Origin of the sequence: Rathayibacter caricis DSM 15933 (assembly GCF_003044275.1) — a bacterium.
In the GTDB taxonomy this organism is placed as follows: domain Bacteria; phylum Actinomycetota; class Actinomycetes; order Actinomycetales; family Microbacteriaceae; genus Rathayibacter; species Rathayibacter caricis.
This window is the reverse complement of sequence record NZ_PZPL01000001.1, coordinates 2,147,091-2,257,956: the sequence shown is the minus strand read 5'-3', so window position 1 is coordinate 2,257,956 and position 110,866 is coordinate 2,147,091. Positions and strand designations below refer to the sequence as shown.

The window sequence follows — 110,866 nt, the reverse complement described above, 5'->3', positions numbered from 1 at the left end:
GCCCGGGGGTGCGGCAGGGCTTCGCGGGCCACGTCCTCGTCGTCCTCGGCCACTTCCTCGCGTACACCTACATCCGCCTCGCTCTCGAGCGCACCGATGCCGACGCGGCGACCGTCGTCGGCCTGCTGGCGCTCTTCGGGGTCGGGGGGCTGCTCGGCAACATCGTCATCGGCTCCGTCATCGACCGCACCTTCGCGGTCTTCGGGATCGTGGCGCCCGTGGCCATCGCGGTCGCGGTCGGAGGGGTGCTGCTGCTCCCCGGATCCGTCGTCGCGATCGCGGTGGCGGTGGGCGTCTGGGGCTTCTTCTTCGCCTCGTGGCTGATCATCGTCAACGCGTGGGTCGGCCACCGGATGACCGACCGGCTCGAGGCCGGCGGGAGCCTGGTGGTCGTCGGGTTCCAGGCCGCGATCGTCGTCGCGGCGGGACTCGGCGGGGTCCTCGTCGACTCGGTCGGCATCGAGGCCGACTACGCGATCGGCGCGGTGCTGCTCCTCGTGGGAGCCGCCCTCTTCGGCTCGGCGGCCCGGCGCGAGGCCTGAGCGCGTCAGACCTCCTGACGGGTCGCCCGCCACAGCGACGGCACGACGCCGGCGTGACGGCGGAAGGCCCGGCTGAACCCGTCGTCCGAGGAGTAGCCCAGCGCGCGGGCGGCCTCGGACACGCTCCGTCCCTGCTCCAGCAGCTCCTTCGCGCGCCGCATGCGCACGTCGGCGACGTAATCGGCCGGAGTCCGCCCGAACGCGGCTCGGAACCGCTCGGTCAGAACGGTGCGCGACATCGCTCCGGCGCTCGCCAGCCGATCGACGGTCCACTCCCGCCCGGGGTCGTCGGCGACCGCCGCCGCGACCCGGTCCAGGTGGACGTCGCCGGTGAGCGGACGCGGTCCGCCGTCCTCGCCGGACGCCCAGGCCCGCACCACCGAGAGCAGCACCGTCCGCACCATCAGCCGGCAGATCACCGGATCACCCGAGCGCGCCGATCCACCCCGCGGCGGGCCGAGCTGCGCCGCCAGGGCGGCCGCAGCGGGCTCGAGCCGGGCGAAACCGGGGGCGAGCACCAGCCCGGGCAGCGGCCGGAGGCACGCCTCGGGCTCGAGGCGCAGCTCGACGACCATCAGTCCGGCGCCCGAGGTCGATGCGAGCGCTGCCGCCCGCCGCCCGAAGCTCAGCAGTGCGTCGCCCGCCAGCAGAGTGCGCGGCAGCGGGGCCGCCACCGCGTCGCCCGCCGCGAGGTCGAGCTCGCAGGCGGCTCCGGCCGGGGCGAGGGCCGTCAGCTCGCCGTCGACGACGTAGACGAGCACGACGACGCCCTCGGCGAGCACGAGCCTCTCCCCTGGCGCGAGCGTCCGCCGCCGGAGCTCGCCGAGCGTCACGTCCAGTGAGGAGAGGACGTCCTCGAGCACTGCGGGTTCGATCGTCATTCCCGGAGCAACGCGCGGCGCTCCGGAGCCATTCCTGTGGCGCCGGACATCGGGTCTCTGACGGGGTCGCAGTCGCGCACCCATCACCTTCTGGCACGAGTAGGTTAGGTAAGGCTAAGCTGTGCGGCGCTCCTGCTCCCCTTCCTCCGGAGGCTCCGTGTCCTGTGACCGCGCTCGGGCGCTCGCGGACGTCCGACCCGCCCTGATCAGCACCCGCGGGCTCGTCGTCACCCACGAGGGTGCCGAACGCCCGTCCCCCTGCGCCGTCGATCTCGACGTCCGCCCCGGCGAGGTGCTGCTCGTCCTCGGCCCGTCCGGTTCGGGCAAGTCGACCCTGACGCTCGCGCTGAACGGGCTCGTGCCGCACTCGGTCCCGGCCGCACTCGACGGCACCGTCTCCATCGGAGGCCGCTCGAGCGTCGATCTCCCGGTCGCCGAGGCCAGCCGCACCGTGGCGATGGTGTTCCAGGATCCGGACGCGCAGATCGTCACCGGCTCCGTCCTCGACGAGGTCGCGTTCGGACCCGAGAACCTGCTCGTGCCCGCCGCCGAGGTCCTCGAGCGGGCCGAGCGGGCGCTGCGACGCGTGGGGCTGTGGGAGCGGCGCGCGGAGGACCCGGACCGCCTCTCCGGCGGCGGACGGCAGCGGCTCGCGATCGCGTGCGCCCTGGCGCTCGGCTCCCCCGTCCTGGTGCTCGACGAGCCGACCGCCAACCTCGATCCGGTCGGCACGGAGGAGGTCTACGCGATCCTCGCGGAGCTGGTGCGGGAGAGGGCGGTCGCGGTCGTCCTGGTGGAGCACGATCTCGATGCGGCGGTGGAACTCGTCGACCGGGTGCTCGTCCTCGACCGCGACGGGCGACCGGCTCTGGAGGGCACGGTCGACGAGGTCCTCCGCGACGGCGCCGACACGCTCGCCGCCCTCGGGGTCTGGCTCCCGACGGCCGCGCTCGCCGCGCTCCGGCTGCAGTCGGCCGGAGTGCGCCTCGCCCCGCTGCCGCTGACCGCTCGCGAGCTCGCCGCGGCGCTCGACGCGGTGGAGTCGCTTCCCGCGCCGGCCCCCGCCGCGCCGCCCCGCGCGGCCGCCGAGCCGCTCCTCCGGGTCCGCGGCCTGTCCGTGGTGAAGAGCGGAGCGACGCTGGTGCGCGAGGTCGACCTCGACGTGGCCGCCGGTGATCTGCTGGCGATCATCGGAACGAACGGCGCCGGCAAGACCACGCTCCTGCAGGCGATCGCGGGCGTCGTCCCGCCGCCCCGGCGGACGGTCGAGATCGCCGGGCTCGACCCGTCCCGCGCCGACCCGCGCACGCTGGCCGCGACCGTCGGCTTCGTCTTCCAGAACCCCGAGCACCAGTTCGTCCAGCCCACCGTCGCCCTGGAGCTCGCGCACGGCCTGCGGATCAGGGGCGTCGACGTCGACGAGACCCGCGAGCGCGTCGACGGGATGCTCCGCCGCTTCGGGCTCCTCGCCCTGCGCGACCAGCACCCCTTCCTGCTGTCGGGCGGCCAGAAGCGCCGGCTCTCGGTCGGCACGGCGCTCATCACCGGAGCCCCCGTCCTCGCGCTCGACGAGCCGACGTTCGGCCAGGACCGGGCGCACGCCGGCGAGCTGCTGGACGTGCTCGAGCAGCTGCGCGACGAGTGCACCACCGTGCTGGTCGTGACCCACGACCTCCAGCTCGTCGCCGACCGCGCGGACCGCCTCGCGGTCATGGGCGGCGGGCGGCTCCTCGGCGAGGGTCCCGCGGCGGACGTCCTCGCGAGCGGCCTGCTCGAGTCGGCCGGGCTCCTCCGCCCGCCGCTCGCCCGCGCGATGCGGAGTCTCGAGCGGCACCCGGCGTGGCGCGGGATCACCCGCTTCCGCGACCTGCCCGGGGTCCCCGGATGAGCGCCGCAGCGCTCGGCCCCTCCCTCACGCTCCCGAGCCGGGCGCGCTTCCTGCACGGGCTGAACCCGCTGAGCAAGGCCGTCGCCCCGATGCCCGCGATGGTGGCGCTCGTCGTCGTGCGCGACGCCGCGACTCCGCTGGCGTTCCTCCTCGTCGCGATGGCGCTCCTGCTGGTCGGCGCCCGGATGAGCCGACGGGCCGTCACCGCCGTGCTCCTCGGCTTCCCGATCGCCGTCGCCGTCCTCACCGTCAGCTTCACCGCCTGGGTCGATCCCGCGCGCGTCGACGATTCCGCCGTGCTGCTCGAGGTGGGTGGACTGCAGGTGCGCGCGGGGGCCCTGCAGATCGGGCTCGCCACGGCGCTGCGCCTCGCCAGCCTGTCCGGCCTCGCGCTCCTCGGCGGGCTGACGACCACCGGTCCGGACCTCGTGCGCGCGCTCGTGCAGCAGCTGCACGTCCCGTACCGGATCGGCTGGACCGCGCTGGCCGCCTACCGCTTCGTGCCGCGCTTCGCCCACGAGCTCGCCGTCATCCGGGCCGCCCACCGCGTGCGCGGGACCGTCGCCGGACGCGGGCCCGTCGCCCTGCTGCGCCGGTGGCTCGGGTACGTCGTCCCCCTGCTCGCGAGTGCGATCCGCCACGCCGAGCGGGTCGCCCTCTCGATGGACTCGCGCGCCTTCGGGGCCCATCCGACCCGGACCCAGCGGTACCCGGTGCCGTTCCGGGCCCGGGACGTCGTCTTCGTCGTCGTCTTCTGGGCCGGCACCGCCGCGCTCCTGCTCACCCTCCCCTCCTCGGGGATCCTCACGATCGGAGTCCCATGACCGTCCGCCGCCGCGCGAGCACGCGCTACCTCCTCACCTGCGCCGTCCTGGGCGTCGCCGGCGGTCTGCTGACCGTCGGGATGAACTACGCGAGCCTGGCGCTGTCCGTCCTCGCCCCCGCGTTCGTCGCCGTCACGATCGGCGCGTGGATCCTGCCGTCGATGACCGGTCTCGCGCTGCTGCAGCGCCCGGGAGCGGGGTTCCTGATCGCGCTGCTGGCGGGCCTCGTGAACGCTCCGCTGACTCCGTTCGGCTTCGCCCAGCTGCCGACGGTGGTCATGGCGGGCGTGCTGTCGGAGCTGCCGTTCCTCATCACCCTCTACCGGAACTGGAGCGCACCGGTGTTCTTCGTCGGCTACGGCGTGCTGATCACCGCGTTCTCGACGCTCTGGTTCGTCTACATCGACGCCGTGATGAGTGTTGCGTGGCTCCTCGTCGTGCTCTACGCGCTCACCGCCGTCGTCTCGCTCGGCTTCGTGCAGCTGGCGCTGATCCTCGCGCGGAGGCTGCGCGCCGCCGGAGTGGGACGCTCGAGCGCCGCCCCGCAGCGCACGGTGGGAACCGCCCGTGGCTAGGGGCACGGCGCGCCGCGTCGAGCCGTCCGAGAAGACGATGCTCCTCGCCTACGTCGCCTCGTCCGAGAAGGTCAGCGCCTCCTTCCAGCGGGTGACGATCACCGGGGAGTCGCTCGAGCACTTCACGGCTCTCGGCTTCGACCAGTGGTTCCGCCTCTTCCTCCCGCAGCCCGGCCACGACGACATGCGCCTGCCGAAGAACATCGGGCTGCTGGGCTACGCGAGATTCCTGACGATCCCCAAGGCCGAGCGCCCGGCGCTGCGCAACTACACCGTCAGCGCGTTCCGGCCCGCGTCCGTCGGGTCCGCGGCCGAGCTCGACATCGACTTCGCGCTCCACGGCGACGACGGATTCGCGTCCCGCTGGGCCGCGCACGCCCGCGTCGGCGACCGGGTCGCGATCCTCGACGAGGGGATCCTCTTCGTGCCGCCCGCCGGCACCCGCCGCCACCTGATCGTCACGGACGAGACGGGCCTCCCCGCGCTCGCGGGCATCGGCCGCTCGCTGCCGCCGGACGCGGTCGGCGACGCGGTGCTCGAGGTGGTCGACGCCTCCGATGCGGCAGCGCTGACCCTGCCTCCCGGTCTCGTGCTGCACCTGCTGATCCGCGCACCCGGAGTCGCGCCGGGAACGCTCGCGCTGGCGCATCTCGAGGCGATGACCCTCGAGACCGACGGCCTCTACGCCTTCGCGATCGGCGAGTCCGCGCTCGCGACGGGCGCGCGGCGTCACCTCGTCGGCGAGCGCCGGGTGCCCAAGGGGCACGTCACGTTCTGCGGGTACTGGAAGGCGGGGCACTGAGGCGGCCGGGACCGCGGATGCAGGACTTCGGCCGAGGAGGGTCTTCAGCCGGGATGGTCGCCGCGGTCGGGATCCGGCCGACGTTGTGCACGATGAAGTGCGACGACCCGACGCCGCCCGACGACCGGCGTCGATCGGCCGCGGCTTCGCCGACCCCCGTGTCGACGGGCCCTTGTCGCCGGAGTCGTGCAGCGGGATGATGACCGCGACGAAGGAGTCGGTCTCATGACGCAGCGGATTCGTGCCCGGGTACTCAGCGCAGCGCTGGTCGGTGTCGTGGCGATGGGAGCGGCCCTCGTGCCGAGCGGCGCGGCGGTCGCGCTGACACCGCCTCCCTCAGCCTCCGGCAGCGGGACGACCGGTTCGGTCCAGCTGACTCCCGTCCTGTCCGCGGGTGAGACCGCCACTCCGATCAGCCTGGGCCTGGGTCGGCCGTCGGTGATCTTCCAGGGCTTCCCGCCCAAGAACGACGGTCACTCGGGCACGACCGGAGGCGGCGAGGGCATCGTCGCCCAGGGCCAGGTCGAGATCAGCGGGGACACGCTCCTCCGCGTGGACGTCGAGGCCGGTAGCGACTCGGTCCAGCTCCGCACCGAGCTGACCTACATCGAACCCCGCGATCTCGATCCCTGGCACTTCGCGACCATCGAGGGTCCCGGCACGAGCGACCGCTACGACCTCGCGCGGCCGTTCGACGGCCTGTGGCTGATCGACGTCTACCAGGTGTCCGGCCCCGCCGGCGTGCCCGTGGACGTCCGGACGACGACCGCGAAGCCCGAGGCGCCGCTCACCCTGTCCCCCGCGACCGTGTCCGCCGCGAACCCGACGGTCACGGCGAGCTGGTCGGGCCTCGCGCCGAACCAGACGTACCTCGCCGGTGTGCTCTGGGCCGGCGCGAGTACCTCGTCGGTGGTCGAGGTGACCACCGGGACCGGCCGGCCGGTCGCGACCACCACCACGGCCCGGCTCTCCACGCCCCTCCAGCTCCCGACGAACTCGACGACGCTCCTCACGTCCGTCCGAGCCGCCGACGGCAGTGCCGGGCCCGGCGTGCTGTCGCTGAAGATCGACGGAGTCGTCCGCTGGAGCGGCACGGTGGTCACGGGCGCCCCCGCCGTCCGGCTCACCGTGCCGAAGCTCCCCCTCGGACTCCACTCGGTCCAGACCGAGTTCCGACCGTCCGCGCCCTCGCTGACGCCGTCGAAGAGCACCGCACTGCGCCTGGTCTCGCTCGCGAAGTAGGGCGGGAACGCCGGATCAGCGCCGGATCGAGACGGCTGCGCTGCGTCCTTCGTCGCCGTCCGCGTCCGAGGCACCTCGGTGACGCTGGAGCCGCCCGTCCGATCTCCGGACGTCGCGACCGCCGACCGCAACGTCCGGTCCACCGCCTTCCCGGCCCGGTGAGCGCCTCCGTCCGCCGCGACGGCCCGACGTCACAGACCCGCGGGCTTCTCCGGAGTGACGAGCCACGCCTCGAAGAAGGCCGACAGATCCTGTCCCGAGACCTCCTCCGCGAGCGCCTGCAGATCGGCGGTGCTGACCGTCGAGTAGCGATTCTCCGTCGCCCAGCGCTCGAGCAGCACGGCGAACGCGTCCGCCCCGATCTCCTCGCGCAGCTCCACGAGCGTCAGCCCTCCGCGGGCGTAGACCGGGCCGTCGAACAGTCCGGTCGCCCCGGGGTCCGCCACCGCGGTGGCCCAGAACGGGTCGTCCGCCGGGATCGCGGCGACCTGCGCCGCGGAGTCCGCGACACTCGTGCCGCCGGAGTGCTCCTCCCAGAGCCACTCCGCGTAGGTCGCGAAGCCCTCGTTCAGCCAGATGTCCGACCAGACGCCCGGAGTGGCGCTGTTCCCGTACCACTGGTGCGCGATCTCGTGCGCCACCGTCGACTCGTCCGCCCCGCCGGAGTAGAACGAGCGCCCCTGGGTCTCGAGCGCGTAGCCGATCTCCTCGTCGTCGACCACCGCGCCGCCCGATCGGAAGGGGTACGGGCCGAACACGGTCGAGAAGTAGTCGATGATGTCGCCCTGCTTCGCCAGCGCGGCCTCGGTCCCCGCCCGGACGTCGCCCGTGATGTCGCGATCGATCGCGTCGACGGTCACGATGCCGCCGCGGGTGGAGCGGACCAGGTCGTAGTCGCCGATGTTCACCATCGCGAGGTAGCTCGCCATGGGGCTCGTCTCGACCCAGCTCGACGTGGTCCAGCCCTTCGAAGTGGTGGGCGACCCCACCGGCACGCCGTTCGCGACCACGGTCCGCCCCTCCGGGACCGTGATGGTGAAGGTGTAGCGGGCCTTGTCGGCCGGGGAGTCGTTGACGGGGTACCAGGTGGACGCGCCGTTCGGCTCGCTCGCGACGAGTGCGCCGTCGCTGGTCGACCACCAGCCGAACGGAGCGCCGGTGTTGTCCACGGGGTTCCCGGTCGTGCCCGCATACTCGATGTTCACCAGGGTCGGCACGCCCTTCCTCAGCGAGCGGGCCGGAGTGACGACCAGCTCCGATCCCTCCTGAACGAAGGCCGCGGAGCGCGTGTTCACCGTGACCTTCGACACCGTCAGCCCTGTCAGATCGAACGACAGCGACCGCAGATCCCGGGTCGGAGCGAGCGTGACGAGCGCGCGCCCGCCGAGCGCGCGGGCGGCCGGGTCGTACTTCAGCACGAGGCTGTAGCTCAGGGCGTCGAACCCCGTGCTGCCGAGGCCGGGAAAGTACGGGTCGCCCGCGCTGGCGCCGCCGTCGACGGCGCGTGCCGTCGATGAGGGCGCCGCAACGGCAGCGGGAGCGAGGAGGAGCGAGGACACGACCAGCGCGCCGAGCGCGTGGGCTGCACGGAGTCTCATGCGCCGACGATACCCGCCGCAGGTTTCCTGCCTGTTTCTCCCCATCTCCGGCTGGAGTCAGCCCGTGATCGAGGCGATCGAGGTCACGACGAAGACGACGCCGATGAACGCCAGCCCGATCCCCGTGACGAGCACCGACCCGGGCGTCTGCGCCGACGCGTAGCGTTTCGAGTCGGCCCCCCACGTCCGGCGGATCATTCGGGCGTTCCACCGCGCGTACGCCTTCCGCTCGATGATCAGGATCACCGCGGCCACCACCGCGACGACGCCGATGGTGAGCTTCACCCGCTGCTCGTCCACTCCCCCGCCGTTCTCCGCCCGGCGACGCTCATGCCGTCGGGCGGACCGTCTGCTCCGCTACACGGGGACATCACGCTGTGGTGCACCTATCTGCAACTAATCAAAAAAGATGGGAGCGTGCGCTGGTGGCCGCCAGGACCGGGATCAACAGGGGTGACGAGCCTGAACAGGCGGATCCCCCGGTTGGCGTGCAGGCCCTTCGTCAGCGCCAGGTGCGGCTGTCAGACGAGCAGAAGGCCAACCTGGCCGCTGAGTACGCCTCGGGCGGGAACATCCGCCAGCTCGCCGCGTCGTGGGGCGTCAGCCGCGAAGCAGTGCGGTCAGCACTCAAGCAGCAGCACGTTCCGGTGCGTCAGGTTGTGCTGACGGAGAAGCAGCTGGAGGATGCGGCGTCGCTGAAGACACGGGGCTGGTCGCTGAACCAGCTTGGTGCGCTCTACGGCGTCGATCCGAAGACGATGAAGGCGAGGCTCCAGGCACGGGCTCAAGAATCGGAGTAGAAACGACAGCTGCCTTGCTGTCGTCCCGCACGTAGTCGGGGTTCTCCATTTGCCAGCGCACGAGGGCGAGGATCGCGCGGACGAGCTTCTTCTTGTCGATGCGCTGCGCGATGGGCACGATTGTCACGTTGCTAGACGCTCCCCCGCCGCGCTTCGAGTCGTGCTGCTTCGCTTCCGAGACGGAGGCGTAGGTCGGCGGTGGGGTGCGGTGCCGGCGAACGATCTCCTCGCGTTGTTCGTCCGTGACGCCGTGGGCACGGGAGGCAGTGATGAAGGCACCCTCGGTCAGCCTGATGCTCTTACCGACTCGTCGCGCCTCGAGGGAAGCTTGCGACAAGCTTCTTGCGGTGCCCGAGGAACTCTTGCTCGCCGTGGTCTCTTTTACGGCGTGCCTCGTCATCCGGACACACAGCGAAGACCTAAGCACTCTTCCTCGCCAGACCAATGGAGAAACCATTGGGCGGAAACCCTCTGTATTTGCCCCTTGTGGCCCTGTAGAAGAGGCTGAGGAGCATCTATAAGGATCTGATGTCTACAAGAGTTCCCAAGTATGCCAAATTATCCGGTCGCAATCTTTTGCTGTAACCCAATGAGTCGCAGACCGACTCGATCTTCTGGCAGAGAATATCAGCGTTTAGCTTGTCCATCCACAGGTCGCCAGTCTTAAGATCTCGACTTGTGCTTTGCCATTGTGCCTCATCGTTGAGCGGATGCTCCGGACGAAAGGGTGAGATGTTGAAGATCTTGTGATCCACTTGAGTTATCCAGGAAGCGCCAACCTCACTGATTGCACCCCACGAACTTTTGGTATTCTCACTAGTGACGAACAACACCATGATCTTTTGGGTCGAATAGCTATCCACAAAGAACTCACGAAGATACTCATACACCTTGCGTCCCTCTGGGATACGACACACTTCATCGTCCCCGTTGGTATATAGAATATCTTCATTCGAGACCCCGTTGTGGGATAGCATTTGCTGTATGACGTCAGCAAACGGTTTGTCCGGGCGAGTCTGACTTATGAGAATCTTTTTCTTCTGAGAGTCGACTAGCGCCTTGATGCCGAGCTCAGGGATATGCCTGTTGAAAGAGCCGGCAACCACCTTCTGCATCTCTTCTTCGGACGCACCCGCTGCAAGCGAGTGCAACGCCTCGGCCGCCGACTCGCTCGCTTTGCGCCTGAACTCGTCGATCGATGCCTTGAATCTTGCCTCGTTGTCGAGTTGCTCCGAACGCTTCCTCTCCTTTTTCATCTTGTTCTCCAAGCTGACAAAAAGATCACGACTGCGGCGAGCATCACCGAGTAACCGATTTCGCACGTAGCCCAAGGTCGCGAGGTATCTCGGATCATCCGACTTATAACCTTGCCGGTTGCTCAGCGCCATATCCGGCAACTCGGTCAGTTCGAACATGTCAACATGGAGCTGACCGACGACATAGACTTCACTTAGCTTGTTTTGGCCCACGGCGGGAAGGATGTTGAACTCTCCTAGTTTACCATTTGCAAATAACGAAATGAAGTTATCCGGGAAGTCGGTCATCTCGACTTTCCGTCCACGAGTACTTTTATAGGTTCCGATCCAGCCCTGAATTTCGAGCGTCAGCTCTCGCTCAGCCCCGGAGGCATCAACCACCTGTATCGGGAGTTGGACGGCCTCGCGAATTGAAATCAGGTCATCACGCCGCGCCGGATACGGGTTCGGGACGAGCTTTGCGAGGCGACCGTAATCCGCCCCAAGCGTGATCAGGGTACTCAACTCGCTCATGACACTCTGGTCGAACGAGTCGATAGCCACAGACTCCTTGCCTCGGATCACATGAATACGAAAGTCCTGACCCACTAGGGGAAACATCTTAAGCAGATTCCGCCGCACCGCGGACATGGTCTTATGAAGCTGGTACTGGGGTTTGTGCATCACAATGGCAGAACCGTGGTCGCCGATCCGGAGGAACCTGACCTCCGCGTCGGGAATTGCCTCGAGTACGTTACCGTTGTCCGGGTGGCGTGTCAGCACAAATCCAGATCTCTCGCCGCCGGCCACCGTAAGAACATCAACATTCTCCGAGACGGAGAGTGCCGCGAGCTTTCCGACGCCCTTTCGCCCCATTTTTCGCCGTCCAGCGGGAGTGTAGGAGTCCTTCTCGGTCGTCCGCGACACGCCAGCGACGTTCAGGTATCGGCGAACATCTCCGGCCTCGTAGGACATCCCGCGACCGTCGTCTTCTACGCGAAGAAATTCATCTTCCGAGAAGATGTATACATTTCGGGCATCAGCGTCATACGCATTTGCGATCAACTCAGCAAGAACGTAGTAGACGTTTGTGTAAAGATTGGGCCCTAGAAGCTCCAAAATTCGCGGATCGACATTGATCTCATACTGTTTTTCCGGAGTCACTTCTCCCTCACCTTCTTACCTAGTTGCGACGCCTCGCGAACTGCCTTCTCCACCGAGTCCGCAGCTCCTTCCATGATCTCGTGCTCCCAGAACCGAATTACAATCCAACCGCGAGTTTCAAGTAGAGCAGACGTGTCTCTGTCGCGGTTGCGATTTCGCTCGATCTTCTTGAGCCAAAAATCTGGATTCGTCTTGGGCTGGGAGAAGTGTTGGGGGCAGCCATGCCAGAAGCAGCCATCAACGAATACGGCCACCCGCGCCCGAGAGAAAAGGAGATCAGCAGTCCGACGCAAATCTCGCTCCGGCCGAAGGTTTACGCGATAGCGCAAGCCGCGGCGGTGAAGCTCGCTTCGAAGCATCAACTCTGGCTTCGTGTCGCGTCCACGATTTGCCTGCATTCTCGCACGGGCGCCGGCGCTTGACGCCCAAGAGTTCGTCATTGCCTTAAGACCTTACGGCCTTGCACCGCCGGCAAGCGCGCGCCCTTGGGAACGCCGTCCCCGTGAAGTCCCAGGCGTTTCATTTTGACAATCCTTCTCCCCCAAGGGCGCTCATCACCTTATCAAGCTCGGTAACGTCGCTTTGGCGATCGCGGTAGTCCTTATACCGCTTTTGGGCCGTCGCAAGAAGAGTATCGTAATAGAGAATCCGGCCGTCAATCTGGTGGAGCTGGCGAGAAACAACCGTGTCCAAGCTTTCATCGCCGGTGTACACGTTCTTAGGCTCTTGCCCAACGACAAATACTACCGAAATATTACGAACCGGCTCTTTGCGCTTACGTAATACCTCGCTCATCGCATCATGATACTTTTCGCCCTGGATACGAAGCTCGTCTAGACTGACTTCCCGCCTGTACTTCTTCAGCTCCACGATCATATGCACACCAGCAGCTGAACGGTATTGAATGTCGATTCGCCCCTGTTTCTGATTGGCGCTTTCAGACTTGTCGAACACAACCTTTGACTTACGTCGTATCGTCGCGAGCGCTACTTCCATGTCCACATCTCCGGTGGCACCCTCCCACGACGGATCGAGAAGCCACATGTTATCAAACAGATGCTTTTGAAGGACTTTCTCAAGCTCGTCCTTATTAATCATGTTCTCCAGCTTTTCAATTGCCTCAAGCCGGGAGCGAAGAATCTGGAGATATAAGGCGTCTTCGTAGGACCTGGCGCCTGCTAAAAGCGGGAGAACATCGACCGCGAACAAACCATTGGCGAACTTTTCCAGATCCTTTGTCGTTGCCTCGAGGGCAAGACGTTCAAAAGCAAGAATACTGGCTCGATAGAGAACAGGCCGCTGAACTTCATCTTCCAATTCAAGCGCTGCTACAGCGCTAATAACTTTTCGAGCCGTATCCTTTTGAATATCCGGCCGATGATCAACCCACTCCCGAACAACTGGGTATCTGTCAGTAAGCTCAATAAACTTCTGCTTCGGTCGTTCCCGTGACCACTGCTCAGCGGCCGAGTTGAAATAGTCTCGCAATTTCTTAAGGAGAAGCTTTACTCGGTCATCGTCTTCGATAAGTCGCTGGCGATCGCTCGTAGCAATATCGTCGGATCCGTCGTCAAGGTCCAAGAACTCCGCACGAATTTGGCCCGTGACATAATTGCCAAAGATCTTGTTGAAATCCAGCTGATCTAAGATGCCCTCTTGGATTGGCCGCTTTCTTGCAAGGATGATAATATTTCTTAAGGACTCTTGAGCGTCATCCGAGTCATTCAGGTCGTCTGGTTTCTTGACCGTACCAAACCAGCCTTCAATCTTCCACCCTTTTTCACTATTGACCACATTGTCCGAAATGAGCCAGCGCCGTTTTACGTTTGGAGTACGAGACTGGGGCACCTCTTCGACTCCAAGTTGCCAGATGTACTCGAGGCGTCGAAGATCCTCACGATCATCGTATGTGACCGGAGTGCCGTCAATTTCAATGACGAAGCGATTCGGATCGGTCGTCGAGTAGGAAAGGACGTCGAATCGCCGCGCAAGCCTCTTCCGCAATGCTGCCACCGACACGCCGGTCCTTTTTCGATTAAGATTTCTCAGCACTATCCGCGTACCGTGCGCAGGCATATCAGCAGGCACGGGTAGTTCCTCCGGCCGATACGGGGTGTTCGTGAGTATGCTCGCCCGAAGACCTGCAACCGTGATGAGGAACCCGTTCGTCTCACCATCTTTGGCCGAATAGACCGTCACATCGCTTGCCAGGGAGAACACGGACAGCTTGCCGATCCCCTTGCGCCCCATGTAAGCGCGAGCCAGCTTGGTGGAACTTTTACCTTCCGTGTCACGTTTCTTATAGGCGACGCGAAGGAAGCGCCCATTGAGCTCTGACTGCGTCATTCCGCTGCCATCATCCTCAATGGTGATAGTCTTTCCGCCATCGGTCCAGTTTATACTGACTCGATTTGCGTCCGCGTCCCAAGCATTCGCCACGAGCTCCGAGAGGACAGCAGCGGCATTACTGTAAAGGTTGATCCCGAGCGACTCAACCACAGCCAGGTCGACGCTAAAGAGGAACGGCGAAGTGGCTGCTGATAATCCCGCGCTCATTTTGCCTTGTCCAATTCGCGAACCTTCTCCATAAACGAGAGACCGACAGCCGCTCCGAACGCAGGGGGCACTGCGTTGCCAATGAGGCGTCCGACGGTGGACATAGCTGGGCGTTCACCATCCGCGACGAACTTGTAGTCTCGTGGGAATCCTTGAAGCATAGCGGCTTCTCTGAGAGTGAGACTGCGGTGCTGGGTCGGATGACCGAAACGCCCCGTTCCGTAGTTAAAGGCCTGCGTTGTGATGGTGGGTGACGGTGCCTCCCACGTCATCCGACCATAGAACGATTGGAAGCTCGCGCCTGTCGCTTTCTTGTGGCATTCGGCGCGCAAGTCCTCGGGCCAATCCCGCCAAGTTCCACCGGGCTTTGAAGCCTTGATTCGCTTGAGGTTCAAGGGAGATAGCTGTCGCGCAGTGTGTAGAGGATCCGCGGGGTCGGACTCACCACTGATGAGATTAGGTAGCTGAGAAATCGTGTCTTCGACTGTTCGATAGTCCTCCTTGACCAGCGTGCCCTTCGGAAGCCGGACGACTCCCACCTTCGAGGCCACAAGTACAAGTCGACGTCGCTCTTGAGGAAGCCCAAACTGAGGACCATAGAGGGTCCCGTAGTCGACCGCGTAATCCAGTCCTCGGAGCATTGCAACAAAGTCGAGAAACACCTGCATCTTCGCAAGTCGCGGAACATTCTCCATCGTCACAAAGTCGGGAGTGCTTTCCCGGACGATGCGGCCGAAGTGACTGAGGAGGTCCCAGTTCTTCTCATCGCTCGTGTCGATGCCTCTTCTATGACTTGAAAACGGCTGACAGGGCGCGCACCCGGCAAGCAAGGTGTATTGAGCGCCTCCCCACAACTTGGAGACCTCGTCGCCGGTCACGTTGGAGATGTCCCGCAGAAGAAAGGAGGCTGCGAGATTCTGCTCGTACGGATACGCACAGGCTGGATCGAGGTCGATTCCCGCTTTGACGGTAACGCCGGCTTGCTCTAATCCGAGAGAGAGCCCACCAGCACCGCAGAAGAGGTCGACCGCGGCAATGATCGGGAGACTCGGGCGCATGACCTTACCGTAGTAGACCGACGGCAGACGAGCACGCCACACGCCGGGCTGAACCGCCGAGCAGCCCAGGAGGTGGAGGTCCAACGGGCCGACCGCCCGCCATGTACCGCGGACGCGGAATGACGTTTCACTTGAAGCGCCAGGCAGTTGACAGCGATGGACCGCCTCTGAGCCCGCAGATGCTGGCGGCAACGGGCTGGAAGCCCGGACTCCTCGTCGCGCGCTCGTGGGAGGACAACAAGATCTAGCGGCCAGCCCCGACCTGGGACGTAGCATCGCTGTTCGGCTTGAAGCGCGTGGGCACTTCGCCGTCAGCGCGACCTCCGCGCCGCTGCTTTGCACTCGCTTCGTACGCAACCATGTCCACCGGCTGCAGGCGCCCCAGACTCCCTCCTAGGCCAGCTGCCTACGCGGGAATGGCCACCCGCGCACAGCGACCCAAGAGCGCATCCTCTGTCGGTTCTGCCTGATACGAGTAACGACGGTTAGCCGCACGTCCGGCCGACTCCGCATTAGATCGGCGGTCCGACGCGGACCTTTACCAATCGGTGCGATTCACCAGCAGGTATGTTGAGCCGTCAACGCGTGCGTGCTCGCCATCAACGTGGATGTCACAGCTGTGACCGTTCGAACCGTAGACGTACCAGTCTTCTTTGGCCGATTCAAAGCCTGGTGCCGGAGCGAGTTCTTGCCGTGCCGACTCCTCGAGCTCGCCGTCGACAGCGATGAAGGTCCTTAACGTCTCCCCGTCGAGGTACATGCTGAAGTCGCCACTTCCATCGGAGTTCGTACCGATCAATTCCACATGTCTCCAATGATCATTCGGATACTCAAGTGCTTCGAGATTACGCGTCTGCACGCTCAGCGCCCAGCTCGTACGTTACTCTACGCTCCCATGCGCCACTGCCGGACGATCGCAAGGTGTGAACGTGGAGGACCTGCTCGGTTCATCGATCGCTCCTGGCCTAAGGGAGCCGAAGATCACAAAAATGAGGTCGGATCGCCCGTTCGGATCAGGCGCCTCACGCGCGGGGTCGCAACGTTCAGGTGCGGTCTACGTAAGTCCAGAGATGGTCGAGCTCGTATTCGTTCGGCAGTGCGTTCAGGAATGCAATTCCCACGGATACCGCCGCAAGGGCGTCGCGGTACCGCGCGAACTCACCTTCATAAGAAGCCGTTCCAATTTTCCGGAAGTGAGCCGCAAGAAGCACCTTGCTCAACTCCGCCTGCTTGTTGTTGGGTGTCGGACCGTTGATCGATGCTCGGAAGATTGCTCGCGCCATGGAGCCATACTGGCACGAGGATCGGCGCATCGCGCTGCCATCTTCGATGCGTGCCCGAGCGCGCCGTGGAGATCAGCGCGTCGATCGCCTCGAGGGTCTCGAGCGCGTGCGACTCACATTCCCTAGCTCGCCGCCGGCTGAGCGCACTCCTCGAGGACGACGGCAACCAGGTCAGGACGGGGTCTGCCGATGCGCGTACAGAGCCGTAGTCTCGTTTCAATGTCTCCCAGCAGCGGTAGTGGTCTCATTTACGTTGTTGAGCTACTTGACGACTTCTTCCTCCGACCTGAGAGCTCCGCTGAGCCTTACGGATCGCTCCGCCGTGGTGTCGACGGCGCGCTCCTGACTCCTGGTTCGCTTACCGAGGAGGAAGCGCGGCTGCTGCAGGAGAACATCGGCGCTGTCCCATCCTTCGTCAAACAGTTCATCGGACGAGACATCCTCGCCGAGCGCGCCGCCGGCAGCGACAGATCTGCGCTCGTGCGCGCAACGCTCAATCTTGTTGTGGATGCGCTCCAAACCACCGCTGTCGAGCCAGACGTGATTGAGGTCTGGTCGCGCGCGCTGAAGCTCGCTCGCATGCACGGCAGAGCAACCCAAGGCCAGCTCGCGTCGCTTGAGGCAGGACTCATCAAGAAGCTGCTCGCTCCGCTGCCTGAGCTGCGGGCGGTCTGGCTTGCCGACCTTTTACGTACGCAGAAGCTCGCGAAGCACTCAGCCGCGGCGATTGCGGTACATCTTCGGAGCCTCGCCGGCAGGACAAACGACGACGCCAGCGCTTCGGTCTTCTTTCAGGCGGCAGCGGAGTGGCACCGCGCGGCAGGCGATGAGGCAGCGTCGTCGGACGACCTGTTGTCAGTGGTACGAGGCCGCCAGAGGCTAGCCTCATTGCTGCTGCAGCAAGGAGGGGCGGACTCGTCGATCAAGGCAGCATCGGAGCTCCAGCTCGCTCACAACATCCTGCGCCAACTCTCACGTGCGTTCCGCGAGTCCCGGGGCGTACAGAATCTCGACGCGGAGCTTGCCGCCAGCATCCGAGTCGCGAATCGGTCCACCGTGTCGTTCATGACGTCCCGGGTCACCGAAGTGGACGTCTCTGAGGCCTACGAGCACACCATGCGGTCGATGACTGGGAGAAGCGAGGCTGAGGCTGCGGAGCGCTTCCTTCGGGTCGCCACGCTGCCTTCCTTCACCGTCACCCGAGATCGTGCCGAGACTGCGGTCGACACGTCCCCATTCGGAAAGGTGACACGAGAGCGTCTGACCAGAGGCGGAAGACAAGTGGCGAATACCCGTGACGACCAGTTCGGGATCCCTGGCCAAGTCTGGCAAAAGATGGTTGATGATCTTACCGGCCAGGTCGTCGACACGGTGCGCAGCTTTTTGATGCCCGCCTGGCAGGCCTTCAGCACGGATCATCGCCTGAGCAGTTCGTACTTCGTTGAGACGGCACGCTCAGCAGGCTTTGTCCCAAGCGAACGCACACAGATGTACGGGCGGGCACTCTTCTACGGCTTCGACGGCGACTTTATGACCGCAGCACAGCTGCTCACTCCGCAGCTTGAACACCTGGTTCGAGTGCACCTAAGAGACGCTGGAGCAGCCACGACGGTGATGAAGGGCGGTATCGAGACTGAAGTTGGACTATCCTCTCTTATGGAGAAGCCCGAGTCGACAGAGATCTTCGGGGAAGACGTCGCCTTCGTCATCCGCGGTCTTTTCTGCTCACCCGCTGGTCTGAACTTGCGAAATGACTTCGCCCACGGCCTCTTCGCAGCGTCTCCCGAGTTCTCGGCAGCGGCAATGTACGCGTGGTGGCTCATGTGGCGATTTGCCTCAGGTCCGTTTTCCAACCCGGCCATCAAGGTAGCATCTGGCATCTAACGCGAGCTATGCAGTTTACGGGAGGCGAGGAAGCAATTTTCCGCAAGGGAGAAACTCCCGTACTGACGGCGGATGGCGAGCTGCGCAAGATTGATTAGCGACGCGAGGTCGGCGCACGCCAGATTGCGCAAGCGTTCGCGTCGAGGTCAACACGTCTAAGTACGCTGAAAGAGCGTGAGAATCTATAGCTGTACTGCCAGTGTGGCCCAGATCAGTCCGGCGGTACAAATTACAAGACCGATCGTCGCGCCGACGAGCGCCCATGACCCAACAGCGAGCCTCGTAGACATCTTCTGATCGAGCCGCGCCCGCTGTTCGATGGCCCATATGTCGAACGTCTTTTGCGCTCCCCAGACCACGTCGGCGCCGCCAATCTTTTTAAGAAAGCAGCGTGATGCGCTCAAGATCCTCCTGTGTCGGTTCGGGAACTTGGTGATGTCAATTTCTAGGCGTCTTAGACAAGAGTGCGGTCCCTGTCAGATGCGGTTGAGTAGCGGTAGGTACGCGTCACGGAGCCGCCTTTCGAGCAGCTTGGCCTGCGCCGCTGTCTCGCAGGCTTGCCACGCCAAGTCACAGCTCAGAAGCCAGGAGTGAATCGCCTCAGCTTGCGGACTGGTCACCTTCACGCGGTTTGGGCTACTGGTCACCGCCGGCGGAACGCCGAGCAGTAGCTCGCCCACGTTCCGGCGAAGTGACGATCCGGCCAGGCTGAGGCCTGCTCCGAGGTGCTTGCCCCATAGCCTCGCGCGGAGGTTGGATGCAGTACCGACATACACTGCGGCGCCGTCGCGGCGGCACAGGTACACACCCGGCTGGTCGGGAATGGATTTCTGATCAAGCGAAGCCACCGGACGTACAGGCTTGCGCAGTAGCACCGCCCACTCTTCTTTTGACGGCGGATCAGGAATTTGGTGCATGTCCACCGTAGACCACGCTCCACCGCCGTAGGTCCCTTCGAAGGAGCGGCAGCTACGTCTACCTCCAGCTTCAATCCGGGAGCCTCATCCAAGGGTTAGACGGAGTAGCCCGCCGAATCCGCGGCCAGGCCGCTAAACCGCGCGCTGACCGCCTCGGTTCCGGCCTGCGCTGGCAGCGCCTTCCTGCGTTCGATCAGCGCCGACTGCGAGTCGGCTGGCTGGCCCCCGCCGCGGCTAGGCTCGCGTTCGTTCCTAGGGGACGCTTGCCCGAGTTGGTTCCGCGCACTCCTCGGCCGCAGCGACGAGGGAAAACAGGGGTCGAAATTTGCGTAGTCGCCCGCCGCTTTTGCGAAGCAATTCACAGAGCACGTCGGCTGGCGAGGCTCCTTTGCTCCGGGGCGACGAGCAGTACAACTAGCCGCTTATCGGAGCCAATGATCGAATTTACGGCCGGCGGACCTCAACATCACAAAGTCCGGATCAATTTGATAGCCGTCGCCTGCAGTTCTCTGGTAGATAACGCATGTGTCGACTATCGCACCGCTCTTGACAAGAAGCTCAACCACCAATTGTAGCGTTCGTCCCGACCGTATCGAGTTGTCAATTACGAGCAGTCGCTTCCCGGAGATGTCATCAAGATCAAAACGCGGGCGAACTGACTCTGCAAAAGGCTCGTTTCCGTTTCCCAGAATAACATCTACCTCAACCAGAAGTACTCGACGGAAAACACCGAATTTTGCGAAATCAGCCGCCGCTGAAAACCCGGACAAATTCACACCAACAAAATAGTCGTAATCAACACGCCGTCCGCGAGTCAAGTCATCGCAAAAGATGTGAACAATTCGGCTGTACTCGTCAAAAGTGATCCGCTTCCGAATTCTGACGGGGAATGGGCGCCTAGCCTTGCCACTTAGCATTTCCATGAGCGAACGACGGGAAAGACCCTTGATATCGCTTAGGCGCCTGCTCCATGAGTATCGCCGCACCCCCGCGACAACTGACAGAAGTACCGTGAGAATAGTCAGTAAGAAACCTAGTACAGTCGCGAGATTTATTAGCCAGACTGGATACTGCTCGAAATCCCACCACTCCATCGCTATCCCGTTTTCACTGAAAGAAGGTGTTTGAATGATGGCTCTTGGGTCAGCTCGCTGATGCGTAGAACGGAAAATACCTGGGCGCCAAAACCTCGCCGAAGCTTTGCTAGCACCTCGCGTTCTAGCGGATCTTGATAATCGATATATTTCACAATTTGAATCGACCCCGATACGCCGTGGTCTCGTCGAAGCGCGTGAAGCGTCGCAATCATCGTACGTCCAGTGTGGATTGAGTTGTCCACAATGATTATGGATTCACCCGCCACGTACTGGAGGTCGGGAGTTCTGAAACGATACCGGCGATCGACGACTGTAAAATCGAAAGAGCAAGACGTGCTTGGTGCGGTCATGGCCACCGCAGCGCCCAACTCAACTCCACTCATTGCAATCGCGATGATGTGGCACGTTCGAGCACCTGACGCTACCGACATTACCGCCCGCCCAGAGCGGCTGCGCCAAAAACGCTTCGCCGCGTACTCCACATTCCTGATTGAGTGAGACTTGTTCATGGTTAAATGCACCGCACGGCCTGCGGTCAGGAGAGATTTGGAAGGCTCGGACGACTGAAAAAGATCACTTTTCCAACTGCCGGTCACTTTTTCCACCTCTTTCATGTATGGTAATTATAGCACCGAAGACTCAGGTTAGCTTTAAGAATATTTCTTTCGTGATCGATTCAGTTGAATCTTCCTCGAAATAAGTCGCATATCCCAGCATTTCGCCCTGAGTAGTGCGCCGCAAGATGGCTGCACCAACTCGATCACGCGCCCCTTTTTGGCGGAAGAATAGAGCCACTTTGCGGCCAGCGATAATACCAAAGTAGACAAAGGTGACTGGGTCCGGATACTCTTTACCTTCTCTATTGACGTTCCTCGTTAACACGATTCTTGCAAAGCCGAGGCCTTCGTTGATCCGAGCTGTACCAAACTTGAGTCCGCCAGGACCATCGTAAGCGGCGTACTCGCCGCGCAGAGAACCCATCTGCCGTCTTTCGCTCCCCCCGGCTCCGTGAGGGAGCTTCTAGAGACTCTAGCCTTGATCGTTGCCGGCAGGACGGATTCGAGGCGCGTCTCTGCATGGGTGCCCTAGAGCCGCTGACGGCACGAGGATCGACGCAGCAACCCCCTGGGCAACGAGAGACAGAATTCCCCGAGACCGCCCTCAGTGCGCCTATCTCGGTGGTTCAGAGTCGCAGAGCACATCACTGGCAGCCCACAACGTTGGCGGCGAGCTCGAGCAGGAGGCGATCGTCGCGATATGGCGAAGGCTCGCGGGGTCGAACACACCGAGCGCCACCTCGACGGCACCATCAAGACTAGGAACTCGTACGGCAAGGATCTGCACCCGCCGAGGGAAAAGGCGGGAACAGGCTGCCAACTCTTCGGCCGGACCACGCGATTGCGCGCTGCCCGCCTCGGCTTCGTCCGCGACGGGCAGCGCCGTTCTGCGCTCGGTTCGCGACGCACGCGCGAGGGCCGGCGGGTACCTTGCCGCGGGTAGGCTCGCCAAGGTTCAGGGGAGACCCGTGCATGGGTTGGTTCCCTACGCTCTTCGACGGCGGGGACAAGCGGGAAAGTACGAGCCCGTCTGCCTCCGAGCCCGACTCCGCGGTGCCGACATTCTCTCCCCCACCCGCAGACCCACCCACGATCCGCGTGACGACGACGTCGACCACAGGGCGGGAGACGACACTCGATGTCGATCTGTCTGGTGGCTCCGAGGAGCCATTGCTCTCGATCGAGGAGATTGATCGGAAGATTGCGGTGGCGGAGCGCCAGCGGCGTAAGGCTGCCCGGTTCTCGAAGGTTCGGGGGAAGCACTTCACCGCGCACGTCGACGAGATCCGGGCGCTCCGACATGCGGAACGGTACGACCATGCGCTCGAGCTGCTCCTCGAGTGCATCGCGGCAACGGAGCGAGCGGACGAGATCGAAGGTAACGGACGGGCGCCGGCCTACACCGGGTGGGCTGCCATGACACTTCGGAAGCAGGAGCGCTACGCCGACGAGGTCGCGGTCATCGAGCGTTTCTTCACTGGGCAGAAGAATCTTGTGAGGGCAAACCATCCAAAGCTTAGGGATCGGCTCGCCAAGGCGCGGGACCTTCGGGATGCGGCCCTGAGCGCGGATACTCCCCAGCCTGCCCGAGCTGTGGCTTCATGCTCGACATCATCCCTAAGGCTCGCGGCAAGTGCGGCTCATGCGGGCAGCAGATCGCGGCACGAAAGATCGTTGGCCAGACTCGCATCGTCACTCCTGAGCAGGCGGACGTGCTGAAGGCGGAGGAAACGGCGCTGCGCGCCCGGCGCAAGTACCTGCACGTTCGAAGTTGGCAGGTGAACGAGCCGGCATGGGACGCAACCGCCGCCTCGCTCGCCGAGCAGTACGGCCGTCCGGCCTCTCTTGGTGATGCGCACTGGCGTCTTATGAACGAGGCGACGCTGAAGTACCAGGCAGCGGAGGACTGGGCACGCACCGGCCAGGTGTACTCCGACATGTCGAAGTTCCTCGTCGAGAACCGACGCGGCTGGGTCCACACCGCTGAACTGCGCGAGACTATGACGCAGCGGTGGCACCTTCAGTACCACGATCCGGCGACCGAGCTCGTCCTGATCGCCCGCAGCTGCGGTACGTGTGCACCAGACCAACTCAGCGTTTCGACGCTCGATCCGGTTGCAACCTCCGTCGAAAACGTCGACTCCTGTACTCGTTACCACCGAGAAGGGCTCCGTAGTGAGGTTAGCGGCGAGGACCGGGGACGTCGCCCAGCTTCCATTCTGGAGGTAACTCTGGCAGAGACCGCCGCTGACGTTTCGGTAGAACACGTTGATCGTCTCCTCGGCCCTCCGGACGGCAGCCGGGCGTCCAGCGACATCGACCAGGGTCGGAAAGATACTGTCACCGGCCCAGTTAGTACCCGTGAACCAGCCTGTTGTGTCTCCTCGGACGCGCGCTGAAATGTGGGATTCAGTCAAGGCCCAATAAAGGTCGGGCGGACATCAATGCGAGCGTCTAGGAAGCAGAATCAAACTGGAGAAGACCACCCCGAATACGACCAGTGGCACCCAGTCGTCGACGGCCCAGGGGTCCAGCCCGAAAGCCCACGGATCCGCGGAGGCGCCAGGTTGAGGAAAGCCGAAGGAAGCCGCAACGACGAGATAGACAACCGGTGTGATTAGAGCGACGTAGCCTTTCATCAAAGTGAGTGACGCTGCACACAGGAGCGCAAAAAGCAACACGTTCCGCCCGTAGCCTTTTGATGCGCTATCCCCCACAAGCCATAGCAACGCGCCGATGATAACGGGTATGAGTGTCGACAAAGCGTAGTCGAGATACAACAGCTGGCGAGAGCGCACGGAGACACGTTCCTGCGCAGAGTCCCGACTTGGTGCTGAGCATACGATCCATAAGAGTCCAGGTATGGCTGCGGCAACGTACCCGAGGTCAACAACATTTACGGAACCGTTCCGCAGGTTTGGAATGGTCAGGCCGTAGGTGCCGCTCATAGCAATGAGAGCCCCTAGGATCACGCAAGCCAAAACGTAGGGTCCGGCGCTACGGCTACGAAGCCATTGTCTCAATCCTTCATCCCGGCGAGCTTTAGGACGTTGGTGTACGCAAGTTCGGCCTTGACGGCGGCATGTGAGTCCTTCGGCGCCGATTCATAGAATGTCGCGATCGAAGAAGAAAACAGGACCTTCGCCTCACGAAGCACGATGACCTGCTTGTAGACCTCCTCGAGGTCTTCGGTCTGGTGCGTAGATACCATCAGGTCCGTCGTATTGGCCAGTTCGAGGAGCGTTCCGCGGACGGAGGCCCGCTGCTCAGGATCTAGACCGGCGTACGGCTCGTCGAGCAGAACGAGCTTTGGATCGTGAACGATCGCTTGAGCAATCCCAAGCCGCCGCCGCTGCCCGCCAGAGAGAGAACGACTCTGCTTCTCTCGCATGTCAGCCAGGCCCACCTTCTCAAGAGCTCGACGCGCACTACTCGCTGCGTCCCCTCTTGACATCCCCTTCAGCCATCCGGCATAGGTCACTTGCTCTTCCGTCGTGAACCCCAGTAGGGCTTCGACGTCCTGCGGAAGCCAACCGGTCTTCCGCCTGAGTTGACGGAGAGCGCCTCGGCCCTGAGAGCGACGACCTCCGACTGAAATGTAGCCAGATTGCGGACGGGAAGTGCCCGCGACCAGAGACAACAGCGTTGACTTCCCTGCACCATTTTGTCCAAGGAGAACCGCAGGGAAAAGATCGACGGCGAGGCTGAAATTCGAGAATATGCTGGTCCGCCGGCTGTAACGGAATTCAAGGTCGCGGATCTCAATTGTCATCAATTCACGTTCTCTCTGCAGCTGGTCTGGCTGGACTGCCACGCGTCCACAACAGACTCAGCCGCGTTATCGTCTGCGATCCCAAGTTTTTCCTGTACCTCCGTCGGCGTGAGCTCTCGTCCAACCGCGCCAGGTACTTCGGAATCGTATATTGCAATCGGAGGCAGCACGGACAAAGGTTCGCCGCCCATCAAGAGGGCAATGGCATAGGGCACAATAACATCTGGCCCGATATCTGATTCCGATTCGGCCGGCGAGCACGTCAAACTTGCGTAAATCGCGCCAGCGGTCGCGATAAGCACGTCAGGCTGTGACCTCCCTGCACCGATGTCGAGTTGGATCTCAGCAGGGCTGCTCCCATCGTGGGGAGCGCGTATGGTTTTTGGCAGAACCATTCCTCTATCTTGCAGCGACGTCACGCCGGGGGTGATGTATCCGAGATAGTCCCGTTGCTCGCCAGAGGAAAGAGTCTCCGGATAGACGCAGTACGTCACTTCATTCGAGGTCTGACAAGCTTGGTCCGCCACGTTGCGGAGAGAGCCTGCAGTTGCCGTTGTGTTGACCGCGATCAAGTTTGCAACGACAATCGTCAGCGCGATCGACCCGCAGGCGGGAATTAGCCATCTGAACTTCGATGACCTGAAAGTTAGCAGGGCCGCAATAAGTACACCAACTGCAACGACGACAGGGGCGAGCAGAGCGCGTCCATCCGGCTGGTAGGCAGCGGTGTCGCAGCATGCGAATATCGCGTAGCCGGCGATGTTTCGCCAAGATACGTTGCTTGCGTCTAGGAGCGGAGAAACGGCCCACTGGAAAGCAGCAAAAATCGCGATCGGGACGGCAATTGGTGTGGGGAGCAGGGACCCCAGAAGCCAACCGAAGGAAATGGAGGTGATCGTCATGGCTGTTACAGTCAATAAGATCATCCATGATGCGGATGCAGTCAACGGAGACGCAGCCGAGATTTGCAGGACTACTGTAATGCCGTAACCGATCCAGGCGGCGACCAAGAGCGGCCACGTGTACAACGCTATTACTCGAACTGACACTCGAACTCGAGGCAAAGCGCCTCCGTCGTGCGCGGGCACTGCTCTTCTGGCGCACCACGCGCTTGCTCCCGCGACGAGCGGTAGCCCGTATTGGAGTCCGTTGGCTGCGCGGGCGAGGTACGAAGTGAGATAACGGTCTGGCGGATACGGCGCCAACACTGTCGTCCACATGTAGACGATTCCCAACACGACGAACGGCGCGACCCAAACTGCTGGATTCGCTCGGATCGGCACAAGTGGACGGAGATTCTTCAACATCGCTCCTTGCTGACACGCCTTGGCCCGGGGCGAGGCGCCCCGGGCCAAGGCTGTGCAGCTTTGTATCTAGGTCTTAGTAGGTGATCGTGACGCTGCCCGCCGAGAAGAGTCTTAGGCATCCGTCTCCGCAATAAACGCCCCCAGCGGTCCAGCCATTGATCTGGTACCGGTAGGAGATTCCGGTCGACCGAGTGCCCCAGTTCATCGTGGTCCCGCAAGCCGCCGTCTTGTTGCCCTCAGAAAGCGCCGATCCGCCGTTGTTACGCTGCAATTGCATCTGTACGCTCGTCGGCGATGGTGCTCCCGCGCCGCCCTGGGCGCAAACCGACAGACGAATAGACTGAGCTGCGCCCGAGCTGGGTCGATACTGGGTGTCCCAACCTGTCGGCGCGTCGCTTATGCTAGTGTTCGCTGTCAATGCGTAGGCGGTAGTGGCCCCTCCGCCGGTGATCAGCGCCGCGGCCAGCAGTGCAACCGCGAAAAATCTCTTCGACATTTCTTCCCCTTGTCTGAGGGGTGCAAACGCCAGGTTCGACCGCCAGATGGTCGGCCTTGTCCCCCCAGGTGGAACATAGCGTGCGGTTTGATGGTGGGTCAAATCATGAAACAAGCTCGAAATAATGAGGATGCCTCGGTTTCGGAGGACGACGATGAGGTGGATGTGGCTGTTGTTGGTAACCGAATGAATAGTTTTGATGCGCTTCGCGTCACTGGAGCATTACTGGTAATCTATGGGCACTCCTTTGTGCTCCGGGGTCGAACGGCACCTAGGCTTGGAGAAATCCCGCTTCATACTCTCGGTGTGATGATTTTTTTCTGTATTAGCGGATACTTGATCACCCAAAGCGCCCAGAGATCTAGAAGCTGGTGGACGTACCTTCGGAACCGCCTGCTCCGCATCATACCGGGTTTGGCTGTGGTAGTCCTTGTATCTGCATTTGTAATTGGGCCTCTGCTTACCTCGCTCTCCGCAAGTAGCTATTTCTCAAGCACGGCAACGTGGACGTACCTTCAGAATCTCGTTTTGGTCGGGCGTTACGACCTTCCTGGCGTATTTCAGGACGATGTGCATGCGCGTAGCGCTGCTAATGGTTCATTGTGGACTATTGGCGTCGAGTTCTTGTGTTATATCGGTGTCCTAATAGTTTCGTTGATGCCGAGGCGCTGGTATCTGCCAGCAACTATTGCCGCAGGGTGCGGTTTGCTTGCACTTGCTGCTGCTGTACCTGGCTCGTCCGAGACTGCGACGCTCTGCGCGTTGTTTGCAGCAGCGTCGCTCGTAGCGCGCGCACCTTCCGTCATCGAAGTTCGGCCTTCGGTAGCTCTCGCCGCGGGCGTTGCGCTTGTCTCGCTTTCGATGCTTGCAGGCGCTAGTCCGATTCTTCTCGTCCTTGGGCTGCCGCTCCTCGTCCTTACGGTTGGGAGGTCTGATCTGCCGCTCGTCCGCGACGCTGCGCGGTTCGGAGATCTCTCGTACGGCCTTTATCTCTGGGGCTACCCGGTGCAGCAAGTTATCCTTACTCTCATAGGTGTGCAGGCCACCGCGCTCAACTTTGCCATCGTTACCGGCGTGACTGCCCTGCTTGCGGTGGCGTCGTGGTGGCTAATTGAGCGACCGGCACTGAGATTCAAAGCGAGGCCAGTGCGAAATTTAACAAGAGATACTTTGCCAGCCCAGTAGATCATCCTCATTGTCACGTTGCAGGCTACGCGTGCGAGGTGTTGACGCCGTCGCCAGGCCCATCAGCGCGAAACCGGACCTAGACCGGCGAAGACCGGCCGTGCTCTTGTGCGCGGAGCCAGCGCGCCGCCATGATTGACCATCCGCGGGCGAAGGGGCCGAAGATGCGCTGGAACAGGGCGTTACCAATTTTCGGAGCGGTCACGCTCCTGCTCGTAGGTCTCGTTGGATGTGAGGGCGATCCCGATCCTGTCCCCGCGCCACTGCCACCGTTCACGGCGCCCTCCACGCCCGGCCCTGTGGTTGTCTTAGTTCCGGATCCGACCGCCGACGTGTCCGGTGGTGGTCCACTCAGTGGTGATGCCGACGCTTCAGCGCGTATCCAAGCGCAGCTTCCTAGTTTCCCGCAGAGCTACGAGCTAGAAGATTCTGAAGCGCTTGCCTATATCGGTAAGTTGGTTGCCTTTCTTCCCGCAATGGGACCAGCTTTTAGTGCAGTCAACTCGACGGCGACGTGCGCACTGGATTATGGCGTAGTCGCTGCGAAAGTCCTCGTATCAAAAGACCTCCGCGCCGCGTCGGCAATGCTCATCCTTTCCGAAGGGCAGGCGCAGAAGCTGCCGCAAGTAGCGTTGTCGTGTTTCGTGCGTCAAGTTGTTGGCGGCGGAAATACGCCTGGGGAATTTACACCGTGCTATGACCAGTATTACTACGACGCAACGACGAGTGGGGTTGCGGATCGCTATTTCGTCATAGTGGCGGCGACGGTAGCGCAAGATTGTGTGAACCTTAGAGCGACTCACTCGGCCTTCAATCCGCAAGACTTCTAGGTTCTCGCGGGATCTGCGGCACAGAAGGGAGTTTAGTGTGCGCGGTGTCATTCTCGATCAGTGAATCCCTATCTCGCTGTGAGAGTTTCCCTCTCCGGTCCTGCGCTCGTGCCTCTCGTTGTTTTCCATTTAGACCGTAGTTGCATGTTAGTTCGCCGCGCCGTCGGTGAGAGATTTACCCATTTCTCTCGGAGTGCGTCAAGCGGGGTCAGGAAGATGAAACAGTTCCTACGTAGAAGCGAGGCAGGGCGCATTGATCGCTACGCGGTCGTTCACTTACGATGGGTGCTTGGAGCCCACGCTGATACGGCAGTCATGGTCGGGATTCGCTACACGACGAGAAAGGCAAGTAGCCGGGACAGTGGCTCTAGTTTCGCTCCCAAACAGCCAGGAGCCTGAGACCCCACGCCCCGCAGCCGCTGCACTCGACTTCGCGGTGTCGATACCCCTGATCCGCTTGAGTAGTTGGCCGCTGGATGGCAAAGGACTGCGGGGTGGCGCATACTGCGCATCCTCGACGGCACCATTGAGTCTAAGGGTAGTAGGGCTGGGGCGATCGGTGAGTCGCCGGCCTGTTGTCCGGCGGTGCAGGCGATGACCAGGAGCCGTCCGGCGCCGTCGACGAGAGTGGTGGGCTTTCGTCGTCAGTCCGCCGCGTGAGTGGCTGATCGCGCGATCGGACGGCCCGACGCTCGAATCCGTGCAGATCGGACCAGCCCCTTCGCGCGCGTGAGGTTCGTCGCGTGCTGATGCGCGCGACCGATCGTTCAGTCCACACCGACACCGACCACTCGGTCAGCCCGTGCGAGTGTGCTCGTCAGCCTCCGTCCTGAGGCATCCTGCGCAGCTGCTACAGATCCACGCGCACGCGCTGCGCGAGGCAAGCCTTTTCGTAGCGGATCATCGCCGAAGGGCGTGCGCCCGAGCCGACTTGCGCACTCCTCGGTGCTCCCGAATTCTTGGAAACAGCCCAGTTCGGGGCGCCGGAAGCGGACTGCCGGGCTGCGCCCCCAGATTCGAGCGCGCGCGGTGCGCTCGATGATCAGCCCGTGGAGACAAGAAGAGGATGAAGCCCGCACAGGCTCCACCCTCTTCTCAACGTTCTTTAGTTTGCGGCGTCGTACGCGTCCACTACTTCCTGGGGAATCCGCCCGCGGCTCGAGACCTCGTGCCCGTTCGCATTCGCCCATTCGCGGATCGCCTTGAGACGCTGAGGGTCGCTCTTCTTCGCCGGTGATGAGGAACCTGCCGGGGAAGATGCGCCGCCTCGAACCTTGCGGCCGCCCTCGATGTAGGGAGCAAGGGCCTTCTCGAACTTCTCCGCGTTCTTCGTGGAGAGGTCGATCTCGTAGTTGACTCCGTCGAACGAGAAGCGAACGGTTCCGCCGTCTTCGTCGAGCGGGGTGCCGTCGAGGTCATCGACGAATGTGACTTTCTGAGCCATGAGTTCCTCCAACAGGACAATGTTTCGGCGCCTTGAACACTACGGTCTCTATGCGCGCGAATTCAAGTTGACGGAGTCATGCCCTGCATCTTGTTGCTCGGATAGGCCCTTCGACTCGCGGCCTTTGCTGCACCCGCCACGTCTACAAGCCCTGGTGGGCCGTGCCGCGGCTGTGACTTCCGGATCGTCTAGTACCACTGTCCAGAAGCTTCTGGACGTGCGCTCAGACTCTCGGCCGCTTCCGTTCCACGCGGGGAAGGCCGATCGTCGTGTAGCGAGCTCGACGCGACGCGTCGACGTAGGGACGCAGCGCTGCTCGAAGCTTCTGGCGGTTCTTTGGAGACAAGTCGATTTCGTAGACATCGTCGTCGATCGAAAATCGCACGGTCGAGCCGTCTGGTGCGAGCAGACCGTCAAGGTCGTCCACAAGGGTCACTTTCGTTGCCACTCCCCCAGTGTGCGCCAATCATGGGCCCGGACACAAATGGCCGCTAGGCAGTTCGCCCAGCGAATCGAGCGAACATCGCAACCGGCTCAGCAGGGACGCGTGGCCTCGCTCACCAGTCCGGCAGGTCTACCTCCCACGGACGCCCGGGCGGAAGGCCAGCACGGTCGAGTAGCGACTGTGCTCGCATGACGGGACGAAGGAGAACAGGTACGTGATCGGCAGGTGCCTCGAGAAAGTCCCAGCGGTCCTCGTAGCCAGCCCACGTTGGCATCAAGACTCGAACTCTGTCGATCGGAGAACCATGTGCGGTCCGTAAGGCGGCTTCCCTAGCCTTAGCCGTGATAGGCAAAATCATGTTCGGCACGGTGTCGTTCGCTGTCTTCACCTGGATCTCGGTGACGCGGCGCTCGCCAGCGGCCTGCGCGGCGAGGACGCCCGATCGCTGTAGGCCATCCCGTGTCTCGGAGACCGAAACTTCACGGGGAACTGTAGGTAACCGAAACCGCATCGTCAGTTCCGAGCAGATCGAAGTATCGAAGGCGCAGGAGGCGTCGCGACGCGAACGACGGAAGTACCTGGTGCTCGCCGGACGCTGGCAAATTGGCGAAGCAGGGTGGGACGCGGCCTCGGCTTCACTGCCGCAGCGGCTCAGCGCAGAAGCGGCGACTCGCGACGTCCACTGGCGCTCGCGAACAAGGCGACAATGAAGTATCAGGCGGAGAAGGAGTCGCCGCGTGTCGGCCAGAGGCGCATTCCGGCGTGGCCAAGTTCCTCACCGAGGATGGACGGGACTGGGTGCTCACCGCCGAGCTACACGAAAAGCTGCCGCAGCGATGGCACTTGAGGTATCACGACTCAGAGTCAGAGCACGTCCTGATCGCCTGCGGCTGCAGTGCGCGCGAGCCGACTACTCCGGCGTGTTGACTCTGGAGACCGCGCTCTCCGCGTAGCCCTTTCCAATACGCAGTGCGTAGCTCCGCCCTGCTCTCCACCGGGCAAATCGCCATTAGCGCGAAATATCGTCTTGATAGCGTCACGTTTGGAACTTCTAGCCGCCTGATGCCCCTGCAAGATCGGTGGCGTTTCGAGCGAATCGCGTGAACTCACCGAATGTCGAGAAGGTGACACTGGCGCTGCAATGCTTGAACATCCACAATTGCATAAACACCGCAGCTGCCATGTTATCCGCAGACAGGTTGTCGTAGTCACCTATGCCGTCTTCCTCATCCGCGACAAGCCGCCCGAAGAGCGCAACATTCTTATCGGTAACGAAGCGGCCAAGCTCAAACTCTCGCTCATCCAGCGGAAAAGAGCGGGGATACATTTGCACACAGGCATACATCATGCTGAGGACATGGGAATCACGCGGTACGCGATCAACGATCTTTGGGTACATCCCATCAAAAACGAAAAAGCTGGCAATAGCCCTCTCGATAACATATTGATCACTATGCCGCGGCATACAACTCCAATGATAGCAAAAAGCTTGCGTCTGCCGGGCGCTACCCGTAGTCGATTGCCTACTACGAAGCGGATAGCGTTGGTCGGGCGGACCATGTGGCCGTGGCGACTATCCCAAAGTATTCAATCTGTCCGGCCCAGATCTCGGACGGCCCCGTAAGGTGGTCCCACACCCGCATGAATCGCAATCGTCCGCTTCGACGGTGCCCGCAACCCAAGCACACCGGCTGACCCATCAATGGGGTCGGCATCGACGCTTTCGCCGCGCCGGCGAAAGCGCACTGGGACCACTCAGCTCGTTCAAATCTGCAAAGCGATGTCGCTCAATAGTTTGGGATGAGAGTCTCGGACTCGGGTGCGGTCACCGATGGTCTATGGAGAAGTCGTCTACGCGGGAGGCGGACGTCTCCGGACGCATTGCTGGTCACACTAGCTGTGACTTCGGCGAGTTCGTTCCGCATATCGTTCAGCACGGCGTGCGCCTTGACCGTGCTTTCGTGTATCGCCGCGTAGGCGTCGCTGATCACACGCTCAGAGATTAGGTGGAGGCGGGCCCGACACTCAGGGTCGTCGCAGTTTCGGAGTTGCGCTACGTACTCCGCGTGAAGGCGCCTGGCTACCTCAATGACTTCTACGGGCGAGCTGATCGAGGCGACATTGTCGGAACTGGTCAAGCGAAGTTCCTTCCGTGAGCAACAAGGGGAGACGAGACTGTGTTGAGTAACGCGTGGCCATCCGGCTCAGTCACCGGTCAGGGAGCTGCGAGGAATGGCATCCTCGACATTAGGCGGCCTGCTATTCATTCCGTCGGCGGACAAGCGAGTTCACATCGAGAATCACATCCGTCGCGTGGTCTCGATCAGACGTAGCGGGGGTGGAGTAGTTTCGAGAGATAATGGCGTGTGCGTTCAGATGAGTCTTCAGGCAGAGCCCCGGTTCGAACAGCGCATATGGTTGTCGCCGCGTCGGTGTTCGCCGTGGTGCAGGTGATCCTCACCCTGGTGATTCAGCCGGCGTTGACGGCGCTGGCAGTCGTGGTTCCGGTCGCGTACGCAGCGGTAGCGAGCGTGACGGTGTTGCCACAGCTGATCGCCGGTCGATTCGTCCGTGCCCGCGGCGCAATCATTCTCACCGCCGTATTTGCGGGATTCTTCTCGATACCCCTCACACCGCTGGGCGTGCTCGTCGTGCCGGCGTTCGCACTGCCGGCCGTTGCCGTCGAGGGAGTCCTGTGGCTCGGCCGCTACCGGTGGAACTCGAGACTGCTGTGGTCGCTCGCGTGCGTCAGCGGTGGACTAGTTGCGAGCATCATCTCCTTGGTCGTGATCAGCGCCTCCCTGTTCAGCACGGCGTTTGTCCTCAGCATCGTTCTTGCGCGGGTCTGCTCCGCAATCGTATTGAGCTTCGCTGCGACCGCCGCGGAAGGCATGCTGGTGCGCGTAGGAGCACGCGCCTGAACTTCTTAACGCTCGCCGGGTGCAAGGGTGTGCGGGTGGGAGCCCGTGGCCGTGTCGAGCAAGTGCAGAGATGCCGCTGTTGAGAGCGCGTCGCTTCTATTGCGGACGCCAAGCTTCTTGTAAAGAGACGTCACTTGGGTGCGGACCGTATTGACGGATACGAACAGGTGCTCGGCGATCTGCGCGTATGAGGAGTGGTGCGCGAGGGCGTGTAGAACGGCAAGTTCCCGGGTGGAAAGGTTTGGCAGCGGCGCGCTCGAAGGACTGACCGACCGGGAGGCTAGGAAAGGCTCCACGGCATCGACGAGCCGCGTGATTCCTTCGTCTCGGGCGAGGTCCATGAGGGTGTCCAACCCCCAGGTACGTTGTGCGAGCAGGGGCAAAGTGAGTCGCTTTCGTTCAATGATGATGGCCGCTTCACGCAGGCTGGATATGCCTAGGTAGCGGCGGCCGGTACGAGCCGAGGCCGCGGCGAGAGCGAGGCGGTGCTCAAGGCGGTCCCGAACGGTGTGACCGTCCTGGGGCGGGTTCTTCGATAGCAGGGTGCGGGCGTTCTCCGGCTTGTTCCCAGCGAGCTCCACCTGAGCGCGTAGCAGGGCAACCGAGAACGGAGCGAGCCGACCTGCCGCCTTGGCATGGTGAGCAGCGAGTGCGTCATCGCCGATGTCGAGCGCGACGCGGGCGGCGGTGCGTTCGAGGTGAGCGAGCACGAAGCTCGGGAGCTTTCGCTGGCGGCGTGCGGCCGTGCGCACTTCGTCGACGCGAACGAGCGCTCGATGCGATTCATTGAGACCCATCAGTGCCCACGCTTCGGCCTCAAGGAGCAGATGCATGTTCTCGATCGTGTCGAAGTGCCGGTGCAGCCTCTCGATCGTCGACAGCGCCTCCGCGTAATCACCGGCCTCGAGATAGAGATATGCCTCGGCGAGACGTGCCGGGGATCCGCTGTAGTCATCGTGACGGTGCTGTTGTCCGGGGATCTCGTCTGATGCCCGCTGATACGTGCCTGCGTCGTCGAGCTCGCCAGCAAGGGCATGGGCTCCCGCTCGAAGAGACACAGCGAAGTAACGGGAGCGGGGTCGGGCCACGGAGATGCGGGCTGCGTGCGATCCGGAGAGCAGGGCCAGCAGCGCTGCGTCGGTTTCGCCGGCGAGCAGCAGTGTTGCGCTGATGTGTGCGATGGCATGGGGAAGGAGGTTCGCTGCCCTCTCCAATTGCATCGACTCGAGCTCGCCGAGCATGTCGCTCAATCGAATCGCGCGCGATCGAGCGCGATCGTAGCGGCCCAACACGGTGCGAAAGGCCACCATCTCAATGAACAGAAAGACAAATCGGTGCAAGGGGTCGGCGTGACGACGTTGAGCAGCGAAACCGATCGTCGTGACCCCGAACAACTCTGCTGAGCGCCACTGCTCATCCTTACGGGCCAAATAGTGCAGGGCGAGTTGAGCGGAGAGGATCGGCCATTTCATGAGCGCCCGTCGATCTAGCCGGTTCAGGATCTCCGCGACGGCATTCCGATGCACGGTACCCAGATCGAACCAGTGATCGATCACGATGTCCGTGGCCAGAGCGAGATCGCCCGCATCAACGCTCGCCGACAACGCGTCGACCGCGAGCCCCTGCTCCCACGCCCACCGAGCGAACAGGCCTCGGCGCCGGGCGTACAACTCAGGGGTGAGAGTGGCTCGTCTGCGCAGCGCTCGAAGAACGAGCGAATTGAGCCGGAATACGTCGGCGAATTCACCCTCACCGGTGAGATACGTGCTGACACTCCCCAAACCGGCCTTTTGGGCCTGCTTGAGCAGTACCGCTCCATCCTGGCCCGTCAACGCGGAGGCCAGATCGTCATCGAGGAGGTCGGCCGCGGCAAGAGCGAGTAACGCATCATCGGTTCCGACAACGGGACGGATCTCGGCGCCGCTCAGCACAACGTCGGCGATGAACGCATCGATCCGACGTTCGAGACCCTGGGTAAGGAGATCGACCGACGCGCCCTCGCCGCGGGAGAGGTCGACCGCTGCGAATTTCGCCAGGATCGGCACTCCTCCCGTTGCGGCGCGAACATCCGGGGCGAGATGCCCCCATGACGGCGCCTCCGCCTCGACTACTTGGCGGACCTCGTCCAGAGTGAACGCTAGTTCTGCAGCATCAATAATCTTCACCGGCACCCTGAGCCGCACTTGTGGTGAATCCAGCTGGGTCAATGTCCGAGTCGCGATGATGAAGCGCATCTGAGCCGCCTGCCGAGCAACGATGACAAGATCGGCCACGATGGCGTCCAGTTCGTCCGAATCCTCGAGGGAATCGATGACGATCGTGCTAGGAGGAAGGGCAGTCAAGGTCGCTGCCAGAACTTCACTCGTTACCAGCGAGGTGCGCATTCGGTCAGCTGATTCGAAGGCGGGATGATCGTTCTCTAAACCATGCATTTGAGCTAATCGCGTCAACACGCCAATCCAGAGCGCCGCCCGATCTCCCTGGTGAGCCTCCACGGTCAGCCGAACCACTAGCTCATTTGTGTTCGCGACCCATTCGCTGATCACGCTGCTCTTCCCATAGCCCGATGGAGCGCGAACAACGACCACCGTGCCCAACGGTGCGTCGAGCAGCGCCGTCACTCGAGGCCGCGGGACATTCCCCACGTGCATCCCTGGTACCTCGCCTCGCATTAGCTAACCCTAACCTTGTCCAGTCCCCACGTCTTCGTTCATCAATGCGACACCGCAGGAGGAGCGCCGACCGAGCCGTTTGCCGCCTTCGCGCCGTGCGCGGCGGGCACAGCCGACCACGAGAGAGCATCGTTCGATCGAGCGGTGCTCCGATCGAGAGCATCCACGGCGACCGCGTTGACGACACGGTCAGGCAGGTACGGCAAGGCTGTGGCAAGGTCCCTCAGTCACCGGAACCCTTCAACTGGCGAGGACAAATGCTGACGACCATGACGACCACCGTCCACACTGCGGCTGCAGGACGTTCTCCTGGCCCGCTCGAACACTGCCTCACGTCTCGTTCACTGCTGCCAGGGCCACACTCGCGGATCTACGACGTGGCGTGCTCTGCATGGCAGGCGTCACAACGGCGGTGGCGCGGATGAGGCTCGGCCCGATTGCGTCCGCCTCGAGGATCCGGCCAGAGCGTTTGTTCTCTCCCTCGCCCCACGTGTCGGTGCGTTCGTAGCCGACGACGATCACGGCGTCGCCCTTGTGCAAGGAAGCGAGAACGTGGGCGCCCAGTTCGAACTTCGCCTCCACGACGTGTGTTGTGGGCGCCTCGTGCGGCACCCACCCTCCCTGCCGGTACTCGCCAGTGATCTCGATGACGCGCAACTTCGCGATCAGAACACGCCCAGCCTGTACAGCCACCGGGTCCGCGGCAAGATTCCCCGTGATCGTCCTACAGCTCATCTGGTCTCCTTACGTTTCCGTTACGGCCTAAGAAGGCCGAGTGTGGCGGCGTCCGGCCCCTCTCCGCCGGGCCGTCAAATACGAGTCCGGTCGAGGAGGTGGCGCATGAATTCACGTAGTACCTCAAACCAACACGGTGAGCGTCCGCCCTAATGGCTCAGCGCGGCGTGCGTCAAAATCTCCTCTTCGACGAATGCGCCAAAACGGAACGTAGTGCGTCGCGCGAATGAAGCTTCGTCTCCGCTGTTTGGTTGCTACCTTCCCGAAACGGTGCGCACTTAGCAGCGGTGACCTCTACCTGCTCTGTCGAAGGACGTCGGCTCTCACGCAGCTCAGACTAAAGCGCTCCTCTGGGATGGAGAGACACCTGACGACGTTGAGACCTGGCGTTCGGCCCGACCTCGAGCACTGGCGAGTCAGAGGATGACCGGCGGCATACGTCGATTGCCACCCCCCTCTTCACCTTCAAACTCTGATACTTGCGAACCAGGCGCCTCACACTGACTCTCGGACACTCCACGGTAAGCGAAGGGCTCCGTTTTAGTCACTGACGATGCCATCGACATTCAAGCAGACCGGGCGGCCTTATCGTTGCGGCGGTAGTCTGCTTTCGCCCGGAAAGGCGATACGGAGATATTGCACAGGCGATCGAGCAATAATCCCAGCAACACCGCAGCAATCACACCAAGAGCAAGGGCTGCTAGGAAAATCAACAAAATCTCAGTACCGCTCGAAGCAAGATGAGATTCAGCACGACAAGCTGACACCTCACCACGATCGATTGAAGGCCGTCAAAGCGCGTGTCGACACACGAGAGCAAGAGAAGAACCTCCTAAGCCCTCTACGACCGACTCTAATTGGGCGCGTACCTGACGGTGGCGAGATACTAAAACGTTCAAAATGCATTGTCGCGGGTAATATTTCTGCGGACAGCTATAACTACAGATTGCACCTGGGATGTTCAGCGTTCTCGCCGCTGACGGCTAACACGCGACCGCCGAGATCAGGGCGCCAATTCTGGCGACCATCCTGAGGAAGCGTGATTGTTAAAGTCAAACGGGGGAGAACTGATCAACGTTTGCAACAATTCGCCCTCCCTCCACTCCTCGAGTCGGAATCGCGTCGGCCCGATCTCGCCGTTGGCAAATCTTTCCCATTGAGCTGCCTTCATGGCGCGTTCCACGGTGGGGAAAATTCCGAGTACTTGCGTTCTCGCCTCCCAAAGACTTTCCGCAGCGAGTAAGAAACTTGACGCCGTCGGTACGTTTGCTGTCATAACAGTGCATACTGCCACAAGGCCGGCGAAGACCTGTCCATTGGCGCGAAACAGAACCTTCTTTGTCGCCTTCTGGGTCAACCGGAGGACGGCCGACACGACAGGTGCAGGTCGATTCACGCAATATCGTGGAGAATGGAGAGGATGGGCTCAGCGGAGTTGCGTTCGCCCAGACGCTGCGAGCCTTGCGTTTTAGCGGCTGCGCTATGACCTTTGATAGAAGCAGCGAGTCGTGTAGCGACACCACTTCACCATCATGAAGAACACGGCGGGACGTGCCCAGGATATTAATTCCGTACGGAGCAGGGACAAAAAGCCATCGTCGACAAAAGCTGAGCTTTCTCGGTGCACGCGGAGTTGACCGTAACGGCGGCCGCTCCTCAGCGAAGCAATTCCTCGGAAGGAGCAAGTCCAACGCGAGGCGTGACGACTCGGTCCAGCGGAGAGCGGCTACGGCGCGTTGTCGGCTTGGCCGAGCGCGAGATCTGTTGACGCGGCCGCTGCCTTCCTGCGTGCACCCTCGGCGCCACGAGGGAAGGCAGGGCTAGAACCTAGTTATGCTCGGAGAGCATTTCAACCGGGTCTCGTCCGATCGAGTCGGCCATCTTCTCGACGGAGCGGAGAGTGAGGTTGCGCTCCCCTCGCTCGACGCCGCCCATGTATGTGCGGTGCACGCCGAGCTCGTCAGCGAAGGCTTCCTGGCTGAGACCGACGGATTCGCGGTGGCGGCGCAGGTTGCGTCCGAAGACCTTCTGCAGCTCACCTTCCACGTCCTCGAGCCTCGTGTGGTGCTACTTGAAGGTCTACATACTTATGAGTAGCATCACGACCACGGCGGGCCAGACGGGCAGGCCTCGAGACGCGAGGCGGGGTGATGAAATGAGCGGTGGCGACTTCGTCGGGGCGATGAACCCGACTACGCGGCTCTGGCGGCGGATGCGCTTCCAGCGTCTGCTGAAGACACTTCGCTGGCGAGGGTCCACACGAAAGTGACCTCCGCCTTCGGAAGTAGCCAGCCCGGGACATCGAGTGAGATCTCCCGGGCTGCGGTCTGTTCGGGGAGCCGAGAAATGTGCGGACGCTGCGCCGCTGAGACGAGGTCTGTGACGCTCATGTGGGCGATGTCCGTGTCGGTGTAGTCCATGGTGAGCGAGAGACCCTTGGTGGGCTGCGCGATCGCAACATAGAGACGGTGACCGCTTCGCGGAGTGATGGTGCGGTAAACGTGACGGATGCGAACCATTCGGCTGTCGCGAACAGCGTCGTCCCCGATCCCAACGGAGTAGGTCTGGCCGGTCTTGCGGGCGCTACGCCGGATCTTCTTCTCTTCGCCGTCGACGCTGAACTGCAGCAACTCGAAGGCGTCGCGGCTGCTGGCGTCGAAGCCGGGGCGAGGCGTCATGAACCAGGTGGAGGTTGATGGGATGTCGGAGACGAGCTCGTGGAACTCGTCACGATCCGAGGTGCAAGCGAAGCGCTGAACCGGACTGCTCGGCACAACCGAGTACTCCCAAGTCACGGTGACGGCGAACCGAGGAACACCTCCGGTGTTCCTCTCGTCTATGGAGGAGAGCCGGATACGTACATCGACGTCGTGCCAGCGCTCAGGAGCACGAACGACCGTGTCACGGAGATCGGCGTAGATCTCACGGGCAAAGGCGGCGTCGCTGAGGCGAAGACCGAGGGCATTGGTTGCTAGGTCGTCGAGCAGAGCCGGCGTCGCCACGCGGCGGAGATCCTCGGGGCTGGAGGCGAAGCCACGGACCACGGCGTCGGTGAAGGCTGGGGCTGAGTCTGCCAAGAGGCGGCGAACTCGAGCATCGTCGCGAGCGTCTTTGTCGCGTTGCGTCCAGAAGTCGATTGCGGCGCCGATCAATCCAGCGACAAGGAAGGCATCTGCCAGGCCGTCGAGTAGGGCAATCAGGAGGTGTGGAACAAGCTGCTTTTCCTCAAGCCACTTGGCGAGCAGCATGGTACCAACACCACCACAGGCAACCAGGATGGCGACCAAGACGACCTTGAGCTTGTGGATTTGGGCGAGGGGACTTGCTGGCATTTCTGAGGAGGATTATGAAGTATAAATGCAAATTTGTGAAGACACGAAATGTCAGATCAGGCGCAAACTTGAATATACGTGCCGCGGCTCGAGGGTTTCCGGACCCGCGATCTCACACCACGCACCTATCATCCCATTCACACAAAAGTGGACCGTCAAATAGCCGAAGCGTCATTTCGCCGCAAATCTGCGGCCCTACTTTAGCGTAATATCGATCTTCTCTTCTTGTGCTCCAAAGTCAGGATGAGTGAACTTTATTGTCGCTGAAACATTCTCCGACGGCATCGGAAAATGAACGGTCAAATTCCAGGTCTCGCCTGCTGCCATATATCCGGAAGGCTCGTTCACGCCGAATATCGGCGCTGAACCTCCGTCACCGAATAGAACAACTTCGTCGACATTTACGTCCGTCTCGCCGATGTTCTCGAGCGATAGATGACCCACGTTTGTGGCCCTGCGAAGCGACGCCCGGAAGAATGTCTTGTAAGTAGTACCGCGTGTCTCGATGACTTCGCCAGAAGGAGAATCTAACGGAAACTGTCTTGATAGTTCGAAAAGAACCGAATCGACCATCTCGTCGAGCATACCGGTTTTCAAGAAATTTGACGTGATGTGTCCCGCACGCTGAAGTTGTTGGCGGTACTTCTCAACCGAGAGTCGCCTAGAGTAATCGCTCCCGGTAGGTACTGCCGTATCTTTGAACCAGACATACGTAGGCTTATTGCTTTGCCGGACAACGTCGATTTCATGGGCCGTACCGCTTTTCCCATCTACCTTGGTCTGGCCGAGAGTAGTCCAAAACACAGCAATGCACGCGTCAGCTTTCGCGAGTAGCGCTGCGTCGATGAGGTGCTGTCCCCCTTGTGGATCGTAGCCTCCGTGAGACAGGTTCATTTCCCAGAGCTTCGGAACAAAGAAGTGCTGGGAGGCCTCCGCGTGACGCAAGTTCCACTCGGATATTCGCTTCTCTATTTGCCGACGTTCCCTGCTGACATCACCCGGGGAAGCAATGAAAATAGTGGTCACGATCGCAGAATACGCCATTTTCAGGCAGGAAGAAGTGCGTCTCGGTAGTCGGAGAAGTATTCAGCCTCTGGCGGCACAAGACTGGATTCCATTACCAGTTCGGCCATCTTCTTTATTCGAGCAATACGTTCCGGGGTATATTGGGCCTCAGCACTGTTTTCGGGATTATTTTGGTTTCGCTCCATTTTAGGTCTCCTGTAATTTATTAAAATAGTCTTATTGTACACTGCCGTCGGTTCCCTGTACAGTCGGACCCGAGTCCGGGTCTTTTAGGGCCAGCGACAACACCTGAATTGCTTTCACGACAGCTTTTGCAGTGAAGACCTCAAATGAGAGAAGGCCGCATTCCAGTTCGGGACTCAACCGCAAATTCGCATCGGGGCCGGGCGTATAACTTAAGAAAGGCGACCTGAGGGGGGCGGTCGCGAGTTGCCAATCGGCCGCAGCACCGATTGCGTCGGCGCGTATGCCGTCCCTAAGACCATTCTTCCTTTTTACGGCTGAGAACAACTCATTCATTCTCGACGATGAGAACCCTGCGAACGGAACAAACTTGATTCGTGAATCATCGTTACCGGACGCCTCCTCGAATACGGAAATCTCTGTGCCGTAAAGCGATTCCGCCATGCTCTTGCCGTAAGGCTCCACATAGAAGACTTTTCGCACCCCAAAGGAAACGAGGTTTCGTGCGCACTCATGACAAGGAAAAGTGGTTACGTACATGACGGAGTCTTTTAGTCCGACTTGGCGTCTAAATGCATCCGACAAGGCAGCCACTTCGGCATGGACACTTCGGCCAAATTCCATTAAATGCATGATCCTGGTGCGATCAAATGCTTCCATCCCACCCAAGCCGATCACGGCCTCGAGACTCGGAGCTTCTCCATCTTCTCCGAGCTTTTTTGCTAAAGTTTCCAGCCACTCGGCGGTCTCTGGAAATGTCGTTTGAGGAAAGGCCACCGAGCCCCGCCATATCTTTGGCGTCAACAGGACACGCAAGAAAGAATGAATTGCATCTACCCTGCTGGCATCACTAGGGTCGAAGTTCTGGCTATGGTCACGGTAGTCGAATTCATCATTTTCTCGGTAAGCACCACCGCCTGGTTTCGCCACCTCGTTGTAACCGGTTGAAATAATTGATCCACCAGCGTCCGTTAAAGTCGAACCAACACTTCGTCCCATTGCGGCCGACGACTTGGCCGCAAGAAAAGCCGCTGCCATCGCGTTTTCGTCCACAGTCGGCGTTCCGAAAGGGTCACTAAATATCTGCCTTATAAGGCGCTCTACCGACTTTTTCGAACTCTCATCAACGGCCGCGTCGGCCGACTTCGCCTTAGCAGATTTCGTTCGAGAACGAATATAAAGATCCGCATGCTGGAAAGTTGCATCTACGTTGAGCCGCTTTTTCGGGTCGAGAGACGGCATGGAACTTTCGATGCCTGCATCGATAGCAATTAGCTGTGCCGCCAATTGTTCTGCGCCTACCGGTGTTTCGCCATTGGGATGCGGAATCCCGTGAGAGCCCACATCTGTATTAGTTTGTGCAGCTCCAATGCCAGGGTTTAGAAGTTTTGCAAACTCCTGTCGCAAGTACTCTTTTCTACTCTTTCGGGGAGAATTGGCAGCAATCAGGAAGAAGCGTTGACCGTAAACGGCGCGCAAACTTGCAGCTTCGTCCGGATGCATGAGGTGCGTAATAAGGTATGCAATCCCCTTTTTTGACGCCAAGAACGCTGCTTGGAAGTCTGCTTCTCTTTTAGCGTTGATGTCCAAAATCGCCAATTGAGCGGCAATCGAAGTCCCGAGCGCAAGGCGAAGGATGTCGCCCGCCCTCATTAGGCTCCTATAGCCTCGGAAGTTTCGTGTTTCTCCCCGAGCTTCGGACGGGAGCAACTCTCCTGTGGCCGCGGGATAGGCAACGGCTATCAGGTCCGATAGCTTGATCCGTCGGACGTAGTACCCGGCATCACTCAGGCGATCCTGAAGCTCTCTGGTTATTGCGTCGGTCGAGGTACCGATGGGCCTCGTGGTCGCAAAATACAAAGGTGGTCGGGTCATCCCTTCGAAGTCCTCAGGGACGGGTACGCGCTCGGCCGTCAGTGCGAGTTGTTCTGCCAGGTCCTGTTCGACCTTCGAATCCAAAACTGCCTCCATGAAAGATGGCGGTACTCGGCCTTCCGGAGGCGCGATGCGTCACAGTATCGCAGTTTCGCCCATCGCCCCGACCAAACACTCCGCGTTCGGCCCCTCGACTTCAGGCCGATCCATCGTGTTGAGAACGCGGGCGCGCACGCGCGCGCCGGCCTCAGGAGTCGAGTTGGCGGCCGTCCCTTCGACGCTCCCGGTCCTGATCATCGTCCAGGATGCTGTCGGAGGGGTCTGGACCGTGTCTCAGCAGCAGACTGAGCACCACTCGGCGGCGCCGTACGGTGTGCTCGCTGTATCTGCGGCGTCGGAGCAACGCGATGTACTGCGTCTTGTCTTGCTCCGTAAGAGCGAGGACGTCTTTGTCGCGGCTGACCGCCCACTCGAACCAGTCCTGCAGGTCGGCCCAGTACGCACGGGCGGTGTTGTATCCGTAGCCGAGCAGTAAGGCTTCGCGGCGGTCAACAAACTCCTGCCAGCGCGTGGGGATCGTAGGGGCGAACGGCATCTGGTTGTCCGGGTAGCGCTCCTGGCTCTCCATCCGGTCAAAGTATCAGCTGTTATCACGCTTATGTTTTATGCCTGGTCAGGCATCATTTAGCGTGGTCTTCGCCGGGTAGTCGGGGCGGTCTACGGACCCGGAACCTCAGCTCACGCGTCCGCAGCTCGCGCCGTGCGTGCAAGATCGCGCGCCGTGACTCGTTGCTGGCGCGGGGCTTCCGCGTCAGACGCAGACGCTCGTCCGTTCTTCCTCATTCATCCATGCGACATCATCGAAAGGACCCACATGTCTCCCACCTCCACTCGTTACCTCGCGGCGACCGCCACCTGTGCGCTCACGGTGAGCGCCCTAGCCTGCCTCTCCGGCTGTTCCGACTCCTCAACTTCGGGCGGAGGTGCGGTCGCAGAGCTCGGGGAGCGGGCGAGCGCGTGCCCGGACAGCGCTCTTTACAACTCGTTCGATGCTCTCGATGGCAGCGGCTCGTCGCAGGACGAGACGCTTCTCTCAGCCCGTTGGGACGCGGTGCGCGATCATTTGGTCCAGACGGCGGTGTGCGGCGGTCACGCACGAATAATCGTTGTGTCGTCGTCGTCTGCCACCTCAGTCGTCCTCCTGGACGCCGATCTCCAGCCCTCAGGGGCGACGAGGAACGCGAAGCTGCGGCGGGTCGATGGTTTGGTCGATGAGAAGCTCGTGCAAGTCAAGGCGGCATACGACGAGGCAGTTCCTCTTCTTGACCCCAATGGGACAGACATGACTGCCGTCTACTACGCGCTCAGCGACTACATCACGGATCGGGACCATGTCGGCGACGACCAGGTCTACATTGCACAGATCGAGACAGACGGCATCCAGAATGTCGGCGTCAATCTCGGCGTTCCTTCGCTGGACGCCGCGTCCGCCGAGTCGCTGGCTGCTTCCGTCCCGGTGCCGCGGCTCGGCGGTCGGGTGTCAATCTCGTTCCTTGGTATCGGTAAGGTGGCGGGTTCAGCGCAGCCGTCGACCGAGTACGTCAACGGCCTCAAGGCGTTCTGGTCGACAACGTGCAGTGCGACCGGTGCCGGGTCCTGCACTGTCCTGACCGACTTCGGCGGAAGATCCCAGTGAGCCTGCGAGGATCGGTGGTCCATTCCTCATCCGAATCCGAGCAGGCTGCCGATCTCGCCGACGGGGTCGCGCTCCATCGGATCGACGAAGCGGTCGCCGTAGCCCGGCCGTCCTCGATTGCTCGGACCTACGTCGAGGAGGAATACGACGACCTGTCTGGGTCGCAGCCACCCTCGTGGGCGGCCAGCGGTGAGACGGTGTCCCGAGAGGACGAGGTCAGTGCCGCAGGTCTCAAGTACCCAGCCGAGAAGGCGCGCGAGGCGTCGGCCGGCAACGACGTGGTCCTTGCTGACGCGCGAAAGCAGCTAACCGCAGCCAGGCAGGCGCTGTCACCGTTCGTTCGGCGGAAGCCGCATGGGGGCCGTTGGTACGTCGGGTGCTGGTTCGGCTTCGTCGGCGGAGACGTCGCCGGGATCGCCGGTGCGGCCATTTACTTCGGAGAAATCCCGGAGCTGGCGGTCATCCAGGCCGTGTCGGTCGGGATCGCTGCGGTGTCGGCCGGCTCTGTGGGCGGTGACCTCCGCGATCTCCGCCTCGCTGCACGCCGAGTGAAGGACACGGAGGAGTTGTCTCCGGATCTGCAGCCATTCGCGCATCTATTCACCGGCGTCGACCCGGGTGTGCGCTTCGTCAGGCTCGCGGGCGGGGTGGCGGGGTGCGTGGCGGCTGCAATCACGATCGGCATCTTCGGCCTGCGTTCGAGTATCGAGGGGCCGCTCGCAGGCCTGATCTATGGCGGGTTCGCGCTGGCGGTCGCAGCCGGGTCGTTCCTCAATGCATGGGCGTACTCGGACGAGGTCGACGATCTCCTCGGTTCGTTTGAAAAGCGTTACGAGAAGGAGCTGCAGCGTTCAGCGCGGCTCAGCAGCGCTCGACCGCTCGTGCGCCACGCCGAGCATGCGCGGCGAGCGGAGTCGCTGCGAACTGAGCACGCCGAGCGCGGGAAGGCTGCCGTGTTCTCCTACGCCGCGCTCAAGGCCCGCATCTTGCGGCGGAACCCTGGCGTCGTCGGGCACGGTCATGCAGCCGAGCCGGTCGGGCGCATCCCTGCCGCGACGAAGGAAGGAGGGCATCCGTGAGCGTCGTCGCTCTGGCAAGTTCGCAGCTCGCGCAGGCTCACCTCGTCCGTCCCGGCCTGCATTCGTTCGGGAGGGGTGCAGGGCGGCCTCCACGTGGTCCCCGAATCCAGCTCAGCCACCCAGGGGGGCCGTATCACGGCAAGTCCCTGACGGCCGTGATCGCCGACGATTCCGGTTCCGTGATCGGGCCAGCTGGCGTCGACCCCATCTCGAACCGATACCAGGAGTGCAAGCTCGCCTTCCGCCGCATCGCGTCGGCGGGCGTCGGGCGCGACGAGCTCGGCGCAGTCGTGCACTTCGACGTCCCGACATCAGGCGACGTTCCACCGGTTCGGCTCACTCCGGCCGGGTTGCGCCTCATCGAGCACGGACTCCAGACTCCGCTGGATGCTCGGGGCAGTTCGATCCTCAGGCCATCGCTGCGGGCGGCCCGGCTCCTGGCGGCAACGCGGCCGCAGCACCTGGCGACGCTCGTCGTGCTGTCGGACTTCGAGTTGTTCGATCCGGAGCCTGCGGAGACCCTTCGCCGCCTGTCGGAGTTCCCCGGCGACGTTCACGCGGTGGTTCTCGGCGGCGGTGGGCCGACCGACGCCGACTTCGGTGACAACACGCTCGTGACTCGGATCTCTTCCGATGACGAGCCCGGTGCTGTGGCCCGTGCGGTGCTCGAGTCCCTCGCGAAACACCGCCGCGACTGATGCAACTCCGAGCGAGGTGACCGTTTTCCACAGCATGTTGTAAAGAAAGCTTCAACGGCTGTGGATACCACTGCATCCACCTCTGGTATCTGAGGTTGGACTTTCTCGTCGCTTGCATTCCGCTGAAGGTTCGGTCTTTACGGATCAGCGTTTATGCCTCGTAATACGGGGTAGTTCGCGGCAGTCAAGCGTCAGCGGTATTTGTCGCGCCGAAATAGTACTCAGCCCCTCTTGAAAGGAGACCCCTCCCCTATGCCTACAGACACGCCACAAAAGTTCTCGACGATCCTGGCTGACCCGCCGTGGAACATCGAACAGACCGGCCGCCTCGGCGCCGCCCAGCACTACAACCTCATGAGCCTCGACCGGATCAAGGCGATGCCCGTCGAAGCGCTCGCGGCAGAGAACGCGCACCTCTGGCTGTGGGTGACGAACGCGACGCTGGAGCACGGCTACGACGTGATCCGCGCCTGGGGCTTCACCCCGCGCTCACCGCTCACCTGGATCAAGCCGCGCATCCTGCTCGGCAATTACCTGCGTAACGCCACCGAGCACCTTCTCTTCGCCACGAAGGGCAAGGCTCCCGTGCGTTACAAGTCGCAGCCGACCTGGATGTTCGCACCGCTCCAGGCGCACTCACATAAGCCCGAAGAGCAGTTCGCGGTCATCGAGCGCATCTCCGACGGCCCGTACCTCGAGCTGTTCGCACGTCGTCGCCCGCCATCCAACGCCGACTGGTCCGTCTGGGGAAACGAAGTCGACTCCGATATCTCTATTCCGGGCTACCCCGTTCCGTCCGACCGGACTCCGAAGCAACAGAAGCCCGCACCCGTGAAGGGAGCGAAGTGATGAAAGGGAAGCAGTATGTCCGAGAAGAAGAACGACTCGTGGCTTTCGAGCGCACTGCGTGGAGCCGTCGTCCTGTGTGGAATCGCCGTGCTCGTGTCGATCGCAGCCCGTCTCCTGCTCGAGGTGTGGTGGATCGTGATGATCGTCCTCGCGGTCGGGCTCGGCCTATGGCTGCTCGTGCGCTTCATCCGCAGGAACGACCTGTGACCCAGCCGAGCAGCGAAACGAGCAGGCAGGCGGAAGGTGGGCGGAATGGCCGGCCGTAAGCAGAAGCCGGGCACCTCCGCGTCGAGTCAGGTCCGCGTGCAGCCGATCTGGAATCAGCCGATCGACCGCCGCAAGTTCGCCCGCGCCGTCATCGCGCTCGTCCTCTGGCAGATGGAACACGACCCGGCGAAGCAGCGCCCAACCACCGACAAGAAGTCGCCCGACAACTCCCAGACGAACGGAGCATCGGATGCGTAGCGCTCCCCCGGTCATCTGGCGCGAGGTGCACTGGCAGCGTCCCTTCCCGATCGATGCGGCGATGGAGCTGCTGCAGCGGATCGCGACCGAGCCTTCGCTCGGCGCGGTCCGCCTCGAAGCCCGCGCCAGTGCCGCCGGGATCCGCTGGCTCATCGGTCTCGAGAAGCCCCAGATCGGCATCGGCACCTCCATGGTCAAGCAACTGACCGGCGCCCGACTCACCGCGCCCGTCGGTCCCCGCATCGCCGTCGTCAGCGCTGGCCGTGTCCGGCTTCGCCACCCCGCACTCAGCCTCACCACCGAGCGGATCGGTGCGATTACTCGTTCGGTGCTGGCGGCTCTCGCTCAGGCCAATCGGGACGGCGACAAGCTCGTCGTGCAGATCGTCCTGGGTGCACGGCGTGGGCCGCACCTTGTTCCGGAAGGGGTCGAGGATCCACGGCGGGCCTGGTGGCAGCTGCTCTGGGGCAGCGCGCAGGCGCCGACCGAGGTTCGCAGCTCGCTGAAGCAGCGCGCCTCCCAGCACGGGTTCCGGGTCGAGATGCGCATCGGCGCCGCTGCAGCGACTCCTGAGAGGCGGCGGTCACTTCTCTCGTCCCTCTTCGGAGCGCTCCGAGTTGCCGAAGCAGCCGGAACTCGGCTGCACCTCGACGGTTTAGCGCCGGCTTCGGTCAACGCCGCTCGACGGCCGGGAAGCTACCGACTCGCACTTTCGGTTCCGGAACTGTTGCCCCTCCTGGGCTGGCCGCTCGGTGACGGGCCGCTTCCCGGGCTGCCTGCCGAGCATCCCCGACTCTTGCCCGCGCTATCCAGCCTCAAGGACGGCGGACGAGCCTTCGCGACAACGACGGCACCCGGGGTCGTGCAGTCGGTCGGGATCCCGATCCAGGACGCGGCGTTTCATACGCTCCTTCTCGGCCCCACGGGGTCGGGCAAGTCCACGGCGATGCTGTCGCTCATCGTCGCCGACATGGTCGCCGGTCGTCCTGTACTCGTCGTCGACCCGAAAGCGGACCTGGTCCGTGATGTCCTGGAACGCGTTCCGGAGCACCGGCGCAGGGACGTCGTCGTGATTGACCCGCTCTCCGATCAGCCCATCGGGATCAACGTCCTCGCCGGGGCGAACCGCAGCCCCGAGCTGGTCGCTGACTCGCTCATGGCGGCGCTGAAGGGGATCTTCGACAACTGGGGTGTCCGTTCCGAAGACGTCCTCGGCTCCGCCCTGCTCACCCTCGCCCGCACCCCGGGAGCGAACCTGCTCTGGCTGCCGACACTGCTGACCGATTCGACGTTCCGGCGCAAGATCACCAGCCGCATCGACGACCCACTCGGTGTCAGCGCCTTCTGGGCCCGCTACGACGCGCTCAGTCCGCAGCAGCAGGCGGTGGAGATCGGGCCGGCCATGAACAAGCTGCGCAGCTTCCTCATCCGCCCCGGCATGCGCGCTGTCCTCGGGCAGTCCGAGTCCCGCTTCGACCTTTCGGAGCTGTTCACGAAGAAGAAGATCGTGCTGATCTCCCTCAACAAGGGACTACTCGGCCCGGAGTTCGCCCGCCTCCTCGGCTCGCTCGTCGTGGGTTCGCTTTGGCCGATCATCCTCGGCCGCAGCGCCCTGCCCCAGGAGAAGCGCACCATCGCCTCCCTCTACATCGACGAGGTCCAGGACTACCTCGCCCTCCCCGCCTCTGGCGACCTCGCCGATGCCCTCGCGCAGAGCCGCTCCCTCGGCGCCGCCTGGCACCTCGCGCACCAGTACCGAGACCAGCTTCCGGCCGCGATGCGTTCTGCGATCGACACGAACGCCCGCAGCAAGATCGTCTTCGGCCTTGAGCAGGCCGACGCTGCAGCGCTCGCCAAAACCACCCGCGAGCTGAGCGCCGAAGACTTCCAGCTCCTACCGGCCCATCACGTCTACGTGAACCTCCGGCAGCAAGGTCAGCAGACCGGCTGGTTCTCCGCCGTGACCCAGCCGCCACCTCCTGTCGTGTCAGATGCGATCGAAATCCGCCGCCAGAGCGCCGAGCGCTATGGACGGCCTGTGAGCGAGGTCGACGCAGCGCTTCGCCGCGACCTGCACCTTGACCACCAGACCGACACCGCTCCGCACGCGCCGAGTACCGAGCCCGTCGGACGGAGGAAGCGCCCATGACTCTCGTCTCATTGACCTCTGAGCAGAGACTCCTCGGCAGACTCGTCGCTCCCCTAAACATGCCCGTACTCGCCCCCAATACCGCCCTTGTCGCTCACCTTCTGGCTATGACTCACCCACCGTTCCGGTGGGTACCGGCCCGTCGCCCAGGACGGCAGCTATGAGCGGCCGAAGAAGACGAACCGAAGCGGAGCCGAGACCGACCGAACAGGAGCAGGCCGTCCTCAGGTTCCTGCTCGAGCAGCGATACGCCACCAGCAGGCAGCTCGCCCGAGCCGCCCGCGCCCGGTACGGCAGCGACCGTTCCGCTGCGCGCCAGACCAACCGGCTCCTCCAGAAGCTCGGAAGCATCGGCCTGCTGCACGTCCTCCCCCGCACAGTCGGCGGACAAGCACGCGGCTCGAGCGCCGGCATCTGGACCATCACCAACCGCGGCGCCCGCCTCGCAGGGAATGGCGGCGCGGATTCCGAGCAGAGGAAGAAGCGCTATCGACGCGACCAGGACCCCTCTCTCACGTTCCTCGAGCACACCCTCGCCATCTCAGAACTCCGCGTCCAACTCGCCGAACTCGAAGACACCCGCAGCCTCAAGATCGAGAGCATCACCCCGGAGCCCGCCTGCTGGCGCCCCTACCTCGGCTCGGCCGGCCAGCGGATCTTCCTCAAGCCCGACCTCGCCGTCATCACCAGCACCCTCGATGGGTACGAGGATCACTGGTTCCTGGAAGTCGACCTCGCCACGGAGAATCCCGCACGCATCGTCACCAAGTGCCGCCAGTACCAGCACTACCGAGGCAGCGGCCTCGAACAACGACGAACCGGCCTCTTCCCCGCCGTCGTCTGGATCACCCCCACCACAAGGCGACGCGACCAACTGGCCCATCGCATCACGAGCGAGACCGACCTCGACGACCAGCTCTTCACCGTGATCAGCCTCGACGAGTTCCAACCGCTGCTGCGCACCGGCGCCTCCGACTACAACACCAGAAAGGACCACCCACATGACTAACCCTGAACACCCGCCAACGCCAGAAACCACTTCGCCCGAGGAGGTCGCGCCGACCGCGCAGGAACTGAACGAGGACCCGGCCTTCGTTGCCGAGTTCCCGACGATCACTGAGGCCATTGACGCGATCGTCGACGCGCTCGGCTGGGACCCCGAACTCATCCCCGACCACGACCCCGGCCGACCCGACCCAGTGCTCGAGATGCTCTACCGCGACGTCTTCGACGTCCGCGAGTACCCCGACCGCGTCCTCATCTACCGACACCACCACTAACCACTCCCCGCACCCACAACCCCGCGGAGACAGAAAGGAGGACCTCATGACCTCGCCCGAACAAGAATCACCGCACGAGCGGCAACGGCCGCGCCACCGCCGCTCCGAAGCCGAAGAAGATATCGCCCACCTCTTCCGCAACCGACCTGACTGGGAAGACGACGAATACATCGCCCGCGCAGTCCGCAACCACCCCGAAGCATTTGCTGCCTTCCTGCAGCTTCCTGACGTAGAGGTTACGTCAGGAAGCATCGCCACCGAATTTGCTGACATTTTCTACGCCGTATACGACAGTCTCGACGAAGCCATCGACGACCAGATCGAGATCCTCGGTTGGAACGAGGCCCTGACCGCCCTACAAAGGGACTGGGGCATCACGCCCGACGAGCTCCAGTGGAACTACGCCGCGATCGAACGCCGGTTCCGAGCGACCGTCGACATCGTCTACTACCGAGACAAGGTCTACACCTTCCACCTGTAACAGCATGTCGCCTATCAATCTTTCACCGGGTGGGCAGAAAAGAGAACGACACATGACAACACCAGAACAACCGCAACACCTGGAAAACAACGAGCCGCAACCTCGGGAGGGTATGGACACCTACGACCGAGCGAAGGCAATGACCGCCTTCTTGCAGGTCTTCGGCTCGGAGACTGACCCGCGCACCTTCGCCGCCGAGTTCGAGGACAGCTTCTTCGGCGAGTATCCGAGCGTGCGGACGGCTCTCGACGAGCACATCGACGGGCTCGGGTGGCGCACCGCCCTCACCAAGTTCCACCAAGAGCAGGGCATCGCCGACCACGACCTGCGCTGGAACTACGAATCGGTAGAGATCCAGTTCCGCGAGATCTTCGACATCGTCCACCACGCAGACCGGGTCTACGTCTTCCACAAATGAGAGACGACTCCGTGCCAGTAGCCACCCAACCGCAGAAGCATCGCAACGAAGTTCCTTCCGATCCCGAAATGGCTTCTCCGACCGTAGCAATTTCCGCAACACCAGCCGATCGGGGGTCGACGGCCGATCCCTTGGAAGGAGATCGGCTTTCGCTACAGAAAAGACTCGACTCTGCGCGCATTCAGAGCGTTAATCAGAGCGCTATGACACTCTCACCGCTTCTCGCCACCCCTACCCTGAGCCCTCAGCCGGCCACCCCCGACCCCCTCTCCGTGATCGGCGAGATGCTGACGCCGAAGGTCGCGGTCCTCTACCTCCGTGTGTCGACTGCCCGTCAGGCGCAGCGCGGTGACGAGAAGGAGGGGTTCTCGATCCCTGCGCAGCGGGAGGCGAATCGGAAGAAGGCTCAGTCGATGGGCGCCATGGTCGCCAAGGAGTTCGTCGACCGCGGAGAGTCCGCGAAGACAGCGAACCGTCCGGCGCTTCAAGAGATGCTCGAGTACATCCGTGAGCACTCGGTCGACTACGTCGTCGTACACAAGGTCGATCGCCTCGCCCGCAACCGCGAGGACGACGTCGAGATCATGAAGCAGCTGACCGCCGCGAACGTGGCGCTGATCTCCGCCACGGAGAGCATCGACCAGTCACCGTCCGGCGCGCTCCTTCACGGGATCATGTCGTCGATCGCAGAGTTCTACTCGCGCAACCTCGCACACGAGGTCACAAAGGGCATGACGCAGAAGGTGCAGAAGGGCGGAACTCCAGGTCGAGCTCCGCTCGGATACCTGAACGTCCGCGAGTTCGACATCGACGGCCGCGAAAGCCGCACGGTTCGCCCTGACTCCGACCGCGCTCCGCTCATCACCTGGGCCTTTCACCGCTACACCGAGCCCAACGTCAGCCTGTCCCAGCTCGCGCTCGAACTCGCTCAGCGCGGGCTCACCACGCGGCGGACTCCGCAAGTTCCCTCGCGGGCCCTGACCGATACCGATCTCCACAAGATCCTGACCAACTCGTACTACCTCGGCCTCGTCTCGTTCGCCGGAGCGACCTACGCCGGCAAGCACGAGCCCCTGATCGACCAGGAGACATGGGACAAGGTGCAGGACGCACTGCAAGCGCGCCGCTCCGGCGAGCGCCGACGTCGACACGATCACTACCTCAAGAGCACGGTGTACTGCGGGAACTGCCACAACCGGCTGATCGTTCAGATGACCCGGTCGAAGTCGGGCGAAATCTACCCATACTTCTACTGCTCCGCGCGTCAGGCGAAACGGAACGACTGCACGCAGAAAGCCGTCCTCATCCATGTCGTGGAGGACAAGATCGTCGCGGAGTACCAGGAGCGTCTCCGTCTAGACCGGATCGCCCGAGATGACCTCGAGCGGCTGTTCCGCGACGAGTTCGTTGCCACCCGTGGCGACGGCGAGCGGCAGCGCGCGCAGATCCGGACTGACCTGGAGCGACTCGAACGTGAGCAGCTCCGTCTTCTCCAGGCCCACTACGCGGACGCGATCCCGCTTGACTTGTTCAAGAAGGAGCAGGACCGTATCCGCTCCGAGCGCACGACCGCCGAGCGCGACGAAGCTCGCCTCACCCAGGACATCGCCGACGTCGAGCACGCCGTCCAGGTCGCCCTCGACGTGACAATGGAGTGCACCCGCCTGTACAAAAGTGCGCCCGATCACATCAAGCGGCTCTTTAACCAGGTCTTCTTCGAGCGCGTCCTCGTCCACACGGACGAGACGATCACGGCAGAACTGAACGAGCCGTTCGCGACGATCACGTCGCAGGTGGTCCAGGCGAGCGCGCACGAAAAAAGCACCACTCCTAGGAGTGGTGCTCGGACCCTTACAAGCCTGTTGGAGGCCAGCGACGGCGCGAACGCGCCGATTTTCTGTGGCAAGGGTTTTAGTAACGACACTTTGGTGCCCCTGGAGGGACTCGAACCCCCAACCTGCTCCTTAGGACGGAGTCGCTCTTCCATTGAGCTACAGAGGCTGGCCGAGCCAGTGTACCCGTCGGCCGGGCCGAGCTCGCAGCCCGCGGTTGACAGCACCCGACAGACCTGCTTGGTTAGTTACTGTACCAACTAACCACTGAACCACCGCACAGCAGGAAGGAGCACCCATGGACGACTCCCGGCCGATCTTCCTGCAGATCGCCGAGCAGATCGAGAACGACATCATCGCGGGGGCGCTCCCCGAAGAGACCCAGGTCCCCTCGACCAACGAGTTCGCCGCGTTCCACCGCATCAACCCGGCCACGGCCGGCAAAGGCGTGAACCTGCTCGTCGACGACGGGGTCCTCTACAAGAGGAGAGGCATCGGGATGTTCGTCGCCGAGGGCGCCCGCGACCGGCTGGTCGAGAAGCGCCGTACCCAGTTCCGCGACCAGTTCGTCGCTCCGCTGCTCGCCGAGGCCGCCAAGCTCGGCCTCACCCGCGAGGAGCTCGCCACCATGATCAGCGAAGGGGGATCGCGATGAGCGCGGTCATCGAGGTCGCCGGCCTCAGCAAGCACTACGGCAGCATGCACGCGGTCCACGACGTGAGCTTCGCGCTCGATGAGAACCGGATCCACGGCCTCCTCGGCCGCAACGGCGCGGGCAAGACGACGCTCATGTCGCTGCTCACGGGTCAGGAGTTCGCAACCTCGGGCGACATCCACGTGTTCGGGGCGCCTCCGGTCGAGAACGCCGGCGTCCTCTCCCGCACCTGCTTCATCAAGGAGAGCCAGAAGTACCCCGAGGACTTCCAGGTGAAGCACGTCCTGCGCAGCGCCCCGTGGTTCTTCGAGGGCTGGGACGACGCGTTCGCGAACGAGCTCGTCAGCGACTTCCGCCTGCCGCTGAACCGGCGGGTCAAGAAGCTCTCGCGTGGGCAGCTCTCGGCGGTCGGAGTGATCGTCGGCCTCGCCTCGCGCGCCCCGCTCACCTTCTTCGACGAGCCCTACCTGGGCCTGGACGCGGTCGCGCGCCAGCTCTTCTACGACCGCCTGCTCGCCGACTTCGCCGAGCACCCCCGCACCGTCGTGCTCTCCACGCACCTGATCGACGAGGTCAGCTCCCTCCTCGAGCACGTCCTCGTCATCGACGAGGGCCGGCTCGTCGTCGACAGCGATGCGGAGGAGCTGCGCGGCTCGGCCGCGACCGTCGTCGGCACCCGCAGCGCGGTCGACGCATTCACGTCCGGTCGTGAAGTGCTCTCGCGCAGCGGCGTCGGCGGACTCGCCTCCGCGACCCTCCCCCGCCTCGACCACTCGGGCCGGGCCCAGGCAGCAGCCGCAGGGCTCGAGCTCGAGCCCGTCTCCCTCCAGCAGCTCGTCGTGCAGCTCACGAGCACCACCTCCTCCGGGAAGGACGCCTCATGACCACCACCGCCCCCGCGCACAGCCTCGGCACCTCCGACCGCCTGCTCCGCATCGTCCGCCTGCACTTCGCCAACCCCGCGACGCTGCTCTACACGCCGCTGGGCATCCTCGCCGCGATCTTCCTCGGCAGCCTCGCGATCTTCTGGGTGGTGCTCCGCACGATCGGCGTCGACAGCGCCGGCGGCGAGTCCGGAGTCCAGGTCTCGGGTCCCGGCGCGTTCATCTTCATCTACATGCTCGTCGTCGCGATCCAGGCGGTGAACATCACCTTCGGACTGGCGCTGGGCTACGGATCCACGCGGCGCGACTTCTACTGGGGCAGCGCCCTCACGTTCGTCCTCCTGTCGGCGGCCTGGACGCTGCTCTACACCGTCATGGCCGCGATCGAGTCGGCGACGAACGGCTGGGGCATGGGCGGGATCCTGTTCCGGGTCGTCGGCTTCGGCGGCATCTCGTGGGTCGAGCGGGCCTTCGGGGTCTTCGTCCTGTTCCTGTTCTTCTTCTTCGTCGGAGCCGCCACGGCGTCCGTCTACGTGCGCTGGCGGGGAGTCGGCATGACGGTCTTCTGGATCGGACTGGCCGCGCTGGCCGTCGCCGCGGTCGCGCTGATCAGCCTCACCGACTCGTGGGACTCCGTCTGGCTCGCCCTCGAGGCGGTCGGCACCACCGGCGGATTCGCGCTGCTCCTCGTGCCCACCGCGATCGCGGCCCTCAGCGGCTGGCTGATCCTCCGCCGCGCCACTCCGCGCGGCTGAGCGCTCCCGAACGGCACCCCGCATCCGACCGTCCCGAGCGCGAGCGCCGCAAGGCCCTACCGCGCGGGGCGGCCGGATGCGAGCGTGGCGTCATGGCCGCATCCTCGATCACCGCGCTCCCCTCCGCCTCCGAGCACACCTGGGCCGCCCGCGACGCGGACGCCCCGCTGACGTCGGAGACCCTCGAGACCGTCGACGCCTGGTGGCGCGCCGCCAACTACCTCGCCGTCGGCCAGATCTACCTCCTCGCGAACCCGCTGCTCACCGAGCCGCTCACCCGCGATCACATCAAGCCGCGCCTCCTCGGTCACTGGGGCACGACCCCGGGCCTCAACCTGATCTACGCGCACCTCAACCGCGCCATCCGCGAGCGCCGCCAGTCCACCCTCTACATCACCGGTCCCGGCCACGGCGGCCCCGGCATGGTCGCGAACGCCTACCTCGACGGCACCTACAGCGAGATCTACTCGCACATCGACGAGTCCGAGGACGGGCTGCGCAAGCTCTTCCGCCAGTTCAGCTTCCCCGGCGGCATCCCCAGCCACGCCGCTCCCGAGACCCCGGGCAGCATCCACGAGGGCGGCGAGCTCGGCTACGCGCTCAGCCACGCCTACGGAGCCGCCTTCGACAACCCCGACCTGCTCGTCGCCGCGGTCGTCGGCGACGGCGAGGCCGAGACGGGCCCGCTCGCCACCAGCTGGCACTCGAACAAGTTCGTGAACCCGGCCACCGACGGAGTGGTCCTGCCGATCCTGCACCTGAACGGTTACAAGATCGCGAACCCCACGATCCTCGCGCGCATCCCGTACGAGGAGCTCGCGAGCCTCCTCCGCGGCTACGGGCACGAGCCCTTCCTCGTCGAGGGCGGCTTCGACGGCGAGGACCCGATGCGCGTGCACGAGCGCTTCGCCGAGGTGCTCGACACGGTGCTCGACCGCATCGCCGCGATCAAGGAGCGCGCCGCGGCCGGCGATCTGACGCGGCCCGCCTGGCCCATGATCGTCCTCAAGACCCCGAAGGGCTGGACCTGCCCTGCCGAGATCGACGGCGTGCAGGTCGAGGGCACCTACCGCGCCCACCAGGTGCCGCTCGCCAACGTCCGCGACACCGAGGAGCACACCCGCCTGCTCGAGGACTGGCTCCGCTCCTACCACCCCGAGGAGCTCTTCACGGAGAGCGGAGGGATCGCCGAGCGCGTCCGCTCCCTCGCTCCCGAGGGCGAGCTGCGGATGAGCGCCACGCCGCACGCCAACGGCGGCCTCCTGCGGCAGACCCTGAACCTGCCCGACTTCCGCCGCTACGAGGTCGTCGTCGAGTCCCCCGGCGGCACGGTCGCCGAGGCGACGAAGGTGCTCGGCGAGTGGCTCGCCGACGTCATCCGCGCCAACCCCACCAACTTCCGCATCTTCGGACCCGACGAGGTCGCGAGCAACCGCCTGCAGAGCGTCTACGCCGCCACCGACAAGCAGTGGGAGGGAGAGCTCAGCCCGCTCGACGACCACCTGGCCCGCGCGGGCCGGGTCATGGAGGTCCTCTCCGAGCACCAGTGCCAGGGCTGGCTCGAGGGGTACCTCCTCACCGGCCGCCACGGTCTCTTCACCTGCTACGAGGCCTTCATCCACATCATCGACTCGATGTTCAACCAGCACGCGAAGTGGCTGAACGGCACCCGCGAGATCGAGTGGCGCCGCCCCATCGCGAGCCTCAACTACCTGCTCTCGAGCCACGTCTGGCGCCAAGACCACAACGGCTTCAGCCACCAGGACCCGGGCTTCATCGACCACGTCGTCAACAAGAAGCCGGAGGTGGTGCGCGTCTACCTGCCGTTCGACGCCAACACGCTGCTCTCGGTCTACGACCACTGCCTCCGCAGCGTCGACTACGTCAACGTCGTCGTCGCCGGCAAGCAGCCCGCCCCGGCCTGGCTGACGATGGACGAGGCCGTCGCCCACTGCACCCGCGGCCTCGGCATCCTCGAGTGGGCGAGCAGCGAGCGGCAGGGCGAGTCGCCGGATGTCGTGCTCGCCTGCGCGGGCGACGTCCCGACCCTCGAGACCCTCGCCGCCGTGAGCATCCTGCGCGAGAAGCTCCCGGACCTCGCGATCCGCACGGTCAACGTCGTCGACCTCATGCGCCTGATGTCCGAGTCCGAGCACCCGCACGGCCTCTCGGACCGCGAGTTCGACGCGGTCTTCACCCCCGACCGCCCCGTGGTGTTCGCGTACCACGGCTACCCGTGGCTGATCCACCGCCTGACCTACAAGCGCACCGGTCACCAGAACCTGCACGTGCGCGGCTACAAGGAGAACGGCACCACCACCACTCCGTTCGACATGGTGATGCTGAACGACCTCGACCGCTACTCGCTGGTGATCGACGTCATCGACCGCACCCCCGGACTCGGCTCCCGCGCCGCCGGCCTCCGCCAGGAGATGCAGGACGCCCGCATCCGCGCCCGCGCCTACACCCGCGAGTTCGGCGAGGACCTCCCCGCGGTCGCCAACTGGACCTGGTCCGGCGAGCGCTCCGGCAACGCCAGCACCGCCACCGGCGGCGACAACGAGTAGGAGTTCGTCGCCTCTGTCTTCTGACGGGGCGAGGGTGCTTCGATCGCAAGGCGGAGGAGGAAGCGATACCGGCGCTATCGCGCCCGACGACAACGCCGCGAGCGGAGTGCCCTCGCCCCGTCTGTCTTCTGACGAAGCGAGGGTGCTTCGATCGCAAGGCGGAGGAGGAAGCGATACCGGCGGTATCGCGCCCGACGACAACGCCGCGAGCGGAGTGCCCTCGCCCCGTCAGGCGGCAGGGGCCAGGTAGCCGTTCCACTCGGGTTCCATCCGCTCCGCACCCCGCACCAGCCAGGAGCCGGCCCGCGGCACCCGCGGTACCGTCCGCAGGTGCCAGCCCATCTCGGCGGGCGTGCGGTCGCTCTTGGTGTTGTTGCAGCGGTGGCAGCAGGCGACGAGGTTCTCCCAGGTGTCCCGTCCGCCCCGCGACTTCGGCTGGATGTGGTCGATGGTGTTCGCGTGCATCCCGCAGTAGCCGCAGCGGTGGTTGTCGCGCCGCAGCACCCCGCGCCGCGAGACGGGCACCGTCCGCGAGCTCGGGATCCGCACGTAGCGGGTCAGCAGGATCACGGACGGCCGCACGTAGTCGCCGGTCGCCCCGTGCACCGGATTGCCCTCGTCGGCCGCGATGACGGTCGCCTTCTCCGTCATCAGCAGGACGAGTGCCCGCTTGAACGAGACGACCGCGAGCGGCTCGTAGCCGGCGTTGAGAACCAGAGTGCGCATCAGTGACCTCCGAACAGACGTCGTCCGTCGCACCACGGCAGCACCCCGGACGCGAAGAAGGGCGCCGTCGCGTGGACGGCGCCCTTCTGGGCCGCGGCTGAGCACCGCGTCGAGTCGTGGTGGCGTATCCGAGTGTCGGAGGAGTGCACCGAGGCGGAGAGGATCCCCGCCCGGATCGAGTCGGTCCGCCGCACGCGCGAACGCAGCCCCACGCAGTGGTGCCCGTTCCGCTCGGCCATCCCGGCACTCCGTCCCTCGACGAACCGCTCCGCTGGTACGGCGGAGTGGGGTTCAGAGTATTCCTTCCGGCGCGAAACACCAGAGGTTCGCCCGAATTCGTCATCCGCATTTCACACCGCGTCCCCCGCGGACGCGAACGAGCCCGCCCCCAGGAGAGGGAGCGGGCTCGTCGACGGGCGTCCGGGCTCAGCCCGGGATGCGCACGATGTAGTAGTCCGACGTCCAGATCGGCTGCACGCGGACGCTCGCACCGGCGTAGGGCGCGTGCAGGATGTTGCCGTTGCCCGCGTAGAAGCCGTCGTGACCGGGCATGATCACGAGGTCGCCGGGCTGCGCCTCCGAGACCGGGATGCGGGTGCCCATCGCGGCCTGACCCGCGGCCGAGTGCGGCATCGAGATTCCGTACTGCGCGAAGACGTACATCACGAGACCGGAGCAGTCGAAGCCGCTCGGGTCCGCTCCGCCGAAGACGTAGGGCACGCCCTGGTACTGCAGGGCGGTGTTGTACACGGCCGAGAGGCTGTACCCGGTGGTCGGCGCCGACGCGGCGAGCTCGGCGGCCGACGCTCCGTCGTACGAGTTGAACGTCTCGGCGGTCTCCGCGCGGGCGGTCTCGACGTCCGAGGTGTCGGCGACCGGCTCGACGACGGGCTCCGGCTCGGGGGGCGGCGGGGGCGGAGGAGCCGCCTCGGCCGAGAAGCCGTCGCGAGCGATCGCGGCCTGCACGACGCTGCCCGCGACGGCGACGGTCTGCGCCTCGCCCTGACGGAGGAGGTCGGCCTGCGACGCCGCGAACGGGCTCGCGCTGTCGGTCCCCGGGGAGAACGCGTAGGCGGGGAGCGCCATGGTCGCAACGAGCGCGCCGGCGAACCCGACGATCGCGACCTTGCCGAGCGTCCGGCCGCGGTGCCGGCGAGGGGTGCCTGCGGGCGAGGGGACGAAGTCGGTCACGTCGCGCTGACGGGCCGGGGCGGTCGGGACCGCGCGGCGGGCGACGGGAGCCTCGGAGTGGAACCGCGCGCGCACGACGGGCGGCTGGTTCTCGAAGGAGGCGGTGCTGCGGGGGCTGTTCGGGTGGGTGGAGCGGTACCGGTCGGGGCTGCCGGTGGTGTCGTTCTCGGCCAAAGGGGTGGACCTCCGCGTCCCGTCAGCCCAGGCGGCTGTCCCGTCTCATGCACGAAGCATCGATGTTCACGGTGGTCCGAGACGGGCAGGGGGACGTCGGATTCCGCGCCCTGGAACCGGGGTCCGGATGCAGGGCTCCCCAGAGCGTATGCGACCGTTACCGATTTGTCACCATTCGACGCGGCCCGATCACGACATCGGCGTGCAGTCCGTCCCGGGATGCGCTAGGAGCGCATCCAGCGCTCGCCCAGGGGCCGCTCGGGGACCTGTCGTCAGACGACGAGGAAGATGTGGGCCGCGACCTCGTTGGGGAGCTCGATGCCCGCTTCCGCGCCGTCGATGCGCACGAGGACGTAGCCGTTGAGGGCCGAGAACTCGCCCTCTGCTCCCGGCATGACGCCCGACTGCTTCAACTGGAGCAGCAGCTCGGGATCGACCTGCGCCGGCTCCCCGAGACGACGCACCACTCCGCGCTTGGGCTCGGTCGATCCGGCGACGAAGCGGGGCAGGCTGATGACGCCGTCCGCGAAGCGCGACGCCGGGGTGTCGCCGAGCTCGTCGAGACCCGGGATCGGGTTGCCGTAGGGCGACTCGGTCGGGTGGTCGAGCATCTCGAGGAGTCGGCGCTCGACCTGCTCGCTCATGACGTGCTCCCAGCGGCAGGCCTCCTCGTGCACGAACTCCCAGTCGAGCTTGATGACGTCGTGGAGGAGCCGCTCGGCCAGGCGGTGCTTGCGCATGACGTGGATCGCCTTGCGGCGCCCGTCGGTGGTGAGCTCGAGGTGGCGGTCTCCGGAGACGACCACGAGACCGTCGCGCTCCATGCGTCCGACGGTCTGCGAGACGGTCGGTCCCGAGTGGCTCAGACGCTCCGAGATGCGCGCACGGAGGGGGATGATGTTCTCCTCCTCGAGCTCCAGAATGGTGCGCAGGTACATCTCGGTGGTGTCGATCAGATCCGTCATCTCAGCCTTCCCGTCTCGGCGCGCTCAACCTTACTGGGCACCGTGTCGCGACTTCCGCGAAGCCGCACGGCGCCAGGCCTTCGTCACTCGAAGGAGGGGGCGAGCCGGGAACCCTAGTATTAACGCATGCCGGACGTCACCATTCCTCGCGAGCTCCTCCCCCACGACGGACGATTCGGCTGCGGCCCGTCCAAGGTGCGGCACGACCAGCTCGCGCACCTCGCGACCGAGGGCGCGCACCTCCTCGGCACGTCGCACCGGCAGGCCCCGGTCAAGAACCTGGTGGGCCGCGTGCGCGAGCACCTCGCGACGCTGTTCGACGTCCCCGAGGGCTACGAGGTCCTGCTCGGCAACGGCGGCTCGACCGCGTTCTGGGATTCGGCCGCGTTCTCGCTCATCGAGCGCCGCGCCGAGAACCTGACCTTCGGCGAGTTCGGCCAGAAGTTCGCGAAGGCCGCGTCCGCGCCGTTCCTCGAGCCGGCGCACGTGATCTCGGCCCCGGCCGGCTCGCGGAGCGAGGTCGAGGTCCTCGAGGGCGTCGACGTCTACGCCTGGCCGCACAACGAGACCTCGACCGGAGTGATGGCGCCCGTCACGCGCGTCCACGGTGACGAGGGCGCGCTCACCGTGATCGACGCGACGAGCGCCGCCGGCGGCATCGACTTCGACGCCTCGCAGGCCGACGTCTACTACTTCGCGCCGCAGAAGAACTTCGCCAGCGACGGCGGCCTCTGGTTCGGCCTCTTCTCCCCCGCCGCGATCGAGCGCGTCGAGCGCATCGCGGCGAGCGGGCGCTACATCCCGGAGTTCCTGAGCCTCAAGAACGCGGTCGACAACTCGCGCCTGAACCAGACGCTCAACACGCCCGCGCTCGCGACGCTCCTGCTGATGGAGTCGCAGCTCGACTGGATGAACGGCAACGGCGGCCTCGCCTGGGCGTCGGCGCGGACCGCCGAGTCCTCGTCCGCGATCTACGACTGGGCCGAGGCCTCGTCGGTCGCGACCCCGTTCGTCGAGGTGCCCGAGCACCGCTCGCAGGTCGTCGCCACCGTCGACTTCGACGCGTCGATCGACGCCGCGCTGATCGCGAAGATCCTCCGCGCCAATGGCATCGTCGACACCGAGCCGTACCGCAAGCTCGGGCGCAACCAGCTGCGCATCGCCACCTTCACCGCGATCGAGCCCGACGACGTCCGGTCGCTGCTGAACTGCATCGACCACGTCATCGAGCGCCTGGCCGACTGACGGGCGGGCGGAGGATGAGGCTGTGGCTCCGCGAGGAGGAGCGTCGACCGAGTCCTCCGCCCTACCCGAGCGACGACGCCCGGGCGCTGCTCGTGGGCTGCCTCGTCTGGGTCGCGGCGCTGATCGGCGTCCTCGTGGCAGCCTCGGTCGGCGTCGACGTGCCTCCGCTCGTGCTGTCGACCGTCGTCATCGGCGTCGTGCTCGGCACCATCGGCCTCTTCTACAGCCGCAACCGCCGCTGAGGGCTCAGGAGGCGTCCGTCTCCATCGTGAGCGTCGCCGCGACCGGATCGAGGGACAGCTCCACCGAGACGGCGCCGAGCTGCGCGAGGCTCGCGACGTGCGTTCCTCCGCACGGGATCGACGCCTCGCCAGCGGCGAGCAGGCACCGCCAGGTCCGGCGGGAGCCGAGCAGCTCGTCCTCGCGCTCGACGGCGACGGAGGCGTCCTCCGCCGTCCACTCCGCCAGCAGGGCGTCGAGCCGCTCCTCGATCTCCGGCAGAGCCTCCTGCAGCCGGGCGGTGTCGAAGCCGCTGCGCCGCAGGCTCTTCCCGAGCCGGTAGACGTCGGTCGAGCCCGACGGGCGGATCAGCGACGACTGGATCGCGGCCTGATCGAAATCGGGGCTGCCGAGGGAATCGGTCCGCACCGGCTTGCTCCAGAAGTCGGCGAGCGCCGCATTCAGGGCGAGCGAGGCCAGATGGCAGGCCGTGTGCCCGCGCGAGAACTCGTCGCGGCGGGCGCGGTCGGCCTCGACGCGGATCCGCTGCCCCTCGGCGAGCGCGGACGCGTCGGCCACGACGTGCGCGACGACGAAGACCCAGCCCTCGGTGCCGAGGCGGACCGGGAGCCGGTCGCCGAGGTGCAGGGTGCGCCCGTCCCACGCTGCGATGCGGCAGTCGAGCAGTCGGTAGCGCACGCCCTCGGCCACGAGGATGCCCTCGTCGGGCCCCTGGTCCGGCCAGGTGGGATCGACGGGATGAGCGGCCGTCGCGTCGAGGACGACCGCCCAACGGCCCTCCTCCAGCGCCTCGAGGTGGACGATCTCCCCCTCGGAGGAGGTGGCGCCGTCGGGGTAGGAGACGAGCGTGTCGATGCCGATCACGCCGCCCCCTCCCCCGCTGCCACCACGGGAGGTGCCGACTCAGCGGTCGTCGTCATCCCGGTCGTCGTCGTCATCGGAGTCGTCGTCGTCGGACTCATCGTCATCGTCGGACTCGTCGTCGTCGTCATCGTCGTCGTCATCCGAGTCGTCGTCATCCTCCGACTCGTCGTCGTCGTCGTCGTCGAGCACGACCTGATCGTCGAACTCGTCCTCCGAGTCGGGAGCGTCCTCGTCCGCCTCGTCATCGTCGTCGTCGGTGTCGTCCTCGTCCGAGTCGTCCGACTCCTCGCCGGCCGCGTCCTGCGCCGCGCGGTAGTCCGCCAGGCGATCCGTCCACGGCACCCAGTCCGGAGCGAGCACCGCTCCCTCGCCGGGCAGCAGCTCGACCTCGAGCACGTTGACGTCCTCGGTCTCGTCGATGCGCGACAGCGTCGCCGTCCAGAGCCATCCCGGGTAGCCCCGCATGAGGTTCGCGAACTGGAGCGAGACCACGTGCTCGCCCTGCGCCAGCGTCGCCACCAGCGGTCCGATCGTTCCAGGCGGAGCGACGTCGGCGAGCGCCTCGCGGGCCCGCTCCTCGGAAGCGGCGAGCACGGCGTCGAGCTCGTAGACGGGCTCGACCGCCTCGTCCTCGAGGACGTCCTCGTTCCCCGGCTCGGAGCCGTCGACCACGAGGTCGGCCTCCGACTCGGATCCCCCGGTCGCGCTCTCGACGTCCGACTCGTCCACGGCGGCCGGGAGTCCGGACTCCGCGTCGGACTCGGCCCGAGGCTCATCGAGCTCGGTACCGGCTCCCGGAGTCGGCAGATCCTCCTCGGTGGACACGTCGGCGATCACGATCGACGCCTCCACCTCGAGGGTCGACACGTCGACTCCCTCGGTGCCGGTGACGTCGTCCGCGGCAGCACCGGCGGTGTCGGCGAGCAGGAGGGACTCCTCCCCTTCGGGCGACGCGAGGTCGCCGGTCGTGCCGTCGGCGTCAGGCATCCAGCTCGTCCGCCACCCGGCGCAGCAGCGCCGCGATCTTGCGGCCGTGGGCCTTGTCGGGGTAGCGACCGCGCTTGAGGCCGGTGCCGATGCCGTCGAGCAGCTTGACGGTGTCCTCGACGATCACCGACATGTCGTCGGCCGACTTGCGGTTCATCTTCACCATGCTGGGGGGCGCCTCGATGACGCGGGCGGTCAGGGCCTGAGCCCCGCGCTTGCCGTCGGCGATGCCGAACTCGAGGCGTGTGCCGGGCTTCACCGCGGTCCCCGAGGGCAGCGCGGAAGCGTGCAGGAAGACCTCCTGGCCGTCATCAGTGCTGATGAAGCCGAAGCCCTTCTCCTCGTCGTAGAACTTGACCTTGCCGGTAGGCATGCAGAACCCCTCCTGGAATCGAAGCAACCACCAGTTTAGAGGCTCTCCGGTGCGGCCTATCCTTGGGGGGTGAAGCCACAGCAGCCGGCGGGCATCGGACGCGCCGAGCGCACCCTCGCCTACATGTTCATCGCGATCATCGCCGTGACGGTGCTCGCGTTCCTCGCGATCCTCCTCGCGCCCCTCCTCGGAGTCGAGCGGTACGAGGGTCCGCTGTGGCAGTTCGTCTTCGCGGTCCCCCTCGTCGGCCTGCCCATCGCCTTCCTGATGATGATCGCGATGCTGATCGTCGGAGTGCGACGACGCCGCGCGTCCTGATCGCACCGACGGCACCGGGGCGGTGTCGAGCCACCCACCACTCGGCTCCCAGATTCCGTTCAGGCAACGCGCAGAAGATGTCCTCATGGACGGACCCCGCATTCTCATCGTCGACGACGAGCCCAACATCAGAGACCTGCTCACCACGAGCCTCCGCTTCGCCGGCTTCGCCGTGCGCGCGGTGGGCAACGGCGCGCAGGCCATCTCGGCCGTCCTCGAGGAGGAGCCCGACCTGATCATCCTCGACGTCATGCTCCCCGACATGAACGGGTTCGGCGTCACGAAGCGCCTGCGCTCGGCCGGCTACACCTCCCCCATCCTCTTCCTCACGGCGAAGGACGACACGGAGGACAAGATCACCGGTCTCACCGTCGGCGGCGACGACTACGTCACCAAGCCGTTCAGCCTCGACGAGATCGTCGCGCGCATCAAGGCGATCCTCCGCCGCACGATGCACGCCGAGGAGGACGCGGTCATCCGCGCCGGCGAGCTGACGATGGACCAGGACACCCACGAGGTCCTGGTCGGCGACGAGCCGGTCGAGCTCAGCCCCACCGAGTTCAAGCTGCTGCGCTACCTGATGCTCAACCCCAACCGCGTGCTCAGCAAGGCGCAGATCCTCGACCACGTGTGGGAGTACGACTTCAACGGCGATGCGGGCATCGTCGAGTCCTACATCTCGTACCTCCGACGTAAGCTCGACACGCATTCGGAGGAATCGCTCATCCAGACCAAGCGAGGATTCGGATACATGCTGAAGGTCGCGAAGGCCTAGCCTCCGGGTCGTGATCGACGTCGCGGAGCCCGGAGCTCCGCACCCCGGCGGTCGCCCCCTCGCGGGGCGGCCGCCGTTCCGCCATCGAGGGAGTCCCACCGCCATGCACCAGACCCTGGCCGAGCGGTGGAACTCCATCTCCCTGCGGACCAAGATCACCGCGGTGACGGTCCTGCTGCTCACTCTCGGCCTCCTCGTCTCCGGCATCGGGACCATGACGATGCTGAAGCCGCAGCTCATCTCGCAGCTCGACCGCGATCTCGCCGTGAAGGCGCAGCTCGTCGCCAACACGCTGAGCGCGAAGGGCGAGGCCGGTCTGAGCGACGACGACAATCTCTACGTCGGCGCGGTCTACGACTCCGAGGGCGTGCAGGGCGACTCGACGGCGATCGGCCCGAACGACCCCGCCTTCCCGACGAGGTACACGCTCGACGAGGCGCTCGATCTCGGAGACGATCGCGGCACGATCGAGAGCGTCAACGGCAAGATCGAGTACCACTTCGTCGCGACGACCTACTCGCAGGGCAACCAGGTCCAGACGCTGCTGCTGGCCACGTCCACGCGCGGCGTGGACAACATCATGACGATCTACCTCACGATCTTCCTGGGGTTCGGAGTCGCGATCGTCGTGATCGGCGCGATGCTCACGCGCCTGCTCGTCACCACCACCTTCGCGCCGCTGCGCGAGGTCGAGCGCACCGCCGCCGCCATCGCCGACGGCGACTTCAGCCAGCGACTCGACGGCACCACGCCCAACACCGAGGTCGGGCGGCTGAACCGCTCGCTCAACGCGATGCTCGGCCGGATCGACACCGCGTTCCGCGACCGTGCGCGCACGATCGATCAGATGCGCCGCTTCGTCGGCGACGCCAGCCACGAGCTGCGCACGCCCCTGGTCTCGGTCCGCGGCTACGCCGAGCTGTACCGGATGGGCGCTCTGCAGACGCCCGAGGCCGTCGGCCAGGCGATGGAGCGCATCGAGAAGGAGGCGATCCGCATGGGCGGTCTCGTCGAGGACCTGCTCGAGCTCGCCCGTCTCGACGAGACGAAGCCGCTCGCTCTCGCCCCCGTCGACCTGATGCCCCTCGCGCGCGACGCCGCCATGGACGCGATGGCCTCGTGGCCCGACCGCGACTTCGGCGTCGAGACCCGTGACGACACCCCCCTCGAGACGCCGGCCCTCGACGACGACGATCTCACCGGAGCCGCGACGCAGCCGCTGCAGACGGCGGCCGCCGGCCTGACCGGTCCCATCGCCGCCGCCGGCGCCCGCCTCGCCCGACTCCGCCGACGCCCCAGCCGGGTGAAGGCCGAGGAGATCGCTGCGGGGACGGCCGAGCCCGCTCCCGAGGAGGCGGGACTCCCCGCACTGGTCATGGCCGAGGAGAACAAGATCCGTCAGGTGCTCACGAACCTCATCGGCAACGCCGTGCGGTACACCCCCGAGGACACCCCCATCGAGATCGGAGTCGCGGTCGACCGCGCGCGCCGCCTCGCGTTCCTCGAAGTGATCGACCACGGCGAGGGCATCCCGCCGCAGATCCGCGAGAAGATCTTCCAGCGCTTCTGGCGCGCGGACACGTCCCGCACCCGCGAGACCGGCGGCAGCGGTCTGGGGCTGGCGATCGTCTCCTCCATCGTGGCCGCGCACAAGGGCCGCGTCGACGTCGTCGAGACCCCGGGCGGCGGAGCGACCTTCCGCGTCGCCCTGCCCCTCCTCACCGTCGGCCCGAACGGTGAATCCTCCCCAGCCTCGGTCTGAGTGCCCGCGGCGGAGACGGCGTGAGTCCTACCGTTCTCGCACGCGCCGATCGGCGCCCACCGGAACGAGAGGACTCCCCCATGACCCGCTACCAGACCGACATCGACGCGATGACCACGATGACCGGCACCGCGCACGGCTACATGGACCGCATCCAGACCGAGGTGTCGGGGCTGCTCGCGCAGCTGACCGGGCTCGAGGCGGTCTGGCAGGGCCAGGCCTCGAACGCGTTCCAGGGCGTCGTCGGGGTCTGGCGGTCGACACAGGCGCAGGTCGACGAGGGCCTGGCCACGATCACGCTCGCACTCGGCACGGCCGCGCAGCAGTACGCCGACACCGAGCAGGCGAACGCGCGTCTCTTCGGCTCCTGAGCGTCGAGCACGAGGGAGCCGTCGTCCGCGCGCCGCCGGGGCCACCCGGTACGCACGGAAGGCGGCTCCCCCGGAGGGGAACCGCCTTCAGCGTGTGGTGCGGGTCGGACTAGAAGTCCATGCCGCCCGTGGGGTCGCCGGCCGGAACCGGGTTCTTCTCGGGCTTGTCGGCGACGACGACCTCGGTGGTGAGGAAGAGGCCGGCGATCGACGCAGCGTTCTGCAGCGCCGAGCGGGTGACCTTGACCGGGTCGATGATGCCGGCGGCGATCAGGTCGACGTACTCGCCGGTCGCGGCGTTGAGGCCGTGTCCGGTGGGCAGCTCGCGGACCTTGGCGGCGACGACACCGGGCTCGAGACCGGCGTTCAGCGCGATCTGCTTGAGCGGCGCCTCGATGGCGACCTTGACGATGTTCGCGCCGGTCGCCTCGTCTCCGACGAGCTCGAGCTTGTCGAACGCGAGCTTGCCGGCCTGGATGAGGGCGACGCCACCACCGGCGACGATTCCCTCCTCGACGGCGGCCTTCGCGTTGCGGACGGCGTCCTCGATGCGGTGCTTGCGCTCCTTGAGCTCGACCTCGGTCGCCGCTCCGGCCTTGATGACCGCGACTCCACCGGCGAGCTTCGCGAGGCGCTCCTGGAGCTTCTCGCGGTCGTAGTCGCTGTCGGTGTTCTCGATCTCGGCGCGGATCTGCGCGACGCGACCGGCGATGGCCTCGGCGTCGCCGGAGCCCTCGACGATGGTGGTCTCGTCCTTGGTGATGACGACCTTGCGGGCCGAGCCGAGGAGGTCGAGGGTGACGTTCTCGAGCTTGAGGCCGACCTCCTCGGAGATGACCTGGCCGCCGGTCAGGATCGCGATGTCCTGGAGCTGGGCCTTGCGACGGTCGCCGAAGCCCGGGGCCTTGACGGCGACGGACTTGAAGATGCCGCGGATCTTGTTGACGACCAGGGTCGCCAGCGCCTCACCATCGACGTCCTCGGCGATGATCAGCAGCTGCTTGCCCGCCTGGATCACCTTGTCGACGACGGGGAGGAGGTCCTTGATGTTCGAGACCTTGGAGTTGACGATGAGGATGTAGGGGTCCTCGAACACCGCCTCCTGGCGGTCGGGGTCGGTCACGAAGTACTGCGACAGGTAGCCCTTGTCGAAGCGCATGCCCTCGGTGAGCTCGAGCTCGGTGCCGAAGGTGTTCGACTCCTCGACGGTGACGACGCCCTCCTTGCCGACCTTGTCGATCGCCTCGGCGATGATCGCGCCGATCTCGGGGTCCGCGGCCGAGATGGAGGCGGTCGCCGCGATCTCGTCCTTGGTCTCGATCGCCTTGGCGCCGGCGATGAGCTCGGCGGTGACGGCCTTGACGGCCTTCTCGATGCCCTTCTTCAGGGTGATCGGGTCGGCGCCGGCCGCGACGTTGCGCAGGCCTTCGCGAACCAGGGCCTGGGCGAGGACGGTCGCCGTGGTGGTTCCGTCGCCGGCGACGTCGTCGGTCTTCTTGGCGACCTCCTTGACGAGCTCCGCGCCGATCTTCTCGTAGGGCTCGTCGAGCTCGATCTCCTTGGCGATCGAGACGCCGTCGTTCGTGATGGTGGGAGCGCCCCACTTCTTCTCGAGCACGACGTTGCGGCCGCGCGGGCCGAGGGTCACCTTGACCGCGTCGGCCAGAGTGTTGAGTCCACGCTCGAGGCCGCGGCGGGCTTCTTCGTCAAAAGCAATGATCTTGGCCATGTGTGTTTCTCGTCCCTCCCGGACGTCAAGAAAGTTTCATTCCTGGCACTCGGATGAACCGAGTGCCAAGAGCGATTCTGGCACTCGCGGGTGACGAGTGCAAGCGACGCGACACGGGGAGGAACGACAGGAGCCGCCGTCCGCACGGGGCGGGCGACGGCTCCTGGAACGAGCGCCGGGTCAGACCAGGCGCACCGCTTCCGCCTGGGGTCCCTTCGATCCGGTGCCGACCTCGAAGGCGACGTGCTGGCCCTCCTCGAGGACCTTGTATCCCGACATGTCGATCGCGGAGTAGTGGACGAACACGTCCTGCCCGCCGCCGTCGACCGTGATGAAGCCGTAGCCCTTCTCAGCGTTGAACCACTTGACGGTTCCGTTCGCCATTTCCACTCCCAAGTACTGTGCTGCCCTCGACACGAGCGATGCGCGCGTGCCTCCGAGTCGAGATACTAATCCGCGGTACGGGCCCGGAAACGGCGCGATCGCGCGTTCGGGAAAGAGTTGTCCGCGATTCAACACGGATTAAACGTGCCGGAAACAGAAGACCCGGTGACGGCGGGGTTCACCCGTGTCGGAGCGAGGTCCCGAGGCTCAGCCGACGGGGTAGTCGGCGCCGAGGACCACGACGAGATCGCCGGTCTCGACGAACTCGTCCCCCTGCACCAGGGCCCCGACTCCGAGCGACTCGACCAGGCCGAGCGCGGCTCCCTGCAGCGCGGGGTCGGAGTAGTAGACGGTGGTCGCCGCCTGGTCCTCGGAGCTGGCGTTCGCGACCGTCGGCACCGTCCAGCCGTCCGTCGTGAGCACGTCGCCGGCGCTGGCAGCGAGCCCGGCGGTCGGGGTGCCGTTGAGCACCGCGATCTCGAGGGACGGATCCACGGTCGGAGCGACCTCCGGCGTCGCGTCGGCGATGCCGGTGGGAGCGGTGAAGACGTCGTCGAACTGCACCCGGTCGTCGATCACGAGGAGACCGATGAAGCCGAGGAGGACGATCACTCCGGTGGCCAGCGCCGCCCAGGCGAGGGCGATGAGGCGGGCGTGCGGAGCGGGCGGCCGACGGTGCGCGCCGACGCGGCCCTCCGTCGCGGGGATCTCGTCGAAGCGGTCCTTCGGGTGCGTGTTCGACATCGAGGTCGGAGCCGGCCTTCCGTTGCGGTCTGCGCGAGCAGCGGGTCTACTCGGGCCGCCCGAGGCGCCGCGCGGCGCGGGCACCGGAGCGCCCGTCGCGGATGCGCAGGAGGCGCTTCACGAGCATCGGGTCGTGGGCGAGGGCCGCGGGAGAGGCGAGGACCGCGCCGAGGACCTGATAGTAGCGGGCGACCGAGAGCCCGAACCTGGATCGGATCGCGTCCTCCTTGTCCCCGGAGCGCGAGGTCCAGTCGCGCTCGAAGTCGAGCACCTCGCGGTCGCGCTCGGAGAGGGGAGCACTCGGCGCGCTCGTGCTCCGCGCCGTTCCCGTCGTCCCGTTCATCCGTCCAGGGTAGGCACGCCCGCCGCTGTCTCCGCGGAGGCGCTCCGGTACATGCTCACGTGGGTGATGCCCGCCTCCTGGTACTCGTCGCCGAACGCGACGAAGCCCGAGCGCGCGTAGAGGCCGGCCACGTGCGACTGGGCGTGCAGGAGGATCGCCTCATCGCCGTGGCGCCGGATCACCGCCTGCACGAGCGCGTGCGCGAGCCCCTCCCCCCTCCTGTCGGCGCGGGTGACGACGCGGCCGATGACGCGGTGCGCGTCGGCGTGCTCCGGCTCGGCGTCGACGAGGGTGCGGAGGTAGGCGGCGGTCCCGCGCCCGTCGGCGATCCACCAGTGCCGTGCGGTCGGCTCGAGATCGCGGCCGTCCAGCTCGTCGTCGTCGACGCGCTGCTCCCGGAGGAACACGTCGGTCCGCAGCCGCGCGAAGGCGTACACCTCCTCGGTCGAGAGTTCGCTCCACGCTTTCGAGATCACGGAATTCGCCTGCACGGCTGGGAGTTTACGAGAGAGGAGGGGAGCGACCTCCCCCGTAAACTGGCGAGGAATCCTAGGGAGACCCATGTCGTCGTATTCCGTGAACAAGACCGACGCCGAGTGGCGCGAGGAGCTCGACCGCGAGCAGTACGCCGTCCTGCGCGAAGCAGCCACCGAGCGTCCGTGGACCGGCGAGCTGCTCGACGAGCACCGCTCCGGCCTCTACACCTGTGCCGCCTGCCACGCGGAGCTCTTCCAGAGCGGCACCAAGTTCGACTCCGGCTGCGGTTGGCCGAGCTTCTACGAGTCGGTGAACCCCGACGCGGTGCAGCTGATCGAGGACAGCACCCTCGGCATGGTGCGCACCGAGGTGCGCTGCGCGAACTGCGGTTCGCACCTGGGCCACGTGTTCCCCGACGGCTTCGGCACCCCGACCGGCGACCGGTACTGCATGAACTCGATCGCCCTCGAGTTCCAGGCCGAGAGCGAGTGACCGTGCCCACTCCGGTGCTCGACGCCGTCCTCGCGCGACGATCGCGGTCGAAGGTGACGGCGGAGGCACCGGGCCACGACGAGATCGCGACGTACGTCTCGGCGGCGTCGCGTCTCGCCGACCACAGCTCGCTGCGGCCGTGGCGGGTCATCGAGATCCGCGGCGCCGCCCGCGACCGGATCGGCCGCAGCTTCGCCGCCGCGTCGGGGGCCAAGAAGGACCCGCGGAAGTACATCGAGAAGACGCACCGCGCCTCTCTCCTGCTCGCCGTCGTGGTGAGCACGAAGAAGTCGAGCGTGCCGAACTGGGAGCAGGAGGCGGTCGCCTCGGGCGTCGCGCACCTGCTGAGCCTGCTGCTCGACGAGGCGGGCTGGGGCGTCTTCTGGCGCACCGGCTCCTACACCCGCGCGAAGGCGGTCCGGAAGGCGCACCGCCTCGAGAAGGGCGAGGAGCTGCTCGGCTGGCTCTACGTCGGCCGGCCCGACGGCAAGATCGGCGGACCCAAGCGCCCCACCCCCGCCGAGAAGCACCTCAGCGTCCTGCAGCCGTGACGCCCGCGGGCGCCGCCCCGATCGCGGTGCGGCGCCCGCGATAGTCTGTCCCGGTGCCTCCGGGCGCACCTGCCGACGTGGCGCAATTGGTAGCGCACCCGACTTGTAATCGGGCGGTTACGGGTTCGAGTCCCGTCGTCGGCTCCACGTCCCGCCTCCCGTGCGGCCTTCCGGTTCCGCTGTCGCCGCGTGCCCGGGCGCTGCCACCGGGGCGAACGAGAGAAGGGCACGTCCGGTCGAACCGGACGTGCCCTTCTGCTGTCGATGCCTGCGGTCAGCCCGCGGCCGGGGTCGGCGTCGGCGACGCGGAGGAGTAGGTGTCGGCCGCCGCGGCGAGCACGAACGAGCTGAACGCCTCGGGGTCGGTGAGCGAGCCGGAGTAGGCCTCGCCGTTCACGAGGACGGTCGGCGTGCCCGAGACCTTCTCCACCTCGGTGCCCGGCAGCGGTCCGGAGGTGGCGCGCTCGGTCGCCGCTTGCACCCAGCTCGTGAAGGAGCCGTCGTCGATGCAGGAGTCGACCGCGGCGGTGTCCTCGACGCCCGCGTCGGCGGCGTAGCCCTTGAGCTCGTCGTCGGACAGGCCGTCAGTCCCCTCGGCGGGCTGGTTCTCGAAGAGGAGGGAGTTGAAGTCGAAGAAGGAGTCGGGCGAGGAGTCGGCGACGCAGGCGGCGGCGTTCGCGGCGCGCTCCGAGTACTTGGTGCCGTTGGAGCGCGGCGTCAGGATCGCGATCGGGTGGATCTCGACGGTCGCGGCTCCGCTGTCGACCCACTCCTCGATCTGCTCGCCGTTGGTCGTCTCGAACTCGCCGCAGTACGGGCAGAGGTAGTCGACGTAGACGCGGATGTCGACGGTGCCGGTCGAGGTGTCGAGAGCGCTCGGGCTGGGAGTGCCGCTCGCCGGGACGGGATCGGATGTCTGCGCGACCAGCCCCTCTCCGACGACGAGGCCGTCGCTGGCCATGTTCGCCGGGCCCGGGCCGACCTCGGCGGGACGGAGGTTCGGAACGAGGACCAGGGCGACGATCGCGACGACGGCGATCACGACGACGGCGAGGCCTCCCTGCAGCAGCAGGCGGCCGGCGCGGTCGCGGCGCTTCTGCTGCTCACGGAGCCGTCGGGCCTTCTCCCTCGCTGCCTCTCGACGCTGGTTCTTCGAGAGACGGTCGTTGGCTCCGCCGTTGGTCATGACAAGGACACTCCGAGAAAGAGAGGGGGAAGTCGTCGCCGGGTCGCGACTCGCCGGAATCCTACGCGCGAGCCCTGGGAATCCCCCAAACGGCGGATACGCGACGGTCTCCTGGAGGCGACCGGGCCCGCGGTGGCGAGTTCCCGACGCGTGGCATACTGTGACGGTTGGCCGACGTCGTCCACACGACGATGACCATCATCAATTCCATTCACTCGGATCGTCCGGCACGTACCTGCCGGTGAAGGAGCAAGAACAATGGCGTCCGTAACTTTCGACCACGCGTCCCGCGTCTACCCCGGGGCCACGCGTGCCTCCGTCGACAAGCTCAACCTCGAGGTGGGCGACGGCGAGTTCCTCGTCCTCGTCGGCCCCTCCGGCTGCGGCAAGTCGACCTCCCTGCGCATGCTCGCCGGCCTCGAGGAGGTCAACGAGGGCCGCATCCTGATCGGCGACCGCAACGTCACGGACGTGCCGCCGAAGGACCGCGACATCGCGATGGTCTTCCAGAACTACGCGCTGTACCCGCACATGTCGGTCGCCGAGAACATGGGCTTCGCGCTCAAGATCGCCGGCATCAACAAGGACGAGCGCGCCGCGCGGGTCCTCGAGGCCGCGAAGATGCTCGACCTCGAGCCCTACCTGAACCGCAAGCCGAAGGCCCTCTCGGGTGGTCAGCGCCAGCGCGTCGCGATGGGCCGCGCCATCGTCCGCAAGCCGCAGGTCTTCCTCATGGACGAGCCGCTGTCGAACCTCGACGCCAAGCTCCGCGTCTCGACCCGCACCCAGATCGGCACCCTCCAGCGCCGCCTGGGCATCACCACGGTCTACGTCACCCACGACCAGACCGAGGCGCTCACCATGGGCGACCGCATCGCGGTCCTGAAGGACGGGCTCCTCCAGCAGGTCGGCAGCCCGCGCGACCTGTACGAGAACCCGAACAACGTGTTCGTGGCCGGCTTCATCGGCTCGCCCGCGATGAACCTGTTCCACGCGGACGTCACCGACGGCGGCGTCAAGTTCGGCGACACCGTCCTCCCGATCGCCCGCGAGGCGCTCGCGAAGACGAGCCAGAAGGTCGTCACGCTCGGCGTGCGTCCCGAGGACGTCACCGTCTCCACCCAGCCCGGCGGCCTCCCCATCGAGGTCGACCTGATCGAGGAGCTCGGCTCGGACGGCTACCTCTACGGCCACACCGAGGTCGAGGGACGCCGCACCGACATCGTCGCGCGCGTCGACGGCCGCGTGCACCCCACCGCGGGCGACCGCGTCTACGTGACCGCGAACCACCGCGTGCACATCTTCGACGCGGAGTCGGGCGAGCGCCTCTCCTGAGGCTCCCCCTCCGCGCATACGCTGCCGCCGTCTCCTCCGGGACGGCGGCAGCGTTCGTTAGCGCTCCTCCCCCGCCCGACTCCGACACGAACGGCGCTCCATGTCCGGATCCCTGAACATCACCTCCGCCACCGTCGACCCGGCCCTCCTCGACCTCCCGTGGAACCTGCGCCTGAACGACTGGCCCGACGAGTACATCGCCGCGCTGCCCAAGGGCATCTCGCGTCACACGGTGCGCTTCGCCCACCTCTCGGGACACGTGGTCGCCGTCAAGGAGACCACCGCCGAGATGGCGCGCCGCGAGTACGAGATGCTCAAGACGCTGCAGCGCCTCGACGTCCCCTGCGTCGTGCCCGGCGCCGTCATCGCGAACCGCACCGACGACGAGGGCGGCGAGCTGCCCGCCGTGCTGGTGACGCGCCACCTCAAGTTCTCGCTGCCCTACCGCGCCCTCTTCTCGCAGACGCTGCGGCCCGACACGGCGACCCGCCTCGTCGACGCCCTGGCGCTCCTGCTCGTCCGGCTGCACGTCATCGGCTTCTTCTGGGGCGACGTATCACTCTCGAACACGCTCTTCCGCCGCGACGCCGGCGCGTTCGCCGCCTACCTGGTCGACGCCGAGACCGGTCAGCTCTACTCGGGCGGGCTGTCGAACGGCCAGCGCGAGAACGACCTCGAGATCGCGCGCGTCAACATCGCCGGCGAGCTCCTCGACCTCGAGGCCGGTGGGCGCGTCGACGAGGACCTCGATCCGATCACGGTGTCGGACGGGATCGTCGCGGCGTACCGCAGCCTCTGGAAGGAGCTGACCGGCGTCGAGTCGTTCGCCACCTCCGAGCGCTGGCGCATCAACGACCGGGTGAACCGCCTGAACGACCTCGGCTTCGACATCGAGGAGCTGGCGATCAAGACCGACGACGCCGGATCGACCGTGCGGATCCAGCCGAAGGTCGTCGACGCCGGTCACCACCAGCGCCGCCTCCTCCGCCTGACCGGGCTCGACGCCCAGGAGAACCAGGCGCGACGGCTCCTGAACGACCTCGACTCGTACACCGCGACCTACGGCAAACAGGGCCTGGACGAGGAGATGGTCGCGCACGAGTGGCTGGCGCAGGTGTTCGAGCCGGTCATCCGCTCGATCCCGCGCGACCTCAAGGGGCGCCTGGAGCCGGCCGAGATGTTCCACCAGCTCCTCGAGCACCGCTGGTTCATGTCGCAGCAGCAGGCGCGCGACGTCCCCCTCGCCGAGGCGGTCACGGCCTATGTGAACGACATCCTCCGCCACCGCCGCGACGAGGCGACGATCATCGCCCCGCCGACCGAGGCGCTGACGCTGCCCAACCTCGTCATCGACGAGGCGGGCGACGCCGAGCTGACCGACGAGGACGCCGACGTCGACTGGACCAAGAACGTCTGACCCGGATCGACGAAGGGCCCGTGCGGATCGCTCCGCACGGGCCCTTCGTCATTCGTACGCTTCTACTTCTGTGACGCCCGGAGCTTGGAGATCTCGTAGAGCGCGACCGACGCCGCGATGCCGGCGTTCAGCGACTCGGCTGCCGAGCTGATCGGGATCGAGACGATCGCGTCGCACTGCTCGGTGACGAGCCGGGACAGGCCCTTGCCCTCGCTGCCGACGAGCACGAGGAGCGGCCGGTCGGCGAGCTCGAGGCCCGGCAGCATCGTGTCGCCGCCGCCGTCGAGGCCGATGACGAAGACGCCGTCGCGCTTGAAGTCCTTGATCATCGCGGTCAGGTTCGACGCCATCGCGACGGGGACGCGCGCGGCGGCTCCGGCCGAGGTCTTCCACGCGGCCGAGTTGAGCCCGACCGAGCGGCGCTGCGGCACGATGACGCCCTGGCCGCCGAACGCGGCGACGGAGCGGATGATCGCGCCGAGGTTGCGCGGGTCGGTGATGCCGTCGAGCGCGACGAAGAGCGGCGTCTGCGCGCGCGAGATGCTGCGCTGCAGCAGGTCGCTCGGGTGGGCGTACTCGTACGGCGGCACCTTGAGGACGAGGCCCTGGTGCACCGAGTCGGGGCCGGCGAGGCGGTCGAGCTCGGGACGCATGATCTCGAGGACGGGCAGGCCGCGCGCGGTGGCGAGCTTCAGCGCCTCCTTGACCCGCTCGTCCATCTCGATGCGCGTCGCCACGTAGAGGGTCGTCGCGGGGATCCTGGCCCGCAGCGCCTCGAGGACGGAGTTGCGCCCGGTCACCATCTCGGACTCGTCCGCGCTCTTGGGCTTGCGCGACGGAGCGGGCCGACCCGATCCTCCGCGCGCGGCTGCCGACAGCGTGCTGCCGGGACGTCCCTTCCCGCCTGCGGCGACGAAGCGCTCGCGCGCCGCCTTCGCCTTGCCTGCGGGGTGGTACGGCCGATCCTCGGCCTTCGGCGTGGGCTTCTTGCCCTCGAGGGCCTGACGGCCCTGACCGCCGGAACCGACGGCCTTGCCCTTGCTCTTCTTGCGGACCGCTCCTGGGCGGCCGGGCTTATTCGCCATCGAGACTCCAATGCGCACCCGTCTGGGTGTCTTCGATCGTGATTCCCGCCGCGGCGAGATCGGTTCGGATGCGGTCGGCGGCCGCCCAGTCGCGCTGCTCCCGCGCGGACTGGCGCTCGAGGACCAGACGGTCGACGAGGACGCTGAGGGCCCGGTAGGAGGGCTCGTCGTCGGAGCGCGCCCACTCGGGCGCCTCCGGGTCGATGCCGAGCACCGACGCCATGGCGAGGACCTGCGTGCGCAGCGCTGCGACGGTGCCCAGATCCTCGGCGTCGAGGGCGGCGTTGCCGGCCCGGACGGTCTCGTGCAGAACGCCGACGGCCTGCGGGACGGAGAGGTCGTCGTCCATCGCCTCGGCGAACTCGTCCGGGACGAGGGGCTCGCCGACGGAGGCGAAGCGGGTGCCCTCGAGGCGACGGCGTGACCGGTCGAGGAAGCCCTCGATCCGCTCGAGCGCGGCCTCGGCCTCATCGAGCGCACCGTCGTGGAACTCGAGGGTGGAGCGGTAGTGCGCGGATCCGAGGTAGTAGCGGACGACGAGGGGCCGAGCCGCGTCGAGCAGCTCGGACGCGAAGACGGAGTTGCCGAGCGACTTGCTCATCTTCTGCCCCGTCACCGAGACCAGCCCGTTGTGCAGCCAGTAGGAGGCGAAGGCGTGCCCCGCGGCGCTGGACTGCGCGAGCTCGTTCTCGTGGTGCGGGAACCGGAGATCCAGACCGCCGCCGTGGATGTCGAACTGCGTGCCGAGGTACTTCGTCGACATCGCCGAGCACTCGATGTGCCAGCCCGGACGCCCCGGGCCCCACGGGGACGCCCACGACGCCGACTCCGGCTCCTCGGGCTTGACGCCCTTCCACAGGGCGAAGTCGTGCGGATCGCGCTTGCCGCGCGGGTCGGCGTCGGTCGCCGCCTCCATGCTCTCGAGGCGCTGGTGCGTGAGGGCGCCGTAGTCGGGCCAGGAGCGGGTGTCGAAGTAGACGTCGCCGGACTCGTCGGGCGCGGGGTAGGCGTGACCGAGCTCGATCAGGCGCTCCACCAGAGCGATCATCTCGGCGATGCTCGCCGTCGCCCGCGGCTCGTAGGTGGGCGGCAGGATGCCGAGGGCGTTGTAGGCGGCGGTGAACTCGAGCTCGACGCGGTAGGCCAGCGCCCACCACTGCTCGGAGGGCTCGCCCTCGGGGGCCGCTCGTCGCGACTCCTCGGCGATCGCGAGGATCTTGTCGTCGATGTCGGTGACGTTGCGCACCAGGGTGACGTGGAACCCGCGGTAGCGGAGCCAGCGCCGCAGCTGGTCGTAGACGAGGGCGGAGCGCAGGTGCCCGATGTGCGGGGAGGACTGCACGGTGGGTCCGCAGACGTACATCCCGACCTCGTTCGCGCGGAGGGGGACGAAATCGACGAGGGCCTGGGCCTTCGAGTCATGCAGTCGCAGAGTCACGGGGCGAGTTTACCGGGCGAGTCGCCCGCGGCCGGGCGGCGGGATCAGCGCGAGGACGCGGTCGGGAGCACGAGCGCGGTCGCCGTCGCCGCCACTCCCTCGCCCCGCCCCGTGAAGCCGAGGGCGTCGGAGGTCGTCGCGGCGACGCTCACGGGCGCGCCGAGGATCGCCGACAGCCGCTCCTGCGCCTCGTCGCGGCGCGGCGAGAACTTCGGCCGGTTGCCGATCAGCTGCACCGAGACGTTGCCGATCGTGAAGCCCGCCGACTCGACGAGCTCGCGCGTGGCTCGGAGGAACACCTCGCCGTGCGCGTCGGCGAAGCGCGGGTCCGCGGTGCCGAAGCGCGAGCCGATGTCGCCCAGCCCGGCCGCGGCGAGGAGGGCGTCGCAGATCGCGTGGGCGACGGGATCGCCGTCGCTGTGCCCCGAGAGCCCCCGCTCCCCGGGCCAGTGCAGTCCGGCGAGCCAGAGGGGCGACGCGTCGTCGAAGGCGTGCACATCGGTGCCGATGCCGACCCGCGGAGCGGCGACGGGCACGGGCGGCGCGAGCAGCTGCTCCGCCCGCGACAGGTCCCACGGCGTGGTGATCTTGAAGGCGAGGGGGTCGCCGGCGACGACGACGGAGCCGCGGCCGTGCGCCGCGAGGAGCGCCGCGTCGTCGGTGTGCTCGGCGCCCGCGGCGGAGTACGCGTCGTCGAGCAGGGCGCGGGGGAAGCCCTGCGGCGTCTGCACGGCCGCGAGCTGCGCGCGGTCGACCGTCTCGAGGATCGCGCCCTCGGATCCGATCCGCTTGATCGTGTCCGTGACCGGCAGGCCCGGCACCACTCCCCCGCCGGTCGACCGGACCGCCGCGATGACGCGCTCGAACTGGTCGACGGGAGTGAGGGCGCGCGCGGCGTCGTGGACGAGCACCGTCTCGACGGAGGGGGCGAGGAGCGCCAGACCGCGGCCGACCGACTCCTGCCGGGTCGCTCCTCCGGCCGTGACCGCCACGTCGTCGGAACCGGAGGCGGCGCGGCAGAGGGAGACCGTCTCGTCGACGAGCTCGGCGGGGGCGACCACGACGACCTGGACGGGCTCGGCGATCGTGAGGACCGTGCGGAGGCTGCGCTCCAGGATCGTCCGGCCGGCGCAGTCCACATAGGCCTTGGGCCTCTCGCGGCCGAGCCGGGTACCGCTGCCGGCGGCGACGACGACGACGGCGACGGTGGGGGGCTCCGAGGAGAGGGGGGTCATCGGGCACGTCCTTCCACCGGCGGTCGCCGGCGGACAGAGTACCAAAGGGGTCGGGAGGTGAGGACCCCCTCGGTCGGACCGGCGGCGGGGGGTCGCTACGCTAATCTGGTGTCCGGCTCGTGCACCGTGAAGTCGCCCTGTCCGGGGCGAGCAGGGCCGACGATCTGGAGGAACCTGTGAAGGCGCGTATCGCTGCATCCGTCGTTCTCGCGGTCGGCGTCGCCCTCGCTACCGCCGGCTGCAACCTCGTCGCTCCCCAGGCGACGCGGGCCATCTACGACCCGAGTGACGGAGTCGGTGCGACGGTCGGCGATCTCTCCATCCGCAATGCGTTCATCGTGTCGACCGACGGCGAGGAGGGGACCCTCGTCGTCACCGTGATCAACGACTCGGCCGAGACCGAGACGCTCGAGGTGCAGTACGAGTCGGCCGAGGGCCGCACGGACGGCCAGGTGACGATCGTCCCCGGGTCGAACCGGATCGGCCCGACCGAGGACCAGTCCGTGACGATGCCCGGCATCGACACCGTCCCCGGCAGCCTCTTCCCGGTCTACTTCCAGTACGGCGACGAGGAGGGCAAGGAGCTCCTCGTCCCGGTCCTGACGAACGCCCTCGAGTCCTACTCGACCCTCACCCCGGCCCCGTCGGTCACCCCGACGTCGACCCCCACGCCGGATCCCGCTTTCACGGCGATCCCCACCCCCACCACCGAGCCCGGCAACTCGATCGAGCCCCCCGCCGGCGAGTAGCCCCGCACCCCTTTTCGACGGGCCGTCCACTCCGGTGGGCGGCCCGTCGTCGTTTCGATCCGGCTCCGCCTACCCGCGCCGGCGGATGCGCCTCCCTCGGCGACGTGGGTCTCGATACGCCGCTCCGCGGCTACTCGACCAGCAAGGGAGGCACCCCCCTCCGCAGCAGCTCGTCGCGCAGCGACGGCCCCCACAGCGGCTCGTCGCACAGCGACGGCCTCTCCGAAGCAGCTCGTCGCGCAGCGACGGCCCTGACTCCGGCTCGTCGCGCAGCGACGGCCCTACTTCTGAAGTTCACCGCGGGGCCTGGTGGGGTCAGCTGCAAGGCGGAGGAGGGAGCGATACCGGCGGTATCGCGACCGACGACAACGCCGCAGATGGCCCCGCCAGGCCCCGCGTCACGAGTCGAAGCGGTAGCCGAGGCCGCGGACGGTGACGAGCAGCGTCGGCTCCTTCGGCGTCTTCTCGATCTTGGAGCGGATGCGCTTCACGTGGACGTCGAGGGTCTTGGTGTCGCCGAAGTAGTCGCTGCCCCAGACGCGGTCGATGAGCTGGCCGCGGGTGAGGACGCGGCCGGCGTTGCGGAGGAGCATCTCGAGGAGTTCGAACTCCTTGAGGGGCATGGGAGTCTCGACTCCGTCGACTTCGACGGTGTGCCGTTCGATGTCCATGCGGACGGGGCCGGCGGTGACGATGCGCTCCTCTCCCGGGTCCTCGGTGCGGCGGCGGAGGACCGCGCGGATCCGGGCGAGCAGTTCGCGGGTGGAGTAGGGCTTGGTGACGTAGTCGTCGGCGCCGAGCTCGAGTCCGACGACGATGTCGACCTCGGAGTCCTTCGCGGTCACCATGATGATGGGGATCTGCGATCGGGTGCGGATCTCGCGGCAGACCTCGGTCCCTGGCATGCCGGGGAGCATCAGGTCGAGGAGGATCAGGTCGTAGTCGCCCTCGTCGAAGGCGGTGACGGCGCGCAGCCCGTCCTCGGCGACGGTGACGTCGTAGCCCTCGCGTTCGAGCAGGTAGCTGAGGGGTTCGCTGAGGGCGCTCTCGTCCTCGACGAGCAGGATGCTGGTCACGCGGTGTCTCCTATCGGGGCGCTGGACGCGAAGGGCGTCCTCGCCGGGTCTGCTTCGGGGAGTCGGATGGTGAAGGTGGAGCCGCGTCCGGGCTTGGACCAGACGCGGACGTCGCCGCCGTGGTTCTGCACGGCGTGCTTGACGATGCTCAAGCCCAGGCCGGTGCCGCCGGTGTGGCGCGAGCGGGCCTGGTCGACGCGGTAGAAGCGCTCGAAGACCCGGTCGAGGTCCTCTTCCGGGATCCCGATGCCCTGGTCGGTGACGGCGATCTCGACGACGCCGCCGGTGGAGCGCACGCCGATGCCGACGCGCGAGCCGGGCGGGGAGTACTGGATGGCGTTGGCGAGCAGGTTGTGCAGCGCCGAGACGAGCATCTTCTCCTGCCCGGCGACGTAGGCCTTCTTCATGCCGCCCTTCACCAGGGTGACGTCGTGCGACTCGGCCAGCACGTGGGTCGTCTCGAGGGCGGAGGTGACGATGTCGTCGACGCGGACCAGCTCGGCGGACGCGCCGACATCGGCGGACTGCAGGCGCGAGAGCTCGATGATCTCGCGGGTGATCTTCGCCAGCCGGTGCGACTCCTGCGTCAGGCGCCGGGCGAAGCGCCGCACCTGCGTCGGGTCGTCGGCGGCGGAGTCGAGCGCCTCCGCGAGCAGGCCCACCGCTCCGATCGGGGTCTTCAGCTCGTGCGAGATGTTGGCGACGAAGTCGCGGCGCACGGCCTCGAGCCGGCGCGCCTCCGTGTGGTCCTCGGCGAGCACGAGCACATAGCGGGAGCCCAGGCGGGTCGCGTGCACGACGAGGGTGACGGCCTGGTCCGAGAGCGGGCTCGTGGCCAGCTCGAGGTCCTGCTCGATGTCGTCGCCGAAACGGCGCACCCGGTCGACGATCGCGACCAGATCGGGGTGGAGGAGCGTGTCCTGCGACACGAGACCGAGGGCGATCGCGCGGGTCGACGCCTTGAGGACGTTGTGCGACGGATCCGTCACGAACGCGGGCGCGCCGACGGCGTCGATGATCGCGTCGATCCCCTCCGGGAGGGTGACGGAGACGACCTCGGCCGCGATGCGCCCCTGCCGTGCCGCGAGGGTGAAGACGGTCGTCAGAAGGACACCGATCGCCACGCCGAGGACGAGCGCCAGAATCACGAACACACCCGAATCCACGGACCCAGGCTAACCATCCACCGGCCGTCTCCCTACCGGATGCCGGACGACGGACAGCAGGTCGAGTACTGTTCAAACCCGCGGCACCGTTCGTTAACCTGCCGTGGTCATCATTGCTGCGCCTGCGCCGTCGAGGAACAGGTGCTGCGTCGCGCGTGGTGCGCGACGCATACCCGGCACCGTTCGCCGTGCGTGCCGCAGAGAGGGTCGATCACAAGATGCGCGAAGTATTCCAGCAGGAGCTGGCCGAGGTCCAGGATCGCCTCGTCGAGATCTCCGGACTCGTCGAGATCGCGATCGAGAAGGCGACTCAGGCGTTCAACCACTCCGATGTCACGCTCGCCGAGGAGGTGATCGCGAGCGATGCCCGCATCGACGAGCTGGCCATCAGCCTCGACGAGCTCGCGATCGACATCCTCGCCCGCCAGAACCCGGTCGCCCGCGACCTGCGGATCGTGGTGTCCGCCCTGCGGATCAGCGCCTCGCTCGAGCGGATGGGCGACATCGCCGAGCACATCGCGCAGCTGTCGCGGTACCGCTTCCCCGACAAGGTCGTGCCCAAGAGCCTGCGCCCGACCTTCGTCGAGATGGGCCGGCTGGACGTCGTCGTCGCCCACAAGCTGACGGAGCTGCTCCGCTCGCAGGACCCCCGCATCGCCGAGGAGATCCGCGACGAGGACGACAAGATCGACGAACTGCACGTCAGCGTCTTCGACAAGGTGCTCAGCGAGGCGTGGAAGGGGCAGGCGGCCGACACCGTCGACGCCACCCTCGCCAGCCGCTACCACGAGCGCTTCGCCGACCACGCGGTCTCGATCGCCAAGAAGGTGCAGTACTTGATCTCAGGCGATTACGCCTGAGTGCTCGGATCGCGCACGGCGCGATCCTCGCCGCGGTCGGCTTTCCGGGATGGTTTCGTTCCGAGGAGCGTCCCGCGTTCGGCTAGGCCGAATCGCTCGCACGCGATTCGGCCGTTCGCCTTTAAGGGGGTCGGCCGGTCTGCACGGTTGAACCAGGGATTCCGTCCGAGCCGATTCGGGGGACGGATACTCGCTCGTCTTCCGCTCAGCGAGTCGCGCTGACTGCCGTCTCCTCTGCTGATCGAGTAGCGCGCGGAGCGCGCGAATCGAGATCCCCGTGATCCGAGCGCGGGCGCTGAGCGCAGGTCCCGGATGACCTCCGGCTCGCGAGAACCGGCTCGGCTCGCGAGACGTCGCCGTTCCTGCGAGCCGAGCGCGATTCAGCGAGCCGGAGGTGCGTCCGGAGACGCGGAAGGCCCGCGCGGATCGGGGATCCGGCGGGCCCTCCGCGGTGGCGGGACCTACTTCTTGGCGCCCTGGGCGGCGACGGCCGCGGCACCGGCGGCGGCGGCCTCCGGGTCGAGGTACTCGGCGGGGCCGATCGGCTCGAAGTTCTCATCGAGCTTGTAGACGAGCGGGATGCCGGTCGGGATGTTGAGCTCCGCGATGTCCGAGTCCGAGATGCCGTCCAGCGTCTTGACGAGGGCGCGGAGCGAGTTGCCGTGCGCGGTGATCATGACGGTCTTGCCCGAGGCGAGATCCGGCTTGATGTCCGACTCCCAGTACGGGAGCATCCGCTCGATCACGAGCTTCAGCGACTCGGTGCGCGGCAGGGCGTCGCCGAGGTCGGCGTAGCGCTCGTCGTGCGCCTGCGAGTACTGGTCGTCGTCGTCGAGCGGGGGCGGCGGCACGTCGAAGGAGCGGCGCCAGGTCTGGAACTGCTCGGGGCCGTACTCGGCGAGGGTCTGCGCCTTGTCCTTGCCCTGCAGTGCCCCGTAGTGGCGCTCGTTCAGGCGCCAGGAGCGCTTGACGTCGATCCAGAGGCGGTCGGCCACCTCGAGCGCGATGTTCGCGGTCTGGATGGCTCGGGTCTGACGCGACGTGTAGACGACGTCGGGGTGCAGCCCCGCCTCGGTCAGGAGCTCGCCGGCGCGGGTCGCCTCCGCGACGCCCTGCTCGGTGAGCCGCACGTCGACCCAGCCGGTGAACAGGTTCTTCTGGTTCCACTCGCTGTTGCCGTGGCGCACGAGGATGAGAGTGTAGGTCTCGGACATGCGTCCAGCTTAGAGGCGGCCCCCTCGCCCGCGGATACGCTGATCCCCATGCCGATCGGAGCCGTCACCCGCGGGACGACGGGCACGAACCGCCTCCGCCGCGTCGACCGGTACCTGTCCGAGCTGCCGGTCCTGCGCTCCTCCGACCGGCCCCTCGTTGTCGACCTCGGGTTCGGAGCGAGCGCGGTCACCACACTCGAGCTGCACCGGCGGCTGGTGCGGACCGTTCCCGACGTCGAGGTCGTCGGATTCGAGATCGAGCCGGCCCGCGTGGCCACGGCGCGGCAGCAGCTCGAGGTGGTCCGGGGAGGCGGGACCGCCTTCCCCGCGGATGCGCGCGTGACGTTCGAGCGCGGCGGCTTCGAGATCCCCCTCCCCCGCGGTCGGCGCGCGAGCGTGATCCGGGCGTTCAACGTGCTGCGCCAGTACGACGAGGACGCGGTCGCCGGAGCCTGGCGCATCATGACCGATCGACTGGAGCCGGACGGGGTCCTCATCGAGGGGACCTGCGACGAGATCGGCAGGATCTGCACCTGGATCGAGATCGGGGCGGACGGGCCGCGCTCGCTGACCCTCTCCCTCCGGCTCGGCGCGATCCCGTCGCCGATGATCGCTGCGGAGCGACTGCCCAAAGCGCTGATCCACCGCAACGTCCCCGGCGAGCGCGTCCACGCGTTCCTGCTCGCACTCGAGCGCGCGTGGACGGTGAACGCTCCGCTGGCCGTCCACGGTCCCGGTCAGCGCTGGATCGCCTCGGTCCGCGCGCTGCAGGAGGACTGGCCGATCCTCGGCGGGCCGCGGCGCTGGCGGCTCGGGGAGGTGACCGTCGCGTGGGAGGCGGTGGCGCCCGCGGTCGCGACCCCGTCACTCCGCTGATCGGAGAGACGGGTCGAGGCGCGCACGGGCCATCCGGGTCCTGTGAGCATTCTCAGATGTGCGGACGGTACCGTTCCTCCTCATGGACGACCCTCCCTCAGACGCGCCCGCTCACGAACCGGTGCGCGCCACCGCCCCCGCCCCTCTGATCGGCGGTGACGCGCGTGCCTGAGTGGCTCGGCATCGTCATCGGCCTCCTCCTGACCGTCGGCACCGGACTCTTCGTCGCCTCGGAGTTCGCGCTGGTCAATCTCGACCGCAACGAGCTCGAGGAGCGCCGTGCCCGCGGCGAGAAGCGCCTCGACCCCACGATCTCCGCCCTGCGGATCACCTCCACCCACCTCTCCGGCGCGCAGCTGGGCATCACGCTCACCACGCTGCTCACCGGCTACACGTTCGAGCCCGCCATCTCGTCGCTGCTCGCCGAGCCGCTGCGCTCGGTCGGCGTCCCCGACGGGATCGTCCCCGGCATCGGCGCTGTCATCGGCGTCCTGCTCGCCACCGTCTTCTCGATGGTGATCGGCGAGCTCGTGCCCAAGAACTTCGCCCTGGCCCTCCCGCTGGCCACCGCGCGCGTGGTCGTGCCGTTCCAGGTGGCGTTCACGACGGTCTTCAAGCCGGTCATCCTCCTCTTCAACAACACGGCGAACGCGCTGATCCGAGCGATGGGGATCGAGCCCAAGGAGGAGCTGTCGGGCGCCCGGAGCGCCGACGAGCTCGGCTCGCTCGTGCGCCGCTCCGCTCTCGAGGGCACCCTCGACCGCGACCACGCCGACCTGCTGCACCGCACCCTGCTCTTCTCGAGCCGGAGCGTCGCCGACGTGATGACCCCGCGCGTGCGGATGGCCTCGGTCACCCTGCAGAGCAGCGCGGAGGACGTCGTGCAGCTGGCCAACCGGACCGGCTTCTCCCGCTTCCCGGTGCTCGGCCGCGACTCCGACGACATCCGCGGAGTGCTGCACGTGAAGCACGCCTTCGCCCTCGAGCCGGAGCGCCGGCGGAGGGTGAGCGCCGAGGAGCTCATGGTCGCGCCGATGCGCGTCCCCGAGACCGCCCGGGCCGACGCACTGCTGGCTCCGCTGCGCGGCAGCGGACTCGCGATCGCGGTGGTCGTCGACGAGTACGGCGGAACCGCCGGCGTCGTGACGCTCGAGGACCTCGTCGAGGAGATCGTCGGCGAGCTGGAGGACGAGCACGACCGCACCCGCGCCGGAGTGATCCGCACCGGCCGCTCCGCCACCTTCGGCGGTGAGCTGCGCCCCGACGAGGTCGCGGCGCGGCTCGGAGTGCTGGTGCCGGAGGGCGAGGACTACGACACCGTCGCCGGCTTCCTCTCGTCGCAGCTGGGCCGCCTGCCCGAGCTGGGCGACGAGGTCGCGCTGGAGTCCGGCGTGCTGCGCGTCGACCGCGTCGCCGCGAACCGAGTGGACCGCGTCCGCTTCACCCCCGAGACCGAGGGCGGCACCGCCACCGGAGTCGCCGCCCTGCGCGCCGAAGGAGCCGTCCATGAGTGAGTACCTGCCCGGGATCGCCTGGCTGGTCGTCCTCCTCGTCGTCAACGCGTTCTTCGTCGGCGCCGAGTTCGCGGTCATCTCGGCCCGCCGCTCGCAGATCGAGCCGAAGGCCGACGCCGGGAGCCGCGCCGCGAAGACGACGCTCTACGCGATGGAGCACGCGACGCTGATGCTGGCGACGAGCCAGCTCGGCATCACCGTCTGCTCCCTCGTGATCCTCAACGTCTCGGAGCCGGCGATCCACCACCTGCTCGAGATCCCGCTCGGGCTGACCTCGCTCTCGGCCGAGGCGATCGGCGTGATCGCGTTCGTCGCCGCGCTGCTGCTGGTGACGTTCCTGCACGTGGTGTTCGGCGAGATGGTGCCGAAGAACCTCGCGTTCTCGGTTCCGACGCGCGCGGCGCTGCTGCTGGCACCTCCGCTCGTGCTCGTGTCGCGCCTGGTGAGGCCGGTGATCTGGTCGCTGAACTCGGTCGCCAACGGCATCCTCCGCCTCGTCCGCGTCGAGCCGAAGGACGAGGCGACCAGCGCGTTCACCCTCGACGAGGTCGCCGCGATCGTGCGGCAGTCCACGCGCGAGGGGATGCTGGTCGACGCCTCCGGGACCGTCACGGCCGCGTTCGAGTTCACGACCAAGACGGTGTCGGACGTCGCCGTGCCGCTCGCCGAGATGGTGCTCCTGCCCTGGGAGTCGACGCCCGCGGACGTCCGCCGCGCCGTCGCCGTGCACGGCTACTCCCGCTACCTGCTCGCCGGCGCGGACGGCCTGCCGGCGGGGTACCTCCACCTCAAGGACGTCTCGGACCTCGCCGACCCCGACGTCCCGGTGCCGCCCAAGCGGATCCGCCGCCTCGCGGCGGTCTCGGGCGGGGACGAGCTCGAGGACGCCCTCGCGGCACTGCGGCGCACGGGTGCCCACATCGCCCGCGTGGTCGACCGCGACGGGCGCACCACCGGCGTGCTGTTCCTCGAGGACATCATCGAGGAGCTCGTCGGCGAGGTGCAGGACGCGACCAACGCCTGAGCCGGAGCCGCGCTGTCAGACGAGTTCCGGCAGCGCGGCTCTCGCGGCAGCGGCGTCCATCCCGGTCGCCGTCAGCAGGTCGACCGCCAGGGGGCGCAGGATCACGAGCAGCGTCTTCTCGGCGAGCCGCGCCTCCGGGATCATCCGCTGCGGATCGAGGGTCGTCGCCAGCAGGACGAGGTCCTGTCGCGCCAGGGCGAGCATCGACGGATCGGCCACCGACCTGCCCAGAAGCGCGATCCCCGGACCGAAGCCGGCCACCGCGTCGGCGAGGGCCGGACGCGGCGCGGAGTCGCCGACCAGGAAGTCGGTGCGCCGCGCGACGATCCGGAGGTTCCGGGTGGCGAGGTCGAGAGCGCCGAGCATCGTGCGCTGGCGGTCCAGCTCCCCTCGGTGCCGCCGGAGGAAGGGCGAGATCCGCGCGACGCCGATCGCCGAGTCGAGTGCCGCCGACCAGCCGTCGATGACGGGCTGCGTTCCGCGGATCCGCTCGAGCGCCGCCGCGGAGGCCGTGCCGTCGCCCCGGCGGAGCGCGTCCGCGAGCGTCTCGATCGTGCCGGCGAGCGCCTCCACGAGCCGGTGCGCCTCCGCCCGCGCCGCCCGGAGCGGCGTGCGGGGGACGATCGCGGTGCACAGCAGAGCGGCCAGTCCGCCCACGAGCCCGTCGAGGCTGCGGGTGAGCACTCCACCGTCGGGCGCCGGCAGCACCATCACGAGCATCGCCTGAGTGCCCGCCGCGACCGCGAACCCGGGTGACGGCGAGAGCGCGCGACCGACCGTGAAGACGACGGCCAGCACCACGGCGAGCTGCCAGACCCCGGTGCCCCAGAGCAGCAGCAGCACCTCGCTCAGGGCGATGCCGAGGATCATCCCGGCCGCGGTCTCGGCGACCTGCTTCGGGCGGGTGTCGCGGGCGATGCCGAGGCTCGAGATGGTGACGGTGAGCGAGAGCACCGGCGCCGGGTGCCCGAACGCGAACCGCGACACGGAGTAGGCGAGGATCGCCGCGAGCACGATCTGCAGCACGGCGGGAGCCGACGCCGCCGCGCGCGCCAGTCCCCGGGACGGGCGGAGGCGATCGCCGCGGACGAGACCCCGCATCCGCTCGGCCGCCCGATCCCGACGTGCGGGTCCTGCGGCCACCACGGCGTGGCCTACCTGGTCTTCGCCCCGAGCCGGGGCAGGCGGGGCACTCCCGCCTCCGCACCGGCTCCGGGTGGGACGACGACCTCCTGGGACGCCGCGACGCGGACCTCGCCCGCGAGGACCGTGAGCTCGAGGTCGACCGGGACGGCGCGCTTGATCACGGCCAGGGCGATCGGGCCGTCCTCGTAGTGCCAGGCGCTGGAGGTGATGAGACCGACCTCGACGTCCTCGCCTCCCTTGGGAGCAGTGACGACGTCGCCGTGGGACGGGAGCGCGGAGTCGGAGCCGTCGAGCTGCAGAAGAACGAGGCGGCGGGGCGGGTGGCCGAGGTTGTGCACCTTCGCGACCGTCTCCTGCCCGCGGTAGCAACCCTTGGCGAGGTGCACGGAGGAGCGGAGCAGATCGAGCTCGTGCGGGATCGACCGCTCGTCGACCTCGGTCGCGTGCCGGGGGCGCCAGGCCGCGATGCGGAGCGCCTCGAGCGCATCGGCGCCCGCGAACGAGACTCCGGCCCGGATGGCCTCCGACGGGAGCACCTCGAGGACGGAGCGGGGCACGAGCGTCTCGCGGGCGTGCCAGTCGGCCGCCGGGTGCTCGGCGAGGGCGTACTGCCAGCCCCCGGGCTGGACGGATGTCCACGGATCGACCCAGCTGACGGCGTCCTCGCCCGCCAGCTCGAGTGCGAGGACGCCTGCCGGGCCCTCCCCGAGGGTCGCCAGCGTGGCGTACTCGTTCGTGCGGTCGGCGATCTCGACGCGGAGCATGAAGCGCATCCGGTCGAGCCAGGCGGCGAGGCCGGAGGTCTCGTCGCGGTCGAGCAGGAGCCAAGCGGTCTCGCCGTCGTCGACCACGCGGATGACGTGCTCGATGCGGCCGGTCGGGTCCAGGAGGAGCGTCTCGGCCGAGTCGCCGGGCGCGAGGCCCCTGAGCGCCTGGCTGGTCAGCGAGTCGAGCCAGGTGAGGCGGTCGGGTCCGGTGACGGTGACGACGCCACGACCGGAGAGGTCGACGAGCGCGGTACCCGCGGCGAGCGCCCTCTGCTCCCGGAACGGCTCACCGTAGTGCGCGGCCACTCCGGGCTCGGCGGTGCTCACCGTGGCCACCGCACCGGGGAGGTCCAGCAGCGGCGAGACGGGATCAGTCGACACGGGCGAGCCGTCCGGAGGCGTGCGTGCGCAGACCTTGGCCGAGCGCGGCGATGTCCCACGCCCACAGCAGGTGCTCGTCGACGAGGCCGTAGAGGCGCGTCGCGGCGGCGTAGTCCTTCGCGGCGGCGGTGCGCATGACCGCGTCGGTCGCGAGATCGATGCGCGGCCCCTTGACCTGGCCGAGGTACAGCTCGCTCACGCCGTCGGGGTGCACGAGCGAGACCTCGATGTCGAAGCCGCCCGCGGCGTTGCGGAGCGTCTCGACCGACTCCGCATCGGGGTACGCGGGGGCGCCGCGCCCGGGGAGCATCGCGGGGCCCGCGTCGGCGTCGGTCAGCGGACGGCTGAGCCGCCAGTACCCCATCTCGCTCACCAGCGGGCTGTGCCCGATCTCGCGGTCGTCGTCGACCAGCCAGGTGTAGGAGCTGTAGTTGAGGTAGGGCAGCCCGTCGTAGCTGAAGCTGACGCGGTGGCCGAACTCGGCCTGCACGGAGTCGTCGCCGACGGCGTAGTCGACGACACCGGACCCCTCCCAGACGCCGAGCAGCCAGGAGAGGGGGACGAGCTCGGGCGGCAGGCCCGACGGAAGGGAGATCACTCCGGCTCTGTCGCGGCGGCTAGCGCTGGCCGCGGTAGAGCTTGTAGACGACCACGCCGGAGACCCACGCGATCGCGAGGGAGGCGAGCCCGAGCAGTCCGAGATAGAAGAGTTCGAGGGCGAGAAGCATGGCTCCATCCTACCCGGCGGCACGGCGTCGGAGCGGGTGGGGCGGCACTCGCCGGAGCGGAGGCGCTCAGCGGCCGGCGAGGGCCGCGATCGCGCTCGCGACGCCGACGACGAGCATCGCTCCGACCACGCTCGTCATGGCCCGCAGCAGGTAGCCGGAGGCGCGCGCCACGGCCAGCTGGACCGCGAAGGTCGCGAGGACGCAGCCGCCGAAGGTGAGGGCGAGCCAGGTCTGCGCCGATCCGGACGGTGCCACGACGAGTGAGAAGACGGAGCCGACGAGAGCGAGCGCCCACACGACGCCGATGCCCATCCGATCCCCGCTCATCCGTCAATCATGCCCGAGGCGGTCGGCCCTTCCGGCCCGCCGCTAGTATTGCCGCAGACCATTTCTGGAGGATCCGTGGCGCAGTTGTTGATACTGACCTCTGCGGGGGGCACCGAGGTGCTGCCCGCTCTGGGGCTCCTCAGCCACAGGACGCGGCAGATCCCGGCCGAACCGGCCCAGCTCGTGAACGCTCCGAGCTGCGATCTGATCTTCGTCGACGCGCGTCAGGACCTGGCCAGTGCCAAGTCCCTCTGCAAGATCCTGACGACGACGGGGATCAACGTCCCGCTCATCCTGATCCTCACCGAGGGCGGGCTCACCGCCGTCTCGGCCGACTGGGGCGTGAACGACGTCATCCTCGACTCGGCCGGACCTGCCGAGGTCGACGCCCGGATCCGACTCGTCATCGGGCGCCTCGCCCAGGAGCAGTCGGCGTCGCGGATCCAGGCCTCCGGCGTCGTGATCGACGAGGCCAGCTACTCGGCGAAGGTGCACGGCCGCCCGCTCGACCTCACTTTCAAGGAGTTCGAGCTCCTGCGCTTCTTCGCCACGCACCCGTCGCGGGTCTTCACCCGCGAGCAGCTGCTCAGCGAGGTCTGGGGCTACGACTACTTCGGCGGCACCCGCACGGTCGACGTGCACGTGCGGCGCCTGCGCGCCAAGCTCGGCGATCTCGAGTCGCTGATCGGAACCGTCCGCAACGTCGGATACCGCTTCAACGTCTACGAAGAGGACAATGAGCGAGTCGCTCAACCTCTCGGTTGAGGACCTGGCCGACCCCGCGGTGTCGGCCGGCCTCGAGCACCTGATCGGTCGTGCCACCTGGTTCGACCACCAGCCCCCGTTCAGCGACCAGACCCTCGTCGACGCCCGGAGCGGCTCGCGGACGCTCCTGATCGGCCTGCGGGCCGACGTGGTCGTGGCCGCCGCCGTCCTGGGGCAGGGCGAGCTCGAGTTCGTCGTGGATCCGGAGTGGCGCGGCGTCGGGTTCGGCCGCGCGACCCTCGAGCAGGTGCTCGCGAGCGGCCGCACCGGTCTCCTCGCCTGGGCGCACGGCGACCATCCGGCGGCCCGGGCCCTCGCGGCCTCTCACGGGTTCGCTCCGGTGCGCACCCTCCTCCACCTCGAGCTCGAGCCGCTCGCCGCTCCCGAGGTGTCGGTCCCCGAGGGCTACCTGCTCTCCGACGCACGCGATCTCGATCCCGCGGAATGGGTCGCGCTGAACGCGCGGGTCTTCGCCGCGCACCCCGAGCAGGGCCGCCTGACGGAGGAGGACCTCGCCGCCCGCCGCGCCGAGCCGTGGTTCGACGAGGGCGACTTCCTCCTGCTGCGCGACTCCTCCGGTGCCCTCGCCGGCTACGACTGGTTGAAGATCGAGCCGGGATCGACGACGGGCGAGATCTACGTCCTCGGCATCGCTCCGGAGCAGGCGGGCCGCGGCCTCGGTCGCGCTCTGCTCGGCGCCGGGCTCGCCCGCATGGCCGATCGAGGCTGCACCGCCGCCGACCTCTACGTGGAGGCCGAGAACCGCTCGGCGGTCGCTCTCTACCGCTCCCTCGGCTTCACCGACGCCTCGGTCGACGTGCAGTACCTGCAGCGGCGTCCGGCCGTCCGCTGACGCGGACGCTCCTCCCCAGGCCGCGTTCACCCGGCATTCACCACCCGCGGCGCGGAGCACACGGGGGCGGTGCCAGGATGGTCGCATGGACGGCGACAACCTCATTCTCGAAGACGGCCTGAGCGACGACCTCGACGACGACTTCGACGACGAGGAGGAGCTCCCGGACCCGCTCCTCCCGGACAACCGCTACCTCGACCGCGAGCTGAGCTGGCTGGCGTTCAACCAGCGCGTGCTCGAGCTGGCCGAGGATCCGCTGGTGCCTGTGCTCGAGCGGGCGAACTTCCTCGCGATCTTCTCGTCGAACCTCGACGAGTTCTTCATGGTGCGCGTCGCAGGACTCAAGCGCCGGATCCTCACGGGCCTCGCGCTCACGACGAACATCGGCCGCGTGCCGGTCGACGTGCTCACCGACATCTCCGAGAAGGCGCACCAGCTCCAGCAGCGCCACGCCCGCGCGTACCAGGATCTCGTGAAGCCGGCGCTCGGCGCCTCCGGCATCGAGGTCGTGCGCTGGAGCGACCTCAACGACGCCGAGCGCTCGGTGCTCGACGACTACTTCTCGGCGCAGATCTTCCCGGTGCTCATGCCGCTCGCAGTCGACCCGGCGCACCCGTTCCCGTACATCTCCGGGCTCTCGCTCAACCTGTCGGTCCGGGTCCGCAACCCCAAGACGCAGAAGACCGAGTTCGCGCGCCTCAAGGTGCCGCAGATGCTGCCGCGCTTCGTGCGGATCGCCGGCGTCGCCGCTCCGGGCGAGCCGATGCGCTTCATCTCGCTCGAGGACCTCATCGCGAACCAGCTCGACGACCTCTTCCCCGGGATGGAGATCCTCGACCACCACGTCTTCCGCGTGACCCGCAACGAGGACGTCGAGGTCGACGAGGACGAGACCGAGAACCTCATCAAGGCCCTCGAGAAGGAACTGCTGCGCCGTCGCTTCGGCCCGCCCATCCGCCTCGAGGTCACCGACGACATGGACGACGAGACGCTCGGGCTGCTCGTGCGCGAGCTCGACATCACCACGCAGGAGGTCTACAAGCTCCCGGCGCCGCTGGATCTCAGCGGGCTCTTCAGCCTGCAGAAGATCGACCGCCCGGACCTGAAGTACCCGAACCACGTGCCGACCACGGCCGCGCAGCTCATGCCCTCCGAGCCGAACCAGCGCCAGGACGTGTTCAAGGCGGTCTCGCGCGGCGACGTGCTGCTGCACCACCCGTACGAGTCCTTCGCGACCAGCGTGCAGTCGTTCCTCGAGCAGGCGGCCGCCGATCCGGATGTGCTCGCGATCAAGCAGACGCTGTACCGCACCTCCGGCGACTCCCCCATCGTCGAGGCGCTCATCGACGCGGCGGAGTCGGGCAAGCAGGTCCTCGCCCTCGTCGAGATCAAGGCGCGCTTCGACGAGCAGGCGAACATCTCGTGGGCGCGCAAGCTCGAGAAGGCGGGCGTGCACGTCGTCTACGGCCTCGTCGGGCTCAAGACCCACTGCAAGCTCGCGCTCGTGATCCGCCAGGAGAAGGGCGGAGTGCTGCGGCACTACTCCCACATCGGCACGGGCAACTACAACCCGAAGACCTCGCGCATCTACGAGGACCTCGGCCTGCTCACCGCCGACGACGAGGTGGGCAAGGACCTCACCCGCCTGTTCAACGAGCTCTCGGGCTACGCGATCGAGAAGAAGTTCAAGCGCCTGCTCGTCGCGCCGCGCCACCTCAGGAAGGGCCTGCTGAAGCGCATCGAGGCCGAGACCGAGAACGCCAGGGCGGGCAAGCCCTCCGGCATCCGGATCAAGATGAACTCGATCGTCGACGAGGCCGTCATCGATGCGCTGTACCGGGCGAGCCAGGCCGGCGTGCCGGTCGACGTGTGGGTGCGCGGCATCTGCGGACTCAAGCCAGGGCAGGAGGGCCTCTCGGAGACGATCCGCGTGCGCTCGATCCTGGGGCGCTACCTCGAGCACTCGCGCATCTTCAGCTTCGTCAACGACGGCGAGCCGATCGTCTACATCGGCAGCGCCGACATGATGCACCGCAACCTCGACCGCCGCGTCGAGGCGCTCGTGCGGATCGTCGAGCCCGCGCACCTGAGCGAGATCGACGACATGTTCGACCGGGCGATGGACGAGAAGACCGCCTCCTGGTGGCTCGGTCCCGACGGGGTCTGGACCCGGCACCACCTCGACGAGGACGGCGCGCCGCTCTCGGACCTGCAGAACCGGCTCATGGCGCACATCACCCACCGCAAGCGCATCGCGTCGCGGTCCGCCTCCCGGGCCTCCGCCCGCTGATGCCGTGACGGGGACCGTCTACGCGGCCGGAGCGGTGTGCTGGCGGATCATCGAGGGCCGCCCGCACATCCTCGTGATCCACCGACCGCACCGGAGGGACGTCAGCCTGCCCAAGGGCAAGGTCGATCCGGGCGAATCGCTGCCCGAGACGGCCGTGCGCGAGATCCGCGAGGAGACGGGGCTCGCGGTCGGACTCGGGGTCCCGCTGGGCTCGACCGAGTACGCCCTGCCGAACGGACGACCCAAGGCGGTCCACTACTGGGCGGCGCGGGTCAGCGAGAAGGCCGTGCTGCACTCCGACTTCCTGCCCAACCGCGAGGTCGAGGCCCTGGAGTGGGTCACACCGAAGCGGGCGCGGGGCTACCTCACCTACCCGCACGACGTCGCGATCGTGGACGAGTTCTCGCGGATCGCGGCCCGCGGCGGGCTCGAGACGTTCGCGCTCGTCGTGCTGCGGCACGCGAAGGCCGTGCCCGCCGACTCCTGGGACGGACGCGACTCCACCCGCCGCCTCAACAAGCGCGGGACCGACGAGGCCGCCGCGGCCGCCCGCGCCGTCGCCGCCTGGCGCCCGCGCCGGCTCGTCTCGAGCACGGCGAAGCGCTGCCGCTCGACGATCGCCCCGCTCGCCTCCCTCGTGAAGAAGCCCGTGCGCCTGTCCGAGCACATCAGCCAGGACGCGTTCGAGCACGGCACCACCGACATCCGCGGGCTGGTCGGCAAACGCGTGCGCGCCCGCAGGACCGCGGTGCTCTGCAGCCACCGGCCGGTCATCCCCGAGATCCTGCGCGAGATCGCCCTCGCGACCGCGACTCCGATCGGCGCCTACCTCGACGAGGCCTCGCACCTGCCCACGGGCGGATTCACCGTGGTGCACCTCTCGAGCGAGCACCCCGGGTCGGGGATCGTGGCGATCGAGACGCACGCGCCGCTCGCCTGACACGGCACGGCCGCCCGACCGGAGCGATCCGGATCCTCGGCGCGCCCGGCAAGCCCCGACGGGCCTCGTTCACCGCCCGTTCACCCAGCGGACCGTGGGCGGACACGACCCCCTCGTACATTCGCTCGCGGGCTGCACCAGGCCCTGTTCTGTTTCCATGCTTTCCTACCCGAAAGGGATACTTGTGAGAATCTCGCGTCTCGGCCAGGCGGCCGTCGTCGCCGCCGTCGCAGCGATCACTCTGACCTCGTGCGCAGCCAACGAAGGAACGACGGCCCCGGCCGGCGACTCCTCCTCCGGCGCTGCCAGCAGCCTCGAGGGCACGCTCAACGGCATCGGCGCCTCGTCGCAGGGGTCGGCCCAGGAGGCCTGGGTCGCCGCCTTCCAGACGGAGAACCCCGGCGTCACCATCAACTACTCGCCCGACGGCTCCGGCGCGGGCCGCGAGGCGTTCATCGCCGGCGGCGCCGACTTCGCCGGCTCGGACCGCGCGCTCAAGCTCGAGGAGCTCGACGGCTCGTTCGGCAAGTGCGCCGAGGGCACCTCCGCCATCGATGTCCCCGCCTACATCTCCCCGATCGCCCTGGTCTTCAAGATCGACGGCGTCGACGAGCTCAACCTCGACGCGGCCACCGCCGCGGGCATCTTCAAGGGCACCATCACCAAGTGGAACGCCCCCGAGATCGCCGCGCTCAACCCCGACGCGACGCTCCCCGACGCCAACATCACCGCGGTGCACCGCTCGGACGACTCGGGCACCACCGAGAACTTCGCCGCGTACCTCAACGCGACCGCGCCCGACGTGTGGGACGCGGAGCCGGACGGCGTCTGGCCCTACGAGGGCGGCGAGGCCGCTCAGGGCACCTCGGGCGTCATCGACACCGTGACCAACGGCACCAACACCATCGGCTACGCCGACGCGTCGCGCGCCGGTGAGCTCGGCACCGCGAAGATCAAGGTCGGCGAGGAGTTCGTCGAGTACTCCCCCGAGGCCGCTGCCGCGATCGTCGACGCCTCGCCCGAGGCGACCGACCGTCCCGACAACGACATCGTGTACGAGATCGACTACTCCACCGAGGAGTCGGGCGTGTACCCGGTCGTCCTGGTCAGCTACCTCATCGCCTGCCAGGAGTACCAGGACCCCGCGACGGCCGAGCTCGTCAAGGCGTACCTTGGCTACGTGACCAGCGAGGCCGGTCAGGAGGAGGCAGCGACCTCCGCCGGCGCCGCCCCGCTCTCGTCCGAGCTGTCGGCTCAGGTCGCCACCGCGATCGAGTCCATCAAGTAATCCCCCCCTCGCGAGTCGGCCCCGGACCCCCACCGGTCCGGGGCCGACTCGCGGATCGGCCCCCTCCCCCACTCCGAACGCAGGGAACCCATCCATGAGCACCGCAGAGCGGCCCGTCGGCGCCATCAAGGCGAAGCAGCGCCCGGCCGACCGGATCTTCGCCGGGACGGCGATGGCCTCCGGCACGCTGATCCTCGTCATCCTCGCCGCCGTCGCCCTCTTCCTGGTCGTGCAGTCGATCCCCGCGCTCACCGCGCCGAGCGACGAGATCTCCGGTGGCGCCGGCTTCTGGGCCTACGTCGGCCCCCTCGTCTTCGGCACCGTGTACGCCGCGGCGCTCGCCCTCGTCATCGCCGTGCCGATCTCGATCGGCATCGCGCTCTTCATCTCGCACTACGCCCCGCGCCGTCTCGCGCAGGGCCTGGGCTACGTGATCGACCTGCTGGCCGCCGTGCCGTCGGTCGTCTTCGGCCTCTGGGGCATCACGGTCCTCGCCCCCTTCGTCCAGCCCTTCTACACGTTCCTCACGGACGCGTTCGGCTGGTTCCCGCTCTTCTCCGGCCCCGTCTCGGGCACCGGTCGCACGATCCTCACCGTGGCCCTCGTGCTGGCGGTCATGATCCTGCCGATCGTCACGGCGATCTCCCGCGAGGTCTTCCTCCAGACGCCGACGCTCCACGAGGAGGCGGCGCTCGCCCTCGGTGCGACCCGCTGGGAGATGGTCCGCACGGCGGTCCTGCCCTTCGGCCGCCCCGGCATCATCTCGGCCTCCATGCTCGGCCTCGGCCGCGCACTGGGCGAGACCATGGCCGTCGCGATCGTCCTCTCGCCGTCGTTCGTCGTGAACTTCGCGCTGCTGCAGTCGACGAACTCCAACACGGTCGCCGCCAACATCGCCCTGAGCTTCCCCGAGGCCTACGGCCTCAAGGTCAACGAGCTGATCGCCTCCGGCCTGATGCTCTTCGCGATCACGCTCGTCGTGAACATGCTCGCCCGCTACATCATCAACCGCCGCAAGGCCTTCTCGGGAGCGAACTGATGGTCACCATGACGACTCCTCCTCGTCAGCGCCGCCGCGTCGAGGACGCCGCTCCCGCGGTGACGAACACGCTCACGAGCGGGCAGCTGCCCAAGTGGGCCCCCCTCGCCCTCCTCGGCGGCAGCCTCGCGCTGATGGCCGTCGTCTACGCGCTCCTCGCGGTCAGCGGGGTGACCGATGGCTTCGACGTCGTCGGCACCGTCTTCTTCGGCGCCGTGCTCTACACGGTCGCCGTGTTCGTCCTGGCCCGCCTGGTCGAGGGCGCCCGACGCGCCACCGACCGGGTCGTCACCACGCTGGTCACCGCCGCGTTCGTGGTCGCGCTGATCCCGCTGATCTCGCTGATGTACACCGCGATCACCGCGGGAGCCGCGCGCTTCGACATCACCTTCTTCACCTCCTCGATGCGCAACGTCGTCGGCGAGGGCGGCGGAGCGTTGCACGCGATCATGGGCACGCTCATCATCACGGCGCTCGCGGCGGTCATCTCGATCCCGATCGGCCTGATGACGGCGATCTACCTCGTCGAGTACGGCCGCGGCACTCTGGCCCGCGGCATCACGTTCTTCGTGGACGTCATGACCGGCATCCCCTCCATCGTCGCCGGCCTCTTCGCCTACGCCCTCCTCGTCCTGTTCTTCGGACCGGGCGTCCGGATGGGCATCGGCGGCGCGGTCGCGCTCTCGGTGCTGATGATCCCCGTGGTCGTCCGCTCGACGGAGGAGATGCTGCGGCTGGTTCCGAACGAGCTGCGCGAGGCGTCCTTCGCCCTCGGCGTGCCCAAGTGGCTGACCGTCGTCAAGATCGTCCTCCCCACCTCGATCGCCGGCATCGTCACGGGCGTCATGCTCTCGATCGCCCGCGTCATCGGCGAGACGGCTCCGCTGCTCATCGTCGCCGGCTTCACGCAGTCGATGAACTACAACCCGTTCGACGACCGGATGATGACCCTCCCGGTCTTCGTCTTCCGCCAGTACGCGGACCAGGGCTCCGACGCCGCCGCGTACATCGACCGGGCCTGGACCGGCGCGCTGGTCCTCATCCTGATCGTCATGCTCCTCAACCTGCTCGCACGCATGGTCGCGCGCATCTTCGCCCCCAAGCTCGGCCGCTAACCCGAAGGATCTCCGTTGTCCAAGCGCATCGAAGTCAACGACCTCAACGTCTACTACAGCAAGTTCCTCGCGGTCGAGGGAGTCGGGCTCACCATCGAGCCCCGCACCGTCACCGCCTTCATCGGCCCGTCCGGCTGCGGCAAGTCGACCTTCCTCCGCACGCTCAACCGCATGCACGAGGTCATCCCCGGCGCCTACGTCGACGGCGAGGTGCTGATCGACGGGAACAACCTCTACGGCCCCGGCGTCGACCCGGTGCTCGTCCGCCGCCAGGTGGGCATGGTCTTCCAGCGTCCGAACCCGTTCCCGACGATGTCGATCCGCGACAACGTGCTGGCCGGCGTGAAGCTCAACAACCGCCGCATCAGCAAGTCCGACGCGGACGACCTGGTCGAGAAGTCGCTCCAGGGCGCGAACCTCTGGAACGAGGTGAAGGACCGCCTCGACAAGCCGGGCTCCGGTCTCTCCGGCGGTCAGCAGCAGCGTCTGTGCATCGCCCGCGCGATCGCGGTCTCGCCCGACGTCCTGCTGATGGACGAGCCCTGCTCGGCGCTCGACCCGATCTCGACGCTCGCGATCGAGGACCTGATCGAGGAGCTCAAGAACGAGTACACGATCGTGATCGTGACCCACAACATGCAGCAGGCATCGCGCGTCTCGGACCGCACCGCGTTCTTCAACATCGCGGGCACCGGCAAGCCGGGCAAGCTCATCGAGTACGACGACACCGCGACGATGTTCTCGCGCCCGTCCGTCCAGGCCACCGAGGACTACGTCTCGGGCCGCTTCGGCTGATCCCGCGCCCTCGAACCAGAAGAGCCGCACTCCCCTCGGGGGTGCGGCTCTTCTCGTTCGCGTGGTCCGTGCGGTCAGGCGGTCTCGATGGCGAGGATGGGATCGGTCGTCGGAGTGTCCGACCCGCCCTCGTCCTCGATCGTCACCGCGACGACGGCGCCCTCGGCCATGGTGCCCTCGAGAGGAGCAACGGTGCGCCCGTCGCCTCCCTCGAAGAGGCCTGCGGCCACGGGCCCGGTGGAGTCGATGTACCAGAGCTCGTACGTCTTGCCGTCGGGCAGCGGAGCGAGGTCGTCGACGACGAGCGCCGAGCGGCCGAGCGAGCCCGACCAGACCAGCGTCGCGGTCTCGCCCGAGGCGACGGTGGCGACGGCCTCCTGCGCGTCGGGGGCGTTGCGGATCTCCTCCAGTGCGGTGAGCTCCTGGGTCTGACCGGAGCCGGGCGCGAGCACCTGGGGCAGCGTCACTCCGCCGACCACGATCACGGCGGCCGCGGCGGCGGCCGAGAGGTAGACGGCGGGGCGCGTGAACCAGCGCCCGCGAGCCTTCGCCTCGGCGCTGTGCCGCGTGGTGGACGGCGCGACCGTCTCGTCCGCGCCGGGGCGAGCGACGGGAGGCGCCTCCGCCTCGACGGCGTGCAGGCGCGGGGTCTCGACCGGCTGGGCCGGCTCGTCCCGCGGCAGCTGCGGCGTCGTCGCGATGAGGGCCATCAGATCGGCCTTCAGGCGCGGGGACGGAGCCACCGGTGCCGCGTCGTCGGCGAGGGCGCCGGCCACTGCGGCGAACCCGTCGGCCTCGGCACGCGCCTCCGGGTGCTCGGCGAGGAACCGTTCGTACCTCGCCTGCTCCTCGGGAGTCAGGATGCCGAGAGCGTGGCCCGCGGCGAGCTCGCGAGGGTCGTCGGGTCGATTCACGTCGGTCACCGGGTCACCCCCATCTCTTCTCGAAGTCTGATCATTCCATCGCGCAGGCGCGTTTTGACGGTACCGACGGGGCACTGCAGGATCCCCGCGATCTCGCTGTGCGAGTACCCGCCGTAGTACGCCAGCTGCAGCGCCTGCCGCTGCAGCTCGGTCAGCCTGCCCATGGCGGCTGCGACCTTCTCGTGCTCAAGAGACACCTCCGCCTGTTCGGCGACCTGGTCGTAGTCACGACCGAGATCCCGGATTCCGATGCGGACGTCCCGGTCGCGGCCCGCTTGGGCCGCGCGTACCCGATCGATGGCCCTGCGGTGTGCCATCGTGAGGATCCAGGTCGTCGCGCTTCCTTTATTCGGAGCGAAGCGTCCAGCGGTTTGCCAGATCTCGAGGAACACCTCCTGGGTCACCTCCTCGGACTGCGCGCGGTCGACCAGCACCCGGGTGACGAGTCCGAGGACACGGGACGCGGTGAGGTCGTACAGCTCCGAGAACGCCGCCTGATCGGCGGCGGCGATGCGCTCGAGGAGCGAGCCGAGGTCGGTCGTCGTGTCGTCGCTCATCGTCGCTGCCCCGTCCGGGCCCGCTTCTGGAAGCCGGCGCTCACCGCGGAGACGACGACGGCGACCGCCGCGACGATCACGACCACCTCGAGGGGGTGAACCACGAAGCGGATGTCGAGCGCGAATCCGCCGATGTCGACGAGCGCCGGATCCTTGAGCCGGGGCGAGAGCCAGAGGGCGATCAGGCCTGCGGCCGCCGCAGTCAGGGCGGGGTAGGTCCGGGGTCGGATGAGGACCCAGAGACCGGCGATCACGTCCAGCACCGCCAGGGAGCGCATGACTGCGCCCTGCGACACGGTGACCCCTCCGCCGAGGAGTGCACCGTCGGCGTCGTCGACCTGCGGAGCGCCGAGGAGGTAGAGGGCTGCGGCGACGAGCAGGCCGATGCCGGCCCACCACCGCGCGCCCCGTCGGAACGCGATGCGGTTCTTCATCGGGGTGGCGCCTGTCTGTCGAGGACTCGGACGTGCGGTGCGGGGCGGCCCGCCTCCGACCACCCGCCACTGGGCCCTCGCTCCCGTGCGGTTCTGCGGGGAAGAAAGGGGCCGGACCGCAGAACGCCTCTCGGCGCGAGGCCGCTCGAAGCGGCTACAAGTGGAGCCCGGGGTTACTGCGATCCGGCCTCGCCCAGTCTAACCACTGCCCCGGGGGTGGTCGCGAGGCGCGTTCGCGGTGGGTGAACGGGCTTGCGCTGCAGCGCCTACTCCAGGGAGTCGCTCCGCCACAGCCGCGCGCAGCCGGCGAGCTCGGAGGCGGTGGTCGAGAGGCGGAGGGCCCGCGTGGTCAGCTCGCTGGCGCGCGGTCCATCGATCAGCTCGACGTCGTCGGCGACCGAGGCCGCTCCGGAGGCGCTCACGCGGCAGAACGCGGCGGCGCGGTCCAGTGCCACGGCGAAGTCGCCGTCGAACACGCCGCGGAGGATGCGGTCGGCGAGCTCGGTGATCTCGGCGGGTCCGGTGGGGGTGCTGGCGCCCGCCACCACCGGGTCGATAGTCGAGGAGAGCTCCACGCCGCGCTGGTAGAGGAAGCTCGTGCTCTGCGGATCCTGGCGGATGACGAGGCGGAGCAGGTAGATGCGCCAGAGGGCGCCCGGCAGGCTCGAGGCGCTCGAGCGCGCCCACAGCTCGGCGAGCGCGTCGATGCCGTTGTGGTCGGTGTACTCGACCAGGCGGTCGATGATCACTGGATCCGGGTCGTCCCGGACCCGGCTGAGCAGAGCGATCGCCGTCTCGTGCGCCACCCGGGTGATCTGCGCCGGGTCCTCGCCTCCCTGGAACGCCTCGAAGACGTGGGAGGGGAACTTGGTCGGCTTGTGGAAGCCGTCTGTCATGGGGCCGCCTTCCGCGGTCGGGAGAGCGGGCGCAGGCGTCCGCTCGGGAGTGAAGGGGTTCGAGGAGGGTAACGCCTGCGGGCCGCCGGATATGCCCCGGTCCGGGCGCCGTCGGGTCGGTCCGCCGGGCGCGCTACCCTGGATCCGCGGGCCTCTAGCTCAGTTGGCAGAGCAGCGGACTTTTAATCCGCGGGTCGTCGGTTCGAGCCCGACGGGGCCCACCGGTGAGGTGACGACATCGCCGCGAGTTTTTCGCGCAGCCCAGTCCGCCGTCTCCTGATCCGGACGCGGCGGCTCCCGGGCACTCCGACATTGACCGGTTCGAGCCGACAGCATCCATCGCTCGTGCCGCAGGCCTCCCCCGTCGCCCACGATCGGTGCTCACGGCGCGACCTTCGACCGGAGGCCGCACGAAGACGGATCATCCCGCCCCTACGAGCGTCGGACAGAGCGCCGGTGGTGGGCTCCGACACGGCCGTTGCATCGAGAAGGACGATCTGAGCCGCTGGTACGCACCGTTCGGACGTGGTCTCGAGCGGCTCATCCGCGCGGTCGCGAAGCGGGTCGGCGCTGAGCCGCGTGCACCTGGGGTGCCACCGGATCAGGGACGTCCTCGCCGCCCGGGCACTCGCGCGGCATGGCCGGCCCTCGTCACCACTCGCGCCGGCCCTCCCAGAGCCCCCGGCACCGCGGGCCCGCCTCGCTCGAGGCCACCCGTCCTGCCACGGCCCGCTGAACGGCGTTCGTGGACGCGGAGGCCTCGCACTCACGCGGACTCGCGCGGTTCGGGGATGACGCGGAGGCCCGCGGGCGAGTTCGAGAGCCGGACGAGCTCCTCGATCCACGCGCGATTGAGCCTCGGTTCACGGCCGCCGAAGTAGTCGAACTGCAACGGGATCGCGGGGTGGATCCAGATCGAGCTGTGGCCCGCGCCGCTCTCCCGCGTGTACTCCCACGAGAACATGAAGCTCTCGCCGCGGCGAACCTTCGACACGATCACGGCTTTCAGATGCGCGAGCACCCGGTCGTCGAACTCGACGGAGATGGACGGTGTGCCGTAGATGAACGTGCCCATGGCTACTGCCCCAGTCCGTGCTCGATGTCGTGCATGACCGAGTTGATGTCCTCGGCGGTCCGAGCGGCGTCGCCGTTGGTCTCGACCGTCCCTCTGATGCCGACCTTCGGCATGACAAGAAGCGGGAATCGGTCCGCCTCGGCCTCGGCGGTGATCCCTCCGACGTCGGCGACGTCGAACTGGCTCGCCGGGCTGAGCAGGAGCGTGTGCACGGAGGTCTCGCCGTTCTCCTCCAGCACGGTGATGTCGACGGTGGTGCTGTTCTCGGCGTCGGCGACGGTGGTGGTGTACTCCAGGAGCGCAGCCGTGATGGCGTTGCTCGTGACGATCGACCCCCCGCTGTAGGTGATTCTCTTCATCTCCGGACCGTAGCCGCATCACCGCCGCCGAAACGGGGAATCACGTATTCGGGCTGTGACCCGCCGATGGTGGCGCTCAGCCCCCGCACCTGCCAGCGGGCTCGACGTTCTCCGACCTCTTCGCGGGCCGCGTCGAGGCTGCGATGGTCGGTCCAGCGCCGACCGTCGTACGAATGCGAGGAAGCCGTCCGTCCCCGCGGCCGGGTGGCGCGGTCGTCCCGGTCGACGCCTGTCCGCAGGGTCAGAGGAGGCGCTCCCACAGAGGCTGCTCCGGGCTCGACGTGTCCTCGATCACGGTGAGTCGCCCGTCGAACGCCGTGCCGCGGATCCTCCCGTCCGACGCATCTGCATCGAGAAGCGCGCGACAGCGTCGGACGAGCATCGCGGCCGCCGCCGGGTCGACGGCCCCAGGATCCGTGAAGGCGTCGATGAGACTCTCCAGCACCGCTCTCGTCTGCGCGTCCTGAGCGGCAAGAGGTCCCGGCCGGGTGCTCCACCGTGCGTGCTCTGCGACCATCGTCCCTGTCCCGTGATGCGATGCGTCGCGTGACGCGACGCCACTTCCGGTAACAGGGTCAGGGCTACTGCGCCACACGATAGAGCGCCCCGACCGTCGGGGCCAGCCCTTCGTCCGCGAGTAGTTCCCGCCGGGAGGTCGAGGCGAACGACGTCTCGGGTTCTCCGGGCGGTAGGGTGCGGAGAGCGTTCGCGCCCTGTCAGCGGAGAGACGTCATGGATCGATCGACGAGGACCTCATGACGTTCCTCCTTTGCTACCGCTCTCGCTCATGACTGCGGACGACCCTGGGCGACCTTCGCGGCCCGACGGGGAGGACGTCGAGCGCATGCTCGAGTCCTTCACCGCTCTCCTACCCGCGGAGGACGCGGCCGCTTCAGTCCTGAGCGCACCCTTCGATCCCGAGACGCTGGCGGCAACCAGCGATCGGGCGGCTAGGCTCGATGAGAAGCAGATCGATCTCGGGGAGGGACCGGCCTGGGACGCCTGCCGTACCTACCTCCCCGTCGACATGCGCGTCGGGGAGGACCGCGACTTCGCCGCGTGGCCCGTGTTCGCCTTCGCCGTGCAAGCCGCAGCAGTGGCATCCGTGCTGGCCGTCCCCATGCGGATCGGCACCTCGAGCATCGGCGCCGTCTCCCTTTACAACAGCACGCCGATACGCTTCGACGCATCACAGCTGGAGCTCGCGGAACGCCTCGCCGGAGTGCTCGCGAGGACCGTCGTCGAGCAGGCCATGACGTCACTCGAGAACAGCACCCTCACCCGAGATCCGGCGCTCTCGCGACGCGAGGTGCATCAAGCCACCGGCATGGTGATGAGTCAGATGAGATCGACCCCTGCCGATGCTCTTCTCATGATCCGCGCCTACGCGTTCGCCGAGGAGATCAGCGTCCGCGAGGTCGCCGCGCAGATCATCGCGCGAACCCTCGATTTCTCGCGCGACACGCCCGCGTGACAGAGACGTAGGATCACACCATGGCTGCTTCCGAGCGCGACCAGATGCTCCTGAGCACGCTGACCACCGTCGCCGACACCCTCGTCGACGACTTCGACGCGGTCGACTTCCTAGACGACCTCGTCATCCGCTGTGCAGCGCTGTTCGACGCCGTCGACGTGGGCATCGTCCTCGCGGACGAGCACGGCGAACTCGTCGTCATGGCCTCCACGAGCGAGCGGATGCACCTCATCGAAGTGCTGCAGCTCTCCGGCGACAACGGCCCCTGCATCGAGTCGTTCCGCACCGGCGTCGTCGTCACCGCCGGGAGCCTCACCGCGATCGGCACCCGCTGGCCGTTCTTCGCCGACGCGGCCCGCGACTCCGGCTACCAGTCCGTGCACGCAGTCCCGCTCCGCCTGCGGGGCGAGACGATTGGGTCCTTGAACCTCTTCCGCGACACGATCGGCGAGCTCGGGGATGCGGACATCCTCGCCGCTCAGGCCATCGCCGACGTCGCGACCATCGGCCTCGTTCACGAGCGGATCGTCCGAGAGGCCTCGCTTGCACGCGACCAACTCCAGCGCGCTCTCGACGTGCGCATCGTCATCGAGCAGGCGAAAGGCATCATCGCCCACAGTCGCAACGTCGACATGAGCGCCGCCTGGGACCTGCTACGTCATCATGCTCGATCCCGGGAGGCCCGAGTCAGCGACATCGCGCGTGACGTGGTCGACGGACTCGTCGTCGTCTAGAGACGCGACCGTCCTCGCTCTCGAGCAGAGCCCGCGATGACCGGTGGATGTCCCGTTTCGCCGATCCTCACGCCCGACGTCGCGCAGGGAGGAGGCCTCGTACCGACTCAGCTCTCGGCTGACGTCCTTTCTGGGCAGCACCGCGCTCGCCGGGACCTCGTCCGCGGCGCTAGCTGTACCGCGCGACGAACGGAATCCCCCTGCGCGGACTCGGGAGCGCGATCACGATGGAGGACATGAAGCGCCTTCATTACGCCGGTGGTTCGCTGCTCGTCGGGGACGCCGTGGCACACGCGATCCTCGGCTACGCCCGCGAGCTGGGACTGCGCGGCATCGCCGACACGATCGTCGTGGCGGGGACGACGCTCGACGGCGAGCGCGAGCAGGCCGAGCTGCTGATCGGGCCCGCGAGCCAGCTCCTCCTCGTCGAGGACGACTCGCCGGAGGATCCCGCAGCGGATGCGGCGACCCTCGAGGAGCTCGACCGTCGCCGCGGCGCACTGGAACCGCGCGTCGAGCACGTCACGGCCGAGGTCCAGCCGGAGCCCGTGGCGGACTACGACGAGTGGTCGATGCTCGCGCGCGACGAGGAGTGACCGGCGCGCCTACTCGTGGCAGAGCGACCAGATCGAGTCCGGGTAGTCGTGCACCTCGTCGCCGTCGAGCAGACGCCAGACTCCGGCCTGGTGCTCGAGGAGGCGGCCGTGCACGACCTCCGATCTCCATCCGTCGTCGGTCCGGTACCACCGCACGAGTCGGATGCTGACAGAACTGCGGGTTGCGACCCGTTGAGACATCGTCGTCCTCACCGGCGCCCGCTCCGACGTCGCGACGGTGCGACGAGAGGCCGGGACGCCTGAGGCGAGCCTACGCCGCTCCCGGCCCCCCGGGGAGGGGTCGAGGGAGCGCTTCCATCACGATCCGGACGCCCGTCGAGGCGGACCGGTCGCGGTCAGTAGAGAGCGGATCCCCGGCGCAGCTGCCTCGAGCGTCGGCGCAGTGCCCTGTCGCTGGGGCCGAACGTCCCCGCCTCCAGCAGCTGCCGGAGGGAGTCGGCCACCTGCCGGGCGAGACGGGGATCGATCGCCCCCGGAACGCGGAGCGAGTCGATGAGGTCGAGGGCCGTCCGCGTGGTGCGAGAGATCGCCATGCCACGAACCTAGGGAGCCCGAGCGGCGAGCGGCGCACCCCGCACGGGGGCGCGCGACGGCATCAATGCTCACCGTCGCGCCGCACCCGCGGGGTCGTGCCGGGGTCAGTCGTGCCCGTTGCTCGTCTCGCCGCGACCGGTCGAGGACTGGAGGCGATCGATGTGCTCGGACGCCTGCGCCTTGGTGAGGTCGGCCGGGAGGGTCTCGCCGGCCTCGCGGGCGAGGGTGTCGAGGTAGCTGCGCTGCGGGCCGGTCATCGGCTCGTCGCCGGTGACCCAGTCGGACGGGTCCTTGCTGGCGCTGGTGTCGCTGCCGTCGTCGGCGCGGGCGCCGAGGACGTCGCCCTCGGTCTTGATGTCGGGGCCTGTGGTGTCGTTGTCGCTCATGCTGCGACGGTACGCGCGACCACCGACAGCGGCGAGGGCTTGCGGATCGGCGGCGACGACTCCGCTCGGCCCGGACCGCTTCTCAGGAACCGAGGAGGGCGTGCGCGACCGTGAAGATCACGAGGCCCGCGAGTGCGCCCACCACCGTGCCGTTGATCCGGATGAACTGCAGGTCCTTGCCCACCTGGAGCTCGAGCTTGTCGGAGGTCTCGCGAGGGTCCCAGCGCTGGATGGTGTCGCCGATGATGCTCGCGATGTCGGCGCGGTAGCGGTCGACCAGGTTCGAGGCGACCGTGCCGATCCAGGCGTCGACCGTGCTCGCGAGCCGCCCGTCGGTCGAGAGGCGGCGGCCGAGGTCCACGACGATCGACTCCAGGCTCGCGCGCAGCGGACTCTCCGGGTCGTCCATCGCGCCGAGGAGGGACGACTTCGTCGACTCCCAGACGTCGCCCGCCAGCTCGCGGACGCGCGGGCTGTCGAACGCCTGGTTCTTGATCTCCTCGACCCGCGCGACGAGATCGGGGTCGGTGCCGAGGTCCTCGGCGAGGGTCGCGAGGTAGCCGTCGATGGCGAGCCGGAGCGGGTGCCCCTGCTCCTCCCTGACCGCGTGCACGAACACGAGG

114 protein-coding genes, 3 tRNA genes and 1 pseudogene (2 of these 118 only partly in view) are annotated in these 110,866 nt (G+C 66.6%); 57 read left to right on the top strand and 61 right to left on the bottom strand.

Features of this window, described 5'->3' with window-relative positions; all coding sequences use genetic code 11:
* A protein-coding gene (locus C1I63_RS10500; RefSeq protein ID WP_107574739.1) for an MFS transporter crosses the window boundary here: on the top strand, window positions 1–542 show its 3' portion. 649 nt of this gene lie to the left of the window's left edge; the window shows 542 of its 1,191 coding nt (coding positions 650–1,191); its start codon lies beyond the left edge, outside the window; the stop codon is at window positions 540–542.
* Between the two features lie 5 nt (window positions 543–547).
* Here the strand turns inward: C1I63_RS10500 and C1I63_RS10495 are convergent, their stop codons facing one another.
* Window positions 548–1,423: a helix-turn-helix transcriptional regulator gene (locus tag C1I63_RS10495; RefSeq protein WP_107574738.1), complete on the bottom strand. Its 876-nt coding sequence runs from the start codon at window positions 1,421–1,423 to the stop codon at window positions 548–550.
* 157 nt (window positions 1,424–1,580) lie between these two features.
* On the opposite strand from C1I63_RS10495, the gene C1I63_RS10490 reads away from it, so the two are divergent.
* The 5 genes from C1I63_RS10490 (at window position 1,581) to C1I63_RS10470 (ending at window position 6,754) form a co-directional block, all read left to right on the top strand.
* On the top strand, window positions 1,581–3,311 hold the full coding sequence (locus C1I63_RS10490; protein ID WP_107574737.1) for an ABC transporter ATP-binding protein: 1,731 nt from the start codon (window positions 1,581–1,583) through the stop codon (window positions 3,309–3,311).
* Window positions 3,308–4,135, top strand: a complete 828-nt coding sequence (locus C1I63_RS10485) for an energy-coupling factor transporter transmembrane component T family protein (protein WP_107574736.1) — start codon at window positions 3,308–3,310, stop codon at window positions 4,133–4,135. The genes C1I63_RS10490 and C1I63_RS10485 overlap by 4 nt, the downstream gene beginning before the upstream one ends.
* Entirely contained in the window at window positions 4,132–4,710 is a 579-nt protein-coding gene (locus C1I63_RS10480) for an ECF transporter S component (protein WP_107574735.1), read from the top strand. Before C1I63_RS10485 ends, C1I63_RS10480 begins: the two co-directional genes overlap by 4 nt.
* The gene (locus C1I63_RS10475; RefSeq protein ID WP_146168446.1) at window positions 4,703–5,512 is read left to right on the top strand and encodes a siderophore-interacting protein; all 810 of its coding nucleotides are present in this window, start codon (window positions 4,703–4,705) and stop codon (window positions 5,510–5,512) included. Before C1I63_RS10480 ends, C1I63_RS10475 begins: the two co-directional genes overlap by 8 nt.
* Window positions 5,513–5,737: 225 nt before the next feature.
* Window positions 5,738–6,754: a hypothetical protein gene (locus C1I63_RS10470; RefSeq protein WP_107574733.1), complete on the top strand. Its 1,017-nt coding sequence runs from the start codon at window positions 5,738–5,740 to the stop codon at window positions 6,752–6,754.
* 191 nt (window positions 6,755–6,945) lie between these two features.
* Here the strand turns inward: C1I63_RS10470 and C1I63_RS10465 are convergent, their stop codons facing one another.
* Both C1I63_RS10465 and C1I63_RS10460 read right to left on the bottom strand, forming a co-directional pair.
* Entirely contained in the window at window positions 6,946–8,352 is a 1,407-nt protein-coding gene (locus C1I63_RS10465; RefSeq protein ID WP_170116369.1) for a M1 family metallopeptidase, read from the bottom strand.
* A gap of 57 nt (window positions 8,353–8,409) precedes the next feature.
* Window positions 8,410–8,637 (bottom strand): hypothetical protein, encoded by a 228-nt coding sequence (locus C1I63_RS10460; RefSeq protein WP_146168445.1) that lies wholly within the window; start codon window positions 8,635–8,637, stop codon window positions 8,410–8,412.
* Window positions 8,638–8,777: 140 nt separating this feature from the next.
* On the opposite strand from C1I63_RS10460, the gene C1I63_RS10455 reads away from it, so the two are divergent.
* Window positions 8,778–9,152, top strand: a complete 375-nt coding sequence (locus C1I63_RS10455) for a hypothetical protein (RefSeq protein ID WP_107574730.1) — start codon at window positions 8,778–8,780, stop codon at window positions 9,150–9,152.
* 515 nt (window positions 9,153–9,667) lie between these two features.
* On the opposite strand, the gene C1I63_RS10450 is transcribed toward C1I63_RS10455, so the two are convergent.
* The 6 genes from C1I63_RS10450 to C1I63_RS19495 form a co-directional block, all read right to left on the bottom strand.
* Entirely contained in the window at window positions 9,668–11,551 is a 1,884-nt protein-coding gene (locus C1I63_RS10450) for an ATP-binding protein (protein ID WP_107574729.1), read from the bottom strand.
* Window positions 11,548–11,991, bottom strand: a complete 444-nt coding sequence (locus C1I63_RS10445) for a very short patch repair endonuclease (RefSeq protein ID WP_107574728.1) — start codon at window positions 11,989–11,991, stop codon at window positions 11,548–11,550. The genes C1I63_RS10450 and C1I63_RS10445 overlap by 4 nt, the downstream gene beginning before the upstream one ends.
* Window positions 11,992–12,070: 79 nt before the next feature.
* On the bottom strand, window positions 12,071–14,107 hold the full coding sequence (locus C1I63_RS10440; RefSeq protein WP_107574727.1) for a BbrUII/HgiDII family restriction enzyme: 2,037 nt from the start codon (window positions 14,105–14,107) through the stop codon (window positions 12,071–12,073).
* On the bottom strand, window positions 14,104–15,165 hold the full coding sequence (locus tag C1I63_RS10435) for a DNA cytosine methyltransferase (protein ID WP_107574726.1): 1,062 nt from the start codon (window positions 15,163–15,165) through the stop codon (window positions 14,104–14,106). Before C1I63_RS10435 ends, C1I63_RS10440 begins: the two co-directional genes overlap by 4 nt.
* Window positions 15,166–15,703: 538 nt before the next feature.
* Window positions 15,704–16,024 carry a hypothetical protein gene (locus tag C1I63_RS10430; protein WP_146168444.1) on the bottom strand — a complete coding sequence of 107 codons (321 nt, stop codon included), beginning with the start codon at window positions 16,022–16,024 and terminating at the stop codon, window positions 15,704–15,706.
* Window positions 16,025–16,208: 184 nt separating this feature from the next.
* A complete protein-coding gene (locus C1I63_RS19495) occupies window positions 16,209–16,448 on the bottom strand; it encodes a hypothetical protein (protein WP_146168443.1) in 240 nt (79 codons plus the stop codon).
* 219 nt (window positions 16,449–16,667) lie between these two features.
* Here C1I63_RS19495 and C1I63_RS10425 point away from each other — a divergent pair, with 219 nt between their 5' ends.
* Window positions 16,668–18,332 carry a DUF4209 domain-containing protein gene (locus tag C1I63_RS10425; protein WP_170116368.1) on the top strand — a complete coding sequence of 555 codons (1,665 nt, stop codon included), beginning with the start codon at window positions 16,668–16,670 and terminating at the stop codon, window positions 18,330–18,332.
* Window positions 18,333–18,514: 182 nt separating this feature from the next.
* Here the strand turns inward: C1I63_RS10425 and C1I63_RS19960 are convergent, their stop codons facing one another.
* The 4 genes from C1I63_RS19960 to C1I63_RS19485 all read right to left on the bottom strand — a co-directional run bounded on the left by C1I63_RS19960 (window position 18,515) and on the right by C1I63_RS19485 (window position 21,327).
* The gene (locus C1I63_RS19960; RefSeq protein ID WP_211315610.1) at window positions 18,515–18,736 is read right to left on the bottom strand and encodes a hypothetical protein; all 222 of its coding nucleotides are present in this window, start codon (window positions 18,734–18,736) and stop codon (window positions 18,515–18,517) included.
* Between the two features lie 72 nt (window positions 18,737–18,808).
* Window positions 18,809–19,249 (bottom strand): GIY-YIG nuclease family protein, encoded by a 441-nt coding sequence (locus C1I63_RS19490; protein WP_342353120.1) that lies wholly within the window; start codon window positions 19,247–19,249, stop codon window positions 18,809–18,811.
* 1,096 nt (window positions 19,250–20,345) lie between these two features.
* On the bottom strand, window positions 20,346–20,960 hold the full coding sequence (locus C1I63_RS10420; RefSeq protein ID WP_107574723.1) for a phosphoribosyltransferase family protein: 615 nt from the start codon (window positions 20,958–20,960) through the stop codon (window positions 20,346–20,348).
* Window positions 20,961–20,985: 25 nt separating this feature from the next.
* Complete coding sequence (locus C1I63_RS19485; RefSeq protein WP_146168441.1) at window positions 20,986–21,327, bottom strand: hypothetical protein; 342 nt, start codon at window positions 21,325–21,327, stop codon at window positions 20,986–20,988.
* Window positions 21,328–22,001: 674 nt separating this feature from the next.
* On the opposite strand from C1I63_RS19485, the gene C1I63_RS19770 reads away from it, so the two are divergent.
* Together C1I63_RS19770 and C1I63_RS19480 are read left to right on the top strand one after the other, a co-directional pair.
* The gene (locus C1I63_RS19770) at window positions 22,002–22,622 is read left to right on the top strand and encodes a hypothetical protein (RefSeq protein WP_107574722.1); all 621 of its coding nucleotides are present in this window, start codon (window positions 22,002–22,004) and stop codon (window positions 22,620–22,622) included.
* Complete coding sequence (locus tag C1I63_RS19480) at window positions 22,505–23,302, top strand: hypothetical protein (protein ID WP_146168440.1); 798 nt, start codon at window positions 22,505–22,507, stop codon at window positions 23,300–23,302. Before C1I63_RS19770 ends, C1I63_RS19480 begins: the two co-directional genes overlap by 118 nt.
* A gap of 620 nt (window positions 23,303–23,922) precedes the next feature.
* On the opposite strand, the gene C1I63_RS10410 is transcribed toward C1I63_RS19480, so the two are convergent.
* Both C1I63_RS10410 and C1I63_RS19475 read right to left on the bottom strand, forming a co-directional pair.
* Window positions 23,923–24,675, bottom strand: a complete 753-nt coding sequence (locus C1I63_RS10410) for an ATP-binding cassette domain-containing protein (RefSeq protein ID WP_146168439.1) — start codon at window positions 24,673–24,675, stop codon at window positions 23,923–23,925.
* Window positions 24,675–25,577: a hypothetical protein gene (locus tag C1I63_RS19475; protein ID WP_146168438.1), complete on the bottom strand. Its 903-nt coding sequence runs from the start codon at window positions 25,575–25,577 to the stop codon at window positions 24,675–24,677. The genes C1I63_RS10410 and C1I63_RS19475 overlap by 1 nt, the downstream gene beginning before the upstream one ends.
* Window positions 25,578–26,568: 991 nt before the next feature.
* On the opposite strand from C1I63_RS19475, the gene C1I63_RS10405 reads away from it, so the two are divergent.
* The gene (locus C1I63_RS10405; protein ID WP_107574720.1) at window positions 26,569–27,663 is read left to right on the top strand and encodes an acyltransferase family protein; all 1,095 of its coding nucleotides are present in this window, start codon (window positions 26,569–26,571) and stop codon (window positions 27,661–27,663) included.
* 131 nt (window positions 27,664–27,794) lie between these two features.
* Window positions 27,795–28,493: a hypothetical protein gene (locus tag C1I63_RS19470; protein WP_146168437.1), complete on the top strand. Its 699-nt coding sequence runs from the start codon at window positions 27,795–27,797 to the stop codon at window positions 28,491–28,493.
* 1,105 nt (window positions 28,494–29,598) lie between these two features.
* On the opposite strand, the gene C1I63_RS10400 is transcribed toward C1I63_RS19470, so the two are convergent.
* From C1I63_RS10400 to C1I63_RS19465, 3 genes are all read right to left on the bottom strand, one after another.
* On the bottom strand, window positions 29,599–29,937 hold the full coding sequence (locus C1I63_RS10400; RefSeq protein WP_107574719.1) for a histone-like nucleoid-structuring protein Lsr2: 339 nt from the start codon (window positions 29,935–29,937) through the stop codon (window positions 29,599–29,601).
* 223 nt (window positions 29,938–30,160) lie between these two features.
* Window positions 30,161–30,385, bottom strand: a complete 225-nt coding sequence (locus C1I63_RS10395) for an Lsr2 dimerization domain-containing protein (protein ID WP_107574718.1) — start codon at window positions 30,383–30,385, stop codon at window positions 30,161–30,163.
* 1,048 nt (window positions 30,386–31,433) lie between these two features.
* The gene (locus tag C1I63_RS19465) at window positions 31,434–31,847 is read right to left on the bottom strand and encodes a hypothetical protein (protein ID WP_146168436.1); all 414 of its coding nucleotides are present in this window, start codon (window positions 31,845–31,847) and stop codon (window positions 31,434–31,436) included.
* Between the two features lie 949 nt (window positions 31,848–32,796).
* Between C1I63_RS19465 and C1I63_RS10390 the strand changes: the two genes are divergently transcribed.
* A complete protein-coding gene (locus C1I63_RS10390) occupies window positions 32,797–33,303 on the top strand; it encodes a hypothetical protein (RefSeq protein ID WP_107574717.1) in 507 nt (168 codons plus the stop codon).
* Window positions 33,304–33,308: 5 nt separating this feature from the next.
* On the opposite strand, the gene C1I63_RS10385 is transcribed toward C1I63_RS10390, so the two are convergent.
* From C1I63_RS10385 to C1I63_RS10360, 8 genes are all read right to left on the bottom strand, one after another.
* Window positions 33,309–35,924, bottom strand: a complete 2,616-nt coding sequence (locus tag C1I63_RS10385) for a helix-turn-helix transcriptional regulator (RefSeq protein WP_170116367.1) — start codon at window positions 35,922–35,924, stop codon at window positions 33,309–33,311.
* A 381-nt stretch (window positions 35,925–36,305) separates the two neighbouring features.
* Complete coding sequence (locus tag C1I63_RS10380; RefSeq protein ID WP_107574715.1) at window positions 36,306–36,710, bottom strand: single-stranded DNA-binding protein; 405 nt, start codon at window positions 36,708–36,710, stop codon at window positions 36,306–36,308.
* 1,827 nt (window positions 36,711–38,537) lie between these two features.
* On the bottom strand, window positions 38,538–38,756 hold the full coding sequence (locus tag C1I63_RS10375; protein ID WP_107574714.1) for a helix-turn-helix domain-containing protein: 219 nt from the start codon (window positions 38,754–38,756) through the stop codon (window positions 38,538–38,540).
* Window positions 38,757–38,902: 146 nt separating this feature from the next.
* The gene (locus tag C1I63_RS10370) at window positions 38,903–39,958 is read right to left on the bottom strand and encodes a hypothetical protein (protein ID WP_211315609.1); all 1,056 of its coding nucleotides are present in this window, start codon (window positions 39,956–39,958) and stop codon (window positions 38,903–38,905) included.
* Window positions 39,959–40,237: 279 nt separating this feature from the next.
* On the bottom strand, window positions 40,238–41,068 hold the full coding sequence (locus C1I63_RS19460) for a hypothetical protein (protein WP_146168435.1): 831 nt from the start codon (window positions 41,066–41,068) through the stop codon (window positions 40,238–40,240).
* A 20-nt stretch (window positions 41,069–41,088) separates the two neighbouring features.
* On the bottom strand, window positions 41,089–41,253 hold the full coding sequence (locus C1I63_RS19765; protein ID WP_170116366.1) for a hypothetical protein: 165 nt from the start codon (window positions 41,251–41,253) through the stop codon (window positions 41,089–41,091).
* Window positions 41,254–41,284: 31 nt separating this feature from the next.
* The gene (locus tag C1I63_RS10365; protein ID WP_170116365.1) at window positions 41,285–42,904 is read right to left on the bottom strand and encodes a deaminase; all 1,620 of its coding nucleotides are present in this window, start codon (window positions 42,902–42,904) and stop codon (window positions 41,285–41,287) included.
* Window positions 42,905–43,373: 469 nt separating this feature from the next.
* The gene (locus C1I63_RS10360; RefSeq protein WP_107574711.1) at window positions 43,374–43,754 is read right to left on the bottom strand and encodes a site-specific integrase; all 381 of its coding nucleotides are present in this window, start codon (window positions 43,752–43,754) and stop codon (window positions 43,374–43,376) included.
* Between the two features lie 246 nt (window positions 43,755–44,000).
* Here C1I63_RS10360 and C1I63_RS10355 point away from each other — a divergent pair, with 246 nt between their 5' ends.
* The 12 genes and pseudogenes from C1I63_RS10355 to C1I63_RS20445 all read left to right on the top strand — a co-directional run.
* Window positions 44,001–44,822, top strand: coding sequence for a hypothetical protein (locus tag C1I63_RS10355; protein WP_107574710.1), 822 nt, complete (start codon window positions 44,001–44,003; stop codon window positions 44,820–44,822).
* A 14-nt stretch (window positions 44,823–44,836) separates the two neighbouring features.
* Window positions 44,837–45,901 (top strand): hypothetical protein, encoded by a 1,065-nt coding sequence (locus C1I63_RS10350; protein WP_107574709.1) that lies wholly within the window; start codon window positions 44,837–44,839, stop codon window positions 45,899–45,901.
* A gap of 155 nt (window positions 45,902–46,056) precedes the next feature.
* Complete coding sequence (locus tag C1I63_RS10345) at window positions 46,057–46,599, top strand: hypothetical protein (RefSeq protein WP_146168434.1); 543 nt, start codon at window positions 46,057–46,059, stop codon at window positions 46,597–46,599.
* Between the two features lie 252 nt (window positions 46,600–46,851).
* On the top strand, window positions 46,852–47,448 hold the full coding sequence (locus C1I63_RS10340; protein WP_107574707.1) for an MT-A70 family methyltransferase: 597 nt from the start codon (window positions 46,852–46,854) through the stop codon (window positions 47,446–47,448).
* A gap of 15 nt (window positions 47,449–47,463) precedes the next feature.
* The gene (locus tag C1I63_RS10335) at window positions 47,464–47,655 is read left to right on the top strand and encodes a hypothetical protein (RefSeq protein ID WP_068254762.1); all 192 of its coding nucleotides are present in this window, start codon (window positions 47,464–47,466) and stop codon (window positions 47,653–47,655) included.
* Between the two features lie 45 nt (window positions 47,656–47,700).
* Window positions 47,701–47,913, top strand: a complete 213-nt coding sequence (locus C1I63_RS10330) for a hypothetical protein (RefSeq protein WP_107574706.1) — start codon at window positions 47,701–47,703, stop codon at window positions 47,911–47,913.
* The gene (locus C1I63_RS10325) at window positions 47,906–50,062 is read left to right on the top strand and encodes a type IV secretory system conjugative DNA transfer family protein (protein WP_107574705.1); all 2,157 of its coding nucleotides are present in this window, start codon (window positions 47,906–47,908) and stop codon (window positions 50,060–50,062) included. Before C1I63_RS10330 ends, C1I63_RS10325 begins: the two co-directional genes overlap by 8 nt.
* Before the next feature lie 160 nt (window positions 50,063–50,222).
* Complete coding sequence (locus C1I63_RS10320; protein ID WP_107574704.1) at window positions 50,223–51,071, top strand: replication-relaxation family protein; 849 nt, start codon at window positions 50,223–50,225, stop codon at window positions 51,069–51,071.
* Complete coding sequence (locus C1I63_RS10315) at window positions 51,064–51,342, top strand: hypothetical protein (protein WP_107574703.1); 279 nt, start codon at window positions 51,064–51,066, stop codon at window positions 51,340–51,342. Before C1I63_RS10320 ends, C1I63_RS10315 begins: the two co-directional genes overlap by 8 nt.
* A 46-nt stretch (window positions 51,343–51,388) precedes the next feature.
* The gene (locus C1I63_RS10310) at window positions 51,389–51,823 is read left to right on the top strand and encodes a hypothetical protein (protein ID WP_107574702.1); all 435 of its coding nucleotides are present in this window, start codon (window positions 51,389–51,391) and stop codon (window positions 51,821–51,823) included.
* A 112-nt stretch (window positions 51,824–51,935) separates the two neighbouring features.
* Window positions 51,936–52,241 carry a hypothetical protein gene (locus C1I63_RS10305; protein WP_107574701.1) on the top strand — a complete coding sequence of 102 codons (306 nt, stop codon included), beginning with the start codon at window positions 51,936–51,938 and terminating at the stop codon, window positions 52,239–52,241.
* Window positions 52,238–53,569: pseudogene (locus C1I63_RS20445) on the top strand (recombinase family protein); the annotation flags it as partial. The gene C1I63_RS10305 and the pseudogene C1I63_RS20445, both read left to right, overlap by 4 nt.
* A 27-nt stretch (window positions 53,570–53,596) precedes the next feature.
* On the opposite strand, the gene C1I63_RS10290 reads toward C1I63_RS20445, so the two are convergent.
* The gene (locus C1I63_RS10290; protein ID WP_146168433.1) at window positions 53,597–53,977 is read right to left on the bottom strand and encodes a hypothetical protein; all 381 of its coding nucleotides are present in this window, start codon (window positions 53,975–53,977) and stop codon (window positions 53,597–53,599) included.
* Window positions 53,978–54,167: 190 nt separating this feature from the next.
* Window positions 54,168–54,242 (bottom strand) — tRNA-Arg (locus C1I63_RS10285).
* Window positions 54,243–54,371: 129 nt separating this feature from the next.
* Here C1I63_RS10285 and C1I63_RS10280 point away from each other — a divergent pair.
* From C1I63_RS10280 to C1I63_RS10265, 4 genes are all read left to right on the top strand, one after another.
* Window positions 54,372–54,728, top strand: coding sequence for a GntR family transcriptional regulator (locus tag C1I63_RS10280; RefSeq protein WP_055787762.1), 357 nt, complete (start codon window positions 54,372–54,374; stop codon window positions 54,726–54,728).
* Entirely contained in the window at window positions 54,725–55,612 is an 888-nt protein-coding gene (locus C1I63_RS10275; protein ID WP_107574699.1) for an ABC transporter ATP-binding protein, read from the top strand. Before C1I63_RS10280 ends, C1I63_RS10275 begins: the two co-directional genes overlap by 4 nt.
* Entirely contained in the window at window positions 55,609–56,367 is a 759-nt protein-coding gene (locus tag C1I63_RS10270) for an ABC transporter permease (protein ID WP_107574698.1), read from the top strand. The genes C1I63_RS10275 and C1I63_RS10270 overlap by 4 nt, the downstream gene beginning before the upstream one ends.
* Before the next feature lie 92 nt (window positions 56,368–56,459).
* Window positions 56,460–58,934: a phosphoketolase family protein gene (locus C1I63_RS10265; protein ID WP_107574697.1), complete on the top strand. Its 2,475-nt coding sequence runs from the start codon at window positions 56,460–56,462 to the stop codon at window positions 58,932–58,934.
* Window positions 58,935–59,162: 228 nt separating this feature from the next.
* Here C1I63_RS10265 and C1I63_RS10260 read toward each other — a convergent pair whose 3' ends face one another.
* The 3 genes from C1I63_RS10260 to C1I63_RS10245 all read right to left on the bottom strand — a co-directional run bounded on the left by C1I63_RS10260 (window position 59,163) and on the right by C1I63_RS10245 (window position 61,990).
* Entirely contained in the window at window positions 59,163–59,660 is a 498-nt protein-coding gene (locus tag C1I63_RS10260) for an HNH endonuclease (RefSeq protein WP_107574696.1), read from the bottom strand.
* A 426-nt stretch (window positions 59,661–60,086) separates the two neighbouring features.
* Window positions 60,087–61,025, bottom strand: coding sequence for a C40 family peptidase (locus C1I63_RS10250; protein ID WP_244907021.1), 939 nt, complete (start codon window positions 61,023–61,025; stop codon window positions 60,087–60,089).
* Between the two features lie 272 nt (window positions 61,026–61,297).
* A complete protein-coding gene (locus C1I63_RS10245) occupies window positions 61,298–61,990 on the bottom strand; it encodes an iron-dependent transcriptional repressor DtxR (protein WP_055787743.1) in 693 nt (230 codons plus the stop codon).
* A gap of 126 nt (window positions 61,991–62,116) precedes the next feature.
* Here C1I63_RS10245 and serC point away from each other — a divergent pair, with 126 nt between their 5' ends.
* Window positions 62,117–63,235: a phosphoserine transaminase gene (gene serC / locus C1I63_RS10240; RefSeq protein ID WP_107574694.1), complete on the top strand. Its 1,119-nt coding sequence runs from the start codon at window positions 62,117–62,119 to the stop codon at window positions 63,233–63,235.
* Window positions 63,236–63,249: 14 nt separating this feature from the next.
* Window positions 63,250–63,477 carry a hypothetical protein gene (locus C1I63_RS10235; protein ID WP_055787739.1) on the top strand — a complete coding sequence of 76 codons (228 nt, stop codon included), beginning with the start codon at window positions 63,250–63,252 and terminating at the stop codon, window positions 63,475–63,477.
* A 4-nt stretch (window positions 63,478–63,481) separates the two neighbouring features.
* Here the strand turns inward: C1I63_RS10235 and C1I63_RS10230 are convergent, their stop codons facing one another.
* Genes C1I63_RS10230 through C1I63_RS10220 form a run of 3 tightly spaced genes read right to left on the bottom strand, consistent with a single transcriptional unit; the run spans window position 63,482 to window position 65,699 of the window.
* Window positions 63,482–64,339 (bottom strand): alanyl-tRNA editing protein, encoded by an 858-nt coding sequence (locus C1I63_RS10230; RefSeq protein ID WP_107574693.1) that lies wholly within the window; start codon window positions 64,337–64,339, stop codon window positions 63,482–63,484.
* Between the two features lie 39 nt (window positions 64,340–64,378).
* Window positions 64,379–65,326, bottom strand: coding sequence for a DUF3027 domain-containing protein (locus C1I63_RS10225; RefSeq protein ID WP_107574692.1), 948 nt, complete (start codon window positions 65,324–65,326; stop codon window positions 64,379–64,381).
* A complete protein-coding gene (locus C1I63_RS10220; RefSeq protein ID WP_055787734.1) occupies window positions 65,319–65,699 on the bottom strand; it encodes a cold-shock protein in 381 nt (126 codons plus the stop codon). Before C1I63_RS10220 ends, C1I63_RS10225 begins: the two co-directional genes overlap by 8 nt.
* A 69-nt stretch (window positions 65,700–65,768) precedes the next feature.
* On the opposite strand from C1I63_RS10220, the gene C1I63_RS10215 reads away from it, so the two are divergent.
* From C1I63_RS10215 to C1I63_RS10200, 4 genes are all read left to right on the top strand, one after another.
* Complete coding sequence (locus C1I63_RS10215; RefSeq protein WP_244907020.1) at window positions 65,769–66,017, top strand: hypothetical protein; 249 nt, start codon at window positions 65,769–65,771, stop codon at window positions 66,015–66,017.
* Window positions 66,018–66,102: 85 nt separating this feature from the next.
* A complete protein-coding gene (locus C1I63_RS10210) occupies window positions 66,103–66,792 on the top strand; it encodes a response regulator transcription factor (RefSeq protein WP_055787731.1) in 690 nt (229 codons plus the stop codon).
* Window positions 66,793–66,895: 103 nt separating this feature from the next.
* Complete coding sequence (locus C1I63_RS10205) at window positions 66,896–68,554, top strand: sensor histidine kinase (protein ID WP_107574691.1); 1,659 nt, start codon at window positions 66,896–66,898, stop codon at window positions 68,552–68,554.
* Between the two features lie 80 nt (window positions 68,555–68,634).
* Complete coding sequence (locus C1I63_RS10200) at window positions 68,635–68,925, top strand: WXG100 family type VII secretion target (RefSeq protein ID WP_056866601.1); 291 nt, start codon at window positions 68,635–68,637, stop codon at window positions 68,923–68,925.
* 109 nt (window positions 68,926–69,034) lie between these two features.
* On the opposite strand, the gene groL is transcribed toward C1I63_RS10200, so the two are convergent.
* The 5 genes from groL to C1I63_RS10175 all read right to left on the bottom strand — a co-directional run bounded on the left by groL (window position 69,035) and on the right by C1I63_RS10175 (window position 72,616).
* Window positions 69,035–70,654 (bottom strand): chaperonin GroEL, encoded by a 1,620-nt coding sequence (gene groL / locus C1I63_RS10195; protein ID WP_055787720.1) that lies wholly within the window; start codon window positions 70,652–70,654, stop codon window positions 69,035–69,037.
* Between the two features lie 180 nt (window positions 70,655–70,834).
* Window positions 70,835–71,038 carry a cold-shock protein gene (locus C1I63_RS10190; protein WP_055787717.1) on the bottom strand — a complete coding sequence of 68 codons (204 nt, stop codon included), beginning with the start codon at window positions 71,036–71,038 and terminating at the stop codon, window positions 70,835–70,837.
* Between the two features lie 207 nt (window positions 71,039–71,245).
* Window positions 71,246–71,782 carry a LytR C-terminal domain-containing protein gene (locus C1I63_RS10185; RefSeq protein WP_107574690.1) on the bottom strand — a complete coding sequence of 179 codons (537 nt, stop codon included), beginning with the start codon at window positions 71,780–71,782 and terminating at the stop codon, window positions 71,246–71,248.
* A gap of 46 nt (window positions 71,783–71,828) precedes the next feature.
* Window positions 71,829–72,125: a DUF3263 domain-containing protein gene (locus C1I63_RS10180; RefSeq protein ID WP_055787711.1), complete on the bottom strand. Its 297-nt coding sequence runs from the start codon at window positions 72,123–72,125 to the stop codon at window positions 71,829–71,831.
* The gene (locus tag C1I63_RS10175; RefSeq protein ID WP_243591040.1) at window positions 72,122–72,616 is read right to left on the bottom strand and encodes a GNAT family N-acetyltransferase; all 495 of its coding nucleotides are present in this window, start codon (window positions 72,614–72,616) and stop codon (window positions 72,122–72,124) included. The genes C1I63_RS10180 and C1I63_RS10175 overlap by 4 nt, the downstream gene beginning before the upstream one ends.
* Before the next feature lie 70 nt (window positions 72,617–72,686).
* On the opposite strand from C1I63_RS10175, the gene msrB reads away from it, so the two are divergent.
* From msrB to C1I63_RS10160, 3 genes are all read left to right on the top strand, one after another.
* On the top strand, window positions 72,687–73,094 hold the full coding sequence (gene msrB / locus C1I63_RS10170) for a peptide-methionine (R)-S-oxide reductase MsrB (RefSeq protein ID WP_055787708.1): 408 nt from the start codon (window positions 72,687–72,689) through the stop codon (window positions 73,092–73,094).
* Between the two features lie 2 nt (window positions 73,095–73,096).
* Complete coding sequence (locus tag C1I63_RS10165) at window positions 73,097–73,645, top strand: nitroreductase family protein (RefSeq protein WP_243591041.1); 549 nt, start codon at window positions 73,097–73,099, stop codon at window positions 73,643–73,645.
* Between the two features lie 71 nt (window positions 73,646–73,716).
* Window positions 73,717–73,792: transfer RNA gene (locus C1I63_RS10160), tRNA-Thr, on the top strand.
* Between the two features lie 127 nt (window positions 73,793–73,919).
* Here the strand turns inward: C1I63_RS10160 and C1I63_RS10155 are convergent.
* On the bottom strand, window positions 73,920–74,831 hold the full coding sequence (locus C1I63_RS10155) for a DsbA family protein (protein WP_107574688.1): 912 nt from the start codon (window positions 74,829–74,831) through the stop codon (window positions 73,920–73,922).
* Between the two features lie 258 nt (window positions 74,832–75,089).
* Here C1I63_RS10155 and C1I63_RS10150 point away from each other — a divergent pair, with 258 nt between their 5' ends.
* Both C1I63_RS10150 and C1I63_RS10145 read left to right on the top strand, forming a co-directional pair.
* Window positions 75,090–76,166 (top strand): ABC transporter ATP-binding protein, encoded by a 1,077-nt coding sequence (locus tag C1I63_RS10150; RefSeq protein ID WP_055787700.1) that lies wholly within the window; start codon window positions 75,090–75,092, stop codon window positions 76,164–76,166.
* Window positions 76,167–76,266: 100 nt separating this feature from the next.
* Window positions 76,267–77,583: a DUF4032 domain-containing protein gene (locus C1I63_RS10145; RefSeq protein WP_055787699.1), complete on the top strand. Its 1,317-nt coding sequence runs from the start codon at window positions 76,267–76,269 to the stop codon at window positions 77,581–77,583.
* Between the two features lie 62 nt (window positions 77,584–77,645).
* Here the strand turns inward: C1I63_RS10145 and rlmB are convergent, their stop codons facing one another.
* From rlmB to ispD, 3 genes are read right to left on the bottom strand one after another with little or no spacing between them, the layout of a single operon-like run.
* Window positions 77,646–78,668, bottom strand: coding sequence for a 23S rRNA (guanosine(2251)-2'-O)-methyltransferase RlmB (gene rlmB, locus C1I63_RS10140; protein ID WP_107574687.1), 1,023 nt, complete (start codon window positions 78,666–78,668; stop codon window positions 77,646–77,648).
* Window positions 78,658–80,106, bottom strand: a complete 1,449-nt coding sequence (gene cysS / locus C1I63_RS10135) for a cysteine--tRNA ligase (protein ID WP_055787693.1) — start codon at window positions 80,104–80,106, stop codon at window positions 78,658–78,660. The genes rlmB and cysS overlap by 11 nt, the downstream gene beginning before the upstream one ends.
* Before the next feature lie 44 nt (window positions 80,107–80,150).
* Window positions 80,151–81,341, bottom strand: coding sequence for a 2-C-methyl-D-erythritol 4-phosphate cytidylyltransferase (ispD, locus tag C1I63_RS10130; protein ID WP_107574686.1), 1,191 nt, complete (start codon window positions 81,339–81,341; stop codon window positions 80,151–80,153).
* A 176-nt stretch (window positions 81,342–81,517) separates the two neighbouring features.
* Between ispD and C1I63_RS10125 the strand changes: the two genes are divergently transcribed.
* A complete protein-coding gene (locus C1I63_RS10125; RefSeq protein ID WP_055787687.1) occupies window positions 81,518–82,090 on the top strand; it encodes a hypothetical protein in 573 nt (190 codons plus the stop codon).
* Window positions 82,091–82,488: 398 nt separating this feature from the next.
* Here C1I63_RS10125 and C1I63_RS10120 read toward each other — a convergent pair whose 3' ends face one another.
* Together C1I63_RS10120 and C1I63_RS10115 are read right to left on the bottom strand one after the other, a co-directional pair.
* The gene (locus C1I63_RS10120) at window positions 82,489–83,166 is read right to left on the bottom strand and encodes a response regulator transcription factor (protein ID WP_055787684.1); all 678 of its coding nucleotides are present in this window, start codon (window positions 83,164–83,166) and stop codon (window positions 82,489–82,491) included.
* A complete protein-coding gene (locus C1I63_RS10115) occupies window positions 83,163–84,320 on the bottom strand; it encodes a sensor histidine kinase (protein WP_329958721.1) in 1,158 nt (385 codons plus the stop codon). The genes C1I63_RS10120 and C1I63_RS10115 overlap by 4 nt, the downstream gene beginning before the upstream one ends.
* A gap of 230 nt (window positions 84,321–84,550) precedes the next feature.
* On the opposite strand from C1I63_RS10115, the gene phoU reads away from it, so the two are divergent.
* Entirely contained in the window at window positions 84,551–85,192 is a 642-nt protein-coding gene (gene phoU, locus C1I63_RS10110; protein ID WP_055787678.1) for a phosphate signaling complex protein PhoU, read from the top strand.
* A gap of 461 nt (window positions 85,193–85,653) precedes the next feature.
* Here phoU and C1I63_RS10105 read toward each other — a convergent pair whose 3' ends face one another.
* Entirely contained in the window at window positions 85,654–86,406 is a 753-nt protein-coding gene (locus tag C1I63_RS10105) for a phosphoglyceromutase (protein WP_056866592.1), read from the bottom strand.
* 48 nt (window positions 86,407–86,454) lie between these two features.
* On the opposite strand from C1I63_RS10105, the gene C1I63_RS10100 reads away from it, so the two are divergent.
* The 3 genes from C1I63_RS10100 (at window position 86,455) to C1I63_RS10090 (ending at window position 89,820) form a co-directional block, all read left to right on the top strand.
* Window positions 86,455–87,282, top strand: a complete 828-nt coding sequence (locus C1I63_RS10100) for a class I SAM-dependent methyltransferase (RefSeq protein ID WP_107574685.1) — start codon at window positions 86,455–86,457, stop codon at window positions 87,280–87,282.
* Window positions 87,283–87,446: 164 nt separating this feature from the next.
* On the top strand, window positions 87,447–88,796 hold the full coding sequence (locus C1I63_RS10095; RefSeq protein ID WP_082481101.1) for a hemolysin family protein: 1,350 nt from the start codon (window positions 87,447–87,449) through the stop codon (window positions 88,794–88,796).
* Window positions 88,789–89,820 carry a hemolysin family protein gene (locus tag C1I63_RS10090; protein ID WP_107574684.1) on the top strand — a complete coding sequence of 344 codons (1,032 nt, stop codon included), beginning with the start codon at window positions 88,789–88,791 and terminating at the stop codon, window positions 89,818–89,820. Before C1I63_RS10095 ends, C1I63_RS10090 begins: the two co-directional genes overlap by 8 nt.
* Before the next feature lie 15 nt (window positions 89,821–89,835).
* On the opposite strand, the gene C1I63_RS10085 is transcribed toward C1I63_RS10090, so the two are convergent.
* From C1I63_RS10085 to C1I63_RS10070, 4 genes are all read right to left on the bottom strand, one after another.
* A complete protein-coding gene (locus tag C1I63_RS10085) occupies window positions 89,836–90,921 on the bottom strand; it encodes an FUSC family protein (protein ID WP_107574683.1) in 1,086 nt (361 codons plus the stop codon).
* Window positions 90,922–90,974: 53 nt separating this feature from the next.
* Window positions 90,975–92,114 carry a CAF17-like 4Fe-4S cluster assembly/insertion protein YgfZ gene (ygfZ, locus tag C1I63_RS10080; RefSeq protein WP_107574682.1) on the bottom strand — a complete coding sequence of 380 codons (1,140 nt, stop codon included), beginning with the start codon at window positions 92,112–92,114 and terminating at the stop codon, window positions 90,975–90,977.
* Entirely contained in the window at window positions 92,104–92,712 is a 609-nt protein-coding gene (locus tag C1I63_RS10075; RefSeq protein ID WP_107574681.1) for a nitrobindin family protein, read from the bottom strand. Before C1I63_RS10075 ends, ygfZ begins: the two co-directional genes overlap by 11 nt.
* 196 nt (window positions 92,713–92,908) lie before the next feature.
* Window positions 92,909–93,169: a hypothetical protein gene (locus C1I63_RS10070; RefSeq protein ID WP_146168431.1), complete on the bottom strand. Its 261-nt coding sequence runs from the start codon at window positions 93,167–93,169 to the stop codon at window positions 92,909–92,911.
* Window positions 93,170–93,244: 75 nt separating this feature from the next.
* Here C1I63_RS10070 and C1I63_RS10065 point away from each other — a divergent pair, with 75 nt between their 5' ends.
* The 8 genes from C1I63_RS10065 to pstB all read left to right on the top strand — a co-directional run bounded on the left by C1I63_RS10065 (window position 93,245) and on the right by pstB (window position 102,254).
* Window positions 93,245–93,934: a winged helix-turn-helix domain-containing protein gene (locus tag C1I63_RS10065; RefSeq protein WP_055787643.1), complete on the top strand. Its 690-nt coding sequence runs from the start codon at window positions 93,245–93,247 to the stop codon at window positions 93,932–93,934.
* Window positions 93,906–94,787 carry a mycothiol synthase gene (mshD, locus tag C1I63_RS10060; protein WP_107574679.1) on the top strand — a complete coding sequence of 294 codons (882 nt, stop codon included), beginning with the start codon at window positions 93,906–93,908 and terminating at the stop codon, window positions 94,785–94,787. Before C1I63_RS10065 ends, mshD begins: the two co-directional genes overlap by 29 nt.
* Before the next feature lie 85 nt (window positions 94,788–94,872).
* A complete protein-coding gene (locus C1I63_RS10055) occupies window positions 94,873–97,077 on the top strand; it encodes an RNA degradosome polyphosphate kinase (RefSeq protein WP_055787636.1) in 2,205 nt (734 codons plus the stop codon).
* Window positions 97,078–97,081: 4 nt separating this feature from the next.
* Window positions 97,082–98,017 carry an NUDIX hydrolase gene (locus tag C1I63_RS10050; protein ID WP_107574678.1) on the top strand — a complete coding sequence of 312 codons (936 nt, stop codon included), beginning with the start codon at window positions 97,082–97,084 and terminating at the stop codon, window positions 98,015–98,017.
* A gap of 184 nt (window positions 98,018–98,201) precedes the next feature.
* Entirely contained in the window at window positions 98,202–99,305 is a 1,104-nt protein-coding gene (locus C1I63_RS10045; protein WP_055787629.1) for a phosphate ABC transporter substrate-binding protein PstS, read from the top strand.
* Window positions 99,306–99,399: 94 nt separating this feature from the next.
* Window positions 99,400–100,344 (top strand): phosphate ABC transporter permease subunit PstC, encoded by a 945-nt coding sequence (gene pstC / locus C1I63_RS10040; protein ID WP_055787626.1) that lies wholly within the window; start codon window positions 99,400–99,402, stop codon window positions 100,342–100,344.
* Window positions 100,345–100,352: 8 nt separating this feature from the next.
* Window positions 100,353–101,459, top strand: a complete 1,107-nt coding sequence (gene pstA / locus C1I63_RS10035) for a phosphate ABC transporter permease PstA (RefSeq protein WP_107575816.1) — start codon at window positions 100,353–100,355, stop codon at window positions 101,457–101,459.
* 15 nt (window positions 101,460–101,474) lie between these two features.
* Window positions 101,475–102,254: a phosphate ABC transporter ATP-binding protein PstB gene (gene pstB / locus C1I63_RS10030; RefSeq protein WP_055787623.1), complete on the top strand. Its 780-nt coding sequence runs from the start codon at window positions 101,475–101,477 to the stop codon at window positions 102,252–102,254.
* Window positions 102,255–102,328: 74 nt separating this feature from the next.
* Here the strand turns inward: pstB and C1I63_RS10025 are convergent, their stop codons facing one another.
* The 4 genes from C1I63_RS10025 to C1I63_RS10010 form a co-directional block, all read right to left on the bottom strand.
* Window positions 102,329–103,177: an anti-sigma factor gene (locus C1I63_RS10025; RefSeq protein WP_211315607.1), complete on the bottom strand. Its 849-nt coding sequence runs from the start codon at window positions 103,175–103,177 to the stop codon at window positions 102,329–102,331.
* Complete coding sequence (sigK, locus tag C1I63_RS10020; protein WP_055787617.1) at window positions 103,174–103,734, bottom strand: ECF RNA polymerase sigma factor SigK; 561 nt, start codon at window positions 103,732–103,734, stop codon at window positions 103,174–103,176. Before sigK ends, C1I63_RS10025 begins: the two co-directional genes overlap by 4 nt.
* The gene (locus tag C1I63_RS10015; protein WP_107574677.1) at window positions 103,731–104,168 is read right to left on the bottom strand and encodes a hypothetical protein; all 438 of its coding nucleotides are present in this window, start codon (window positions 104,166–104,168) and stop codon (window positions 103,731–103,733) included. The genes sigK and C1I63_RS10015 overlap by 4 nt, the downstream gene beginning before the upstream one ends.
* A gap of 266 nt (window positions 104,169–104,434) precedes the next feature.
* The gene (locus C1I63_RS10010; RefSeq protein ID WP_055787611.1) at window positions 104,435–105,064 is read right to left on the bottom strand and encodes a hypothetical protein; all 630 of its coding nucleotides are present in this window, start codon (window positions 105,062–105,064) and stop codon (window positions 104,435–104,437) included.
* A 148-nt stretch (window positions 105,065–105,212) separates the two neighbouring features.
* On the opposite strand from C1I63_RS10010, the gene C1I63_RS10005 reads away from it, so the two are divergent.
* Window positions 105,213–105,285, top strand: a tRNA-Lys gene (locus tag C1I63_RS10005).
* A gap of 545 nt (window positions 105,286–105,830) precedes the next feature.
* On the opposite strand, the gene C1I63_RS10000 is transcribed toward C1I63_RS10005, so the two are convergent.
* The 3 genes from C1I63_RS10000 to C1I63_RS09990 form a co-directional block, all read right to left on the bottom strand.
* Window positions 105,831–106,139: a DUF7882 family protein gene (locus C1I63_RS10000; RefSeq protein ID WP_107574676.1), complete on the bottom strand. Its 309-nt coding sequence runs from the start codon at window positions 106,137–106,139 to the stop codon at window positions 105,831–105,833.
* 2 nt (window positions 106,140–106,141) lie between these two features.
* Window positions 106,142–106,498 (bottom strand): hypothetical protein, encoded by a 357-nt coding sequence (locus C1I63_RS09995; protein ID WP_107574675.1) that lies wholly within the window; start codon window positions 106,496–106,498, stop codon window positions 106,142–106,144.
* Between the two features lie 241 nt (window positions 106,499–106,739).
* Window positions 106,740–106,943 (bottom strand): hypothetical protein, encoded by a 204-nt coding sequence (locus C1I63_RS09990; RefSeq protein WP_107574674.1) that lies wholly within the window; start codon window positions 106,941–106,943, stop codon window positions 106,740–106,742.
* Between the two features lie 399 nt (window positions 106,944–107,342).
* On the opposite strand from C1I63_RS09990, the gene C1I63_RS09985 reads away from it, so the two are divergent.
* The 3 genes from C1I63_RS09985 (at window position 107,343) to C1I63_RS09975 (ending at window position 109,302) form a co-directional block, all read left to right on the top strand.
* Window positions 107,343–107,972, top strand: coding sequence for a GAF and ANTAR domain-containing protein (locus C1I63_RS09985; protein WP_170116364.1), 630 nt, complete (start codon window positions 107,343–107,345; stop codon window positions 107,970–107,972).
* A gap of 20 nt (window positions 107,973–107,992) precedes the next feature.
* Complete coding sequence (locus C1I63_RS09980) at window positions 107,993–108,706, top strand: GAF and ANTAR domain-containing protein (RefSeq protein WP_107574672.1); 714 nt, start codon at window positions 107,993–107,995, stop codon at window positions 108,704–108,706.
* 236 nt (window positions 108,707–108,942) lie between these two features.
* Entirely contained in the window at window positions 108,943–109,302 is a 360-nt protein-coding gene (locus tag C1I63_RS09975; protein WP_146168430.1) for a hypothetical protein, read from the top strand.
* A gap of 9 nt (window positions 109,303–109,311) precedes the next feature.
* Here C1I63_RS09975 and C1I63_RS19760 read toward each other — a convergent pair whose 3' ends face one another.
* The 4 genes from C1I63_RS19760 to C1I63_RS09960 form a co-directional block, all read right to left on the bottom strand.
* Entirely contained in the window at window positions 109,312–109,458 is a 147-nt protein-coding gene (locus C1I63_RS19760; RefSeq protein ID WP_157602202.1) for a hypothetical protein, read from the bottom strand.
* Between the two features lie 200 nt (window positions 109,459–109,658).
* Entirely contained in the window at window positions 109,659–109,856 is a 198-nt protein-coding gene (locus C1I63_RS09970) for a hypothetical protein (protein ID WP_056866578.1), read from the bottom strand.
* Between the two features lie 105 nt (window positions 109,857–109,961).
* Window positions 109,962–110,243, bottom strand: coding sequence for a DUF3072 domain-containing protein (locus C1I63_RS09965; RefSeq protein WP_055787602.1), 282 nt, complete (start codon window positions 110,241–110,243; stop codon window positions 109,962–109,964).
* An 82-nt stretch (window positions 110,244–110,325) separates the two neighbouring features.
* On the bottom strand, window positions 110,326–110,866 hold the 3' end of the coding sequence (locus C1I63_RS09960) for a DUF445 domain-containing protein (RefSeq protein ID WP_107574670.1). Its footprint extends 728 nt past the window's final position; the window shows 541 of its 1,269 coding nt (coding positions 729–1,269); its start codon lies beyond the right edge, outside the window; its stop codon occupies window positions 110,326–110,328.

Excerpts from the sequence above, each read along its gene's own strand:
- C1I63_RS10495 (WP_107574738.1), bottom strand. The coding sequence starts at position 1,423 with ATGACGATCGAACCCGCAGTGCTCGAGGACGTCCTCTCCTCACTGGAC.
- C1I63_RS10485 (WP_107574736.1), top strand. The coding sequence starts at position 3,308 with ATGAGCGCCGCAGCGCTCGGCCCCTCCCTCACGCTCCCGAGCCGGGCG.
- C1I63_RS10480 (WP_107574735.1), top strand. The coding sequence starts at position 4,132 with ATGACCGTCCGCCGCCGCGCGAGCACGCGCTACCTCCTCACCTGCGCC.
- C1I63_RS10470 (WP_107574733.1), top strand. The coding sequence starts at position 5,738 with ATGACGCAGCGGATTCGTGCCCGGGTACTCAGCGCAGCGCTGGTCGGT.
- C1I63_RS10465 (WP_170116369.1), bottom strand. The coding sequence starts at position 8,352 with ATGAGACTCCGTGCAGCCCACGCGCTCGGCGCGCTGGTCGTGTCCTCG.
- C1I63_RS10445 (WP_107574728.1), bottom strand. The coding sequence starts at position 11,991 with ATGACGAACTCTTGGGCGTCAAGCGCCGGCGCCCGTGCGAGAATGCAG.
- C1I63_RS10440 (WP_107574727.1), bottom strand. The coding sequence starts at position 14,107 with ATGAGCGCGGGATTATCAGCAGCCACTTCGCCGTTCCTCTTTAGCGTC.
- C1I63_RS10435 (WP_107574726.1), bottom strand. The coding sequence starts at position 15,165 with ATGCGCCCGAGTCTCCCGATCATTGCCGCGGTCGACCTCTTCTGCGGT.
- C1I63_RS19495 (WP_146168443.1), bottom strand. The coding sequence starts at position 16,448 with ATGGCGCGAGCAATCTTCCGAGCATCGATCAACGGTCCGACACCCAAC.
- C1I63_RS10425 (WP_170116368.1), top strand. The coding sequence starts at position 16,668 with ATGTCTCCCAGCAGCGGTAGTGGTCTCATTTACGTTGTTGAGCTACTT.
- C1I63_RS19490 (WP_342353120.1), bottom strand. The coding sequence starts at position 19,249 with ATGCACCAAATTCCTGATCCGCCGTCAAAAGAAGAGTGGGCGGTGCTA.
- C1I63_RS10420 (WP_107574723.1), bottom strand. The coding sequence starts at position 20,960 with ATGAAAGAGGTGGAAAAAGTGACCGGCAGTTGGAAAAGTGATCTTTTT.
- C1I63_RS19485 (WP_146168441.1), bottom strand. The coding sequence starts at position 21,327 with ATGGGTTCTCTGCGCGGCGAGTACGCCGCTTACGATGGTCCTGGCGGA.
- C1I63_RS19480 (WP_146168440.1), top strand. The coding sequence starts at position 22,505 with ATGCTCGACATCATCCCTAAGGCTCGCGGCAAGTGCGGCTCATGCGGG.
- C1I63_RS10410 (WP_146168439.1), bottom strand. The coding sequence starts at position 24,675 with ATGACAATTGAGATCCGCGACCTTGAATTCCGTTACAGCCGGCGGACC.
- C1I63_RS19475 (WP_146168438.1), bottom strand. The coding sequence starts at position 25,577 with ATGACGATCACCTCCATTTCCTTCGGTTGGCTTCTGGGGTCCCTGCTC.
- C1I63_RS10405 (WP_107574720.1), top strand. The coding sequence starts at position 26,569 with ATGGTGGGTCAAATCATGAAACAAGCTCGAAATAATGAGGATGCCTCG.
- C1I63_RS19470 (WP_146168437.1), top strand. The coding sequence starts at position 27,795 with ATGATTGACCATCCGCGGGCGAAGGGGCCGAAGATGCGCTGGAACAGG.
- C1I63_RS10400 (WP_107574719.1), bottom strand. The coding sequence starts at position 29,937 with ATGGCTCAGAAAGTCACATTCGTCGATGACCTCGACGGCACCCCGCTC.
- C1I63_RS19465 (WP_146168436.1), bottom strand. The coding sequence starts at position 31,847 with ATGCCGCGGCATAGTGATCAATATGTTATCGAGAGGGCTATTGCCAGC.
- C1I63_RS10390 (WP_107574717.1), top strand. The coding sequence starts at position 32,797 with ATGGTTGTCGCCGCGTCGGTGTTCGCCGTGGTGCAGGTGATCCTCACC.
- C1I63_RS10380 (WP_107574715.1), bottom strand. The coding sequence starts at position 36,710 with ATGAGCTGTAGGACGATCACGGGGAATCTTGCCGCGGACCCGGTGGCT.
- C1I63_RS10370 (WP_211315609.1), bottom strand. The coding sequence starts at position 39,958 with ATGCTGCTCGCCAAGTGGCTTGAGGAAAAGCAGCTTGTTCCACACCTC.
- C1I63_RS19765 (WP_170116366.1), bottom strand. The coding sequence starts at position 41,253 with ATGGAGCGAAACCAAAATAATCCCGAAAACAGTGCTGAGGCCCAATAT.
- C1I63_RS10365 (WP_170116365.1), bottom strand. The coding sequence starts at position 42,904 with ATGAGGGCGGGCGACATCCTTCGCCTTGCGCTCGGGACTTCGATTGCC.
- C1I63_RS10360 (WP_107574711.1), bottom strand. The coding sequence starts at position 43,754 with ATGGAGAGCCAGGAGCGCTACCCGGACAACCAGATGCCGTTCGCCCCT.
- C1I63_RS10355 (WP_107574710.1), top strand. The coding sequence starts at position 44,001 with ATGTCTCCCACCTCCACTCGTTACCTCGCGGCGACCGCCACCTGTGCG.
- C1I63_RS10340 (WP_107574707.1), top strand. The coding sequence starts at position 46,852 with ATGCCTACAGACACGCCACAAAAGTTCTCGACGATCCTGGCTGACCCG.
- C1I63_RS10335 (WP_068254762.1), top strand. The coding sequence starts at position 47,464 with ATGTCCGAGAAGAAGAACGACTCGTGGCTTTCGAGCGCACTGCGTGGA.
- C1I63_RS10330 (WP_107574706.1), top strand. The coding sequence starts at position 47,701 with ATGGCCGGCCGTAAGCAGAAGCCGGGCACCTCCGCGTCGAGTCAGGTC.
- C1I63_RS10325 (WP_107574705.1), top strand. The coding sequence starts at position 47,906 with ATGCGTAGCGCTCCCCCGGTCATCTGGCGCGAGGTGCACTGGCAGCGT.
- C1I63_RS10320 (WP_107574704.1), top strand. The coding sequence starts at position 50,223 with ATGAGCGGCCGAAGAAGACGAACCGAAGCGGAGCCGAGACCGACCGAA.
- C1I63_RS10315 (WP_107574703.1), top strand. The coding sequence starts at position 51,064 with ATGACTAACCCTGAACACCCGCCAACGCCAGAAACCACTTCGCCCGAG.
- C1I63_RS10310 (WP_107574702.1), top strand. The coding sequence starts at position 51,389 with ATGACCTCGCCCGAACAAGAATCACCGCACGAGCGGCAACGGCCGCGC.
- C1I63_RS10305 (WP_107574701.1), top strand. The coding sequence starts at position 51,936 with ATGGACACCTACGACCGAGCGAAGGCAATGACCGCCTTCTTGCAGGTC.
- C1I63_RS10280 (WP_055787762.1), top strand. The coding sequence starts at position 54,372 with ATGGACGACTCCCGGCCGATCTTCCTGCAGATCGCCGAGCAGATCGAG.
- C1I63_RS10275 (WP_107574699.1), top strand. The coding sequence starts at position 54,725 with ATGAGCGCGGTCATCGAGGTCGCCGGCCTCAGCAAGCACTACGGCAGC.
- C1I63_RS10270 (WP_107574698.1), top strand. The coding sequence starts at position 55,609 with ATGACCACCACCGCCCCCGCGCACAGCCTCGGCACCTCCGACCGCCTG.
- C1I63_RS10265 (WP_107574697.1), top strand. The coding sequence starts at position 56,460 with ATGGCCGCATCCTCGATCACCGCGCTCCCCTCCGCCTCCGAGCACACC.
- C1I63_RS10260 (WP_107574696.1), bottom strand. The coding sequence starts at position 59,660 with ATGCGCACTCTGGTTCTCAACGCCGGCTACGAGCCGCTCGCGGTCGTC.
- C1I63_RS10245 (WP_055787743.1), bottom strand. The coding sequence starts at position 61,990 with ATGACGGATCTGATCGACACCACCGAGATGTACCTGCGCACCATTCTG.
- serC (WP_107574694.1), top strand. The coding sequence starts at position 62,117 with ATGCCGGACGTCACCATTCCTCGCGAGCTCCTCCCCCACGACGGACGA.
- C1I63_RS10235 (WP_055787739.1), top strand. The coding sequence starts at position 63,250 with ATGAGGCTGTGGCTCCGCGAGGAGGAGCGTCGACCGAGTCCTCCGCCC.
- C1I63_RS10225 (WP_107574692.1), bottom strand. The coding sequence starts at position 65,326 with ATGCCTGACGCCGACGGCACGACCGGCGACCTCGCGTCGCCCGAAGGG.
- C1I63_RS10220 (WP_055787734.1), bottom strand. The coding sequence starts at position 65,699 with ATGCCTACCGGCAAGGTCAAGTTCTACGACGAGGAGAAGGGCTTCGGC.
- C1I63_RS10210 (WP_055787731.1), top strand. The coding sequence starts at position 66,103 with ATGGACGGACCCCGCATTCTCATCGTCGACGACGAGCCCAACATCAGA.
- C1I63_RS10205 (WP_107574691.1), top strand. The coding sequence starts at position 66,896 with ATGCACCAGACCCTGGCCGAGCGGTGGAACTCCATCTCCCTGCGGACC.
- C1I63_RS10200 (WP_056866601.1), top strand. The coding sequence starts at position 68,635 with ATGACCCGCTACCAGACCGACATCGACGCGATGACCACGATGACCGGC.
- groL (WP_055787720.1), bottom strand. The coding sequence starts at position 70,654 with ATGGCCAAGATCATTGCTTTTGACGAAGAAGCCCGCCGCGGCCTCGAG.
- C1I63_RS10190 (WP_055787717.1), bottom strand. The coding sequence starts at position 71,038 with ATGGCGAACGGAACCGTCAAGTGGTTCAACGCTGAGAAGGGCTACGGC.
- C1I63_RS10185 (WP_107574690.1), bottom strand. The coding sequence starts at position 71,782 with ATGTCGAACACGCACCCGAAGGACCGCTTCGACGAGATCCCCGCGACG.
- C1I63_RS10180 (WP_055787711.1), bottom strand. The coding sequence starts at position 72,125 with ATGAACGGGACGACGGGAACGGCGCGGAGCACGAGCGCGCCGAGTGCT.
- msrB (WP_055787708.1), top strand. The coding sequence starts at position 72,687 with ATGTCGTCGTATTCCGTGAACAAGACCGACGCCGAGTGGCGCGAGGAG.
- C1I63_RS10155 (WP_107574688.1), bottom strand. The coding sequence starts at position 74,831 with ATGACCAACGGCGGAGCCAACGACCGTCTCTCGAAGAACCAGCGTCGA.
- C1I63_RS10150 (WP_055787700.1), top strand. The coding sequence starts at position 75,090 with ATGGCGTCCGTAACTTTCGACCACGCGTCCCGCGTCTACCCCGGGGCC.
- C1I63_RS10145 (WP_055787699.1), top strand. The coding sequence starts at position 76,267 with ATGTCCGGATCCCTGAACATCACCTCCGCCACCGTCGACCCGGCCCTC.
- rlmB (WP_107574687.1), bottom strand. The coding sequence starts at position 78,668 with ATGGCGAATAAGCCCGGCCGCCCAGGAGCGGTCCGCAAGAAGAGCAAG.
- ispD (WP_107574686.1), bottom strand. The coding sequence starts at position 81,341 with ATGACCCCCCTCTCCTCGGAGCCCCCCACCGTCGCCGTCGTCGTCGTC.
- phoU (WP_055787678.1), top strand. The coding sequence starts at position 84,551 with ATGCGCGAAGTATTCCAGCAGGAGCTGGCCGAGGTCCAGGATCGCCTC.
- C1I63_RS10105 (WP_056866592.1), bottom strand. The coding sequence starts at position 86,406 with ATGTCCGAGACCTACACTCTCATCCTCGTGCGCCACGGCAACAGCGAG.
- C1I63_RS10100 (WP_107574685.1), top strand. The coding sequence starts at position 86,455 with ATGCCGATCGGAGCCGTCACCCGCGGGACGACGGGCACGAACCGCCTC.
- C1I63_RS10090 (WP_107574684.1), top strand. The coding sequence starts at position 88,789 with ATGAGTGAGTACCTGCCCGGGATCGCCTGGCTGGTCGTCCTCCTCGTC.
- C1I63_RS10085 (WP_107574683.1), bottom strand. The coding sequence starts at position 90,921 with ATGCGGGGTCTCGTCCGCGGCGATCGCCTCCGCCCGTCCCGGGGACTG.
- C1I63_RS10070 (WP_146168431.1), bottom strand. The coding sequence starts at position 93,169 with ATGAGCGGGGATCGGATGGGCATCGGCGTCGTGTGGGCGCTCGCTCTC.
- mshD (WP_107574679.1), top strand. The coding sequence starts at position 93,906 with ATGAGCGAGTCGCTCAACCTCTCGGTTGAGGACCTGGCCGACCCCGCG.
- C1I63_RS10055 (WP_055787636.1), top strand. The coding sequence starts at position 94,873 with ATGGACGGCGACAACCTCATTCTCGAAGACGGCCTGAGCGACGACCTC.
- pstC (WP_055787626.1), top strand. The coding sequence starts at position 99,400 with ATGAGCACCGCAGAGCGGCCCGTCGGCGCCATCAAGGCGAAGCAGCGC.
- pstA (WP_107575816.1), top strand. The coding sequence starts at position 100,353 with ATGACGACTCCTCCTCGTCAGCGCCGCCGCGTCGAGGACGCCGCTCCC.
- sigK (WP_055787617.1), bottom strand. The coding sequence starts at position 103,734 with ATGAGCGACGACACGACGACCGACCTCGGCTCGCTCCTCGAGCGCATC.
- C1I63_RS10015 (WP_107574677.1), bottom strand. The coding sequence starts at position 104,168 with ATGAAGAACCGCATCGCGTTCCGACGGGGCGCGCGGTGGTGGGCCGGC.
- C1I63_RS10010 (WP_055787611.1), bottom strand. The coding sequence starts at position 105,064 with ATGACAGACGGCTTCCACAAGCCGACCAAGTTCCCCTCCCACGTCTTC.
- C1I63_RS10000 (WP_107574676.1), bottom strand. The coding sequence starts at position 106,139 with ATGGGCACGTTCATCTACGGCACACCGTCCATCTCCGTCGAGTTCGAC.
- C1I63_RS09995 (WP_107574675.1), bottom strand. The coding sequence starts at position 106,498 with ATGAAGAGAATCACCTACAGCGGGGGGTCGATCGTCACGAGCAACGCC.
- C1I63_RS09985 (WP_170116364.1), top strand. The coding sequence starts at position 107,343 with ATGCTCGAGTCCTTCACCGCTCTCCTACCCGCGGAGGACGCGGCCGCT.
- C1I63_RS09980 (WP_107574672.1), top strand. The coding sequence starts at position 107,993 with ATGGCTGCTTCCGAGCGCGACCAGATGCTCCTGAGCACGCTGACCACC.
- C1I63_RS09975 (WP_146168430.1), top strand. The coding sequence starts at position 108,943 with ATGAAGCGCCTTCATTACGCCGGTGGTTCGCTGCTCGTCGGGGACGCC.
- C1I63_RS09970 (WP_056866578.1), bottom strand. The coding sequence starts at position 109,856 with ATGGCGATCTCTCGCACCACGCGGACGGCCCTCGACCTCATCGACTCG.
- C1I63_RS09965 (WP_055787602.1), bottom strand. The coding sequence starts at position 110,243 with ATGAGCGACAACGACACCACAGGCCCCGACATCAAGACCGAGGGCGAC.